48 protein-coding genes and 3 pseudogenes (2 of these 51 only partly in view) are annotated in these 115,343 nt (G+C 72.0%); 31 read left to right on the plus strand and 20 right to left on the minus strand.

Features of this window, described 5'->3' with window-relative positions:
* On the plus strand, positions 1-1,058 hold the 3' portion of the coding sequence (nrfD, locus tag N6H00_RS03120; RefSeq protein WP_268969970.1) for an NrfD/PsrC family molybdoenzyme membrane anchor subunit. The gene continues 7 nt to the left of window position 1, outside the view; 1,058 of the gene's 1,065 nt are visible here — the last part of the coding sequence; its start codon lies off the left edge, out of view; the stop codon is at positions 1,056-1,058.
* A gap of 108 nt (positions 1,059-1,166) precedes the next feature.
* Positions 1,167-1,772: a DUF4291 domain-containing protein gene (locus tag N6H00_RS03125; protein WP_268969971.1), complete on the plus strand. Its 606-nt coding sequence runs from the start codon at positions 1,167-1,169 to the stop codon at positions 1,770-1,772.
* Between the two features lie 191 nt (positions 1,773-1,963).
* Here the strand turns inward: N6H00_RS03125 and N6H00_RS03130 are convergent, their stop codons facing one another.
* Together N6H00_RS03130 and N6H00_RS03135 are read right to left on the minus strand one after the other, a co-directional pair.
* Positions 1,964-2,824, minus strand: coding sequence for a geranyl diphosphate 2-C-methyltransferase (locus N6H00_RS03130; RefSeq protein WP_268969972.1), 861 nt, complete (start codon positions 2,822-2,824; stop codon positions 1,964-1,966).
* A 17-nt stretch (positions 2,825-2,841) separates the two neighbouring features.
* The gene (locus N6H00_RS03135; RefSeq protein ID WP_268969973.1) at positions 2,842-4,128 is read right to left on the minus strand and encodes a family 2 encapsulin nanocompartment cargo protein terpene cyclase; all 1,287 of its coding nucleotides are present in this window, start codon (positions 4,126-4,128) and stop codon (positions 2,842-2,844) included.
* A gap of 274 nt (positions 4,129-4,402) precedes the next feature.
* On the opposite strand from N6H00_RS03135, the gene N6H00_RS03140 reads away from it, so the two are divergent.
* Both N6H00_RS03140 and N6H00_RS03145 read left to right on the plus strand, forming a co-directional pair.
* The gene (locus N6H00_RS03140) at positions 4,403-4,825 is read left to right on the plus strand and encodes a YchJ family protein (protein ID WP_268969974.1); all 423 of its coding nucleotides are present in this window, start codon (positions 4,403-4,405) and stop codon (positions 4,823-4,825) included.
* A gap of 159 nt (positions 4,826-4,984) precedes the next feature.
* Positions 4,985-8,491 carry a phosphodiester glycosidase family protein gene (locus tag N6H00_RS03145; RefSeq protein WP_268969975.1) on the plus strand — a complete coding sequence of 1,169 codons (3,507 nt, stop codon included), beginning with the start codon at positions 4,985-4,987 and terminating at the stop codon, positions 8,489-8,491.
* A 48-nt stretch (positions 8,492-8,539) separates the two neighbouring features.
* Here N6H00_RS03145 and N6H00_RS03150 read toward each other — a convergent pair whose 3' ends face one another.
* The gene (locus N6H00_RS03150; RefSeq protein WP_268969976.1) at positions 8,540-9,106 is read right to left on the minus strand and encodes a tyrosine-type recombinase/integrase; all 567 of its coding nucleotides are present in this window, start codon (positions 9,104-9,106) and stop codon (positions 8,540-8,542) included.
* Positions 9,107-9,204: 98 nt separating this feature from the next.
* Here N6H00_RS03150 and N6H00_RS03155 point away from each other — a divergent pair, with 98 nt between their 5' ends.
* The 7 genes from N6H00_RS03155 (at position 9,205) to gndA (ending at position 16,205) form a co-directional block, all read left to right on the plus strand.
* Positions 9,205-9,708: a metallophosphoesterase family protein gene (locus N6H00_RS03155; protein ID WP_268969977.1), complete on the plus strand. Its 504-nt coding sequence runs from the start codon at positions 9,205-9,207 to the stop codon at positions 9,706-9,708.
* A gap of 131 nt (positions 9,709-9,839) precedes the next feature.
* Entirely contained in the window at positions 9,840-11,216 is a 1,377-nt protein-coding gene (locus N6H00_RS03160) for an MFS transporter (RefSeq protein WP_268969978.1), read from the plus strand.
* Positions 11,217-11,279: 63 nt separating this feature from the next.
* Complete coding sequence (locus tag N6H00_RS03165; RefSeq protein WP_268969979.1) at positions 11,280-11,837, plus strand: DoxX family protein; 558 nt, start codon at positions 11,280-11,282, stop codon at positions 11,835-11,837.
* A 197-nt stretch (positions 11,838-12,034) separates the two neighbouring features.
* On the plus strand, positions 12,035-12,526 hold the full coding sequence (locus tag N6H00_RS03170; protein ID WP_329618498.1) for a hypothetical protein: 492 nt from the start codon (positions 12,035-12,037) through the stop codon (positions 12,524-12,526).
* A gap of 111 nt (positions 12,527-12,637) precedes the next feature.
* Complete coding sequence (locus N6H00_RS03175; protein ID WP_268969980.1) at positions 12,638-13,549, plus strand: helix-turn-helix domain-containing protein; 912 nt, start codon at positions 12,638-12,640, stop codon at positions 13,547-13,549.
* Positions 13,550-13,660: 111 nt separating this feature from the next.
* Positions 13,661-14,398: an alpha/beta fold hydrolase gene (locus N6H00_RS03180; protein ID WP_268969981.1), complete on the plus strand. Its 738-nt coding sequence runs from the start codon at positions 13,661-13,663 to the stop codon at positions 14,396-14,398.
* 352 nt (positions 14,399-14,750) lie between these two features.
* Positions 14,751-16,205 (plus strand): NADP-dependent phosphogluconate dehydrogenase, encoded by a 1,455-nt coding sequence (gene gndA, locus N6H00_RS03185; protein ID WP_268969982.1) that lies wholly within the window; start codon positions 14,751-14,753, stop codon positions 16,203-16,205.
* A 198-nt stretch (positions 16,206-16,403) separates the two neighbouring features.
* On the opposite strand, the gene N6H00_RS03190 is transcribed toward gndA, so the two are convergent.
* Positions 16,404-17,777 carry an MFS transporter gene (locus N6H00_RS03190; protein ID WP_268969983.1) on the minus strand — a complete coding sequence of 458 codons (1,374 nt, stop codon included), beginning with the start codon at positions 17,775-17,777 and terminating at the stop codon, positions 16,404-16,406.
* Positions 17,778-17,854: 77 nt separating this feature from the next.
* Positions 17,855-19,006: an XdhC family protein gene (locus N6H00_RS03195; protein WP_268969984.1), complete on the minus strand. Its 1,152-nt coding sequence runs from the start codon at positions 19,004-19,006 to the stop codon at positions 17,855-17,857.
* A gap of 50 nt (positions 19,007-19,056) precedes the next feature.
* Between N6H00_RS03195 and N6H00_RS03200 the strand changes: the two genes are divergently transcribed.
* Genes N6H00_RS03200 through N6H00_RS03215 form a run of 4 tightly spaced genes read left to right on the plus strand, consistent with a single transcriptional unit; the run spans position 19,057 to position 23,474 of the window.
* On the plus strand, positions 19,057-19,659 hold the full coding sequence (locus tag N6H00_RS03200; RefSeq protein ID WP_268969985.1) for a (2Fe-2S)-binding protein: 603 nt from the start codon (positions 19,057-19,059) through the stop codon (positions 19,657-19,659).
* Positions 19,656-20,657: an FAD binding domain-containing protein gene (locus N6H00_RS03205; protein ID WP_268969986.1), complete on the plus strand. Its 1,002-nt coding sequence runs from the start codon at positions 19,656-19,658 to the stop codon at positions 20,655-20,657. The genes N6H00_RS03200 and N6H00_RS03205 overlap by 4 nt, the downstream gene beginning before the upstream one ends.
* Positions 20,654-22,816, plus strand: coding sequence for a xanthine dehydrogenase family protein molybdopterin-binding subunit (locus N6H00_RS03210; RefSeq protein WP_268969987.1), 2,163 nt, complete (start codon positions 20,654-20,656; stop codon positions 22,814-22,816). Before N6H00_RS03205 ends, N6H00_RS03210 begins: the two co-directional genes overlap by 4 nt.
* A gap of 10 nt (positions 22,817-22,826) precedes the next feature.
* Positions 22,827-23,474 (plus strand): TetR/AcrR family transcriptional regulator, encoded by a 648-nt coding sequence (locus tag N6H00_RS03215; protein WP_268969988.1) that lies wholly within the window; start codon positions 22,827-22,829, stop codon positions 23,472-23,474.
* 188 nt (positions 23,475-23,662) lie between these two features.
* On the opposite strand, the gene N6H00_RS03220 is transcribed toward N6H00_RS03215, so the two are convergent.
* The 3 genes from N6H00_RS03220 to N6H00_RS03230 form a co-directional block, all read right to left on the minus strand.
* The gene (locus tag N6H00_RS03220; RefSeq protein ID WP_268969989.1) at positions 23,663-24,277 is read right to left on the minus strand and encodes an extensin; all 615 of its coding nucleotides are present in this window, start codon (positions 24,275-24,277) and stop codon (positions 23,663-23,665) included.
* 165 nt (positions 24,278-24,442) lie between these two features.
* Positions 24,443-25,750, minus strand: a complete 1,308-nt coding sequence (locus N6H00_RS03225) for an acyltransferase family protein (protein WP_268969990.1) — start codon at positions 25,748-25,750, stop codon at positions 24,443-24,445.
* A complete protein-coding gene (locus N6H00_RS03230) occupies positions 25,747-28,086 on the minus strand; it encodes a glycosyltransferase (protein WP_268969991.1) in 2,340 nt (779 codons plus the stop codon). Before N6H00_RS03230 ends, N6H00_RS03225 begins: the two co-directional genes overlap by 4 nt.
* A 600-nt stretch (positions 28,087-28,686) precedes the next feature.
* Here N6H00_RS03230 and N6H00_RS03235 point away from each other — a divergent pair.
* Positions 28,687-29,868, plus strand: coding sequence for an FAD-dependent monooxygenase (locus N6H00_RS03235; protein ID WP_268969992.1), 1,182 nt, complete (start codon positions 28,687-28,689; stop codon positions 29,866-29,868).
* A gap of 53 nt (positions 29,869-29,921) precedes the next feature.
* Here N6H00_RS03235 and N6H00_RS03240 read toward each other — a convergent pair whose 3' ends face one another.
* Together N6H00_RS03240 and N6H00_RS03245 are read right to left on the minus strand one after the other, a co-directional pair.
* Positions 29,922-30,776, minus strand: coding sequence for an ABC transporter permease (locus tag N6H00_RS03240; RefSeq protein WP_268969993.1), 855 nt, complete (start codon positions 30,774-30,776; stop codon positions 29,922-29,924).
* A complete protein-coding gene (locus tag N6H00_RS03245) occupies positions 30,773-33,484 on the minus strand; it encodes a CocE/NonD family hydrolase (RefSeq protein WP_268969994.1) in 2,712 nt (903 codons plus the stop codon). Before N6H00_RS03245 ends, N6H00_RS03240 begins: the two co-directional genes overlap by 4 nt.
* A gap of 167 nt (positions 33,485-33,651) precedes the next feature.
* On the opposite strand from N6H00_RS03245, the gene N6H00_RS03250 reads away from it, so the two are divergent.
* Positions 33,652-34,920, plus strand: coding sequence for a VWA domain-containing protein (locus tag N6H00_RS03250; protein ID WP_268969995.1), 1,269 nt, complete (start codon positions 33,652-33,654; stop codon positions 34,918-34,920).
* Positions 34,920-35,786 (plus strand): hypothetical protein, encoded by an 867-nt coding sequence (locus tag N6H00_RS03255; RefSeq protein WP_268969996.1) that lies wholly within the window; start codon positions 34,920-34,922, stop codon positions 35,784-35,786. The genes N6H00_RS03250 and N6H00_RS03255 overlap by 1 nt, the downstream gene beginning before the upstream one ends.
* A 156-nt stretch (positions 35,787-35,942) precedes the next feature.
* On the opposite strand, the pseudogene N6H00_RS03260 reads toward N6H00_RS03255, so the two are convergent.
* Positions 35,943-36,479 (minus strand): annotated as a pseudogene (locus N6H00_RS03260) (TerD family protein); the annotation flags it as partial.
* Between the two features lie 153 nt (positions 36,480-36,632).
* Here N6H00_RS03260 and N6H00_RS03265 point away from each other — a divergent pair.
* Positions 36,633-37,001 carry a BlaI/MecI/CopY family transcriptional regulator gene (locus tag N6H00_RS03265; protein WP_268969998.1) on the plus strand — a complete coding sequence of 123 codons (369 nt, stop codon included), beginning with the start codon at positions 36,633-36,635 and terminating at the stop codon, positions 36,999-37,001.
* Between the two features lie 173 nt (positions 37,002-37,174).
* On the opposite strand, the gene N6H00_RS03270 is transcribed toward N6H00_RS03265, so the two are convergent.
* Both N6H00_RS03270 and N6H00_RS03275 read right to left on the minus strand, forming a co-directional pair.
* Positions 37,175-37,654: a general stress protein gene (locus N6H00_RS03270; protein ID WP_268969999.1), complete on the minus strand. Its 480-nt coding sequence runs from the start codon at positions 37,652-37,654 to the stop codon at positions 37,175-37,177.
* Positions 37,655-37,979: 325 nt separating this feature from the next.
* The gene (locus N6H00_RS03275; protein WP_268970000.1) at positions 37,980-38,315 is read right to left on the minus strand and encodes a hypothetical protein; all 336 of its coding nucleotides are present in this window, start codon (positions 38,313-38,315) and stop codon (positions 37,980-37,982) included.
* A gap of 122 nt (positions 38,316-38,437) precedes the next feature.
* Here N6H00_RS03275 and N6H00_RS03280 point away from each other — a divergent pair, with 122 nt between their 5' ends.
* Complete coding sequence (locus N6H00_RS03280; protein WP_268970001.1) at positions 38,438-38,806, plus strand: arsenate reductase family protein; 369 nt, start codon at positions 38,438-38,440, stop codon at positions 38,804-38,806.
* Positions 38,807-38,966: 160 nt separating this feature from the next.
* On the opposite strand, the gene N6H00_RS03285 is transcribed toward N6H00_RS03280, so the two are convergent.
* Positions 38,967-40,604 carry an AMP-binding protein gene (locus N6H00_RS03285; protein ID WP_268970002.1) on the minus strand — a complete coding sequence of 546 codons (1,638 nt, stop codon included), beginning with the start codon at positions 40,602-40,604 and terminating at the stop codon, positions 38,967-38,969.
* A 278-nt stretch (positions 40,605-40,882) separates the two neighbouring features.
* Here N6H00_RS03285 and N6H00_RS03290 point away from each other — a divergent pair, with 278 nt between their 5' ends.
* Positions 40,883-41,863 (plus strand): hypothetical protein, encoded by a 981-nt coding sequence (locus N6H00_RS03290; RefSeq protein ID WP_268970003.1) that lies wholly within the window; start codon positions 40,883-40,885, stop codon positions 41,861-41,863.
* A gap of 94 nt (positions 41,864-41,957) precedes the next feature.
* Here the strand turns inward: N6H00_RS03290 and N6H00_RS03295 are convergent, their stop codons facing one another.
* Positions 41,958-43,358: a M28 family metallopeptidase gene (locus tag N6H00_RS03295; RefSeq protein WP_268970004.1), complete on the minus strand. Its 1,401-nt coding sequence runs from the start codon at positions 43,356-43,358 to the stop codon at positions 41,958-41,960.
* 386 nt (positions 43,359-43,744) lie between these two features.
* Between N6H00_RS03295 and N6H00_RS03300 the strand changes: the two genes are divergently transcribed.
* From N6H00_RS03300 to N6H00_RS03340, 9 genes and pseudogenes are all read left to right on the plus strand, one after another.
* The gene (locus N6H00_RS03300; RefSeq protein ID WP_268970005.1) at positions 43,745-44,263 is read left to right on the plus strand and encodes a hypothetical protein; all 519 of its coding nucleotides are present in this window, start codon (positions 43,745-43,747) and stop codon (positions 44,261-44,263) included.
* A 41-nt stretch (positions 44,264-44,304) separates the two neighbouring features.
* The gene (locus N6H00_RS03305) at positions 44,305-58,539 is read left to right on the plus strand and encodes a type I polyketide synthase (RefSeq protein ID WP_268970006.1); all 14,235 of its coding nucleotides are present in this window, start codon (positions 44,305-44,307) and stop codon (positions 58,537-58,539) included.
* 89 nt (positions 58,540-58,628) lie between these two features.
* Positions 58,629-65,192: pseudogene (locus N6H00_RS03310) on the plus strand (type I polyketide synthase); the annotation flags it as partial.
* Positions 65,193-65,294: 102 nt separating this feature from the next.
* On the plus strand, positions 65,295-71,135 hold the full coding sequence (locus N6H00_RS03315) for a type I polyketide synthase (RefSeq protein ID WP_268970008.1): 5,841 nt from the start codon (positions 65,295-65,297) through the stop codon (positions 71,133-71,135).
* 47 nt (positions 71,136-71,182) lie between these two features.
* The gene (locus tag N6H00_RS03320; protein WP_268970009.1) at positions 71,183-71,569 is read left to right on the plus strand and encodes a nuclear transport factor 2 family protein; all 387 of its coding nucleotides are present in this window, start codon (positions 71,183-71,185) and stop codon (positions 71,567-71,569) included.
* Between the two features lie 35 nt (positions 71,570-71,604).
* On the plus strand, positions 71,605-72,072 hold the full coding sequence (locus tag N6H00_RS03325; protein WP_268970010.1) for a nuclear transport factor 2 family protein: 468 nt from the start codon (positions 71,605-71,607) through the stop codon (positions 72,070-72,072).
* Between the two features lie 34 nt (positions 72,073-72,106).
* Entirely contained in the window at positions 72,107-73,537 is a 1,431-nt protein-coding gene (locus N6H00_RS03330; protein WP_268970011.1) for an NAD(P)/FAD-dependent oxidoreductase, read from the plus strand.
* Positions 73,534-77,184 (plus strand): annotated as a pseudogene (locus N6H00_RS03335) (type I polyketide synthase); the annotation flags it as partial. The gene N6H00_RS03330 and the pseudogene N6H00_RS03335, both read left to right, overlap by 4 nt.
* A gap of 287 nt (positions 77,185-77,471) precedes the next feature.
* A complete protein-coding gene (locus tag N6H00_RS03340; RefSeq protein ID WP_268970013.1) occupies positions 77,472-77,882 on the plus strand; it encodes an acyl carrier protein in 411 nt (136 codons plus the stop codon).
* 94 nt (positions 77,883-77,976) lie between these two features.
* On the opposite strand, the gene N6H00_RS03345 is transcribed toward N6H00_RS03340, so the two are convergent.
* Positions 77,977-79,236: a cytochrome P450 gene (locus N6H00_RS03345; protein WP_268970014.1), complete on the minus strand. Its 1,260-nt coding sequence runs from the start codon at positions 79,234-79,236 to the stop codon at positions 77,977-77,979.
* Positions 79,237-79,407: 171 nt separating this feature from the next.
* Here N6H00_RS03345 and N6H00_RS03350 point away from each other — a divergent pair, with 171 nt between their 5' ends.
* Entirely contained in the window at positions 79,408-80,286 is an 879-nt protein-coding gene (locus N6H00_RS03350; RefSeq protein WP_268970015.1) for an alpha/beta fold hydrolase, read from the plus strand.
* An 88-nt stretch (positions 80,287-80,374) separates the two neighbouring features.
* Here the strand turns inward: N6H00_RS03350 and N6H00_RS40100 are convergent, their stop codons facing one another.
* The 4 genes in view from N6H00_RS40100 to N6H00_RS03380 are tightly spaced (at most 42 nt apart) and all read right to left on the minus strand, a layout consistent with a single transcriptional unit that may run on beyond the window.
* Complete coding sequence (locus N6H00_RS40100) at positions 80,375-85,489, minus strand: type I polyketide synthase (protein WP_329618499.1); 5,115 nt, start codon at positions 85,487-85,489, stop codon at positions 80,375-80,377.
* A gap of 16 nt (positions 85,490-85,505) precedes the next feature.
* Entirely contained in the window at positions 85,506-97,727 is a 12,222-nt protein-coding gene (locus N6H00_RS03370; protein ID WP_268970016.1) for a type I polyketide synthase, read from the minus strand.
* Positions 97,728-97,769: 42 nt separating this feature from the next.
* Complete coding sequence (locus N6H00_RS03375; protein ID WP_268970017.1) at positions 97,770-109,922, minus strand: type I polyketide synthase; 12,153 nt, start codon at positions 109,920-109,922, stop codon at positions 97,770-97,772.
* Positions 109,923-109,938: 16 nt separating this feature from the next.
* Positions 109,939-115,343 carry the 3' end of a type I polyketide synthase gene (locus tag N6H00_RS03380; RefSeq protein WP_268970018.1) on the minus strand. The gene runs 6,724 nt beyond the window's last position, so the window shows 5,405 of its 12,129 coding nt (coding positions 6,725-12,129); its start codon lies off the right edge, out of view — the gene reads right to left on this strand; the stop codon is at positions 109,939-109,941.

Raw genomic sequence — 115,343 nt, forward strand, 5'->3', positions numbered from 1 at the left:
AGTCGGACGTCACCCGCGACGGTGTCCGTGGCGAACGGCCGGGCCGGGACGCGCTGGTCGGCCGGGGAATGGGGGACGGCGAGCGGCCGGACGGCAAGCGGCGCGGCCGCAAGGGCGGTACCGGCCGCAGAGGTGATCAGCCGATGGTCCCCCGGGCGGAGTTCACCTCCTACTACGGCCGGCCGGTGCTCAATCCGCCCACCTGGCAACCGCGGGACATCGCGGGCTACTTCTTCCTCGGCGGGCTCGCGGGAGCCGGCTCGGTGCTGGCGGCGGGCGCCGAGCTGACCGGCCGTCCGGGCATGGCCCGCGCGCTCAAGGTGTCCTCGCTGGCCGCCCTGACCGGCTCCACCGCCGCCCTGATCCATGACCTCGGACGCCCCGGGCGGTTCGCCCATATGCTGCGGGTCTTCAAGCCCACCTCCCCGATGAGCGTCGGCTCGTGGCTGCTGGCGGCCTACGGCCCGGTGGCCGGGGCCGCCCTCGCCTCGGACCTGACCGGGCGGCTGCCGCGCGCCGGGCGGGCGGCCACGGTGGCGGCGGCGCTGCTGGGCCCGGCGGTGGCCTCGTACACGGCGGTGCTGGCAGCCGACACGGCCGTCCCGGCGTGGCACGACGGCTACCGCGAACTGCCGTATCTGTTCGTCGGCTCGGCCGCCACCGCGGCGGGCGGTATGGCCCTGCTGGCCTCGCCCGTCGCCGAGAACGCCCCGGCGCGCGGTGTGGCGCTGCTCGGCACGGCGGTGGAGACCGCCGCCGTCAAGGCCATGGAGCGGCGGCTCGGCGTGGTCGCCGAAACCTACCGCGAGGGCCGGGCGGGGCGGCTGATGCGCACCGCCGAGGCGCTGTCGGCGGCGGGCGCGCTCGGCGGCGCCCTCCTCGGCCGCCGCAGCCGCACCGCCGCGGCCCTCAGCGGCGCGGCCCTGCTGGCGGCCTCCGCCTGCACCCGCTTCGGCGTCTTCCACGCCGGGATGCGGTCGGCAAAGGACCCGAAGTACACGGTGCTGCCCCAGCGGGAACGGCTCGAGGCGCGGCGGGAGCGGCCACAGGAAGGCTGATCCCGCCGCGGCGGGGCGGCCGCCCCGGTGCGGACAGCCGCCCCGCCCCGCGACGGCGCACGGAAAATCGCTGGCCGGACGGCATCCGTCGGACCACCCTGGTGGCCCATGGAACAACCGTCCGCCCCTCCCCGCCACCAGATACGCGCCCAGCACACCGCCTCCACGGTCACCGTGTACCAGGCGTACGGCCCGCACATCGGCCTGCCCGCCGCCCGCGACGGCCGGTTCCCCGCCGCCTGGAAGCGGGACCGGATGACCTGGATCAAACCCTCGTTCCGGTGGATGATGTACCGCTGCGGCTGGGGCGAGAAGGCGGGGCAGGAGACCGTCCTGGCCCTCGACATCACCCGCGAGGGCTTCGAGTGGGCGCTGCGCAACGCCTGTCTGTCGCACTACGTCCGCGGACTCCACGCCGACGAGGCGTCCTGGAAACGGCAGCTGCGGCAGGCTCCCGCACGGGTGCAGTGGGACCCGGAGCGCGATCTGCGCCTGCGGCCACTTCCCCACCGCTCCCTCCAGCTGGGCCTGGCGGGCGAGGCCGCCCGCCGGTACGCCGACGAGTGGACGGTGGCCATCCGCGACGTGACCCCACTCGCCCGCGAGATCCACGCACTCGTCCGCGAGGGTGACCTGGAGGCGGCCGCCGCACAGCTCCCCGCGGAGCCCCCGTACCCGGCCACGGACGACCTGCTGGCCCATCTGGGTGCCTAGGGCTGTCGCGGTCCGTAGGCGTCCAGGAAGCGGTCGCGGAAGGAACCCATCTTCCACACCGGGGCCTTCGCGTCCGGCATCAGACCGTCCTGCCAGCCCCAGCCGGAGATCCGGCGCCACCACCCGCCTCCCCCTCGACGGCAGCGACAGCAGCGGTGTGGCCCCGCACATCCCCTCCACCGGGATGCGCATCAGACCCGGTCGGCCGCGATCAGCAGGTACTGGAAGGAGCCGTCCTTGTAGGAGTTGATGAACGCCTCCTCGATGCCGGTGACCAGCGAGGACGTGGCCCGCAGCTCCCAGTAGGGCAGGGTCGCGGACGTGAGGTCGATGACGGCCTGCGGCACCAGGCGATTGTCGGCCATGGCGCGCAGGTACTCCCGGCGGGAGTGGATGTTGCACTCGAAGTGCGCGTTGATCTGGGAGACCCACTTCGAGGGCTGGCCGTACCGCGGGTTCCAGCAGCCGGTGATGGTCACGTAACGGCCGCCGGCCGCGAGGACGCGCGCGTGCTCGGCGAACAGGTCGTGCAGGTCGACGTACATGCTCGACTCGTTGTTCCACGAGGCCGCGGCCTGCCCGGTCTCGAAGGGCATGCCGAGCATGTCGCAGACGCGGGCGCGGACATGGTCGTCCATGCCGAGTTCGCGGGCGCGCTGGTTGGCGAAGTCGGCCTGCTTGGCCGACAGGGTGACGCCCTCGACCGTGCACCCGAAGCGCTGGTGGGCCATGACCATCGAGCCGCCGCGACCGCAGCCGGCGTCCACGAGCGTGGCGTCGCGCTCGATGGGGCCAAGGTGGTCCAGGAGGAGCTCGGCCTGCGCGGACTCCAGCCGGTGGAGTTCGGCGATCAGCCGGCTCTCGTACGAACTGTCGTCGGCGTCACCGAGGGCGGCGTGGTCGACGGCGCCGATGCCGTAGTGGTGGTGGTAAAGACCGTCCACATCGCCCAGACGCAGGTTCACGGGCCTGGCCTCGCCGTCCCAGTAGCGGGCGATGTCCCCCTGGTAGGGCGTGGCGGGGGCGGGGATGAACACGGAGGTACTCGTCATGGTCAAGTCCATTCTCCTCACCAGAAGTCGGGGAGGCTGTACCGATAGGTGTTGGTCTGGTGCCAGTAGTGGTTGCCGTCGACCCATGCGGCCACCCCCCGCAGGAAGCGCTGCACGCTCGGGACGGGGCAGGCGGCGGCCAGGGCCGCGGCCTCGGCCTCGAAGTCGTGCATGAGGTCGTTGTGGACCTCGACCGCCTTCAGATAGGCCGCGCGGTCGGAGATGCCCTCACGCTGGGCGAGCACCACGGGCAGGTTCAGGTGCCGGCCGGGGGCGGCGAGTTCCTTGGTGTACGAGTACAGGTCGTTGACGATGGTGGTGGCGTTCCCGGCGAGCGCGATGACCCGCTGCATGGCGGGCTGGGCGTGCAGGTCCGCCGGCAGTTCGTAACCGCCGACGGTGTCGGTGATGGTGGGGCACGGACGGAAGTTGTTGAACTGGCGCATCGCCAGGTATTCCCACACCTCGGGGACGTGGTCCGTCTGCGCCCAGGCGGCCTCGGCGAGGTACCCCATGTGCAGACGCGCCATGTCGTGCCGGTACCGGTCGGCCTGGGAGGCGCTGGCCGCTTGGACGAAGTACTCCATGGCGGAGCGGTAGGCACGGCGCGGCGCGTCCGAACCCAGCGACTCCGCCCACGGCGGCTGGTACTCCCTCGTCGTGTGCAACGGGTCGAGGGCGGTGTGCGCCAGCAGAAGGCGGCCGCCGAGGCCGATCGGCGAACCTCCGTGGTCCTCGCAGTAGCAGTCGTCCACCGCGTTCTCGGCGACCATCAGGCGCGTGGCGAGCATCAGGTGATCGACGCCGGGGGCGTCCGGATGGCAGGCGACCATGTAGCGCCCCACGGAGAAGCCGTCGAACTGGTCCTCCCAGTCATCGGGGTACAGGTCGACCTCGTCCACCGCCCAGGCCTTGATCCTGCGGCCGACCTCGTCCACCCGGACGGGGTCGGGCTCGGGCACCGGGTGGTGGTAGAGGCCCGGGATCGGATTGCCCTCCGCGGGAGCCGCCGCCGGCTCCGGCGGAGCCGGCGTCTTGCGCGGGGCCGGCGTCTCGCGCGGGGCCAGGTGCAGGCCCGCCGTGCCCAGACCGCTGGGGCCGCGCAGCACCGGCCCCCGGCCGGCGCTCGGTGGCCGCGCCCCGGGGGCGGGGACGTCGACGGGAGGCGGTGCGGGCGAGGCAGGCACAGCGGGCCGACGGCCGGTGGCGGCCGCGATGTCGCGGGCGCGGGCGGCGGCATCGGCGAGGACGTACGTCTGCCGGGGCGGCCCCGGCTGTGCTTCCGGGCTGGTACCAACAGTCATCGAAGCGGGCTCTCCTTCGTCAGGGCGGCGGCCGACGTGCGTGCGCGTCTTCGGAAATGAGGAGAAGAGAGGATAAGAGGGGAGAAACGATGAGAAGAGCGGCAAACATCCGGGAATCCGTCCAGATCCCCGGGAACACTAACGGCCGGCACCCCCAGTCGGCCCTGCTAACCCGTTGGCGTTAACTCGATAAGATGATCTGACGCCATGCGAGGTTTGCCCGGCTGTCGGGGCCTGAACGGGCCTGGGCGCCCCACCCGTCACAATGGGGATCATGTCCCGACGCACCCGACGCCCGCGGCCGGCCCCCGCCACCCCGGCCTCCTGCCCCTGCGGGCTGCCCTCGGCCTATGCCGACTGCTGCGGCCGGCTGCACCGCGGCCAGGGCCGGGCGACCACCGCCGAACAGCTGATGCGCTCGCGCTACAGCGCCTTCGCCGTCGGGGACGAGGCATACCTGCTGCGCAGCTGGCACCCCACCACCCGGCCGCCCGGCATCGGCCTCGACCCCGGGCTGCGCTGGGTGCGCCTGGAGATCCTGGGGACGACCGAGGGCAGCGCGTTCCACACCACGGGCACCGTCGAGTTCCGCGCCCACTACATCCAGGGCGGCCAGGCCGGCTCGCTCCACGAGAACAGCCGCTTCGTACGCCATGAGGGCGCCTGGGTCTATCTCGACGCGGTGACCGAGGACTGATCCCGCACCACGGGGGCCGGCGCGACCACCGGCCGCGCCGGCTTGGCCATATGTTTCCCATGTCGTCGCCGTCGCCTTCTGGTGCCTGGTCAACTCCGCGGCGATGCTGGGGCGCTGTGCGTGTGAACCACGCGAGTCCCATGGCCCCATGGAGTTGCCGTGCCTCCTGTCGCGTTCGCCAGACCCCTGGCGGCCCTGGCCGCGGTGTCCGCCCTTGTCCTGGGCGCCGCCGGCCAGGCCACCGCCGACCCCACCCCAGCCCCGGCTCCCGAGCCGCTGCCGCGGTCGTCCTCGGAGATGCTGCGGCCCATCGCACCACCGGCCGCCAGCGGTACGACGGGCACCCGCTCCGTGGCCGACGGCGACGGACTGCAGACCGCCCGCTCCTCCCGGCCGGTCGCCCCGGGAGTGCGGCTGACCTCCTACGACCGGCTGGAGTCCGACAAATGGCTGCGGGTGGACTCGCTGTCGGTGGACCTGGCCGGCGGCACCAAGGTCGACTATCTGCACCCCGGCCAGGTCGCGAAGCGCGAAACCGTCTCCCGACTGGCCGCCGAGCACGACCCCGGGCCCGGCCGCCGCACGGTCGCGGCGATCAACGGTGACTTCTTCGACATCAACCAGACCGGCGCCCCCGAGGGCAACGGCATCAGCGGCGGCCGCCTCGTCAACTCCGCCTCCGCGGCCGGACCCGGACGGGCCGTCGGCATCGGACCGGCCGACGCGGGCCGCGTCCTCCAGCTCTACTTCGACGGCACCCTGACCCTCCCCGACGGCCCCCATCCGCTCGCGGCGCTCAACGCGGCCAACGTCCCGGCCGCCGGAATCGGCGCCTACACCGCCCAGTGGGGCGGGGCGGACCGGGCGCAGACCGTGGACGGCGCACGGCGCACCGCCGAGGTCACGGTCGAGGACGGCAAGGTCACCCAGGCGGCCACCGCGCCCGGCGACGACCCGGTCCCGGCCGGTGCGACCGTGCTGGTCGGCCGGGACGCCGGCGCCGACGAGCTGTCCGAACTGGCCGTCGGCGACCCGGTATCGATGGAGTACCGGCCGCGCACCGACAGCGGCGACCTGCCGGACACCGCCGTCAGCGGCCGGGAACCGCTCGTCGTCGACGGCAAGGCGGTCGACCACGAGGGCGAGGGCAACAACACCACGGCGCCACGCACCGCCGTCGGCTTCTCCCGCGACGGCCGCACCATGCAGATCCTCACCGTGGACGGGCGGCAGGCCGACAGCGGCGGGGTCACCCTCACCGAACTGGGCCTGATGATGAAGGACGCGGGCTCCTACAGCGCGCTCAACCTCGACGGCGGCGGCTCCTCCACCCTGGTCGCCCGCGAGCCCGGCAGCGACACCCCGCGGGTGGAGAACAGCCCGTCCGACGGCAGCGAACGCCTCGTCCCCAACGGCCTCGCCCTCACCGCCCCCGACGGCAGCGGCCGGCTCAAGGGCTTCTGGGTGGACACCGCGATGGACCGCGCCTCCGCACCCACCGTGGACCCGGTCCGGGGCGGCCACCCCGAGCGGGTCTTCCCCGGGCTCACCCGCCGCCTCACCGCCGCCGGTTACGACGAGACCTACGGGCCCGCCGAGGGCACCCCGCAGTGGCACCCGGCCGACCCCCGGATCGGCCGGGTCGACGCCGACGGCACCTTCACCGCCCGCCACAGCGGCGACACCACCGTCACCGCCCGGCGCGGCGCCGCCCACGGCGACACCGGCCTCACGGTCCTGGACCGGCTGGACCGCATCCAGCCCACCACCCGGCTGGTGGGCCTGGCCGACGCCGAGGCCACCGGCCGGTTCGGCATCGTCGGCCTGGACGCGCACGGCACCAGCGCTCCCATCGAGCCGTCCGATGTCCGACTCTCCTACGATCACGCCCTGTTCGACATCGCCCCGGACCCCGGAACGGGCACCTTCACCGTGACGGCGCGCCGCGGCGAGGCCGCGGGGCAGGTCAAGGCCACCGCCGGCGGCGCCGAGACGGTGCTCGCCGTCACCGTCGGACTGACCGAGCGGCAGGAGGCGTCCTTCGACGACGCCGACCGCTGGGCCTTCAGCCAGGCCCGCGCCTCCGGTTCGGCCCAGGCCACATCCGACGGCCACACCGGCACCGGGCTGAAGCTGGACTACGACTTCACCCAGTCCACGGCCACCCGCGCCGCCTATGTCACCCCGCCCCAGCAGATCGCGGTGGACGGGCAGCCGCAGTCCTTCGGCCTGTGGATCAAGGGCGATGGCAACGGGGCATGGCCCACCCTCCACCTGAAGGACGCGGCGGGCTCCGACCAGTTGCTCCGCGGCCCGTATGTGACCTGGACCGGATGGCGACATGTCGACTTCACCGTCCCGGCCGGGATCGCGTATCCGCTGAAGGTCCACCGTTTCTACCTCGCCGAGACCTCCGCCACCCGCCAGTACACCGGCAGCGTGGTCATCGACGACCTGACGGCACGGGTGCCGCCCTCCGTCGACCTGCCGGCGGAGAGCGCGCGCCCGGACCCGCTGATCTCCACCGCCACCTGGACGCGGGGGCGCGACTGGCGGTTCGCGGTGATGTCCGACGCGCAGTTCGTGGCCCGCGACCCGGACAGCCCGATCGTCGCCCAGGCCCGCCGCACCCTGCGGGAGATCAAGGCGGCCAAGCCCGACTTCCTGGTGATCAACGGGGACTTGGTGGACGAGGGCTCCCCCGCCGACCTGTCCTTCGCCCGCACCGTGCTGACGGAAGAGCTGGGCGATGAGTTGCCCTGGACCTACGTACCGGGCAACCACGAGGTGATGGGCGGCTCCATCGACAACTTCACCACCGCATTCGGGCCCGCGCACCGCACCTTCGACCACCGCGGCACCCGCTTCCTCACCCTGGACACCTCCCGTCTGGGACTGCGCGCCGGCGGCTACGGCCAGATCAAGGAGTTGCGCGCCCAGCTGGACGCGGCCGCGAAGGACCCCGGCATCGGCTCGGTCATGGTGATCGAGCACGTGCCGCCGCGTGACCCCACCCCGCAGCAGGGCAGCCAACTGAGCGACCGCAAGGAGGCGGCCCTGCTGGAGGGCTGGCTGGCCGACTTCCGCCGCACGACGGGCAAGGGCGCGGGGTTCATCGGCAGCCATGTCGGCACCTTCCACGCCTCACGGGTGGACGGCGTCCCGTACCTGATCAACGGCAACTCCGGCAAGGACCCCGCCACCCCGCCCGGCCAGGGCGGCTTCACCGGCTGGTCGTTGGTCGGCGTGGACCAGGTCTCGGCACGGGAACAGGCGGCCGCGCGCCACGCACCGTGGCAGGGCGGCCCGGACTGGGTGTCGGTGCAGACCCGCGCCCATGTGGACGGGCTGACCGTCACCGCCCCGGCCGAACTGCCCACCGGGCAGGACGCCGACGTCACGGCGACCGTCCTCCAGGGCGACGGGGCCGATGCCCGCCGGGTGCCGGTCGGCTTCCCGCTGAGCGCGGACTGGACCGGCTCACCCCGTCTCCACATCGGCGATCCGGACGACGCCGGGCGCCATGACGTGGCGGCGTACGACCCGGCGAGCGGCAGGCTGACCGCCCTGCGCCCGGGTACGGCCACCCTCACGGTGAGCGTGAACGGCGCGACCGCGCGGGCACGCTTCACCGTCACCGCGCGGGCGGCGCGGGCCGCGGCGTAGCCGGACCGGTGGGGGCGGGGCGCGCACACCGGCCCGCCCCCACCGGGCTCAGGTGTCCCATACGCGGCGGACTTGTTCGAAGCGGGTGGGCAGCGGAGCGCGGCGGCCGGCGTACCGGGCGTTCGTACGGTGGACGAAGCGACGCCAGGAGAGCACCAGCCCCTGCCGGGTGATGGGCAGCCCGGCGGCCACCGTCACACCGTTGTCATGGGTGTGGTGCACCGTCAGCAGCAGCGCGTCCGGTACCGATCCCTCCAGCTCGGCGCAGAGCTCCTGGCGCACCCGCAGCCAGCGGCGCAGCACCAGCACGGTGCCCCGGTCCAGGCCGTGCCGGCGCGGGACGCGGTGCTTGCCGTGCTCGAGGGTCACCCACCCGGAGTCCAGGTCCAGTGCCGACAGGGTGCAGCGCAGCAGACCGCCGTACCGGGCGCCGCTGGCCCGCGCCAGGCCCACCACCACGGCGAGCCGTACGGTCTCCGGTTTGGCGCCGTCCTCCATCGCCGCCACCGACAGCTGCCGCCAGATCCACTCCGCCTCCGCCGCCGACACCAACGGCCGCGGATAGCGGTCCCGCGCCGTCTCCTTCTCGGCCTGTGCGGGTGTCCGCGCTGCCATGTGCACCCCCTGGGGAGTCCGTCCGACTGGGCCGCTTGGCACACTATTTATCTCGCCGATTCCCCCGTCAAGGCCGTCGGACCGGTACGGTCGGCGGTGTGCGCCTTCTGCTGATGTCCGACACCCATCTCCCCCGGCGCGCCAAGGCGCTGCCCGGGGAGCTGCTGGAGCGGCTGTCGCACGCCGATGTCGTGGTCCACGCGGGTGACTGGGTCGACCTCGCCACTCTCGATCTGCTCCAGGAGCGAGCGCGCCGGCTGATCGGGGTGTACGGCAACAACGACGGGCCCGAGCTGCGGGCGCGGCTGCCGGAGGTGGCCCGCGCCGAGCTGGCGGGGGTGCGGCTGGGCGTGGTGCACGAGACCGGACCGGCGCGGGGGCGGGAGCGGCGCTGCGCCGAGCGGTTCCCCGAGCTGGATGTGCTGGTGTTCGGGCACAGCCATATTCCGTGGGACTCCACGGCCGAGGGGCGGCTGCGGCTGCTCAACCCGGGCTCCCCCACTGACCGGCGCCGGCAGCCGTACTGTACGTTCATGACGGCCGCGATCGAGGCCGGGCGGCTGACCGCCGTGGAGCTGCACCGGCTGCCGCCCCGCCGTTGACGATCGCCGTTCCCCGGGTGTGCCGGCCGCGCCCGTTTCCGTTCCGTTCCGTTCATTCGTCTCTCTTCAGCCCCGGTGTGCGTCATGCCTTTTTCGTGATGCCGGGGATTCGTGATGCCGAGGAGTGGGCGATGATGGCGGGAAACGGCGGGTCCGCAGGGCGGTGGGCGCTGGCGGCGGTGTCCGCGACGGTGTTCTGCGTCCAGTTGGACGCCTTCGCGCTGAACCTGGCCCTGCCCGGGATCGGGCGGGAGCTGGGGGCGGCGGGAGGCGGTCTCCCGTGGGTGGTGAGCGGGTATCTGCTCGCGGCCGGGGCGCTGATGGCGGGTGCCGGGCGGCTGGGCGATCTGTACGGCCGTCGCCGGTCGTTGACGGCGGGCCTGGCGGTGTTCGGCGGCGCGTCGCTGGTCTGCGCGCTCGCCCCGTCGCTTCCGGTGCTGGTGGGCGCGCGGGTGGTGCAGGGCGCGGGCGGGGCGCTGGCCATGCCGGCCGGTCTCGCCCTGCTGACGAACGCCTGTCCGCCCGGTGCGCGGGCGCGGATGACGGGCCGGGCGCTGGGCATCGGGGGCATGGCCACGGTGTGCGGGCCGTACGTGGGCGGGGCCCTCACCGAGGCCGTCTCCTGGCGGGCGGTGTTCTGGCTGAATGTGCCGGTCGCACTGGTCGCCATGGTGTGCGCGGCACGGTCCGCGGAGTCGCGCGACACCACCGCGCCGGTGTCGCTGGACGCGGCGGGGCTGGTCACGGCCACCGGGGCGCTCGCCGCGCTCGCGGTCCTGGTCGACCGTGGACACCTGTGGGGCTGGGCCTCGGGCCGCTCGGTGACGGCCCTGGCGCTGGCCGCCGTGCTCGGGGTCGTCTTCGTACGGCATGAGCGGGCGGTGGCGCATCCGCTGCTGGACCTCGCCCTGTTCGGCAACCGGCCCTTCGTGGCCCTCACGGCGGCCGGGGCGGCGGCCAACGCCGCGACCGTGGTCGTCCTGTTCGTGGTGCCCCTGGCGCTCCAGGGTCCGTGGCGGCTGCCGGCGGCGGCCGCGGGGGCGGCCTTCCTCGCCCCGGCGGCGGCGATGGCGCTGGCCGGGCCGGTGGCGGGGCGGATCCGTACGGCGGCCGCGGTGCGCGCGATGGCCGGGGCCCTGGGGCTGGGGGCGGCGGCGCTGGGCGCCGCCGCCGTGGCGACGTCCCTGCCGGTCTTCCTGCTCGCGGTCACGGGGTGCGGGGCCGCGCTCGGCCTCGCGGGCGCCCTGACGCTCATCGCCACCCAGGCGGTGGTGCGGCCCGAGCGTGCCGGGGAGGCGTCGGGGGTGACCAAGACGGTCATCACCACCGCGGCGGGGCTGGGGGTGATCCTGTCCGGGCCCGCCGCCGACGCGCACGGTGGCCCCGCCCCGGCCCCGGCCGTCGACGCGGCCCTGGTGGCGGCCGCGGGCTGCTGTCTGGCCGGGGCCGCGCTGCTGGTGCTGACACGGTCCGGATTGAACCCCGCCTCCCGGTGGAATAAAGAGTAATTAAGGTGCATATCGGATATCCGGTTCGGTGATCTCCGCCGAGCCCGACCAGACGAGGGCGCCATGACTTCTTCCCACCACGAGAACGCCTCCGCACCCGCCCCGGCCCCGGCCCCGACCAGGTCCGCGGCGCACGTCCTGCTCGCCCATGACGTCGGGCTGCTGGTCATCCGCCTCGGCGTCGGGCTGATCGTCGCCGCGCGCGGCGCACAGCATCTCTTCGGCTGGTGGGGCGGCCTGGGCATCGACAAGACGGCCGTGGCGTTCGCGCAGTTCGGCTACCCGGCGCCCAAGGCCATGGCCGTGATCGCGGGGATCATCGAAACCTTCGGCGGTCTCGCCCTCGCCGTGGGACTGCTCACCCCGCTCGCCGGCGCGGCCGTCGCGGGCACGATGGCCAACGCCGTCGCCACGGTCTGGCAGCTCGGGTATTTCGGCGGCTTCGAGTACCCGCTGCTCATCGGCGTCGGCGCAGCCGGGCTCGCACTGTCCGGGGCCGGCCGGATCTCCCTCGACGCGCTCCTGCCCGGACTGCGGTCGCAGCGGCTGATCTACGGCATCGCCGCACTGGTGCTGGCGGCGATCCTGGCGGTGGTGACGATCCTGCTCAGCAAGACCTGACCGGTGACCGGCCGCCCCCCGGCCGGCCGGACAGCGGCGGGACCGCCCGGCCGGCAGCGGGCCGGGGGAACACGGGCCGCCACCCAGCGGTGCGGGTGAACACGACGGGCCGGTTCTCCGTATGGCTCTGCGCGCGTCCTGCCCTCGGGGCGCGCGCCGTCCGCACAGACCGCCACCGAAACCGGAGGCCCCCATCCATGAATGACCGCTTCCCCCCTCCCATCCAGGCGTTGCCCGACGGCGACGCCGAAGTCCGCCTGGTGCTCCGGCTGCCCTGGGAGGTGGTCGCCGCACTGGGCCAGGAAGCCGGCCGGCTGGCGGCCCGGTCGCAGCGGCCGGTGAGCCTGGACGAGGCGGTCGGCCACCGGCTGCGCCACGGGAGCCCCACCATCGGCGTCCACGCGGAACCCGAACAGGAACGGAACCAGCCCGCGGCCACCGCGCCGCACGCCCCGCCGCCACGCGCGGCCCACTCCCCCGGTGAGCAGACCCGACAGGCGATCGAGAAGATCAACGCTTCGGCACATCCGCACCACGGCACCGCCGACGGCGGCTCCGCCGAGCCCACCGGCCCCCAGCACACCAGCGGCGTACCGGAGCGGGCCCCGGCCGGCACCCGGGGCATCCTGGAGCGCCCCACCAGGGCCATCGGAACGGTGAACGGCACATCGACGGAGACGCCGGGATGACAGGCGGCGACCTCCCGCTCCATCGACGGTACGGGCCAGGAACCAGACCCTCGGTTGCCTATCCACAGCTGGGTCAGGCTAGCTGTTGCGAGGCCATCCATACTCGAAGCCATGGATGGAAAAACGCAGCTCGGGAGCTTTCTGCGGGCGCGGCGCTCCCAGCTGAGCCCGGAGGAGGCCGGGGTACCCACCTACGGGGAGCGCCGACGCGTGCCGGGGCTTCGGCGCGAGGAGTTGGCGATGCTGGCGGGGGTGAGCGCCTCTTACTACACCCGGCTCGAGCAGGGGCAGTCACTGAGCGCGTCGCCTGCGGTCCTGGATGCCATCGCCCGAGCTCTGCGGCTGGACGAGTCCGGGCGGCGACACCTGCACGACCTGGGCCGGGTGGACAGGCAACGCCCCCGGGGCCGGCGGCCGGCGCCGGAACGAGTGACGGAGGCGATGCGCCAGTTGCTGGACGCGCTGGACGACGTTCCCGCGATCGTTCTCGGCCGGCGCAGCGACGCACTGGCGTGGAACCGCCTGGGCCATGCGTTGTTCGCCGGGCATCTGGACCTTGGCGCCCCTGACCTGCCGGCACACCGCCCCAACATGGCCAGGCTGCTGTTCCTCGACTCCCATGTCCGTGACCTGTACGCGGACTGGCCGACCAGGGCCAGGGCGGTGGTCGCGAATCTGCGCCTGGTGGCGGCCCAGCATCCGGAGGACGCGGCGCTGCACGCGCTCCTGGGCGAACTGTCCGCAAAGAGTGCGGAGTTCGCCTCGATGTGGGCCGAACACCGTGTCAAACCCTGCACCGTCGCCGCCTATGAGATGCGCCATCCGCTGGTCGGGCCCCTGACCGTCATCCTGCAGACCTTGAGCAGCGCGCCGGGGCCCAACGTGGTGGTCGCCACCACAGCAGCGGGCTCGCCCTCGCGGGCCGCGCTTGCTCTGCTCGCCCAGGCCACCAGCGAGGCCACCACGCGACCCGGCCTCTCCCCCGGCGCGGCACACAAACGGCCCCGCGCCGACAAGGACTGACCCCCACGACGGCATCGGGTCTGCCGCCACACCTTGGCAGTTCAGGAAAACAGCGGGCGATGCATCGGCACGTTCTGCCGCATGCCCGAAAACAGAGCAGAAGGAGGAATCATGGCCACCTACGTACTGGTCCACGGTGCTGGACATGGCGGCTGGTGCTACCAGAAGGTCGCTCGCCTACTGGAGGCTGAGGGTCACACCGTGTACTCCCCGACCCTGACGGGGTTGGGCGATCGGTCACACCTCGTGAGCCCCGATGTCGATCTGAACATGCACATCACCGAAGTGGTCAACCTCCTCTTCTACGAGGACCTGACAGAGGTGGTGCTCGTCGGTCACAGCTACGGCGGCACAGTGATCAAGGGAGCCGCTGATCGCGTCAGCGACCGGGTCGGAAAGCTCGTGTTTCTCGATGCCCCCGATGGCCGGTCGCAGATCGAGGCATTCCCGCTCCTCCTCGAGGAGAGGGAAAAGGGCCAGGTCATCGACGGTGTCGAGCTAGTACTCCTGCCCAGCGAGGACCTGGTGAGGTTTTTTGGCGTGACGGACCCCGAGGACATCGCGTGGACGCTGCCACGCCTCACCCCGCACCCATGGAAAACTCTCGAGCAGCCACTCGTCCTGAACAACGAGCCGACACTGGAGGCGATACCGCAGTACCGGATTGTCTCCACCACAAGTCTGGGTCTTGGTATCCATGACCAGGACCTGATAGCCAAGGCGCGCGCTGAAGGCCGGTTCTGGGAGATCGACAGTGGACACGATCTCATGATCAGCGAGCCTGAGGCTGTCGCCGGGCTGCTGGCAGAGATCGCGTCCGCAGCGGTCCGAACCACAGGCGGAGTGTAGGCATCGGTCGACGATGATGCGGCGGGAGGACTCACCGGGCGCGCTTCTCCCCGTCGGGGTGTCGTCCTTGGCCTTCTTTCGGCGGGGCGCGGACCTGACCAGGGGACTCGTGGGCCAGACCCTCGCCCTGCGCCGCCTGCCTGCCGCCGCAGCAATTGGTCAGCACAAGACCCGCCACCAACCGCCCAGGGACACACCCCGGCCGCTTGCCTCGGACCCTCATCCGCCGTCGCGCACATCGTGCAACGATGGCCGGGCGATATCCGGCTGATCGATGGGGAAGATCCTCGCTCCCTTCGGCGTTGCTGCCTCGCATAAGCTTTCGATGCGCGTGACAGGAGTGGAACACCGTATGCCCAGCCCTTCCACCACCCAGCCCACCGCCCAGATCGGCGTCACCGGGCTCGCCGTCATGGGCAGCAACCTCGCCCGTAACTTCGCCCGGCACGGGCACACCGTCGCTCTCCACAACCGCACGTTCGCCAAGACCAAGGCGCTGATGGAGGAGCACGGCCACGAGGGGGACTTCGTGCCGACCGAGAGCGCCGAGGAGTTCGTCGCCGCGCTGCAGCGGCCCCGGCGGCTGATCATCATGGTCAAGGCGGGTGCGCCCACCGACGCCGTCATCGAGGAGTTCGCACCCCTCCTCGAAGAGGGTGACGTGATCATCGACGGGGGCAACGCCCACTTCGAGGACACCCGGCGCCGGGAGAAGTCCCTGCGCGAGCGCGGACTGCACTTCGTGGGCACCGGCATCTCCGGCGGCGAGGAGGGCGCGCTCAACGGGCCCAGCATCATGCCCGGCGGATCGGTGGAGTCCTACAAGTCGCTCGGCCCGCTGCTGGAGTCCATCTCCGCCAAGGTGGACGGCACCCCCTGCTGCACCCATATCGGCCCGGACGGGGCCGGCCACTTCGTGAAGATGGTGCACAACGGCATCGAGTACGCGGACATGCAGCTCATCGCGGAGTCCTACGATCTGCTGCGGCGGGCGCTGGGCATGACGCCGGGCGAGATCGCGGAGGTGTTCCGCACCTGGAACGGCGGCCGGCTGGAGTCGTATCTGATCGAGATCACCGCCGAGGTGCTCGGGCACACCGACGCGGCCACCGGCAAGCCGTTCGTGGACGTCGTACTGGACCAGGCCGAGCAGAAGGGCACCGGCCGCTGGACCGTCCAGACCGCGCTGGACCTGGGCGTCCCGGTGAGCGGGATCGCCGAGGCGGTGTTCGCCCGCTCGCTCTCCGGCCACGCGGACCTGCGCGACGCCTCGCAGGGTCTGCCGGGGCCGTCCGGCAAGAAGCTCACGGGCGCGGCGGCGGAGCGGTTCGCCGACGATGTCGAGCAGGCGCTGTACGCGTCGAAGATCGTGGCGTACGCCCAGGGCATCCACCAGATCGAGGCGGGCAGCCGGGAGTACGGCTGGGACATCGACCCGGGGGCGGTCGCCCGGATCTGGCGCGGCGGCTGCATCATCCGGGCGCGGTTCCTGAACCGGATCACCGAGGCGTACGCCAAGCAGCGCAAGCCCGTCACGCTGCTGACCGACGAGCACTTCGCCGAGGCGCTGGGCGAGGCCCAGGACGCCTGGCGGCGGGTGGTGTCCACCTCGGTGGAGCTGGGTGTGCCGGCACCGGGCTTCTCGGCGGCGCTGGCGTACTACGACGCGCTGCGTTCGGAGCGGCTGCCGGCCGCGCTGGTCCAGGGGCAGCGGGACTTCTTCGGCGCGCACACCTACCGGCGGGTGGACCGCGAGGGTTCGTTCCACACGCTGTGGGGCGGCGACCGCGGCGAGCACACCGTCTGAGGCCGCGACGGCCGTGTCCCCGCCCCGGGTTCCGGCGGGGGCACGGCCGTCGTGCCGTGGTGCGCGGCGGCCTCGTCACAAGGCGTATGGCGTCGTCGTCACGGTGTGGGCGGCGTCGTCACGGTGTGGGCGGCGGCGTCACGGTGTGGGCGGCGGCGTCACGGTGTCGGAGGCGGCGTCACGGCGTCGGAGGCGGCGTCACGGCGTGTAGCGGCGGAAGGTGGGCACCGCGGCGGCCAGTGCGAGCGTGATGGCGGCCACCAGCAGCCCGCCCGCGGTGACCGCCGCGCGGGGCCCGAGGAGGGAGCCCGCGGTGCCGTGCAGCAGATCGGCGAGGCGCGGGCCGCCCGCCACCACCACGGTGAACACGCCCTGCATCCGGCCGCGCATGTCGTCGGTGGCGGCCGACTGGAGGATCGTCCCGCGGAAGACCATCGAGACCATGTCGGCGACGCCCGCGAGGGCGAGGAAGGCCGCCGCCCACCACAGGCTCGGGCTGAGGCCGAATCCGGTGATGGCCACGCCCCAGGCCACCACGGCGGCGATGACCATCAGACCGTGGCGGCGGGCGCGGGAGAAGGTGCCCGACAGCAGGCCGCCGGCCACCGCGCCGAGCGGGATCGCGGCGAAGAGCAGGCCGAGCGCGAATCCCTCGCCCCAGGGCGCGTAGGTGTCCGAGGCGAGCTGGGGGAAGAGCGCGCGGGGCATGCCGAAGACCATGGCGATGATGTCCGCGAGGAAGGACATCAGCAGGATGCGGTGGGCGGCGATGTAGCGGAAGCCGTCAGTCACATCGCGCCATCCGGCCCGCCGCCCGCCGCCCGCTCCGCTCGCGGCGAGCGGCGGCAGGGCGGGCAGCCGCCAGACGGCCCACAGGGTGACGCACAGCGCCACCGCGTCGAGCAGGTAGAGCGTGGGCAGGCCGAGGACGGGGATCAGGGCACCCGCGAGCAGCGGGCCGATGATCATGCCCGTCTGGGCGACGGTGGACTGGAGGGCGGCCGCGGCGGGCAGCTCGTCGGCGGGCACCAGGCGGGCGACGGAGGCGTTGCGGGCCGGGGAGTTCATCCCGAAGAAGCCCTGCTGGGCGGCGAGCAGCACCATGAGCACCGCCACCGAGTCCAGACCGGCGAAGGACTGGGCCCAGAACAGCACCGAGGTGACGGCGATGCCCGCGTTGGTGATGAGCATCAGGGTGCGCCGGTCCATCCGGTCGGCGATCACCCCGCCCCACAGTGCGAAGACCACCAGCGGGAGGAGCCCGACGAAGCTGGCGTAGCCGACCCAGGCCGAGGAACCGGTGATGTCGTAGATCTGCTTGGGTACGGCGACGGCGGTCAGCTGACTGCCGATGGCGGTGACGGTGGTGGAGCTCCACAGCCGGCGGAAGGGGCGGTGGCGCAGCGGCCGGGTGTCCATCACCCAGCGGCGCCAGCCGGATCTCGGCGGCGGGGCGGGGGCGTCGTCCTCGGCGCCTGGGGCCGCGAGGGCGTCGTCCTGGGCGGCGGGGGCCGCGCCGCCGTCGCCGGCGGTGGGTTCTATCTCGTCGTCGCTGCTTCGAGCGGTCTCCACGGCTGGTTCGATTCCTCCTACACGCACTCGGGCCGGGAACCATTGTGACGATCTCCGGCCCGAGCCGTGGCCCCGTCTCAGCCTCCGGCCGCGTGCCGCATCGGCGGCCGGCGGTGGATGGTGCCGCTGGTCGAGGTCAGACGGGTGCCGCTGCCGCCCCAGCGGTCGGCGATGATCTCGGCCGCGATGCTGACGGCGGTCTCCTCCGGGGTACGGGCGCCGAGGTCCAGGCCGATCGGCGAGGCGAGCCGGGCCAGCGCCTCCTCGCCGAGACCGGTGGCGCGCAGCCGGCGGAGCCGGTCGTCATGGGTGCGCCGGGAGCCCATGGCGCCGACGTAGGCCAGCGGCAGGCGCAGGGCCACCTCCAGCAGCGGCACATCGAATTTGGGGTCGTGGGTGAGCACGCAGACCACCGTGCGCTCGTCGATACGGCCCGCCTCCGCCTCGGTGCGCAGATAGCGGTGCGGCCAGTCGGTCACCACCTGGTGCGCCTCGGGGAAGCGGCGCGCGGTGGCGAAGACCGGCCGGGCGTCGCACACGGTGACGTGGTAGCCGAGGTACGCGCCGATCCGGGCCATGGCCGCCGCGAAGTCGACGGCGCCGAAGACCAGCATCCTCGGCGGGGTGGCGTGGACGGAGACGAACAGGGTGAGTTCCTCGTCCATGCGGGTGCCGTCGTAGCCGTAGCGCAGGGTCTCGGTACGCCCGCCGGCCAGCAGTCCGCGGGCGTCCTCGGCGACGGCCGCGTCCAGCCGCCCGGAGCCGAGGGAGCCGGAGGTGCCCTCGGGCCGTACGACGATGCGGCGGCCCAGCCGCCCTTGGGGGTCGGGTCCGTCGACGGCCACGCAGATCACCTCGGCCACCGGCTCCCCGGCGGCCACCGCCGTGGCCACCTCGCCCAGTTCGGGGAAGCCGGCCGGGTCGATCCGCTCCACATAGACATCGATGATTCCGCCGCAGGTCAGCCCGACCGCGAAGGCGTCGTCGTCGCTGACGCCGTAGCGCTCCAGCACGGGCCTGCCGCTGTCGGTCACCTCCTGGGCCAGTTCGTAGACGGCGCCTTCGACACAGCCGCCGGAGACGCTGCCGATGGCGGCGCCATCCGGCCCGACCAGCATGCTCGTCCCGGGCGGCAGTGGCGAGGAATGCCAGGTCGCCACCACCGTGGCGCGGGCGAACGGCTCGCCCTCGCCCCACCATCGGTGCATCTGAGCTACGACGTCTCGCATGGAATCCTGTTCCCCTCGCCAGCAATGTAAGAGGTTGATACATTCAATGTATGAGCCTCTCACATCACTCACCGAGTAGCGACATCACCTTGCGGATCAACGGCACGTCCCACTCCATGACCATCGACAACCGGGCGACGCTGCTGGATGTGCTGCGCGAGCGACTGGGGCTCACGGGCACCAAGAAGGGCTGTGACCACGGTCAGTGCGGGGCCTGCACCGTGCTGCTCGACGGTGAGCGGGTGAACAGCTGCCTGATGTTCGCGGTGGCCGCCGAGGGGCGCGAGATCGTCTCGATCGAGGGGGTGGCGGATCTGGCGGACGGCGCGGCGCTGCACCCGGTGCAGCGGGCGTTCCTCAACCACGACGGGCTTCAGTGCGGCTACTGCACCCCGGGCCAGATCTGTTCGGCCATCGGGGCGCTGGGCGAGGCCGCGCGCGGCTGGCCCAGCCATGTCACCGAGGACACCGCCGCCGGCGTGGCCGCCGTCTCGGAGCTGGACGCGCGGGAGGTGCGCGAGCGCATGAGCGGCAACCTGTGCCGCTGCGGTGCGTACAACGGCATCGTGGACGCCGTCCTGGAGGCCGCGGGCGCCCAAGGCCCCCAGGACGCCGCCACCGCCGCCACGAGCGGTGCCGGAGGCGCCCGATGAAGGAGTTCGCCTACGCCCGCGCGGGCGACGCCGACGAGGCGGCCGCGCTGATCGCCGAGCGCCCCGACGCCGCCTACCTCGGCGGGGGCACCAATCTGGTGGACCTGATGAAGCTCGGCGTCACCGGCCCCGGGCTGCTCATCGACGTCTCCCGGCTGCCGTACGACACGATCGAGCACCGCGCCGACGGCTCGGTGCTCATCGGCGCCACCGTGCGCAACGGCGAGCTGGCGGGCGATCCGGGCATCCGCGACCGCTTCCCGCTGCTGTCGCAGGCGCTGCTGGCCGGGGCCTCCGGGCAGCTGCGCACGGTCGCCACGGTGGGCGGCAATCTGTTGCAGCGCACCCGTTGCGGCTACTTCCAGGACGTGACCAAGCCGTGCAACAAGCGCGCACCGGGCACGGGATGTCCGGCGATCCAGGGCGCGCACCGCGACCTGGCCGTGCTGGGCACCTCCGAGCACTGTGTGGCCTCCCATCCCTCCGACATGGCGGTGGCGCTGGTGGCGCTCGACGCGGTGGCGCACGTGCGGTCGGTGGACGGCGGCTCGCGCACCGTTCCGGTGGCCGAGCTGTATCTGCTGCCCGGCGACACACCGCACCAGGAGACCGTCCTGGACCACGGCGACCTCATCACCGCCGTGGAGCTGCCCCCGCCGCCGCCGGACGCCCGGATGCGCTACCGCAAGGTGCGTGACCGCTGGTCGTACGCCTTCGCGCTGGTCAGCGTCGCCACTTCGGTGTCCGTGGCAGAGGACGGCTCGCTGACGGACGTGCGGATCGCGCTCGGCGGGGTGGCGCCGCGGCCGTGGCGCGCCCGGATCGCCGAGGAGCGGCTGCGCGACGGCCGGCCGGACGAGGAGACGCTGCGCGAGGCCGCGCGGGCCGAGCTGGCCGGGGCGCGCCCGCTGCCGGACAACGCCTTCAAGGTCGACCTGGCCGTTGATCTGATCGTCGCGGGCGTCCGCGACCTCGTCGCGAGGAAGGATCGCGCATGACCACCGTCGAACAGAGCATCGGCGCCCCGATGACCCGGGTCGACGGCCTGGCCAAGGTGACCGGCGCGGCGCGCTACGCCTATGAGTTCCCCACCCGGGACGTGAGCTACGTATGGCCGGTGCAGGCGACCATCGCCCGCGGCCGGGTGACGGAGGTGGACCCGGCCCCCGCCCTGGCCCTGCCCGGGGTGCTGACGGTGCTCGACCACACCAACGCCCCGCGGTTGAACGCCGAGGCGCAGGCGAGCGCGGACCTGTTCGTGCTCCAGTCCCCTCAGGTGGCGTACCACGGCCAGATGGTGGCCGCCGTGGTGGCCACCTCGCTGGAGGCGGCGCGCGAGGGTGCGGCGGCGGTCCGGGTGAGCTACGAGCGGGAGCCGCACGATGTGGTGCTGCGCGCCGGCGACGAGCGGCTGGAGATCCCCGAGACGGTGACCGACGGCTCCCCGGGCCTGGTCGAGCGCGGCGACGCCGACGCGGCGTGGGCCGCCGCCCCGGTGCGGGTGGACCGGACGTACACCACCCCGGTCGAGCATGTGAGCCCGATGGAGCCGCATGCCACCATCGCGGTATGGGACGAGGAACGGCTGACGCTGTTCAACTCCGACCAGGGTCCCTACATGAGCGCGCAGCTGATGTCCGCGCTGTTCGGGATCGAGCTCAGCGCGGTGGAGATCGTCGCCGAGTACATCGGCGGGGGCTTCGGGTCCAAGGGCATTCCGCGCTCGCCGACCGTCCTGGCGGCGCTGGCCGCGCGGGCCGTCGGACGGCCGGTGAAGATCGCCCTGACCCGGCAGCAGATGTTCCAGCTGATCCCGTACCGCTCCGCCACGATCCAGCGGGTGCGGCTGGGCGCCGGGCGCGACGGCCGGCTGACGGTGATCCAGCACGAGTCGGTGCAGCAGCGGTCGGCCCAGGTGCCGTTCGCCGACCAGACGGTGTCCTCGACGCGGATGATGTACGCGGCGCCCCACGCCCGTACCACGGTCAAGGTGGCGCCGCTGGATGTGCTGACGCCCGCCTGGTTCCGCGCCCCCGGTCACACCCCGGGCATGTTCGCGCTGGAGTCGGCCGTCGACGAGCTCGCCGAGGCGCTGGGCATGGACCCGATCGAGCTGCGGATCCGCAACGAGCCGGAGACCGATCCGGAGAGCGGTAAGCCGTTCAGCAGCCGCGGCCTGGTGGAGTGTCTGCGCACGGGCGCGGCCCGGTTCGGCTGGGAGCACCGCGATCCGGCTCCGGGGATCCGGCGCGAGGGGCGCTGGCTGATCGGCACCGGGGTGGCCGCCTCGCACCACCCGGACTACACCTACCCCTCCTCCGCGGTGGCGCGCGCCGAGCCCGACGGGACGTACCGGGTGCACATCGGCGCGGCCGACCTCGGCACGGGCGCGCGCACCGCCCTCACCCAGGTGGCGGCCGACGCGCTCGGCATTCCGCCGGCGCGGCTGCGGCTGGAGATCGGCCGGGCGTCGCTGGGCATGGCCCCGTTCGCGGGCGGTTCGCTCGGCACCGCCTCATGGGGCTGGGCGGTGGACAAGGCGTGCCGTGCGCTGCGCGAGGAGCTGGACACCTACGGGGGTGTGGTCCCGGACGGCGGTGTGGAGGTGCGGGCCGACACCACCGAGGACGTGGGGCGGCAGGCGGATCTGTCGCGGCACACCTTCGGGGCGCAGTTCGCCCAGGTGCGGGTGGACATCGACACCGGTGAGATCCGGGTGGACCGGATGCTGGGGGTGTTCGCGGCCGGGCGGATCGTCAATCCGCACACCGCGCGCTCGCAGTTCCTGGGGGCCATGACGATGGGTCTGTCGATGGCGCTGCTGGAGATCGGCGAGGTCGACCCGGTCTTCGGCGACTTCGCCAACCACGACTTCGCGGGCTATCACATCGCCGCCCACGCCGATGTCCCGAAGCTCGACGTGATGTGGCTGGAGGAGAGGGACGAGACCGCCAACCCGGTGGGCGCCAAGGGCATCGGCGAACTGGGCATCGTGGGCGCGGCGGCGGCCATCGCCAACGCCTTCCACCATGCGACGGGAGAGCGGGTACGGGATCTGCCGATCCGCCTGGAGCGTTCGCGGGAGGCCCTGCGGACGGCTCGCGCCGCCGAAAGGCACAGGCCAGGGGCCGGAGAGCCGAAGCCGCGGGTCGGGTAGGGTCAGCCGGATGGCACCCACCCAAAGGGGACGCGCCACCTACCACCACGGCGATCTGCCCGCCGCGCTGGTACAGGCGACCCTGGAGATCGTCGACGAGGTCGGGGTGCGTGGCTTCTCCGTGGCGGAGGCCGCGCGCCGCACCTGTGTGAGCCCCGGTGCGCCGTACCGTCATTTCGCCGACCGGGACGCGCTGCTCGCGGCCGCCGCGCTGGAGGTCTCGCGGCGGCTGCGGGCCATCTACCTGGAGACCGCGGCCGAGGTCGGGTCCGCTCAGGAGCGGCTGGCGACGGTGGCGGGCAGCTTCGTGCGCGCGGCCGCCCGCTACCGCGGCGGGCTGGACATCCTCTTCGCTCCGGGGCTGCGGGCCACCCATCCGGAGCTCCAGGACAGCAGCAGGGAGTTCGTCGGCCTGCTGCTGCCGAGCGCCTTCGAGGTGATCGCCCCGGACAAGGGCGCGGAGGCCGCCGTCGCGCTGCTGGACGCCCTGCACGCGCTCGCCCGCGGCTATGTCGCCCAATTGCTGGAGGGCAAGTTCGGCGATCCGGGCGAGGTCGTCGAGAACATCGCCGCCCGTGCGACCCAGGCCGCGCGGGCGCTGGTGGCGGGCTACGGCCTGCCGTCCGGGCCGGGCGGAGAGGAGGGCTCGGCCCGCTGACGAGCGGGCGGAACGCCCGGGGCGCTTCGCGTCCGCGCTCGCCGTACGCCGTCGGCGGGCTGCACCGCCGGGCGGACTTCCTCGTGCGCGGCGGAGGCGACTTGCCCGACGTTCAAGGCGCCGGCCACGGAGTGAGGCGGCCCCGGCTCCACGGGTGAGGCCGCCTCAGCTCACCGGGTGAGGCGGGTTCAGCCGCCGAGCGCGTTGCCGAGTCCGCCGAGCACTCCGCCGAGGGTGTCCCCGACCCCGTCCACCAGACCGCCCACCAGGCCCTTGCCGTGCTCACCGCTCTGCTCGGGGGTCTGCGAGGGCTGGCTGGGCTGCTCCGAGGGGGCGATGGTCGGTTCGGCGCTCGGGGTCGTCCCACTCGGCGCGGAGGGATCCTCGGTGACCTGGTCGCCTCGCTGGGCCGGGGCGGGGGCCGCCTCGCTGGGCGTGTCCTTGGAGGGGTTCGCGTCCGGGGTGGCCGGGGTGGTGTGCCGCTGCCCGTCGTCGCCGCCGTCCGTGGCGCCGCCGCCGGGTGTGGCGGTGGCGTCCGTGTCATCGGAGATCGGCTTGGGCTTCCCGGACTCGCTGGGCGAGACATGGCTCTGCGACGGCGTGGGATCCACGGCGGGATCGATATGCGCCGGGGCCTGGTCCTGCTGGGTGCTCAGTTCGGCGCGGGCCTCGATGGACTTGTCGCCACCGAGCGCCACGTGAAGTCCGATGGCTATGGTTCCGGCCACTCCGAGGGCGGTGGCCGCCTTCAGCGTGGTGGCACGCGCCTGCTGTGCGGCGGTCGGTCGGCTGTGTCGACCCATTTTCGCTGCTCTCCCCGTTGTGGCAAGGGTGGGTGTAGTGCGCCGGAAGGTCCGGTTCCGCCGGGGAAAGATTACCCGACGCACAGGTTTTCACAGTAAAGAACGAGCCAGATGATAACCACCACCCCCCGGTGCACGGCCACCCGTACACCGGGGGAGGTGTGTTCACGGCGTCCGCGCGGCCTCCGGATAGAACTCGCGGGAGCCGCCCTGGCCGTCCTTGAGCTTGCCGAGCAGGCTCGCCGGATACTCGATGACCCAGTAGCTCACCGCGGCGGCGGCCACGGCCACCACCAGCACGATGACCACGGCCAGCGGGAAGCCCTCCGGCCCGTCGGGGGGCAGCAGCCCGGCGTTGTACAGGGCCAGCATGATCGGCTCATGCCAGACGAACAGGCTGTAGCTGGCCAGGCCGACACCGGTGAGCCAGCGGGCCGTGAGCCAGGAGTGCCACCGGCCCCGCCGCCGCACATGGATGGTGCTGTACAGCAGCACCATCCACAGCAGGGCGGACAGCGGATGGAAGAAGGTGGTGGGGAAGTCCTCCGCCTCCGTACCGGTCAGCGACAGCAGGTACAGCCCCGCGATGGCGGCCACCCGCAGCGGGATCGCCACCTTCCCGTCGAGCCGTCCCCGCTCGCCGAGGGCGACCATCAGCACCGCGAGGCCCATGCCCACCGCGAACCCGCCGAAGCGCGCCTGCGGACCGAAGTACACCGGCCATTCGGTGTGCGGTATCTCCAGCCCGTAACGGGCCACGGCGATCCACACGAACGGCCCGATGTACAGCAGGGCGCATCCCGCGGCGCACACCGCCACCCGGCTGGATCGCCGGCGCAGCGGACGGCAGGCGCGGACGGCCAGGGGCCCGAGCACCACCATGGCCAGATAGAACATGATTTCCAGCGACAACGACCAGGTGGGGCCGATCGTGTAGAAGATCTGCTCCTTGTCGAAGACCTGGGTGAAGGTGAGATGGCGCAGCAGATCGGACCACTCGCCGGGCAGGGTGGGGTTGCGGGTGGCCCAGATGAACAGGATGGCCAGGAAGTACAGCGGGACGATGCGGATGGCCCGCCGGAAGAGGAACACCCGGCCCGGCCGGGTCGAGCCCCCGTCGATCGCCGCCCGCGCGTACGACAGCGTCAGCAGATAGGCGGACAGGACGAAGAAGAGGTCGATGACCTCCAACGACACCAGCGCGTTGGCGTACCGGTTGGGCACCGGTGAATGGGCGCCGTCCCGGTCGTAGGTGAAGTACTGCTGCCAGACGTGGAAGACGACCGTCAGGAGCGCCGCCATCCCCCGGAAGCCCTGGAGCTCCGCGCTCCTGCGGTTCGGGGAGGACGCGCCCTTGGCGGACGTACCCTTTGCGGAAGCGCTCGGGACGGACGTGCTCGGGACGGACGTGGCCTTCGGCCGCGGCCGGCCGTTGACCGCGGTGGGGGCGGCCGGCGTGGACACCGTGCTCATATCCGCTTCACCGCCTTCTCACCGGGCCGCGGGGTGACCCGCCACTGGCGGTCCCGCAGCACCTCCTTGAGGAGCGACTGGCGGGCCACGATGTTCTTGAAGTGGCTGTAGAAGAAGGTCGACACCAGCAGGTACCGCCAGAACCAGGCCCGGTGGCGGCGCAGTTCGGGCGCCGCCAGCCGCCAGGCGAACAGCGCCTGCACCACCCCGGCGGACAGCGTGAACAGCGTGGCCAGCAGGCAGACCGGCACCGCCCAGTCGAGCTGGTCCACTCCCCCCGCCCGCCACGCCGAGTACAGCAGTACGGGCAGGATCTGCAGGGTCAGCCACGGCTGGAGCTCACGCCAGCCCAGCAGCACCAGCAACCCCGCCTTCTGCCGCCTGGTGAACGCGGAGGAGCGCAGCGCGCGCCACAGGTACTTGAGCGACACCTGGAGCCAGCCCTGTGCCCAGCGCGACCGCTGGTTCCACAGCGCCTTGAGGGTGGTGGGCGCCAGTTCGCGGGAGATGAGCGTGCGGTCGGTGGCGATCCGGGCGCCCTCGTGCAGGGCGCGCATCGAGGAGTCGATGTCCTCGGTGAGCATCGTGCCGTGCATCCGGGTCCGGGCGAGCAGGTCGGTGCGCCAGAAGCCGTTGGAGCCGCCGAAGACACCGAAGGAGTAGAGCCGGGTCCGGCCCGGGTGGCTGACGGCGTAGATGGCCTCGAACTCCACACCCACCAGCTTGGACACCCAGGAGCTCTCGCCGTTGCGGATCACGCAGTGGCCCTGGACCACGTCGTAACCGTGGGACAGCCAGTGCCAGGCGTGCTGGAAGGCGTCGGGGGCCGGGTGGTGGTCCGCGTCGAAGATGCCGACGAACTCACCGCGCACCCGGGTGACCGCGGCGTTGACGTTCTGCGCCTTGGAGGTGCTGCCCGCCACCGGCATCAGCACCAGTCGCGGGTCGCGGCGGGCCATCTCCCGCAGGGTCTCCTCGACGGGCATGGGGTGCGGCGTGTTGTACGCGAGCACGATCTCCAGCTCGTTGGGGTAGTCCAGGCGCAGGAAGGACTCGATGGTGTCGACGATGGTCGCGGCCTCGTTCGGCAGATAGGCGGCGATGACCGCGCTGGCCGGTGGATACGGCTGGGCGGGCCGTTCGGGCCGGGGTTCGGCGTCGAGCGAGAAGAGGCACTCCAGCACGATCAGCCCGGCGGAGAGCACCAGGCCGGACACCACGATCCAGTAGGCGGCCGAGCCGATGTCCCAGCCCAGCTCGTACATCCGCTGGTAGAAGAGGAAGGGGATGCCCACACCGACGAGCAGCACCAGTAAGGGCGAGAGCACCGACAGCGAGGTGCGCAGCGCGGCGGCGAGCGGGCGCCGCCGGCGGCGGTGGCTGCCGCGCATCCACGCCGCGTACTTGACCGGCCGCAGATCCCGGTGGCGGATGGATTCGTTGACCGCGTTCCGGGCGTTGGCGACGGCCTGGGCCCGGTCCGCGCAGTCGGCCAGCGGGGTCCAGCCGATCGCCGGGGTCAGCCGTACGTTCTCATCGGCGACCACGAAGCGGGTGCCGGCCACGGCGTTGGCGAACTTCTGGAGTTCGCGGCGCGCGGTGTCCTCGTCCACACCGGGCATCAGCATCAGCAGGTGGCCGTCGTCGTCCCAGCCGAGCCGGTCGCAGACGCCGCCCAGCTTCTCCGCCACTCCCGCGAGGCGTTCGGCGACCTCGCGGCGCACCCGCGGCCCCAGCCGGGCCTCGAGGGCGGCTATCTCGGCGACACCGACCATGGCGACGACACCGCCGCTGCGGCTGTCGTCGACCCGTTTGAGTTCCCGGTCGAGTTCGCCCAGGAAGTGAGGCTGGGAGTACAGGCCGGTGCGCGGGTCGAGCAGCAGGTTCTCGACGGGGACCGGGACCCGGCGCAGCTTCGCCTCGATCCGGGCGGAGAGTTCCACGGGATCGGAGCTGTCCGGTACGCAGTCGTCGGCGCCGCCGCGCAGCATGTCGGCGACACCGGTGGGGCCGGACGCGGAGGTGACCATGACCAGGGGGAGCGCTCGTCCCGCGGGCACGGAGCGGACCTCCTGAATCACCTCCAGCCCGTCGTGGGCCTCGTCCAGGGCGACGATCGCGTCCGGAGGGGACTGCCGTATCCGGCGGCCGACATCGCCGGGCTCCGCATGGCTCACCTCATGCCCGGTCGATATGAGTGTCCGTGTCAGCTGGTCGAGTCTGGGTCCCGGGGTGCCGACCGCCAGCACATGCCCGCTCGCTCCCGCCACCTCGCCGCGGGCGGCGGGTACGGGCTGCTGGGATTCGCGTGATCGTGGGTGGTGCGAAGTGAGCACCTGAGGGGTTCCTTTCGTGGGGAGACGTACGTCACCGAACGGGCCGTGGGGCGCGCGGACATTCCGGCCGGGGCATGACACACCACATGGCCCCTACGCATACGCGTACGGGCAGGCCGGATGACGGCGTCGCCGGGACGGCCGGGGCGATCGGCCGTTCGGTGGATGAGAGGCGGCTATGCCGCGGCCGTGGCCGATCCGCGCGGGCAGAGGTGAGGTCTCCGGCGGGATCTCGGGCAGGTGAGCGCGACGGCGGCAGGGCCTCTGGACACGCGTACGTGCTCCAGCGAGTAGCGCATATGGTCCCATCCTGTTCGGATCGTGGGGGGCGGACCGAACGTCACCAGTGCGAGTCGACCGGTCTTTTGGGCTGACCGGTCGGAAACTCCAGTCTCATCGATCACTACAGAACCACACAACACATCGAGGTAACACTCTCATTAATCAATGGCCGCGTTCCGCATGCCTGTTGAGCCCTATCGGAGCCCTGTCGGCGCCACGTCGGCTCGGCGTCGGTGCCGTGTCGGTGCCTCGTCGGTGCCGTGGACCAGTGTTTTCCCAGCACCACATGCGGTAGTTGAACGCGGAAGGGACAACGCCATGCGGAACACACGGGTCTTGATTTCCGGGGCGAGCATCGCCGGGCCCGCCCTCGCCTACTGGCTGGACCGATATGGCTGCCAGGTCACGGTCGTGGAGCGGGCCGCTGGGCCCCGGCCGGGCGGGCAGGCGATCGACGTGCGGGGCCCGGCGCTGGAGGTGTGCGAGCGGATGGGTGTGCTGGAGGAGATCCGCGCGCACCGCACCGGACTGCGCGGCATGTCGATGGTCGACGACGACGGGAAGGAGCTGTACAGCACCACCGAGCACACCGCCAGTGGCGGGGATCTCAGCCGCCCCGACATCGAGATTCTCCGGGACGATCTGGCCTCGGTTCTCCTCAGCGCGGGGGGTGACGGGATCGAGTACCTCTTCGGCGATTCGATCGTCTCGCTCGCCCAGGGCCCGGACGGGGTGGCGGTCACCTTCCGCCGGGGCACCTCGCGCACCTTCGACATCGTGGTGGCGGCCGAGGGGGTGCACTCCGCCACCCGGGCGCTGGTCTTCGGCCCGGAGGAGGACTACCTCCGCCATCTGGGGGGTTATCTGGGCGTGTGGACGGTGCCGAACTATCTGGGTCTGGACCGCTGGCAGGTCGTCTACGAGATGTCCGGCGGCATCTGGGGCGGCATGGTGATGAGTGTCCGCGACAACACCGAGGCCAGGGTCTACATCGGCGTCGAGTCGGACGAACCGCCCGCCCGGCTGCTGGGCTCCCGGAGCGTCTCGGAGCAGAAGCGGATGGTGGCGAAGTGGTACGAGAACGCGCGCTGGGAGATGCCCCGGCTGCTGGAGTACATGTGGGGGGCGCCCGACTTCCACTTCGACGCGGTGGCCCAGATCCATATGGACTCCTGGTCCCGTGGCCGGGTGGCCCTGCTCGGCGACGCCGGCTACTGCGGCTCGCCCATGGCCGGGCAGGGCAGCAGCGTGGCCCTGATCGGCGCCTATGTGCTGGCGGGCGAGCTGAAGACCGCCGATGGCGACCACACCGCGGCCTTCGCCGCCTATGAGCGCGAACTGCGCGACTACGTGGCCGCCAACCAGCGGCTCGCGCTGGCCAACAAGGACCGGCGGGAGGCACGGCGCGCCCTGGCCGGGCAGGAGCCCGACACCCACCCGACCAACATCCAGGGCTCCTTCTACGAGGTGGTCAACTCCTACACCATCAAGGACTACTGACGCGGGTCCGGGCGCCGTGGCCGCCTTGGGACCTCTCGTCCGGGAGAGCGCGGCTAGGACACCACGTCCTTGCGGGCGAAGCCACGGAAGGCGAGCGCGAAGAACACCAGCGCGTAGGCGAGGGACACCGAGACGCCCTTCACCATTCCGCCCCACTCCAGGTGGGGCTGGAGTGCGTCCGCCCACGCGAACTGCCAGTGCGAGGGCAGGAAGTCGCGCCACGAGCCGAGCGCGGTGACCGCGTCCAGCACATTGCCCACGATGGTGAGCCCCACCGCACCGCCCACCGCACCCAGCGGCGCGTCCGTGACGGTCGAGAGCCAGAACGCCAGGGCGGCCGTGACCAGCTCGGACAGGAAGATGTACAGCACCACGAGGGCGAGCCGGACCAGGGCGTCCCCGATGGGCAGCTCACCGCCCGTGGGAATCCGCAGCGGCCCCCAGCCGTACGCGACCGCGCCCACCCCGAGCGCGACCAGTGGCAGCAATACCATCGCGGCCGCGCTGAATCCGAGGGCGACCGCGAGCTTGCTCGCCAGCAGCCGGGCCCTGGGCACGGGCGCGGCCAGCAGATAGCGCAGCGAGGACCAGTTGGCCTCGGCGGCCACGGTGTCACCGCAGAACAGTGCCACCGGCACGACCAGCAGAAAGGCGGCCGAGACGAACAGCGCGGTGGCCGCGAGGTTGGCGCCGGAGGCGGTGGCCGTGTCCATCAGGCTGATCCGGTCGTCCCGCCCCTCGGGGGTGCCGCCGATGGCGAACGCCGCGACGAGGACGAACGGCAGCGCGGCCAGCACCACCGCCATCACCAGGGTCCGGCGCCGGCGCAGCTGCCGTACGGCCTCGACCCGCAGTGGCAGCGTGTGGCGGGCCCGGTAGCCGGGCGCGACCTGGGACGGGGAGCTCACGCGGATCCTCCTTCGATCAGCGTCAAGAAGGCCTCTTCCAGACGTCGGTTGGGCCCGAAGCTGGTCACCGGGATCTCCAGCCGCACCAGTTCGGCGAGCAGCCGCGCCGGCGCGGCCCCGTCGAGCTGGACGAGCAGCCCGTCGGCGGTGCGGCGGGCGGACCCGATGCCGGGCAGCGCGTTCACCTTGTCCACGAGGGCCTCGCTCAGCTCGCCCTCGTGGCCCACCAGCACACTGCCGCCGGTGCCGGTGATCTCGCCGACCGGGCCCGCCTGGATGAGCCGGCCCCGGTCCATGACGACCAGGTGGGTGCAGGACTGTTCGACCTCCGCCAGAAGATGGCTGGAAACGATCACCGTGCGGCCCGCCGCGGCGTACCGGATCATCACCTCGCGCATCTCGCGGATCTGCGGCGGGTCCAGGCCGTTGGTCGGTTCGTCGAGGATCAGCAGATCCGGCAGGCCCAGCATGGCCTGGGCGATGGCGAGCCGCTGCCGCATGCCCTGGGAATAGGTGCGCACGGCACGCTCCAGCGCGCTGCCCAGGCCCGCGATCTCCAGCGCCTCCTCACAATGGGCGTCGGCGGCGGGGCGGCCGGTGGCCCGCCAGTACAGCTCGAGGTTGGCCCTGCCGGTCAGATGCGGCAGGAAGCCCGCCCCCTCGACGAAGGCGCCGACGCGGGAGAGCACGGGCGCACCGGGCCTGATGGCCTGGCCGAAGACACGGATCTCACCGCCATCGGGGGTGATGAGCCCCATCAGCATGCGCAATGTGGTGGTCTTGCCCGCGCCGTTGGGCCCGAGGAGCCCGAGCACCTGCCCCTTCTCGACGCGGAAGGACAGATCGCGCACCGCGTAGCGGTCGGCGGACCTGGCGTAGCGCTTGCTCAGGCCGGTGATCTGGAGGGGGACGTCGGCCAGTTCGGGGTCGGGCGCGGGAGCGGCCGTACGCCGCCTGCCGGTCAGCAGCAGCGCGAGCGCCACCACGGCTCCGGCCAGCGGCAGCCCCCACACCCACAGGGGCAGCGGGGCGGGCTGGGTGTGCACCCCGGGCGCGGTGGGGACCGTCAGCTCGCCGTCCACCAGTCCGACGGTGTAGGTGGCGGGCTCGGCCGGGGAGGCGTAGGCGAGGTCTGTGGAGGCGAGGACGAGCCGCAGCCGATGGCCCGCGACGAGCTCGTGGTCGACGGCGGGCAGCCGGACGGTGACGGTACGGCCCTTCTTGGCACCGGTGACCCTCAGGGGCGCGACGAGCTGCTCGGGCAGCACCTGCTGCCCGTCGGGTCCCACGTCGTACGCCTTGGCGAAGAGGACGGCGTCCTCCGTGTCGGCCTTCACCCGCACCCGCACCTCGGGCGAGCCGGTGATCCGCAGGGTGCGGTCCAGCGGCGCCGAGTCGAACCGCGCGAACTGGCCGGGGATGTCGAGGGAGAGGCCGACGCCGAGCGAGGACGCCTGGGACAGCCCGGCCACGCCCGGCACCGTGGAGACAGAAGGCGGTCCCGCCCCGGGCGGGTTGGCGAACGACTGCTCACGTCCGCGCAGCGCCACCGTCCGTCTCCCGTCGCCGAGGCCCGGGTAGCGGTCGCCGGTGGCGCCGCGCAGCTGGAGCGCGCCGTTGGTGGTGTCGACGCCGCCGGTGCGGCTGATCCGGAAGGCGGGTCCGGTGTCGGTGCCCTGGTCGCCCTTGAGGTAGCGGTCGAACCAGGCGCGGGTGCGCGCCGCCACCCGTGAGGTCTCGCGGTCGCCGCCGTCATGTCCCCCGGCGGTCCAGTCGACGGCGACCGGCGCCCCGCCGGCCCGGATCGCCTTCGCCATGGCATCGGCCTGGTCGAGGGGGAAGAGGGAGTCGGCCTGGCCCTGGAGGATCAGGGTCGGGACCTTGATCCGGTCGGCGACGGCGGACGGGCTGCGTTCCTCGAGCAGCCGGCGGGCGGCGTCGTCGGGCTTTCCGGCGACCGCGACCCGCTCGTACATCTCGCACAGGTGCTTCTCGAAGCGGCCGCAGCTCCAGCCCTCCTGGTCCGTTGCCCGGTTGGCCACTCCCCCGCCGTCGCCGTCCTCGTTCCCCGCGCCCTCCGGGGCCTGGGTGAGGTCGGCCGACCCGGTGGTGAAGAACAACCCGGCCCACAGCTTCTTGTAGACACCACGGGGGAAGAGCGCGTCGGCGAGGTTCCAGTAGCTGATCTCGGGCGCGATGGCGTCCACCCGGCGGTCGTACCCGGCGGCCAGCAGGGAGATCGCCCCGCCGTAGGAGGCCCCGGCGACACCCACCCGGGGGTCGCCTTGGCCGTCGAGCCGCACCTCGGGGCGTTGGGCCAGCCAGTCGATCAGCCGCCGGACATCGGCCACCTCGTGGTCGGGGTCGTTGAGCCCGATCTTCCCGGTGGACCGGCCGAATCCGCGCGCCGACCAGGTCAGCACGGCATATCCGTCGCGGGCCAGCGCTTCGGCCCGGTCTCGTACGTCGTCCTTGCTGCCGCCGAAGCCGTGGCCGAGCAGGACCGCGGGCCTGCGGCCGGCGCCCGCCGTGAAGTACGAGGTGTCGATGCGCGCGCCCGGCATGTCCAGCACGCGGTCCTCGCGATGGACGGCCGGCCGGTCGTCGGGGGCGGCGACCGCCCAGGTGCCCGCGCCCACGAGGACGGCCGCGGCGGCCACGACGGCGGCCGGACGCAGGCCCCGCGGCCGGGTCTTTCGGAGTTTCATGTCTGAACCCTAGAAGCAGGAGGCGAACGCCGGAGCTGACATCAGACGGATTCTCGTCCCCTCCCCGGGGAGTACCCGGACACCCGCCGTACACCCGGCGCGGTATGCCCCGGGGCCCGGCATCCGGGCTTTTGGCGCCGCCTGATGATGCTCCATAAGATGCGGCGGTGATCATAAAGAAACGTCTGGCGACAGGCGCGTTGGGGCTGCTCGCGGCTCTCGCCTGCGGCCTGATATCCCCTCCCGCCGCCATGGCCGGTGAACCGTCGGCCGATTCCCCCAAGGTCGAGCTGGTGCTCGACGTCAGTGGCTCCATGCGGGCCCGCGACGTCGACGGCGCCTCCCGGATGGCGGCCGCGAAGCAGGCGTTCAACGAGGTGCTGGACGCCACACCGGAAGAGGTACGGCTGGGCATCCGCACCCTCGGCGCCAACTACCCGGGCAAGGACCGCAAGACCGGCTGCCAGGACAGCGAACAGCTCTACCCGGTGGGCCAGGTGGACCGCACCGAGGCCAAGGCGGCCGTCGCCACGCTGAGCCCCACCGGCTGGACGCCCATCGGACTCGCGCTGCGCGGGGCGTCCAAGGACCTCTCCAGCGGCGAGGGGACCCGCCGGATCGTACTGATCACGGACGGCGAGGACTCCTGCGGCCTGCCCGATCCCTGCGATGTGGCCCGGGAACTGGCCGCCCAGGGCACCCATCTGGTCGTCGACACGCTCGGGCTGACGCTGGACAGCAAGGTCCGCGAGCAGCTCAGCTGCATCGCCGAGGCCACCGGTGGCACCTATACCGCGATCCAGCACCGGGACCAGCTCTCCAGCCGTATCAAGCAGCTGGTCCGGCGCTCCGCCGACACCCCCGCGGAGGCACCCACGCCGGTACAGGGCGCCGCGGAGTGCGCCAAGGCCCCGTACCTGGGCTCCGGCCTCTACAGCGACCGGGAGAGCTTCGGCGAGCACCGCTGGTACCGGATGCGGGTGGCGCCGGGTCAGGAGCTGCGGGCCTCGGCGAGCGTGGCCGCGGACCGCGCCGTCGACCCCGACTACGGCGTTCTGCTGCGGGCGGTGACCCCGGGCGGCCGGGAGCTGGTGCGCGGCAGTGAGGCGGGCAGCGGCCGTACGGATGTCATCTCCAGCGGGCTGCGCTATCCGATCGCCGACGCGGACGACGACGAGGACACCACCGAACGGACCGTGTGCCTGGAGCTGAGCCAGTCGTTCTCCGCGCCCGCTTCCGTCAAGCGCACTCCGGGCCTTCCGGTGGAGCTGGCCGTCGATGTGGTCGGCAACGACGATTCGCCCGCCGACGTGGCCGCCTTCGGCCTGGGCCGCGGCTGGGTGCTGCTGGGCGTGCTCACCGTGGGCGGACTGCTCGTGGGGTTGCTGTGGGGCTGGCTGGCCCGCTGGCGTGTCACCGTCTGGAGGACCAACTGATGCGAGCCCTGCGTACCGTGGGCGCCGCGCTCACCCTGTGCGCCGCCGCCTGGCTGACCGCCGCCGCCCCGGCGGCCGCCGACAGTGCGGACGGCAAGGACGGCAAGGACGCGCCCACCGAGGCGGGCACGGACTTCCGTACCGCCACCGAGATCGAGCCGGGTCAGAAGGCCACCGCGGCGGCCTCCACCGGCGACTATCTGTACTGGGTGTTCCCGGCCGCCGCCGGGCAGGTCCCCAAGGTCGAGGCGACGCTGAAGCTGCCCGACGCGTCGAGCCGGCACGGCAGCGCCACCTGGCAGCTCGATGTCTACGACGGTCTGCGCCGCCACCAGGCGTGTGCCTCGGGCACACCGACGCGCAAGGCGGCCCAGCAGGACGAGTCGGTCACCGTCAGCTGCACCCTGCGCCAGGTGCGGTCCTGGTCCGAACGCTGGGCCAACGACCCGCTCCAGGGCGCCTATTACGTACGGCTCACCGTCGTCGACCTGCCCGATCAGGACCTCGGGCTGCCGATCGACGCCGAGGTCGAGGCGTCCGTGGGGGACACGGGCGGGGCACACGCCGACGGCGGGGACGTGACCCCGCTCAACCCGGTGCTACGGGCCGGCACGGCCCCCCAGACGGGCTCCGAGTCGACGGACGACACATCCTCGGCTTCCCCGTCGGGTGCCGAGGACGACGACAAGGACGGGGACGTGCCGCACGCGGTCGCCGAGCCGGAGGACGGCTGGGGCTCCGGCTGGTGGTCGGACCGATGGGTGTGGACCGTGATCGGCACGGCGCTGGCGGCACTCGCCGGGGTGGGCGGCTACACCCTCACCCGGGGGCCGCGATCCTCGGGCCGCCCACCAATCGACGCTTGACCCGATATCGAACCTATCCACCCCATCCGACCTATCCGTCCTACCTGTCTCGCCTGTCCCACCTGCCCCATCTGACCTGATGTCCGGAATCGGCGCGCGGTCCGCACGACAACCGTGCGGACCGCGCGCCGAACCGGGGCCCGTTCGCCCCGCTGCTCAGGAATAGTTCTTGCCCATGAGGTGTGCGAAGTCTTCGGGGGCCGCATCGAATCCACGAATAGCGCTCTGAATTCCCCATTCCCCCGAGTCGCCCCGGGTGAATACCGCGACCGTGGCGGCAGTGGCTTCCGAGACACCGGTGAAGTCGCTCTTAATGAGCTCGGTGTATCCGTCGAGAATCCGGACGCTGGTGTTCGGGACATCTCCGAACGTCTTCCGCCCCGAGCGCTGCTGGATGGCTATCCCGACGACCACCCGCGAGTATTCGGACGACAGCCGTTCGAGCTCGAGGGTCATGGACTCGTCGGTGCCCAAGCCCTGACCGGTACGGCTGTCCCTGTTGAGGTTGATGGTGCCGTCCGGTGAGCGGCTGTCGAAGTGGACGAGATACGCGGGCTCACCGTACGGATCCGCGGCGCGGTACGTCCCCGCCACGATGTCGAGATCGTTGGGCGGCTCGCCGGTGGGACTCGGATCCCACTTGAGCGCCACCTCGATTTTCCGAAGCCCCTTGTTGAGACCAGTCACCCGGACTTCCCTTCCCTGGAACCGTGGAGATGTTGAATGCGCGTGGCGTCAAGCCTATCGCGAGCAGGGCGAGTTGAGGTTTTTCCGACAGCCGCGTGCGGCACCCCGCCGAGGGGTCTCTACTATGGGCCTCCGTACTAACGGCGGAAGGAAGCGTCCATGCGACGGTTGGGGGAGCTCGAGGCGGAGATCATGGACCGCCTCTGGGCTTGGCAGCGTCCCACCACGGTGCGCGAGATCGTGGACGACATCAACGATCACCGCCCGGTCGCCTATACCACGGTGATGACCGTCGCCTCCATCCTCTACAACAAGGGCTGGCTGCTGCGCGCCAAGGAGGGCCGGGCCTGGGTGTACTCACCGGTCCGCAGCCGCGAGGAGTACACCGCCGCCCTGATGGAGGACGCGCTCAGCACCAGCGAGGACCGCTCCGCCGCCCTCACCCACTTCGTCGAGCAGATGGGTCCGGAAGAGGTCAGCGCGCTGCGCAAGGCCCTGCGGGCCGCCGGGCGGCGCACCCAGTCATGACCGCACGTCGACGGCCGCCGTTTGGCGCACTCTTTTTGCCAAGTGTTGACCGTTCCGTGGGTGTACCGGGCGCGTCACGCGCGATTCGGCCTCTATCGGCGCCGCCCGGAGTCACGCCTTTCCCCTAAGGCGGTTAGTACACGCACGGACCCCCGGGAGGCCGCCCGAGGCCCTCAGTCCTCCCGCATCGCGAGCCTGGCCAGCATGTTCTTCGCCTCCTCGGCCACCTCGGCATCCGCGACCACGTCATAGCGCGAGGCCACGATCTGGCTGCGGGAGGCGAAATCGCGCTGCCCTCCGGTCATGGCATGACCGACAAAACCAAAGATCGCGCCGAAAATCGCCCCATAGACGACACCGCTCACCAGCAGTGCGATCACACTGTGGGTCCCCGCGGCGAACACTGTCAGCAGCAGCCCGATGAGCAGCCCGAACCAGGCCCCCGTACCGGCCCCGGCCAGCGCGGCGCGGCCCCGGGTCAACCGTCTGAGGACCGTCTCGACCATCCGCAGATCGGTGCCGATGATGGCGATGTGCTCGACCGGGAACTTGTTGTCGGCCAGGAAGTCGACCGCGCGCTGGGCGCCGGCGTAGGTCGGGTACGAGCCGACGGCCGGACGGTCGACCGCCTCCGACGGCGGTTGCTGGGTCATCGCATGGCTCCCTCCGTCAAAGAGAGCGTGCGCCCGCTCCGCGCCCCTCGCAACGGGAGCCCCTCGGGGGAGAGCGGAAGAACGCCCGCGGACGGTTCACGCCGCCGGAATTCCCTCAGCACTCCCCGCGCCTTTTCCCGACCGGGACAACGGCGCACGATTCCCGGAAGCGGCCGGTTCCTTTCCGTCGTGCGGAAAGCAAGCGGGGAAGGTGAGCGGGGCCGGGCGGGACCTTACGGACGGATGTCGCGGGCGAGTGCCGCGATGTCCGCGGCGCTCGCCGGGGCCCGCCGCGCCCCCGAGGAGGCGCGGCGGGCCGGCGATGTCAGCGGCGAGTGGATCGGGGTCGGGCGGGGCCGGTGCGCTCGGTGTGGTCGGCGGGGCTGGTCTGATCGGTGTGGAGGAGGGAACGCACCATGCGGCAGGTGGTGGCGGAGGGCGGATGCACCCCGATCCGCGCCGCGGTGGAGCGTATCTTGCGGTTGGGCGCCTGCTCGGGGCGGTAGACACCGGAGTTGAGCAGCGCGATGGCCAGGCGCATGGCCTTCAGACGGCGGTTGTGGGACTCGTACCACTCACGCGGGCGCCCTGCGGGCATCCGCTTCTTCGGCAAGGTCGGAAAGCTCGGCAGATCCTGAAGAGGGGGTCCGGCAACGGCCATCGGCAGCCTCCTGAGATGGTCGGGAAACCTTCCCTTCAACTGCCTCCATTCTACGTCCGGGCACTGACAAAGTCCCCTGGTCAGGCGCCGTTCCGGGGCATTGTCGCGATACCGTGTGCGGCATGGAGATCTGGATCAATCCGGCATGCTCGAAGTGCCGTAGCGCGCTGACCCTGCTCGACGCGGAGGGCGCCGGCTACAGCGTCCGCCGCTATCTCGAGGACGTCCCCAGCCAGGACGAGATCCGAGCGGTGCTCGGCCGGCTCGGGCTGGAGCCCTGGGACATCACCCGGACCCAGGAGGCCGCCGCGAAGGAGCTCGGCCTGAAGGACTGGCCACGTGAGGAGGGCGCACGGGACCGCTGGATCGCGGCGCTCGCCGAGCACCCCAAGCTCATCCAGCGCCCCATCATCACGGCGGACGACGGTTCGGCGGTGGTGGGGCGTACGGAGGAGGCGGTACGGGAGGCGCTGTCCCGGTCCCGGGGGTGACCGGCGTGCGCGCGCCCCGGCGTCCCGTCGACGACACGGGAGGCCGGGGCGCGCGCGGTGCCCGGTACGGAAGCTGTCTCGGTACAGAAGCCGCCTCGGTACAGAAGCCGTCTCGGTGGGAGTCGCCTCGGTACGGAGCGGCCTCGGTGCGGTGGCCTGCTCAGCGGCGCCGCGAGGAGGCGGGCGGCTGCGGGCGCAGCAGGAACCGCTGCGTCTTGCCGCTGGAGGTCTTCGGCAGTTCGGCCACGAAGTGGACCTTCCGCGGATACGCGTGCTTGGCGTACCGCTCCCTGACCAGCTGCTGAAGCTCGGCGGCGAGCGCGTCGCCCGCCTCGGCGCCGGGGTACGGCACCACGAACGCCTCCACCACCTCGCCGTACTCCTCGTGCGGTACACCGACCACGGCGGCCTCCGCCACCGCGGCGTGCTCCAGCAGCACGGTCTCCAGCTCGAAGGGGCCGATGCGGTAACCCGCCATCAGGATGACGTCGTCGCCGCGCCCGGAGAAGAACAGATCGCCGTCCGCGTCCCGGGAGGCGGTGTCACCGGTGTAGAACCAGCGCCCGTCGGGGCTGAACTTGTCGGCGCTCCGCTCGGGGGCGCCGACGTAGCCCTTGAACCACATCAGCGGGGATTCGGCGATGTCCACCACGACCCGGCCGGGGACGCCGGTGCGGGCGGGCGCGGAGTTGGTGTCCTCGCGCAGCACCTTCACCTCCCAGCCGGGCAGCGGACGGCCCATGGAACCGGCCTTGATGTCGTCGCGCAGGGCCGGGTGCCAGGCGTGGGCGACCATCATGCCGCACTCGGTCGAACCGTAGTGGTCGCGCACCGGGACGCCGAGCGTCTCCCGCGCCCAGTCGACGACGTCCGGGGGCAGCGGTTCGCCGGCCGCGGAGCAGCAGCGCAGGCGCAGATCGCCGGGGGCGGGGATGCCGGAGCCGCGCAGCTTCCGGTAGACGGTGGGCCCGGCGGTGAAGTTGGTGACGCCGAACCGGGAGAGCACCTCCCAGGTGGACTCGGCCGAGAACAGGCTGTTCAGCAGCAACGCGCGCTGCCCGAGGGCGAGGGGGGCGATGATCGCGTAGTAGAGGCCGTACGCCCAGCCCGGGTCGGCGGCGTTCCAGAACACATCGGTGGGCCGGTGGTCCAGGCCGAACTGCTGGTACATCACGAAGCCCGCGACGGCCCGCAGCGGGATCGGGACGGCCTTCGGGGTGCCTGCGGTACCGGAGGTGAACAGCTCCACGATGAGCCCGTCGCCGCCCACGGCCACCGGCTCGGACAGCGGGGCCTGAGACTCGGCCAGCTCTGCGAAGGACAGATCGGACCCGGTGACGGGCCCGGTGGTGACGATCCGCCAGGGGCGCTCGTCGGGGAAGCCCGACTCCGGGTCCAGCTTGGACCGCTGATCGGCATCGGTGATCACGACCTTGGTGTCGTTGCCCTTGATCCTCAGCGCGATGGCCGGCGGGGCGAACGCGGTGAACAGCGGCACCTGGACGGCCCCGAGCCGCCAGATCGCGAGGGAGGCGACCAGCAGTTCGGCGGATTTGCCCATCAAGGTGGCGACGCGGTCGCCCACTCCGACTCCCAGGGCGGCCAGGGCACCGGCCATACGTGACGAGCGGTCACGAAGCTCCCCGTACGTCATGTCGTGGCCGGTCATGTCCTTGCCCACCACCGTGAACGCGACCGCGTCGTCCGGATGGCTGTCGCACAGCAGGTACGCGGTGTTCGCCGCAGGCTCACCGAAGGTCTTGAGCAGGTCAGCCATGCGCTGTTCTGGGCTGGTCAAGAGGGCTCCTAGTGCTGGTATCCACGAGTGGCGCCGGACGGGAGGAAGAACCGGCGCCCGGCTCGGGGAGCGCGGACGCGCCTGGCCCTCCGGGAGGGGCTGTTCCCGGGTGTGCCGCACCGAAGTCCCGGACCGGCGGCGGCCTCCCGTTGGCCTGTACACGCTATCGCGCTTCCGTATCGGCCCGGCAGCCGTACCCCGGTACCGAGACCGGGACGATATCGGCAGGCCGGAGCGGAGGGCGGTGGGTCGGGCACCGCGCAGGTAGCGTGGCCGCCATGTGTGTCTCCATGGACCGGGCCGCGTTCTCCGGCACGACGGTGTACGCCGGACGCCGCCACCATCCGGCACACGGTCTGATCCACGTCCTGGGCTACCAGAACACCCCGCACAACCTCGCCGACGGCCCCAACGCCATGCTGCTGCATCTGCCCGCCCTGCCCATGACCCGGGAGAACTTCCTCTCGGCCGGCCGCTGCCAGGACATCCTGACCCGGATGGTGGACGCGGTGCGCCGGTGCCCGGTGGCCGCGGACGACCAGATGGCCTGGATGGGATGGGAACCACGCCCGGCGGTCGAGGTGTTCGCCCACGACGTCTACACGGTGCTGAAGGACGAGGACCGGGCCCCGTTCGCCTGGGTGGTCGACGCTCATCCCGAGGACATCGACCTGGTGGACTTCCACCGCCCCGACGGTACCGCCCAGAAGATCACCATGGGCGACTACCGGCAGCTCAGCGATGCGCTGTTCCACGCCGGAGCCGACTCCGGCAGCCAGTACGAGTACCTCGACCCGGCCAACCGGCTGCACTTCTACGTGCTCGACCTCGAGCGCGACAGGTCCGGAGTGCTCTCGTACACCGTCGCCGTGCGGTCCCTCGACGGCGCCGGACCGCAGCGCCGCGGTCTGACGCTGCACCGCGGCCAGGCCACGGGGGACGCCTCCCACTCCCGGGCCGTGTGCACCTTCGGCCTCGACAACACCACACGCGCCACCGGCGGACCGGCCGGTGCGCCCGCCACCTCGGTGGACTCGGATGTCTACCGGCTGTCGGCGAAGGCCGTCGGCCGGGGCTGGTCCGCCTGGCTGCCCAACCGTCTCGCCACCGCCAGGGCGGGTGGATCGGTCGATGTCGAGGTGGCCGTGGCCGCGGAGAAGGACGCCGCACGGCAGGGCACGGTGGTCCTCACCGCCCGTTCCGAAAGCGATCCGCACCGGACCGCCAAGGCGCTGTGCCGGCTGTCGGGCCACCGGTAGCGCGCGACCGGTGACGGCCCGCCGGTAGAACGGATGGGTGGTGGCCCACCGGCACCCGGCGGGCCACCACCCGTGCGGTCGGTGTGCGGCGGTCCTATCGCGTCTCGTCGACCTTGGCCGTCTGGATGGGCACCCGGAGGGTGCCGGGCTCGCAGCCCGCCGTACCGGCGATGATCCGCGCCGCCCCCTTGGTGAGCGGCACCAGGCTCTGCTCGTCCACCTTGTCCGGGGTGTCCCGCGGATCGAAGATGTACATGGGCGTGGTGATCAGCTGCACCAGCGGCACGCCCGTGTAGTAGAAGTAGGCGCCGTCGGTGGCCGGGTTCGGCGCGAAGGCGGTCGGCGACAGAATCCACGAGCGGCGCAGGTCCTCCGCCGCCAGGGACTCGGCCACCAGACGCTCCAGCTCGGGCGCCTCAGTGGTGAACCACCAGCGCACCTCGGGGTCGTCAGTGGGCACGACCTCTCCGTCGACCACATCCGCCTGGCGTGCCGCGTGTTCCAGATGCATTTCCAGCACGACCTGGGGAAACAGCTCGGGATGGGCGGCGATGAACGCCTGTGTGCCCGCGGCGCCCGCCATATGGCCGGACGTCAGCACGAACAGCATGTTGTGCGGCCGCAGCTCCTGGGGCACCGACGCCCAGAACCTGGCCTGCGCCAGGACGAGCGCGACCCCGGAGGCGTCCTCCACGGCCGACGCCCAGGGACCGTCATGGTGCGATCCGACGATGACCCAGTGGTCGGAGGCGCCGGGCAGTGTGCCCACCACATTGTGGGTGGTCTCCTCGGTGATGGTGGCATCGGAGACGATCCGCCCCTCGCACTCCCCCGACGCCATCAGCTCGCGGACCCGCCGTCCGTCCTTGCCGCTCAGCCAGATGCCGGGGACGGAACGCGGTTCGGCGTCATAGGGCCAGTAGAAGTCGCTGGTCTCCCAGGGCAGTCCGGTGAGCAGGCCGACATAGGCCGTGGCGCCGTCCTTGATGGCGATGTCGAAGTCCAGCACATGGGGGAGGTCGAACGGCACGGTCTGCACGAGGTCGGGGAACACGCCCTCGGGGTCGTAGGAGCCGGTGGCGCGGGCCTGCACCTCGGTCTGCGGCAGGCGGGTGAAGCCGATCTCCTGGACCGCGATGGAGCCCCGCACCTCCCCGTCCGCCATCCGCACCAGCCGGCCCTCGGTGCCCTCGGTCGGGGTGGTGTACGGCAGCGCCAGTCCCTCGAAACGGATGAGCTCATCGGGCCGGCCGGCGGGCCAGATCTCGAAGGCGGCGGACCGCGGCCGCCAGATCGGCGTGGCCAGCGGCTCCAGCCGGACGTCCGCCAGCCCGATCTCCCGGAACTGTTCCGCGGCCCACTCCTCGGTCCAGCTGTCGGCCGGATAACCGGCGCGGCGGATGCCCTGGCTGACGATCAACTCGATCCAGGACATCATCTCCTTCGACGTGGGTGCCCGATCGATGTACTTCTCCAGCGCGGGCCAGCCGCTCATCGCCATCCTCCTCATCGCCAAGGTCCGATTCATGGTCGAAGGGCGGACTAAAGCTGGGCTAACGCGATGCCAGTGCGCCCCCCCTTTTTTTCGCGGCACCTTTTCCACCGCGCGAGAAGGTTCCACCGCACGCGTAGGCCAAGCCGGGCGTTAGGCCCACTTTGGTGACGGCGCAAATGATGGTCGCCGTATCCGAACAGGCCGCATGAGGTGGCTCAGCCGCAGGTCAGCGCCCGATTGAGGGTTGGGAGTCGAGTGTGCGTACCGAGAAGTCAGCGGAACGGGACCCGCGTGGCGCGGTCCGGCGGAGGAGGGGGAGCCGACGAGTCCCGGCCGGTGTCATGGGCGCGGCTGCGGTCGGTCTGGTCGCCCTCACCGTCTCCCCGGTGAACGCAGAGCCGGATACTCGAGCCACATCGCCACGGGACAGGAATCCACTCCCCTCTCCCCCGCAGATCCACGCTCTCGACTTCCTACTCGGCTCCTACACCTGCGACTACACCCCACCGCCGGGCGGCAAACCGGCGGTGCTGCGTCTGACCACGAAGCGGGCGATGGGCGGGCATTACCTCTACACGGACGCCGGCCTCGAACCCGGCAACGTCGTCGGCCGCTCGTCCTTCGGCTGGAATCCGGTCGACGGGAAATTCATCAACCAGTACCACGACAACTGGGGTTCGTCCGGAAACTACACCTCCCCCGGCTGGAAGGACGGCCATCTGATTTTCAAGGGTCCCCTCACCCAGGTGATCACGCCGAATGCCACCGGGCAGACATCGGGCGTGAAGCTGGATCTCGTGGACGACTATCAGGTGCTCGATCGAGGACATTTCAGGGACACCACGAGCTTCACCTTCCCCGACGGAAGTACCTTGCAGGGCAGTTACGACTGCCGCCGCCAATAGCGTTCAGCATTCCGGACCGAGGGTAGTGGGGGTGGCCGACCATGGCGGGCAATGAAGAGAAACTGCTCGACTATCTGAAGCGGGTGACGGCGGATCTGCGTCAGACGCAGCGCCGTCTCAAGGACGTCGAGTCCGCGGGACATGAGCCGGTCGCGATCGTGGGAATGTCCTGCCGTTTCCCCGGAGGCGTACGGTCCGCCGAAGACCTGTGGGAACTGGTCGCCGCCGAGCGGGACGCCATCTCGGAACTCCCCACCGACCGCAATTGGGATCTCGAAAACCTCTTCCACCCCGACCCCGAGCACCCCGGGACGAGCTATACCCGCGAGGGCGGCTTCATCGACGACCCAGCGGGATTCGACGCCGCGTTCTTCGGCATCAGCCCCCGCGAGGCTCTCGGAATGGCGCCGCAGCAGCGGCTGGCCCTCGAGGCGTCCTGGGAGGCCATCGAGCACGCCGGGATCGACCCGGAGTCGCTGCGCGGCAGCCGGACCGGCACCTTCATCGGCTGCGATCACCTCGACTACTGCTCCGACGCCTCCCAGGTGCCCGAGGGCTCGGCGGGCTACTTCACCATCGGCAACTCCGCCAGCGTGGTGTCCGGCCGAGTGGCGTACGCCCTCGGTCTGGAGGGAGCCGCGGTGACCGTGGACACCGCGTGCTCCTCCTCCTTGGTCGCCCTGCATCTGGCCTGCCAGGCGATCCGGCAGGGTGACTGCGACACGGCGCTGGCCGGGGGCGTCGCCGTGATGTCCTCGACGGCGCCGTTCATCGGCTTCAGCGAATTGCGCGGGCTCGCCCCCGACGGCAGGTCCAAGGCGTTCTCGGCCGACAGCGACGGTATGACCCTGGCGGAAGGCGTGGGCGTCCTGTTGCTGGAGCGGCTGTCCGACGCGCGGCGCAACGGCCATCGGGTGCTTGCCGTGGTACGTGGCTCGGCGGTCAACCAGGACGGCGCCAGCAACGGCCTCACGGCGCCGAACGGGCCCTCCCAGCAACGGGTGATCCGGCAGGCCCTCGCCAACGCCCGGCTGTCACCGTCGGACGTGGACGCGGTCGAGGCGCACGGTACGGGCACGACGCTGGGTGATCCGATCGAGGCCCAGGCGCTGCTGGCCACGTATGGCCAGGACCGGGCCGAGGGACGTCCGCTGTGGCTGGGCTCCATCAAGTCCAACATCGGGCACGCCCAGATGGCGGCGGGCGCGGCCGGTGTCATCAAGATGGTGATGGCGATGCGGCACGGCGTACTGCCCGCCTCGCTGCACATCGACGCACCGACACCCCATGTCGACTGGAGCGCGGGCGATGTCCGCCTGCTGACCGAGACGCGGGAGTGGCCGCGCGCCGAGCATCCACGCCGGGCGGGTGTCTCCTCGTTCGGCATCAGCGGCACCAACGCACACGTCATCGTCGAGCAGGCACCCGAAGAGCCGGCGGCGGCCCTTGGCACCGTCGAGACCGAACCCGTTCACGGGCCGGTGCCGTGGGTGGTCTCGGCGCGCGGTGGCGAGGCACTGCGCGGTCAGGCACGGGCACTGGCCGACCGGGTGACCGCCGACCCCGACGTGAGCGCTGCGGAGGTCGGATGGTCGCTGCTGCGCTCCAGGACACTGTTCGACCACCGGGCCGTACTCATCGGCCAGAACCTCGAAGAACTGCTGGCCGCACTGGACGCACTGGCCACAGGAGAACCCCATCCGGGCCTGGTCCACCCCGGAAAGGCCGCCGACACCGCCGGACAGACCGTCTTCCTGTTCAGCGGACAAGGCAGCCAACGCCCCGGCATGGGCGCCGACCTCTACAACCGATTCCCCGTCTTCGCCGAAGCCTTCGACGAAGTCTGCGGCCTCCTCGATCCGCATCTGGAACACCCACTGCGGGAACTCGTCTTCAACCACGAGCCCGAACAGGCAGCACTGCTGGACCACACCACCTACGCCCAAACCGGACTCTTCGCCCTGCACATCGCCCTCGCCCGACTACTCGCCTCCGCCGGCATCCACCCGGACGTGGTCATCGGACACTCCATCGGGGAAATCGCCGCCGCCCACATCGCCGGAATCTTCAACCTCCCCGACGCCTGCCACCTCATCGCCGCCCGCGCCACCCTCATGGGACAACTTCCCCCCGGCGGAAGCATGGCCACCATCGCCGCCACCCCCGACGAACTCGCCCACGACCTCACCACCCACAACGGCCACGTCACCATCGCCGCCCACAACACCCCCGGCAACACCGTCATCTCCGGCCCCACCGAACCAGTCACCGAGATCAGCGCCATCTGGGCAGCCAAGGGCCGCAAAACCCGGACACTCACCGTCAGCCACGCCTTCCACTCCCCCCTGATGGACCCCATCCTCAAACCATTCCGGGACCAGATCAGCGGACTGACCTACCACCCACCCACCATCCCCCTCATCAGCAACCTCACCGGACAACCAGCCGACGACCACATCACCACCCCCGACTACTGGGTCCAGCACATCCGCCAACCCGTCCACTTCCACCAAGCCATCACCCACACCGCCCCGGAAGCCGGGGTCTTCCTCGAACTCGGCCCCGACCCCACCCTGACCACCGCCACCCACCACACCCTCCACCACACCGACCACCCCACATCCCTCATCACCTCCACCCTCACCCGCAAACACCCCGACACCCACGCCCTCACCCACACCCTCGCCCACCTCCACACCACCGGCGCGAACGTGGACTGGACCAGCTGGTTTCCCACCGACCCGGCCCCCCGGGTGGTCGGGTTGCCGACGTATGCCTTTCAGCACCAGCGCTTCTGGCTGTCCCCGCCCGCGGCCCGTACGAGCTTCGAAGGGGCGGCCGAGGACCCGGCCGAGGCACAGCTCTGGCATGCCATCGAAGAGCTCGACGTCGACGCCCTCAGCAGCACACTTCAACTGGAGGAGGGCGGCCCCGGCGTCGACGCCCTGCTGCCCGCGCTCCCCGTACTGTCCGCCTGGCGGCGCCGGCACCGGGAACGCTCCACCATCGACTCCTGGCGCTACCGGACCACCTGGCAGCAGCTCCCCGACCCGGCCACACCGGCCCTGACCGGCACCTGGCTGGTGGTCGCCCCGACCGGTCAGCTGGAACACGCCACGGTCCGGGTCACCGTCCAGGCGCTTCAGGCGCACGGCGCCACCGCGCTCCCGCATGCGGTCGACACACATGACATCGATCGCGCCGCGCTCCGCGAACGTCTGGACCGGCTGACCGAGGACGCCCGACCCGCCGGGGTCATCAGTCTGCTCGCCCTCGATCAAAACCCGCTCACCGGCCACCCGGCAGTGCCCGCCGGGCTTGCCGCCACCACCGCGCTCCTCCAGGCTCTCGGCGACGCCGGAATCAGCGCGCCCCTGTGGTGTCTCACCCAGGGCGCCGTCGCCACCGGCCGCAACGACCTTCTCCCCCACCCCGAGCAGGCGCAGATCTGGGGACTCGGCCGCGTCGCCGCGCTGGAACACCCGCAGCGTTGGGGCGGCCTCATCGATCTGCCCGCCACCATGACCCACCACACCGCAGGTCGGCTGGCAGCCCTTCTCGTACCCGAACAGTCCGAGGACCAGGTGGCCATCCGTACCACCGGGACATACGCGCGCCGCCTCGTCCGGGTGCCCGCCGCCGACACCAGCCCGGCCCCTTGGGAACCGTCCGGCACCACGCTCATCACCGGCGGCACCGGCGGTCTCGGCGCCCAGATCGCCCGCTGGCTGGCCCACCGGGGCGCGCCCCACCTCCACCTCATCAGCCGCTCCGGCCCCGAGGCCCCCGGCGCCGCGGAGCTCAGCGAGGAGCTCACCGCGCTGGGGACGGCCGTCACCATCACCGCCTGCGACGCCTCCGACCGCACCGCACTCCAACACCTCCTCGACACCATCCCCGCCGAACACCCCCTCACCGCCGTCGTCCACACCGCCGGGACGATGGAACTGGGACAGATCGACGAGCTGGACCCGGGACGGTTGCAGTCCGTACTGCGGTCCAAGGCCCTGGCCGCCACCCATCTGCATGCCCTCACCCAGAAGCTCGATCTCACCGCCTTCGTTCTCTTCTCGTCGAACGCCGCCACATGGGGCAGTGGCCGGCAGGCCGCCTACGCCGCCGCGAACACCTACCTGGACGCGCTCGCCGCACACCGCCGCGCCCGGGGACTGGCCGCCACCAGCCTTGCCTGGGGCCCGTGGGGCGAGGCAGGCATGGCCGCCGACCAGCACACGCTCTCCCACCTCAAGCGGCGCGGTCTCTCGCCCCTCAGCACCGACCTCGCCATCAAGTCGCTGCATCACGCTCTGACCCACCACGACACCGCCGTCACGATCGCGGATGTCGACTGGGAGAAGTTCGGCCGTACGTTCACCGCGCAACGTCCCAGTCCGTTCCTCAGCCGACTGATGACGTCCAGTGCGGAGCCCACCACGCCCGCGGCAGCCGCCGACGGCAATCCGCTGCGGCAACAGCTCGGCTCGGCACCCGCGGCCCAGCGGCACCAGATCCTGGTCCGCCATATCCAGACCCTGGCCGCGGCCATCCTCGGCCACTCCGGGCTGGACGCGATTGCCCCCGTCCAGCCCTTCCAGGAGCTGGGCTTCGACTCCCTCACCGCGGTGGAGCTGCGCAATCAGCTCGCCACCACCACCGGCCTCTCCCTCGCCCCGGCGCTGGTCTTCGACCATCCGACGCCGAACGCGCTCGCCACCTATCTGTGCGCCGAACTCGCGGGGCAGAAGGCCGCCGTCACCCCCCACACGCCGTCCGCGTCCGCGGCCGCAGACGGCGAGCCGATCGCGATCGTCGGCATGGCCTGCCGCTACCCGGGAGGCGTGCGCTCACCGGAGGGACTGTGGGAGCTGGTCGTCGCGGGCCGGGACGCCATCGGAGGGATGCCCACCGACCGCGACTGGGATCTGGCCACGCTCTTCGACCCCGACCCCGAGCGTCTGGGCACCAGCTATGCGCGTGAAGGCGGCTTCCTCCACGACGCGGCCGGATTCGACGCGGCGTTCTTCGGCATCAGTCCGCGTGAAGCGCTCGCCATGGACCCCCAGCAGCGGCTGCTCCTCGAAACCGCCTGGGAGACCTTCGAGAGCGCGGGCCTCGACCGGGACACGCTCGCCGGCAGCGACACCGGCGTCTTCACGGGCGGCACCTATCAGGGCTACGGGGCCTCCGGAAGCTCCTCGGCGCAGGAGGTGGAGGGGTATCTGCTGGCAGGCGGTACGCCGAGCGTCATGTCCGGCCGGGTGGCGTACGCGTTCGGCCTCGAGGGCCCGGCGGTCACGGTGGACACGGCGTGCTCGTCCTCGCTGGTGGCAATGCATCTGGCGGCCCAGGCCCTGCGGCAGGGCGAATGCTCCATGGCGCTGGCGGGCGGTGTGACGGTGATGGCCACGCCGACCACCTTCATCGAGTTCTCCCGCCAGCGTGGGCTAGCGGCCGACGGTCGGTGCAAGCCGTTCGCATCGGCGGCCGACGGCACCGGTTGGGGCGAGGGCGCCGGACTTCTGCTGCTGGAGCGGCTGTCCGACGCACGGCGCAACGGCCACCGGGTACTGGCGGTGATCCGGGGCTCGGCGGTCAACCAGGACGGTACGAGCAACGGCCTGACCGCGCCGAACGGGCCCTCCCAGCAACGGGTGATCGGCCAGGCGCTCGCCAACGCCCGGCTGTCGCCCGCAGAGGTCGATGTAGTGGAGGGACACGGCACCGGGACCACGTTGGGTGATCCGATCGAGGCACAGGCCCTGTTGGCCACGTATGGCCAGGACCGGCCCGAGGGACGTCCGCTGTGGCTGGGCTCCATCAAGTCCAACATCGGCCACACCCAGGCCGCCGCCGGAGTGGCCGGTGTCATCAAGATGGTGATGGCGATGCGGCACGGCGTGCTGCCCGCCTCGCTGCACATCGACGCACCGACACCCCATGTCGACTGGAGCGCGGGCGATGTCCGCCTGCTGACCGAGGCGCGGGAGTGGCCGCGCGCCGAGCATCCACGCCGGGCGGGTGTCTCCTCGTTCGGCATCAGCGGCACCAACGCACACGTCATCGTCGAGCAGGCACCCGAAGAGCCGGCGGCGACCCTTGGCACCGTCGAGACCGAACCCGTTCACGGGCCGGTGCCGTGGGTGGTCTCGGCGCGCGGTGGCGAGGCACTGCGCGGTCAGGCACGGGCACTGGCCGACCGGGTGACCGCCGACTCCGAAGCGACACCGGCCGAGGTCGGATGGTCGCTGCTGCGCTCCAGGACACTGTTCGACCACCGGGCCGTACTCATCGGCCAGAACCGCGAAGAACTCCTGGCCGCACTGGAGGCACTGGCCACAGGAGAACCCCATCCGGGCCTGGTCCACCCCGGAAAGGCCGCCGACACCGCCGGACAGACCGTCTTCCTGTTCAGCGGACAAGGCAGCCAACGCCCCGGCATGGGCGCCGACCTGTACAACCGATTCCCCGTCTTCGCCGAAGCCTTCGACGAAGTCTGCGGTCTGCTCGATCCGCATCTGGAACACCCCCTGCGGGAACTCGTCTTCAGCCACGAGCCCGAACAGGCAGCACTGCTGGACCACACCACCTACGCCCAAACCGGACTGTTCGCCCTGCACATCGCCCTCGCCCGACTACTCGCCTCCGCCGGCATCCACCCGGACGTGGTCATCGGACACTCCATCGGGGAAATCGCCGCCGCCCACATCGCCGGAGTCTTCAACCTCCCCGACGCCTGCCACCTCATCGCCGCCCGCGCCACCCTCATGGGACAACTTCCCCCCGGCGGAAGCATGGCCACCATCGCCGCCACCCCCGACGAACTCGCCCACGACCTCACCACCCACAACGGCCACGTCACCATCGCCGCCCACAACACCCCCGGCAACACCGTCATCTCCGGCCCCACCGAACCAGTCACCGAGATCAGCGCCATCTGGGCAGCCAAGGGCCGCAAAACCCGGACACTCACCGTCAGCCACGCCTTCCACTCCCCCCTGATGGACCCCATCCTCAAACCATTCCGGGACCAGATCAGCGGACTGACCTACCACCCACCCACCATCCCCCTCATCAGCAACCTCACCGGACAACCAGCCGACGACCACATCACCACCCCCGACTACTGGGTCCAGCACATCCGCCAACCCGTCCACTTCCACCAAGCCATCACCCACACCGCCCCCCAAACCCGCATCTTCCTCGAACTCGGCCCCGACCCCACCCTGACCACCGCCACCCACCACACCCTCCACCACACCACCCACCAACCCACACCCCTCATCACCTCCACCCTCACCCGCAAACACCCCGACACCCACGCCCTCACCCACACCCTCGCCCGCCTCCACACCACCGGCGCGAACGTGGACTGGACCAGCTGGTACCCCGCAACCCCCACCCCCCGCACCATCGACCTCCCCACCTACGCCTTCCAACACCAGCACTACTGGTTGTCGTCCGCCTCCTCCGCAGACCCAGCGCACCCGACGCCCACCGAGGCGGCGCTGGTCGACCGGGAGTTCTGGGAGGCGGTGGAGCGCGAGGACCTGGAAGCCCTGGCCGCGACCATCGACTCACCGGCGGACCAGCAGCCCATGCTGAGCGCGGTGCTCCCAACCCTGTCCGCCTGGCGGCGGCACCACCGGGAGCAGTCGGTCATCAGTTCCTGGCGGTATCAGACCGTCTGGAAGCCCCTTTCCGCTCCCTCCACGCCTCCGGCCCTCGCCGGCACCTGGTTGCTGATCATCCCTGCCGGTCAGTCCGACCACCCTGCCGTGGCGACCGCCGGGCATGCGCTGGCCTCCCACGGCGCCACCCCCCTCCACCATGTGGTCGACACCCGGGCCATCGATCGCGACGCCCTGGTGGCACACCTCAGCCGTCTGACCGTCGAGGGCGGATTCGCCGGTGTGCTGAGCCTGCTCGCGCTCGATGAGGAACCGCACCCCGAATACGCCGCCGTTCCCTCCGGGCTGGCGGCCACCATCACACTCGTCCAGGCCCTCGGCGACGCCGAGATCCCGGCGCCCCTGTGGTGCCTCACCCAAGGCGCCGTCGCCACCGGTCCCGGCGATCCGCTTCCCGGCCCGCGGCAGGCGCAGGCTTGGGGGCTCGGCCGCGCCGCGGCCCTGGAGCACCCTCGCCGCTGGGGTGGCCTGATCGACCTGCCGACCGCCATCGACCACCACACCGCCGGCCGTCTGGCCGCCCTGCTCGCCCCCGGTCAGCCGGAGGACCAGACCGCCATCCGCGCCACCGGCAGCTACGCCCGGCGCCTCCGCAGGGCCGGTACCCCCACCACCGCCCCCAGGACCTGGCAGCCCACGGGCACCACGCTCATCACCGGTGGCACCGGCGCTCTCGGCGCCCATGTCGCCCGCTGGCTCGCCCACCGGGGCGCGCCCCACCTCCACCTCATCAGCCGCTCCGGCCCCGAGGCCCCCGGCGCCGCGGAACTCACCCAAGAACTCACCACCCTGGGCACGACCGTCACCATCACCGCCTGCGACGCCTCCGACCGCACCGCACTCCAACGCCTCCTCGACACCATCCCCACCGAACACCCCCTCACCGCCGTCATCCACACCGCCGGGACGTCGGACACGGAGCTCATCGCCAATCTGGGACCGGAGCGGCTTCAGTATGTACTCGGGGCCAAAGCCCTGGCGGCCGCCCATCTGCACGAGCTGACTCAGGGTCTGGACCTCAGCGCCTTCGTGCTCTTCTCGTCCGGTGCGGCGGCGTGGGGCGGCAGTCGGCAAGGCGCCTACGCCGCCGCGAACACCTATCTCGACGCGCTCGCGGCACACCGCCGCGCCCGAGGACTGGCCGCCACCAGCCTCGCCTGGGGCCCGTGGGGCGAGGCAGGCATGGCCGCCGACGAAACCGCGCTCTCCTTCTACGGCCGACGTGGGCTGTCACCGCTGAGCCCCGATCTGGCCGTGGCATCGCTCCAGCACGCCCTGGACCACCGTGACACCACGATCGCCGTCGCGGACATCGACTGGGAGAGGTTCCCGACGGCCTTCACCGCCCAGCGCCCCAGCCCGCTGTTCGACGACCTGATCGCCGTCACCGAGAACCCGGCCGGGCGACCCACCGGCGCGTCCACCGCCACGTCGCTCCAGCAGCGGCTCTCCGACTGCACCCCCGACCAGCAGCACCAACTCCTGCTCGAACGGATCCAGTCCCTCGCCGCCTCGATCCTGGGGCATTCCGGGCCGGACGCCATTCCGCCCGCCCAGCCCTTCCAGGAGCTCGGGTTCGACTCCCTGACCGCCGTGGAGCTGCGCAACCAGCTTGCCACCGCCACCGGAATCGACCTCGCGCCCACACTCGTCTTCGACCACCCCACACCCAACGGGCTCGCCACCTATCTGCGCGGAGAGCTCACGGGCCGGCGGACCGACGTACCCGCTCACAGCCCCGTCGCGGCCGCCCAGGACGAGCCGATCGCGATCGTCGGCATGGCCTGTCACTACCCCGGCGACGCCCACTCCCCGAAGGATCTGTGGGACCTGGTCACCGCCCACCGGGATGCCATCGCGGAGATGCCCACCGACCGCAACTGGGACCTGAACGCCCTCTACCATCCCGACCCCGACCACGCCGGGACGAGCTACGTCCGCGAGGGTGGTTTCCTCCACCAAGCGGCCGAGTTCGATCCCGCGTTCTTCGGCATCAGCCCGCGTGAGGCGATCGCCATGGACCCCCAGCAGCGGCTGCTCCTCGAAACCGCCTGGGAGACGTTCGAGAACGCGGGTCTCGACCGGGACACGCTCGCGGGCAGCAATACGGGAGTGTTCGCGGGGGTGACGTCCCAGGACTATCTGTCCCTCACCGGCGATACGGCGAGCGACGTCGAAGGCTATGTCGCCACGGGCAATATCGGCAGTGTGGTGTCAGGGCGGGTGGCCTACTCGTTCGGCCTCGAAGGCCCGGCGGTCACGGTGGACACGGCGTGCTCGTCCTCGCTGGTGGCGATGCATCTGGCGGCCCAGGCTTTGCGGCAGGGTGAGTGCACCTTGGCGCTGGCGGGCGGTGTCACGGTGATGGCCACACCGGGCGCGTTCATCGAGTTCTCCCGCCAGCGCGGTCTGGCCCCCGACGCCCGGTGCAAACCGTTCGCGGCAGCGGCGGACGGCATGGTGTGGGGCGAGGGCGTCGGTCTCGTACTGCTGGAGCGGCTGTCCGACGCACGGCGCAACGGCCACCGGGTGCTTGCCGTGGTACGTGGCTCCGCCGTCAACCAGGACGGTACGAGCAACGGCCTGACCGCGCCGAACGGACCCTCCCAGCAACGGGTGATCCGGCAGGCCCTCGCCAACGCCCGGCTGACGCCGGCCGATGTGGACGCCGTCGAGGCGCACGGCACCGGGACCACGCTGGGTGACCCGATCGAGGCCCAGGCGCTGCTGGCCACGTATGGCCAGGACCGGCCCGAGGGACGTCCGCTGTGGCTGGGCTCCATCAAGTCCAACATCGGCCACACCCAGGCCGCCGCCGGAGTGGCCGGTGTCATCAAGATGGTCATGGCGATGCGCCACGGCGTACTGCCCGCCTCACTGCACATCGACGCACCGACACCCCATGTCGACTGGGACGCGGGCGACCTGCGGCTGCTCACCGAACCCGTCCCCTGGCCCCAGGGCGAACGGCCACGCCGGGCAGGTGTGTCGTCCTTCGGCATCTCCGGTACGAACGCCCATCTCATCCTCGAGCAGGTTCCTGAGCCGATCGAGCCCGCTCCCGTATCGAACGCCGGCGGTGTGGTGCCCTGGGTGATCTCCGCACAGAGCGACGCGGCGCTACGGGGCCAGGCGCGGGCCTTGACCAGGCGCATCATGGACGACCCCGAAGTGCGCGCTGCGGAGGTCGGATGGTCGCTGCTGCGCTCCAGGACACTGTTCGACCACCGGGCCGTACTCATCGGCCAGAACCAGGAAGAACTGCTGGCCGGGCTGGAGGCACTGGCCACAGGACAGCCACATCCGGGCCTGGTCCACCCCGGAAAGGCCGCCGACACCGCCGGACAGACCGTTTTCCTGTTCAGCGGACAAGGCAGCCAACGCCCCGGCATGGGCGCCGACCTGTACAACCGATTCCCCGTCTTCGCCGAAGCCTTCGACGAAGTCTGCGGTCTGCTCGATCCGCATCTGGAACACCCCCTGCGGGAACTCGTCTTCAACCCCGAGGCCGAACAGGCAGCACTGCTGGACCACACCACCTACGCCCAAACCGGACTCTTCGCCCTGCACATCGCCCTCGCCCGACTACTCGCCTCCGCCGGCATCCACCCGGACGTGGTCATCGGACACTCCATCGGGGAAATCGCCGCCGCCCACATCGCCGGAGTCTTCAACCTCCCCGACGCCTGCCACCTCATCGCCGCCCGCGCCACCCTCATGGGACAGCTTCCCCCCGGCGGAAGCATGGCCACCATCGCCGCCACCCCCGACGAACTCGCCCACGACCTCACCACCCACAACGGCCACGTCACCATCGCCGCCCACAACACCCCCGGCAACACCGTCATCTCCGGCCCCACCGAACCAGTCACCGAAATCAGCACCCTCTGGGCAACCAAGGGCCGCAAAACCCGGACACTCACCGTCAGCCACGCCTTCCACTCCCCCCTGATGGACCCCATCCTCAAACCATTCCGGGACCAGATCAGCGGACTGACCTACCACCCACCCACCATCCCCCTCATCAGCAACCTCACCGGACAACCAGCCGACGACCACATCACCACCCCCGACTACTGGGTCCAGCACATCCGCCAACCCGTCCACTTCCACCAAGCCATCACCCACACCGCCCCGGAAGCCGGGATCTTCCTCGAACTCGGCCCCGACCCCACCCTGACCACCGCCACCCACCACACCCTCCACCACACCGACCACCCCACGCCCCTCATCACCTCCACCCTCACCCGCAAACACCCCGACACCCACGCCCTCACCCACACCCTCGCCCGCCTCCACACCACCGGCGCGAACGTGGACTGGACCAGCTGGTACCCCGCAACCCCCACCCCCCGCACCATCGACCTCCCCACCTACGCCTTCCAACACCAGCACTACTGGCTCGCCCCGCCAGCCCCTCGCGGCGACGGCCACACCAACGGCCACGACCGGGCCGAGGCCAGGCTCTGGGACGCCATCGAGAAGCTCGACGTCAGCGCCCTCACCAGCACACTCCACCTGGAGGAGGGCGGCCCCGGCGTCGACGCCCTGCTGCCCGCGCTCCCCGTACTGTCCACCTGGCGGCGCCGGCACCGGGAACGCTCCACCATCGACTCCTGGCGCTACCGCGTCACGTGGAAGCATCTGCCGGACCCCGCCACCGCGCCGACGCCCAGCGGGACCTGGCTGCTCCTCGTCCCGTCCGGGCTGGAGGAGCACCCGGCCGTCCACGCCGCCGCACAGGCACTCGACGGCCATGGCGCGGCCCATGAGGTCCTGTCGGTCGATGGCGCGGACGCCCAGCGCGACGCCCTCACTCCCCAGCTCTCGCACCTGTCCGATGGCGGCACACCCGAGGGCGTGCTGAGTCTGCTCGCCCTCGACCAGACGCCCCACCCCGACCATCCGGCCGTCCCCATGGGGCTGGCCGCCACGGCCGCTCTTGTCCAGGCCCTCGGCCAGACGGGACTCATGGCGCCCCTGTGGTGTGTCACCCAGGGTGCGGTGGCCGCCGTCGCCACCGATCCGCTCCCCCACCCCCACCAGGCGCAGATCTGGGGTATGGGCCGGGTCGCGGCCCTGGAACACCCCCGCCTCTGGGGTGGTCTCATCGACCTCCCGACCGTCCTCGACGCCCGCACTCCGGCCCGTATCGCCGCCATGCTGGTGCCCGGTCAGCCCGAGGACCAAGTAGCGATCCGCTCCACCGTCCTCGCCCGCCGGCTGGAGCGCGCGGTCGGTACCGACACCGTGTCCACCGCGTGGCACCCCACCGGGACGACCTTGATCACCGGTGGCACCGGCGCTCTCGGCGCCCATGTCGCCCGCTGGCTCGCCCACCGGGGCGCGCCCCACCTCCACCTCATCAGCCGCTCCGGCCCCGACGCCCCCGGCGCCGCGGAACTCACCCAAGAACTCACCACCCTGGGCACGACCGTCACCATCACCGCCTGCGACGCCTCCGACCGCACCGCACTCCAACACCTCCTCGACACCATCCCCACCGAACACCCCCTCACCGCCGTCATCCACACCGCCGGTGTCGCGGAGAACACCCCGCTGGCCGAGCTCGACCCGTCGCGGATCGATGCGGTGCTGCGGCCCAAGGCGCTCGCCGCCACCGTGCTCCATGAACTCACCGCGGATCTCGACCTCAGCGCCTTCGTGCTCTTCTCGTCGGGTGCCGCCACGTGGGGCGGTAGCCGACAGCCCTCCTACGCCGCCGCCAACGCCTACCTCGACGCCCTCGCCGAGCACCGCCGCGCCCGGGGGCTCCCCGCCACCAGCGTGGCCTGGGCGCCGTGGAGCGAGGCGGGCATGGCCGCCGACGAGGCCGTCGTCGACTACTACCGCCGGCGCGGGATGCGTCCTCTCGACACCGATCTCGCCATCGCCTCGCTCCAGCACTCCCTCGACCACGGCGACACCACGATCACCATCGCGGACATCGACTGGGAGAGGTTCCCGGCCGGTTTCACCGCACAGCGGCCCAGCCCGCTGCTGTCCGGCCTGGCCGCCGCGGCGGCGCCCATCGATGTCGTCCCGGACGCCACCGCGGCCATGAGCGGCTCACTTGCCCGGCAACTGGCCGCCGGCACCCCCGCCCAGCGGCATCAGCTTCTCCTCCATCACATCCGCACGCATGCCGCCGCGATCCTCGGCCACTCCACCGTCGACGCCGTCCCGCCCGCCCAGCCGTTCCAGGAGCTGGGGTTCGACTCCCTCACGGCGGTCGAATTCGGGCATCGGCTCTCCGCCGCCACCGGTGTCGAGCTTCCGCCCACCCTCGTCTTCGACCACCCCACTCCCAAGGAGCTGGCCGACTTCCTGCGCGAGCGGCTCGTCGAGGGGGAGCCGGCCTCGGAGGGGCATCTGCTGTCCGAGCTCGACCGGTGGGACGCGGTCTCGGAGCCCTCGGCGGTGGACGAGGCGGCCCGGCGGCGGATCACCGGGCGGCTGCGGCTGCTGCTGGCCAAGTGGGGTGAAACGGAGGGGGAAACCCGGCGTTCCGCGGCCCACAGCGAGCTCGAGGCGGCGACAGCGGAAGACATCTTCGACCTCATCTCCGACGAGTTCGGAAAGTCGTGAGCCCGATGACCCCCATCCTCCGCGACGCGCCAAGGAGCCTCCGCTAGATGTCGAACGAAGAGAAGCTTCTCGACCACCTGAAGTGGGTCACGGCCGAGTTGCGCCAGACCCGTGAGCGTCTGCGGGAGGCCGAGTCCGCCGAGCCGGAGCCCATCGCGATCGTCGGCATGGCCTGCCGCTATCCGGGTGGGGTGCGGTCGCCGGAGGAGCTGTGGCGGCTGGTGCGGGACGGTGCGGACGCCGTCTCCGGCTTCCCCACGGACCGGGGGTGGGACACCGAGGAGCTGTTCGACCCGGATCCCGAGAGCTACGGGAAGTCCTACGTGGACCAGGGCGGGTTCTGCTACGACGCGACCGCATTCGACGCGGCCTTCTTCGACATCAGCCCCCGCGAGGCCCAGGCCATGGATCCGCAGCAGCGACTGCTGCTGGAGACCGCGTGGGAGGCGTTCGAACGCGCCGGACTCAGCCGGGAGTCGCTGAGCGGCAGCAACACCGGTGTGTACGCCGGGGTGGGTTCGCATGACTATCTGTCGGTCATCGGCGACATCACCAGCGAGGTGGAGGGCTACGTCGGCGCCGGGAACCTCGGCAGTGTGGTGTCCGGCCGGGTCGCGTACGCACTCGGCCTCGAGGGCCCGGCGGTCACGGTGGACACCGCGTGTTCCTCGTCACTGGTCGCCGTCCATCTGGCCTGTCAGGCGCTGCGGCAGGGCGAATGCGATCTGGCCCTGGCCGGCGGGGTGGCCGTGATGGCCACACCCGGCGCCTTCATCGAGTTCTCCCGGCAGCGTGGCATGGCCCCGGACGGCCGCTGCAAGCCATTCGCGGCGGCCGCCGACGGCACCGGCTGGGGCGAGGGCGCCGGGCTGATCGTTCTGGAGCGCCTGTGTGAGGCGCGGCGCCGCCATCGTCGCGTCCTCGGGGTGATCCGGGGTTCGGCGGTCAACCAGGACGGCGCCAGCAACGGCCTCACGGCGCCGAACGGGCCCTCCCAGCAAAGGGTGATCCGGCAGGCGCTGGCCAATGCGCGGCTGTCCACCGCCGAGGTGGACGCGGTCGACGGACACGGCACCGGGACCACCCTCGGCGACCCGATCGAGGCCCAGGCGCTGCTGGCCACGTACGGCCAGGGCAGGCCGGAGGGACGTCCGCTGTGGCTGGGCTCGGTCAAGTCCAACATCGGGCACACCCAGGCCGCCGCCGGTGCGGCCAGTGTGATCAAAATGGTGATGGCGATGCGGCATGAGCTGCTGCCCGCCTCACTGCACATCGATGAGCCGACGCCCCACGCCGACTGGACGTCGGGTGCGGTGCGGCTGCTGACCGAGCCGGTTCCCTGGCCGCGTGGGGACCGTCCGCGCCGGGCCGGGGTGTCCGCGTTCGGCATCTCGGGGACGAACGCCCATCTGATCCTGGAGCAGGCCCCCGAGGAGACCGGAACCGACCCCGAACCCGACACCTCGCACAACGACGGCACGGTCACCCCCGATGTGGTGCCATGGGTGGTGTCCGGGCGCGGCACCCACGCATTGCGCGGCCAGGCACGAGCACTGGCCGAGCGGGTAACCGCCGACACCACCCTCTCACCGACAGACGTCGGATGGTCACTGATCACCACCCGATCCGTCTTCGACAACCGCGCCGTCATCGTCGGCCACAACCGCGACGAACTCCTCGCCGGACTCAACGCCCTCACCACCGGCGAAACCCACCCCAGCCTCATCCAACCCACCACCACAAGCAACCCGGGCACAGACGGCACCGGACCCGTCCTGGTCTTCCCCGGCCAAGGCTCACAATGGCTCGGCATGGGCGCCGGACTCCTGGACGCCTCACCCGCCTTCGCCACCCGCATCGCCGAGTGCGAACAAGCCCTCACCCCACACATCGACTGGTCACTGACCGACGTCCTGCGCGGCGGAATCAACGCCGCCGACCTCACCCGCGTCGACGTCGTCCAACCCGCCCTCTGGGCCATCATGATCTCCCTCGCCACCGTATGGGACCACCACGGCCTCACCCCCACCGCCGTCATCGGCCACAGCCAAGGCGAAATCGCCGCCGCCTGCGTCGCCGGAGCCCTCACCCTCGACGAAGGCGCCCGCATCGTCGCACTCCGCTCCCAAGCCCTACGCCGCCTCGCCGGCCACGGCGCCATGGCCTCCCTGACCATCAACCCCCACCACGCCACCACATTCCTCACCAACCTCGGCACCCACGCAGCAGACGTCGCCATCGCCGCCATCAACGGACCCGGCTCCATCGTCATCTCCGGACCACCCGACCAAATCACCCACACCATCACCGCCTGCGAACGCACCGGCCACCGCGCCCGACTGATCGACGTCGACTACGCCTCCCACAGCGCCCAGGTCGATGAGATCGCGGAGGAGCTGAAGGAGGTGCTGTGCGGTATCGAACCCGTCCAGGCGGAGGTGGCGTTCTACTCGACGGTCACCGGGGCCCGCATGGACACCAGCGGGCTCGACACCGCCTACTGGGTGACGAACCTCCGCGAACAGGTGCGCTTCGCCGACGCCGTACGCGCCCTGCTGGACGACGGCCACCGCGTGTTCATCGAGGCCAGCACCCACCCCGTCCTCACCATCGGCATGCAGGAGACCTTCGAGGAAGCCGGTGTGCCCGCGGTCACGGTGCCGACCCTGCGACGCGACCACGGCGACCACGCGCAGTTGATGCGGTCGGTGGCGCAGGCGTTCACCGCGGGCGTCGAGGTGGACTGGACCCGCTGGTTCCGCGCCGACCCCACGCCCCGCGTCATCGACCTGCCGACGTACGCCTTCCAGCGCCGGCGGTACTGGCTGGACGGGCGTGGTGGCCACAGTGGCGACCCGGGCGATCTCGGGCTGGGGTGTGCCGGGCATCCGCTGCTCGGCGCCGCCGTGGAGCTCGCCGAGGGCGGTGCCCATGTGCTCACCGGCCGGCTGTCCCCGCGGAACCATCCGTGGCTGAACGACCACCGGGTGCTGGACACCATCCTGCTGCCGGGCACCGCCTTCGCCGAACTCGCCCTGCACGCGGCCGTGCGGACCGGCTGTGACCATGTGGCGGAGCTGACCCTGCACGCGCCGCTGGTGATTCCGGAGGGTGAGGCGGTCGATGTGCAGATCGCCGTGGCCGCGCCCGATCACACCGGGGAACGGCCGATCACGGTGCATGCGCGGCCGGCGGCCGACGACGCCGGCGACGCGGCCTGGACCCGGCATGCCACCGGGGCGCTGGCCACCTCGGCCACGGCCGGCTCCTCGGCGCTCGACGGTGCCTGGCCGCCACCGGGGGCCACGCCGCTGCCCGTCGAGGACTTCTATCGGCGGCTCGCCGACCACGGCTACCACTACGGACCGTCCTTCCAGGGGCTCACCGCCGCCTGGCGGCTGGACGGCGATGTCTACGCCGAGGTGTCCCTGCCCGAGGGGGAGCGCGCCGGCGCGGCCGCGTACGGTATCCATCCCGCCCTGTTCGACGCCGCGCTGCACGCCCGCGCGCTGGACGTCGACCCGGACTCCGAGGACGCCCACCGGATCCTGCTTCCCTTCACCTGGAGCGGTCTGCGGCTGCGCGCCACTGGGGCGGACACCCTGCGCATCCGTATCACCCCGACGGCACCGGACCGGCTCACGCTGATCGCGGCCGATCCGACCGGGGCCGCGGTGGCCGTCGTGGACGACCTGATCCTGCGCCCGGTGCCGGGCGGACAGCTGGGCCAGGCCCGTTGGGCGGGCAGGAACTCGCTGTTCCAGCCGGTCTGGACGCGGATGACACCGGCCGAGGGCGCCGTCGCGTTCCGTTCGGCCGTCATCGGCCCGGAGGGCGGTCCGCCGGCCGATGCGCTGCCGGACGCCCCTCGCCTTCCGGATCTCACCGCCGTGCGGACGGCCGTGGCGGACGGGGCCCCGGCCCCCGAGGTGGTGTTCGCCTTCTTCGGCTCCCCCGCCGATGGCCGGGGCGGTCCGGTGGAGCGCGCCCACGACCTCGGCAAGGAGGCCCTGGGGGCGTTGCGGGAGTTCCTCGCCGCCCCCGAGTTCACCGGCGTCCGGCTGGCGGTGGTCACCCGTGGGGCGGTCGCGCCGCGCGGCCATGACGATGTCCACGACCTGCCGGCCTCCGCTGTCTGGGGTCTGGTGCGCAGCGCCCAGTCGGAGAACCCGGGCCGGGTGCTGCTGCTCGACCTCGACGAACGGGACACTTCGCGACGGGCGCTGGCCGGTGCGGTGGCCTCGGGCGAGCCCCAGCTGGCGCTGCGCGACGGCACGGCGTACGTACCGCGGCTGGTTCATGACGACGTGGCCAGGCGGCTCACCCCGCCGGAGGGTTCGGGCGCCTGGCGTCTGGGGCTGACGGGCCGGGGCAGCCTGGACCATCTGGCCCTGGTCGACTGCCCGGACAACACCCGCCCGCTGGGGCGCGGCGAGGTCCGGGTGGCGCTGCGGGCGGGCGGTGTGAACTTCCACGACGTCGTCGTGGCGCTGGGCATGGTGGAGGACCCCCGGCCGCTCGGCGGCGACGGTGCGGGGGTGGTCGTCGAGGTGGGGCCCGGGACGGCTGGGTTCGCGGTGGGCGACCGGGTGATGGGGCTGTTCAACGGCACCGGGCCGCTGGTCATCACCGACATCCGGATGATCACCCCGATCCCCGCCGGATGGTCCTACGCGCAGGCGGCGACCATGCCGTCCGCCTTTCTCACGGCCTACTACGGTCTCGCCGATCTCGCCGGACTGCGGGCCGGGGAGAAGCTGCTGCTGCACGCGGCCACCGGTGGTGTGGGGCTCGCGGCCGGGCAGCTGGCGCGCCACTGGGGGGCCGAGGTGTACGCCACCGCGGGCCCCACGAAGTGGCATGCCCTGCGGGAGCGCGGTTTCGACGACCGTCACCTCGCCTCCTCGCGCACTCTCGACTTCGAGGAGCGGTTCCGCGCCGCCGCGGGATCCGTCGATGTGGTGCTCAACTCCCTGGCCGGTGACTTCGTGGACGCGTCCTTGCGGCTGCTGGCGCCCGGCGGTCGCTTCATCGACCTGGGCAGGACCGACATCCGCGACCCCGGGCAGGTCGGCGCCCGGTATCCGGGGGTCGTCTACCGTGCGTTCGACCTGGTGGGCGACGCGGGGCCGGACCGTATCCAGCAGATGCTGGCCGAGTTGTCGGCCCTGTTCGCGGACGGGACGCTCCAGCCGCTGCCGACCACGCTGTGGGACATCCGCCGGGCTCCCGAGGCGTTCCGCCACTTCAGCCAGGCCCGTCACATCGGCAAGATCGTCCTGACCCTGCCCACCGCCCTCGACCCGGAGGGCACGGTCCTCATCACCGGTGGCACGGGCACCCTGGGCGCCGCCACCGCCCGCCATCTGGTCGTCCACCACGGCGTACGGCGGCTGCTGCTCATCAGCCGCCGGGGCCCGGACGCCCCGGGTGCCGCGGAGCTGGCGGCCGAGCTGACCGGGCTCGGCGCGCGTGTCTCGATCGCGGCGTGTGACGCGGCCGACCGGGGTGCCCTGGCCAAGCTGCTGGAGACGGTTCCCGACCGCCATCCGCTCACCGCCGTCGTCCACGCCGCCGGGCTGCTGCGCGATGCCACGGTCGAGGCGCTCACCCCCGATCAGCTGGACGAGGTGCTGCGGGCGAAGGCCGACGCGGCGTGGCATCTGCACGAGCTCACCCGGGACGCCGGGCTGTCGGCGTTCGTGCTGTTCTCCGCGGCCGCCGGGCTGCTGGGCGCCGCCGGACAGGGCAACTACGCCGCGGCCAACGCCTTCCTGGACGCGCTCGCCGTGCACCGTCATGCCCAGGGCCTGCCCGCCACCTCCCTCGCCTGGGGGTACTGGACGCAGGCCACCGGCATGACCGGGGGGATGACCGACACCGACCGGGCGCGGCTGGCGCGGTCCGGCATGATGGGGCTGGAGACCGAGCAGGGCCTGGCGCTGCTCGACATCGCCCTCGGCAGTGGTCTTCCCACGCTGGCGCCCATCCGGCTCGACCTGGCCGCCCTGCGGCGTGAGGCCGGTGTCGGAGAACCGCCGGCCCTCTTCCGGAGTCTGGTGCGCGGCGCCACCGCGCAGGCGGCCACCGGAGCCGCCGGCACGGGCGGAGCGGCGTCGGCGGAGGCGTTCGCCGCGCTGTCCGAGGAGGACCGGCAGCAGGCGCTCCTCAAGCTGGTGCGCAACGCCACGGCGACGGTGCTGGGTCATGACACGGCGGATTCCATCCACCCCGCCCAGAACTTCCGGGAGCTGGGCTTCGACTCGCTCACCGCCGTGGAACTGCGGAACCGGCTGGGTGCCGCCACCGGTCTGCGGCTGCCCGCCACGCTGGTCTTCGACCACCCCACGCCCGCTGCGGTGGTGCGGCTGCTGCGGGAGCTGCTGGCCCCGGCCGGGGTGACACCGCTGGCCTCGCTCCGCACCGGTCTCGACACCCTCGACACGGCCTTGGCCCAGGGAATCCCCGACCGGGAGCAGCGGGCCGGGATCGCGGCGCGGCTGCGGGAGCTGCTGCGCAAGGTGACCGGCCCGGCATACGGCGCCGACGGGGACGACCCCGTCGAGGAGGATCTGGCGTCGGCCAGCGACGAGGAGCTGTTCCGGGCGCTCGACAACGAGCTGACCGTCTCCTCCGACGACGGTCCCCGGTGAGGCGGGACCGCGGAACCAGACCGTTGAACCACACCGCCGAATCAAGACCGCCGAATCAGGACCGCTGAATCAGGACCGCCGTGACGATCGGGTTGATGCGATATGACGGATGACGAGAAGCTCCGCAGCTATCTCAAGCGGGCGACCGCCGATCTGCGTCTGGCCAGGCGGCAGTTGCGCGAGGTCGAGGACCGCGCCCGGGAGCCCATCGCCGTCATCGGGATGGCCTGCCACTTCCCCGGCGATGTGGCGACGCCCGAGGATCTGTGGCGGGTGGTGGCCGAGGGAGTGGACGTCATCTCCTCGTTCCCCGAGGACCGTGGCTGGGACCTGGAGAACCTCTATGACCCGGATCCGGAGAACGCCGGTACCAGCAGCGCCCGCGAGGGTGGCTTTCTGCGCGATGTGGCCGATTTCGACGCCGAGTTCTTCGGGATCAGCCCCCGTGAGGCCGCGGCGATGGATCCGCAGCAGCGGCTGCTGCTGGAGACCGCGTGGGAGGCGTTCGAGCGCGCGGGGCTGACGCGGGAGGCGCTGAGCGGCAGTGACACCGGGGTGTACGCCGGGGTGGACTCGTATCACTATCTGTCGCTCATCGGCCAGACGACCAGCGACTCGGCGGGCTACGTGGCCACCGGGAACCTCGGCAGCGTGGTCTCGGGCCGGGTGTCGTACTCGTTCGGTCTGGAGGGGCCCGCGGTCACGGTGGACACGGCGTGCTCGTCGTCGCTGGTGGCCACGCATCTGGCGGTGCGGGCACTGCGGCAGGACGAGTGCTCGCTGGCCCTCGCGGGCGGGGTGACGGTGATGGCCACGCCCGGTGGGTTCACCGAGTTCTCGCGTCAGCGGGCGCTGTCCCCGGACGGGCGGTGCAAGGCGTTCGCCGCGGCGGCGGACGGCACGGGCTTCTCCGAGGGCGTCGGTCTGGTGCTGCTGGAACGGCTGTCGCAGGCACGGCGCAACGGCCATCGGGTGCTGGCGGTGATCCGGGGTTCGGCGGTCAACCAGGACGGCGCCAGCAACGGCCTCACGGCGCCGAACGGACCCTCCCAGCAGCGGGTGATCCGGCAGGCGCTGGCCGACGCCGGGCTGTCGCCGTCCGAGGTGGACGCGGTCGAGGCGCACGGTACGGGCACGACGCTGGGTGACCCGATCGAGGCCCAGGCGCTGCTGGCCACGTACGGCCAGGGCAGGCCGGAGGGACGTCCGCTGTGGCTGGGCTCGGTCAAATCCAACATCGGGCACACCCAGGCCGCCGCCGGAGTGGCGAGCGTCATCAAGATGGTGCAGGCCCTGCGGCACGAGGTGCTCCCTCTCTCGTTGCACATCGACGAGCCGACACCGCATGTGGACTGGGGCACGGGTGCGGTGCGGCTGCTGACCGAACCGGTCGAGTGGGCGGCGCACGGGCGGCCGCGACGTGTGGGTGTGTCGTCGTTCGGCATCTCGGGGACGAACGCCCATCTGATCCTGGAGCAGGCCCCCGAGGAGACCGGAACCGACCCCGAACCGGACACCCCGCACAACGACGGCACGGCGACACCCGGTGTGGTGCCATGGGTGGTGTCCGGGCGCGGCACCCACGCATTGCGCGGCCAGGCACGAGCACTGGCCGAGCGGGTAACCGCCGACACCACCCTCTCACCGACAGACGTCGGATGGTCACTGATCACCACCCGATCCGTCTTCGACCACCGCGCCGTCATCGTCGGCCACAACCGCGACGAACTCCTCGCCGGACTCAACGCCCTCACCACCGGCGAAACCCACCCCAGCCTCATCCAACCCACCACCACAAGCAACCCGGGCACAGACGGCACCGGACCCGTCCTGGTCTTCCCCGGCCAAGGCTCACAATGGCTCGGCATGGGCGCCGGACTCCTGGACGCCTCACCCGTCTTCGCCACCCGCATCGCCGAGTGCGAACAAGCCCTCACCCCACACATCGACTGGTCACTGACCGACGTCCTGCGCGGCGGAATCAACGCCGCCGACCTCACCCGCGTCGACGTCGTCCAACCCGCCCTGTGGGCCATCATGGTCTCCCTCGCCACCGTATGGGACCACCACGGCCTCACCCCCACCGCCGTCATCGGCCACAGCCAAGGCGAAATCGCCGCCGCCTGCGTCGCCGGAGCCCTCACCCTCGACGAAGGCGCCCGCATCGTCGCACTCCGCTCCCAAGCCCTACGCCGCCTCGCCGGCCACGGCGCCATGGCCTCCCTGACCATCAACCCCCACCACGCCACCACGTTCCTCACCAACCTCGGCACCCACGCGGCAGACATCGCCATCGCCGCCATCAACGGACCCGGCTCCATCGTCATCTCCGGACCACCCGACCAAATCACCCACGCCATCACCGCCTGCGAACGCACCGGCCACCGCGCCCGACTGATCGACGTCGACTACGCCTCCCACAGCGCCCAGGTCGATGAGATCGCGGAGGAGTTGCATGAGCTGCTGGCCGGGGTCAAGCCGGTGCCGGGCCAGGTGGCGTTCTACTCGACCGTCACCGGCGCCCGCATGGACACCGCCGGGCTCGACACCGCCTACTGGGTGACGAACCTCCGCGAACAGGTGCGCTTCGCCGACGCCGTACGCGCCCTGCTGGACGACGGCCACCGCGTGTTCATTGAGGCCAGCACCCACCCCGTCCTCACCATCGGCATGCAGGAGACCTTCGAGGAGGCGGGGGTCGACGCGATCACCATCCCGACCCTGCGGCGGGACCACGGTGGCCCGGCCCAGCTGGCGCGGTCGGTGGCGCAGGCGTTCACCGCGGGCGTCGAGGTGGACTGGACCCGCTGGTTCCGCACCGATCCCACGCCCCGCGTCATCGACCTGCCGACGTACGCCTTCCAGCGTGAGCGGTACTGGCTGGACGGCGAGGGCGGACCGGGTGGCGATCCGGCCGGCCTGGGGCTGACCTCCGCGGGCCATCCGCTGCTCGGCGCCGCCGTGGAGCTCGCCGACGGCACCACCCATGTGCTCACGGGCCGGCTCTCCGCACGGTCCCACCCGTGGCTGGCCGAGCATGTGGTGGCGGGCGCGGTGCTGGCGCCGGGAGCGGTGCTGGTGGAGTGGGCGCTGCGGGCGGCCGACGAGGTCGGCTGCGGCGGGGTGGAGGAGCTGGCGTTGCAGGTTCCGCTGGCGCTTCCCGAGTCCGGTGGACTGCGGGTGCAGGTGGTGGTCGGTGCCGCGGCGGAAGACGGTCGGCGCGAGGTGCGGATGTACTCCCGTCCCGACCGTCCCGGCCGTCCCGATCACTCCGACCGCCCGGATCGCGTCGGCCAGGCCGTCGATCCCGGCCCGGACGCGGAGTGGCGGTGCCATGCGGTGGGTGTGCTGGCGCCCGCGAGCGAGGTCCCCGCGCCGGTGGAGGGGCTGGAGGGCGCCTGGCCGCCCGTGGGCGCCGAGCCGTTGGACGTCGACGCCTTCTACGAGCAGGTGCTGGCGGCGGGGTACGGATACGGTCCGGCGTACCAGGGGCTGAAGGCCGCGTGGCGCCATGGCCGGGATGTCCTCGCCGAGGTGACGCTGCCCGAGGCCGCGGGAGGACGGGGCGGATTCGGTATCCATCCGGCGCTGCTCGACGCGGCGCTGCATCCGTCGCTGCTGATGGACCGGCCCGAGGGGCAGGAGGACGACGGCCGGGTGTGGTTGCCGTTCGCCTGGAACGGCGTGTCGCTGTGGGCCACGGAGGCGGCCACGGTACGGGTACGGCTGTCGCGGGACGAGGAGCGGCAGTCGCTGCGGCTGACGGTGGCCGACACGGTGGGCGCTCCGGTGCTCACCGTCGACTCACTGGTGACCCGTCCGGCCCCGACCGACCAGTTGCGTACGGCTGCCGCCGCGCGGGGCGTGGACGGGTTGTTCAGGCTGGAGTGGGCTCCCCTGCCCGCTCCGGCCACCGAGCCGTCCCCGAAGTCGGTGGTCGGCGACGGCGGCTGGGTGGTGCTGGGCGAAGACCGGCTGGGGCTGGCAGAGCCGGTCGCGGCGGGTGTCACCGCTGATGCCGTGGTGTGCCATCCGGATCTGGATGCGCTGATCGCGGCGGTCGACGCGGGCGAGGCCGCCCCCGCGGTCGTCCTGACCCATCCGCACTCCACCAGGGACGGCCACGGGGGCGGGCTGGGGGCGGCCGAGGAGCTGCTGGGGCTGGTGCAGTCCTGGCTGCGGCGGCCGGCGCTGGCCGAGACCCGGCTGGTGGTCGTCACACGGGGTGCGATGGCGACGGGTCGTGCGGGCGACGACGCCGCGCTGGATCCGTCCGGTGCCGGTGTGTGGGGGTTGGTCCGCAGCGCCCAGTCGGAGAACCCGGGCCGGTTCGTGCTGCTCGACCTCGACGCGAGCCGCTCCGCCGAGAGCCGTCTCGATGCCGGTCGACGCGACGCCAGCAAGCTCGACGCGAGTCGCGAGGGCGTCGTGGCGGCCGTGGTCCGCGCCATCGATCTGCACGAGCCCCAGGTGGCGGTGCGGGACGGACGGGTGCTGGTGCCCCGGATGGTGCGCGCGGGAGCCGCCGCGCCCGGCCCGGCCGTCGATGAGCCGGCCGAGGACGCCGTCGGGATCGACACCGATGGCACCGTACTGATCACGGGTGGCACCGGCACCCTGGGCGCTCTGGTCGCCGAGCACCTCGTCCGCGCCTGGGGGGCCAGGCGTCTGCTGCTGGTGAGCCGGAGCGGTCCGGACGCCGCCGGGGCCGGTGAACTCGCCGACCGGCTGGCCGAGTTGGGCGCTGATGTGCGGATCGCCGCGGTCGATGTCACCGACCCGGACGCGGTGGCCGGTCTGGTGGCCGAGGTCGATCCCGCACATCCGCTGACCGGTGTCGTCCACGCGGCCGGGGTGCTGGACGACGGCGTCCTCACCACCCAGACTCCGGAGCGACTGGCGCGGGTGTGGCGTCCGAAGGCCACGGCCGCGGCCCATCTGCACACCGCGACCGCGGAGCTGCCGCTGTCCTTCTTCGTGATGTTCTCCTCCACGGCGGGCACGCTGGGCGCCTCCGGGCAGTCCAACTACGCCGCGGCCAACGCCTACTGCGACGCTCTGGCCGCCCGGCGCCGCGCCCTGGGCCTGCCGGGTCTTTCGGTGGCGTGGGGCCTGTGGGCGGACGCCAGCGGGATGACCGGACATCTGGGGGAGGCGGACCGGGCCAGGATGGCCCGGTCGGGCATCGGGGCGATGTCCAGCGAGCGGGCGCTGGGGCTGCTGGACGCCGCCGTGCGCCACGGCCATCCCCATCTGATCGCCATCGACCTGGACGTCCGTGCGCTGGCCGGGCAACCGGCCCTGACCCTGCCCGCTCCCCTGCGGGCGCTCACCGGTGGCGGTGCGGCCCGGCGCACCGCGGCCACCGCGCGGCCGCACACCGACTGGGCCGGTCATCTGGCCGCGCTGCCGCTGGAGGAACAGCGCCGCACACTGCTCCATCTGGTCCTCACCCATGCCGCGGCGGCGCTCGGCCACTCCGACCCGGGCCGGATCCAGACCGAACGCGGCTTCCTGGATCTGGGCTTCGACTCGCTGACGGCGATCGAGCTGCGGAACAGGCTGACCGCCGTGACCGGTCTGCGGCTGGCCACCACCCTGATCTTCGACCATCCGAATCCGGCCGCCCTCGCCTCGCATCTGCACGAGGAACTGGCGCCCGAGGACGTGGATCCGCTCACCCCGGTGCTGGGCGAAATCGACAGGCTGGAAAGCGCGCTGCTTTCCGCGGTCCGGGACGAGGCGGCACGGGAAACCCTGCACAAGCGCCTGCGAACCACATTGGCGAGGCTGGGCGCGCCGCACGGCGACGGAACGGATGAAGGTCCGGCGGCCGGCCGTATTCAGGACGCCACCACGGCCGACGAGATTTTCCAGTTCATCGACCAGGACCTTGGCCGGAGTAAAAGCGACGGAGAGCACGCCCATGGGGGTACACGGTGATTGATGAGCGAAGCCGTAAGAAGCTCATTCTCGAGCACAGCCGCCGGATGAACGCCGCGGATGTCGACGGGCTGCTCGAACTCTACGCGGACGAGGTCGTTTTCGAAGATCCGGTCGGCTCGGGGCGCAGGACCGGACGGGACGCCTTGCGTGCGCATTTCGAGGACCTCACTCGGGCGGGTATCACCGAGATTCCCGGCGAGCCGGTGGCGGGGCAGGACGGTGCGCACGTGCTGGTGCCGGTGACGGCCACGATGGACTATCTGCCCAAGGGTCCCGGCTTCGCCGAGCACGGCTGGCTGGCGGCCCCCGACACCCCGGAGAACGCCCGTATCACCTGGGATTACGTCCTGATGATGCGCACCGGGTCCGGTGGTCTCATTCAGGAATTGCAGATGTTCTGGGGGAGGTCGGACATTGGCATCGCCAGCTGATCCCCCACGGTCCCGGCACCGCACAGGAGGCGTTCATGGCCGATGAGGCGACTCTCAAGAAGATGGCTCTGGAATACGCGCGGCGCATGAACGCCGGTGATGTCGAGGCGGTATTGGAGCTGTTCTCGGACGATGTCGTCTTCGAGGACCCGGTCGGCGCGCCTCCGCTCATCGGAAAGGACGCCCTGCGCGGACATATCGCCTGGTCCATGGAATGCCAGGTGCATGAGGTCCCGGGTCGTCCGGTCACCTCGATGGACGGTCGCAGGGTGGTGACACCGACCACGGTCACGGTGTACGCGCCGGCCAAACTCACCTTCAACATCATCGGTGTGATCGAACTCGATGATGACGGTCTGGCCCGTCATGCCCAGGCGTTCTGGGGCATCACGGATACGAAAGTGGGCGACGGTCCCGAACTCACCGGTGTCGCGCATTTCATGGCGGTCACCCAGAACCTCGCCAAGATGGTCCAGGCCAAGGGCAGCCCCAGTCCGACGTAACAGGCGTAAGCGGTGAAGGGACGAAAGCGAAACCATGACCGAACCGAAACACGGAATCGTTCTGGGCGGCGGCTGGGCGGGAATGCTGGCTGCCCATGTGCTGGCCCGCCATCTGGAGCGGGTGACCGTCGTGGAGCGTGATGTGCTGCCGGACGGCCCCCGGCACCGCAAGGGATCGCCGCAGGGGCGCCATGTCCATGTGCTGTGGTCCAGTGGTGCGCGCATCGTGGACACGCTGCTGCCGGGCATGATCGACCAACTGCTCGACGCGGGCGCCCGCCGGATCGGATTCCACCAGGACCTGGTGACCTTGACGTCCCACGGCTGGCAGCACCGCTTTCCACCGCGGCAGTTCGCCCTCATGTGCACCCGCCCGTTCCTGGACTGGAAGGTGCGCGAACGCGTGCTGGCCACCGGGCGGATCGCGGTGCGGCAGCGCGCCGAGATCCTCGATCTGGTCGGGGACGCCGAGCGGGTGACCGGGGTGCGGGTGCGCGACATGGACAGCGGGGTGGTGGAAACGCTGGAGACCGATGTGGTGATCGACGCCTGCGGGCGCGGTTCACGGCTCAGGCACTGGCTTACCGCGCTGGGCCTGCCGCCGCTCGAGGAGGACGTCGTCGACGCGGGCATCGCGTACGCGACCCGGGTGTACCAGGCGCCGCCGGGCGCCGCCACCGGGTTCCCGGCGGTCAATGTGGCCGCCGACCACCGGCTGCGCGAGCCGGGCCGGTTCGGGGTGGTGTATCCGCAGGAGGACGGCACCTGGATGGTGACCCTGTCGTGCACCCGTGGCGCCGGCCTGCCCACCCATGACGAGGACTTCCTGCCCTACGCCCGGACCCTGCGCCATCCGCTGGTCGCCGATCTCATCGGCCTCGCCGAGCCGCTGACCTCGGTGGTCGTCTCCCGGGTCGGCGCCAATCGGCGGCTGTATCCGGAGCGGCTGGACAGCTGGCCGGAGGGGCTGCTGGTGCTCGGGGACGCGCTGGCCGCGTTCAATCCGATCTACGGTCACGGGATGAGCTCCGCGGCCCGCGCGGCCGCCGCGCTGGACACCGAGCTTCAGCGGTCCGGGACCGGCGGCGGGGCGACCCGGCGGGCCCAGCGGGCGATCAGCGCGGTCGTGGACGATCCCTGGATCATGGCCGCGTCCAAGGATGTGGAGTATGTCAACTGCCGTATGAACACGACGGATCCACGGCTGACGGGCGGGGTCGTGGCGCGGCAGCGCTTCTCCGATCTGATCGCCGACCGGTCGATCCGCGCCTCGGCGGTGTGCGATGTGGTGACCGATGTCATCAGCCTGACGGCACCGCAGTCCGAGCTGGCGTCCAGCGGCTTTCTGTCGCTGATGCAGAAGGACCGGGTCCTCCCGGAGCTCACCGAGCCGCCGCTGACCCCCGATGAGCTGGCGCTGGTGAAGCTCAATCCGCGCAGCACGGTGGGTGCGGGCGGGTCATGAGCAACGAGGAAAAGCTCGTCGACTATCTCAAGTGGACCACGGCCGAGCTCCATGAGACCCGGCAGCGGCTGCTGGAGGTCCGGGCGGACCTGACGGAGCCGATCGCCATCGTCGGCATGGCCTGCCGCTTCCCCGGCGGGGTGCGCACCCCGGCACAGCTGTGGGACCTGGTGGCCGACGAGCGGGACGCCGTCTCCAGCTTCCCCACCGACCGGGGCTGGGACCTGGAGAACCTCTATCACCCCGATCCGGAGCACCACGGCACCTCGTACGTCCGGGCGGGCGGCTTCGTCCATGACGCGGCCGACTTCGACGCGGAGTTCTTCGGCATGGATGCCCGGGAGGCGGCGGCGGTCGAGCCGCAGCAGCGGATGCTGCTGGAGCTGGCGTGGGAGGCGACGGAGAGCGCGGGCATCGATCCGCACACCCTGCGGGGCAGCCGGACCGGCGTCTACACGGGGGTGATGTACCACGACTACGCCTCGCGTCTGGACGAGATCCCCGAGGGCCTGCTGGGCCATGTGGGCAACGGCAACGCGGGCAGTGTGTCCTCGGGCCGGGTGGCGTTCACCCTCGGTCTCCAGGGCGCGGCGGTCACCTTGGACACCGCGTGTTCGTCGTCGCTGGTGGCGATGCATCTGGCGGCCGGAGCGCTGCGGCGGGGCGAGTGCACGCTGGCGCTGGCCGGTGGCGCCGCCATCATGTACACCGCCAGCGTGTTCCAGGTGGCCTCCAGTCAGCGCCAGTTGTCGCCCGATGTCCGGTGCCGGTCGTTCGCCGACGCCGCCGACGGCATGGTGTACGGGGAGGGCGCCGGTCTGGTGCTGCTGGAGCGGCTGTCGGACGCGCGGCGCAACGGCCGTCCGGTGCTAGCCGTGATCCGCGGCTCGGCGATCAACCAGGACGGCGCCAGTACGGGCATGGCCGCGCCGAACGGCCCCGCCCAGCAGCAGCTGATCCGCGACGCGCTGGCGGACGCCCGGCTGGCCACGGGCGACGTGGACGCGGTGGAGGCACATGGCACCGGTACCGCGTTCGGTGACTCCATCGAACTCCAGGCGCTGCTCGCCACGTACGGCCGGGACCGCCCGGACGGCCGGCCGCTGCTGCTGGGATCGATCAAGTCGAACATCGGCCATACGCAGGCCGCCGCCGGGATGGCCGGTGTGATCAAGATGGTGATGGCGATGCGCCGGGGTGTGCTGCCCCGTTCGCTCCACATCGACCGGCCGACCCGGCTGGTGCGGTGGCGCGAGGGCGCGGTGCGGCTGCTGACCGAGCGGATGGAGTGGCCACGGGTGGCGCGGCCGCGTCGGGCCGGTGTGTCCTCGTTCAGCGCCAGCGGCACCAACGCCCATGTGATTCTCGAGGAGTTCACCGAACCGGCGGAGGGCGCTCCCGGCGGCGGTGGTGCCCACGACCCGGGGGTGGTGCCGTGGGTGCTGTCCGCGCGGAGCGTGGCCGCGCTGCGCGGTCAGGCCCGTGCGCTGGCCGCGCACACGGCGGCGGCCGGTCCGGGGCTGTGCCCCGCCGATGTGGGGTGGTCTCTGGTGACCACGCGGTCCTCGTTCGACCACCGGGCGGTCGTGGTCGGCCGGGGGCCGGACGAGTTGCGGGCGGGACTGGTGGCGCTGGCGGCCGGTGCGCCGCACCCCTCGGTGGTGGGACCGGAGGCGGCCGGTACTGGCGCGGCGGCCTCGACGGGCGGGACGGTGTTCGTCTTCGGCGGTGAGGGCGGTCACCTCCCCGGCACCGGCACCGGACTGTACGACCGGTTCCCGGTCTTCGCGGCGGCCTTCGACGAGGTCGGTGAGATGCTCGGGGTGAAGGGCGAGCACGACACGTCCTCCCGGGCCGGGATGTTCGCCCTGTACATCGCGCTGGCCCGGCTGCTGGCCTCGGCGGGGGTGCGCCCCGACGGGGTGCTGGGCCATGGTGTCGGTGAGATCGCCGCGGCGCATGTCGCCGGTGTTCTGGACCTGGCGCACGCCTGTCGGCTGGTCGCCGCCGGCACCGATACGAGCACGGTGAACGGTGCGCGCCCGCCCACGCCCTCGCTGGATGAGGCCGCCGCGGTGTGGGAGCTGGGGAGCGGGGCGGTGCCGCCGTCCGCCCCGTCGGCGCTGGTGCTGTCGCCCTTCCGGGGCGAGGGGTGCGAGGTGCGGGCGCTGATGCGCGGCCTGGCCCGTATGCACACCATGGGCGCCACGGTGGACTGGGCCGCCCTGTTCGGCGGCGGCCCGGCTCCCCGTGCCGTCGCACTGCCCACCTACGCCTTTCAGCGACAGCGCTACTGGCTGGAGAACGAGGTTCCGGCTCATGCCGTGCCCAGGGCGGAGAGCTGGGCGGACGCCGAGTTCTGGGATGCCGTGGAGCGTACCGACACCGCGGCGCTGACCCGGGCGCTCGAGGTCCCCGCCGGCCGGCGGGACGCGCTCGCGGAGCTCCTGCCCGCGCTCGCCACCTGGCGGCGGCAGCGGCAGTGGCGCTACCGCATCGCCTGGAAGTCCCTCACCGATCCGGTGGCGCCACGGCTGACCGGCAGCTGGCTGGTCGTGACGTCCGGCGGCACCACGGACGACGCCACAGTGGCCGCCGTGGCCGCCGCCCTGCGTGCCCATGGCGCCGAGACCATCACGCTCGCCCCGGACACCACACCGTCAAACGAGGCGACCCGGGCCCGGCGGATGGCCGGGGCCGTCGCCGGACGGCCGGTCGCGGGGGTGCTCTCCCTGATGGCCGTGGACGACGGCCGGCCACCGGCCGAGGACGGACGGAGCCCGGCGCTCGGCACCACCGTCGAGTTGTTCGGGACGCTGCGGCGGGCCGGGATCGAGGCCCCGGTGTGGCTGGCCACCCGCGGTGGCGTCAGCGTCGACCTGGGCGATGTGATGTGCCGTCCGGAGCAGGCCGCGCTGTGGGGTCTGGGCGGTGCGCTGGCGGTGGAGCGGCCGCACTGCCGGGGCGGGCTGGTCGATCTTCCGGCCAGGTTCGACGACCGGGCGGGACGGCGGCTCGCCGGGGTCCTGGCCGGGTCGCACGGCGAGGCGGAGGTGGCCGTGCGGGCCGACGGCTGCTTCGCCCGGCGCCTGGTGCGCGACGTACCCACGCTCCCCGTCTCCCCTGTCCGGCGGTTCCGGGGAACGGCCCTCATCACGGGTGCCGCCTCCGCTCTGGGCGGGCACACCGCCCGCTGGGCGGCCGAGGCGGGCTCCGAACACCTCCTGCTCATCGACACCGCGCCACCGGCCGCCGCCCTGACGGACGAGCTGCGCGCCTCGGACGTACAGGTGTCCGTCGCCACCGTGGACGTGGCCGATCCGAAGGCGCTCGCCGCGGCCGTCGCGGGCATTCCGGCGGACCTCCCGCTGACGGCGGTGCTGTATCTCACGGCGCCGCTGGCCGAAGAGACGGGGCAGCTGGAGGTGGCGCGGATCGAGCGTGAGTGGGCGGCGACGGTGGCGGGCGCGGTCAACCTCTGCGCCCTCGCCGACGGCCATGAGCTGTCGGCCTTGGTGCTCGGCTCCTCGGTGGCGGGCGTCCTGCCCAGCCCGGGACTGGGCAACCAGGCGCCGGCCCACGCCTACCTGAGCGCGCTCGCCCAGGAGTGCCGGGCCCGGGGCGTTCCGGCGACCTCGGTGTGCTGGGGTTCGATCGACGATCCCGACACGGCCGTCGGCGCCGCCAAGCAGCTCCGGAGCAACGGCATGTCCGCCCTGCCGCAGCGCTCGGCCGCCGCCCTGCTGCGGCAGGCGGTCATGGCGGACACGGCGTGCGTGGTCATCGCGGACATCGACTGGACCTGGATGCGCGCACACGCCGCGGAGCTGGGCACGCATCGGCTCTTCGACGACCTTTCCGGCCTTCGGCCACGCCGCACACACACCACGGTCGGTGACCACGCCGACCAGCCCCAACCAGGCGGGAGCATCCGATGAACGCACACACCACAGTCAACAACCACCCCAGCGGCGACGCCGCCGGCCCCCAAGGAGACGGATCCGCGATGCAGACGGACAACAGCGAGAGCGCACTCGACGGGGCGGCGCTGCACCAGGCGCTCGCCATCGCCACGGCCGAGGAGCGCGAGGACATCATGCGGGAGACGGTGCGCGCGCAGCTCGCCGACATCCTCGCGCCCGCCGCGATCGACGACGACAGCAACTTCCTGGAGAGCGGGCTCACCTCGCTGACCGCTCTGGAGCTGACGCGCAATCTGATGACGCTCACCGACGTGGAGATCCCCCTCGTCGCCATTCTGGAGTACGCCACCCCCGCCCAGCTCGGCCACTACCTCGCCGAGGCGTACGCCGCGGTCGACTCCGGTGACAGCGCCACCGCGTAGTCCGGCCCCCGGGGTGGCACAGCGCCGCGCGGGAGGGGGACGGTCCCCCTCCCGCGCGGCGCTTTCCGGTATTGCCACGCGGCTGTGCCGGAGGTCAGAACGCGCACTCCACGTGCTTGATGGCCTCCACGAAGCTGGCCACCAGCCGCCGCGGCTCCCCCACCGTGCGGATCTCCGGCAGCCGGCTGAACAACTCGCGGAAGAGGACGGTGACCTCCATCCGGGCGAGATGGGCGCCCAGGCAGAAGTGCGGTCCGACCGACCCGAAGGTCAGATGCGGATTGGGGTCCCGGGTGATGTCGAACCGATAGGGGTCGGTGAAGACCGCCTCGTCCCGGTTGGCGGACCAGTAGAAGAGCAGCAGCTTGTCGCCCTCCTGGAAGCGGTGCCCGTTCATCTCGCAGTCCCGGGTGACGGTCCTGCGCATCCAGTTGATGGGGGTCGCGACCCGCAGGATCTCCTCGACCGCGCGTGGCGCGTACGCCTCGAAGTCGGAGAGCAGCAGCTTCCGCTGCTCCGGATGCTCGGTGAGCAGCACCAGACCACGCGAGATCGCGTTGCGGGTCGTCTCCATGCCGGCGACGACGAGCAGGATGAAGAACGAGGAGAGCTCCTCGGGGCTGAGCCGCTCACCGTCGATCTGCGCCTGCACCAGCCGGGTGATCAGGTCCCCCGTGGGGTTGCGGACGCGGTCGGCGGCGAGCCGCGAGATGTAGTCGGCCAACTCGTGTGAGGTCTTCAGCAGGGCGGCGGTGGCCTGATCGGCCCGCGGCACGTATTCGGGGTCGAAGGTGCCGACGATGATGTTGGACCGGTCGTAAATGAACTCGTAGTCGTCGCCGGGAATTCCCATCATTCCGCTGAGCACCGCGATCGGCATGACCGCGGCGACCTTCCGGACGAAATCACCAGGACCTTCCGCGACAAGGTCGTCGACAATCTTCCGGGCCGCCTTGTGGGACGCCGCCTCGAACTCGGCGGCCATTCCCCGGCCGAACGCACGGGAGACCAGCCGGCGCAGCCGGGCGTGCTGGGGATTGTCCATATTGATCATCGACCCGAAGAAAGCGTTGAACTCCTCCGGCAGATCGATGATGCTGATCGCGGTGGGCAGGGAGCCGAAGTCCTGCGGGCGCCGGCTCACCTCGGCGATGTCCGCGTGCCTGACCAGCGCGTAGTAGCCGGACCCACGCCCGAACCCGGGCATGACCGGCTCACGGAAGCGTACGGGCCGCGGCCGTCGGCGCAGCGCCGCGAAAGCGGCGTCACGATCGCCGTAGGGCTGTGCCCAGAAGGACAAGTCGGTGAGGTCGATGTTGTCGACATGGTCGAACCTGGATTCCGGGGGATACACAGCGCCTCACTTCAGCTCGGGATCTACGGTCGGCGATGGGGGTGGTCCGGCATTAGGCATGAATCGCCCGGCGGATCAGCATCTCGTGTTCCGCTTAAGTGCCGCTAATCCGCGCGCACTTCATCGCCACGGCCGTCGAACCGGAATGGGCGGCCCGGCTAGAATTCCATTATGGATCTTTCCGTGCCCGTAACCGACGAGGTGACATTGCATGTCCGGCACCGGCCGGGAACGGCGCCGTCCCCGGGGTCGCTTCCCTTTCTCCTGGTCCATGGCATGGCGTCGAGCGCCCGGCTGTGGGACGAGGTCGCCGGCCACCTGGCCGCCGCGGGCCATGCGGTGTACGCGGTGGATCTGCGCGGCCACGGCGACTCCGATACGCCGGAGACCGGGTACGACACCCCCACCGCGGTCGCGGACCTGGTGGCGGTGGCCGCCGCCCTCGGGCTGGACCGGGTGGTGGTGGCCGGTCACTCGTGGGGCGGCAATGTCTCGGTGCGGCTGACCGCCGAGCACCCCGAACTGGTCGCCGCGCTGGCCCTCGTGGACGGCGGCTGGCTGGAGCCGGCCACGTCGTTCCCCTCCTGGGACGCGTTCGTCGGGGCGTTGCGGCCGGCGTCCCTGGAGGGCGCCACCGTGCAGAGCGTGAGCGACTACTTCCGCGCCATCCACCCGGACTGGTCCCCGGCGGCGATCGAGGCCGCGGTGGCCACGATGCGGGTGAACCCGGACGGGTCGCTGTCCCGGCGCATGTCCGCCGAGCAGCACATGTCGATCCTGCGCAGCATCTGGAACGAACCACCGGGGCCGTGGTACGCGGCCATCGCCGTGCCCACCCTGCTGATGCCCGCGATCCCCAAGGGTGCGGACGGGAAGTGGGCGGACCGCATCCGCTCCCGCATCAGGGAGACCACCGCCGAGCTGCGCCACGCCACGATGCGGGAGTATCGCGACTCCGAGCACGATCTGCACGCCCAGCACCCCCGGCGGGTGGCCGAGGACCTGCTCGGCCTGGCCCACGGTGTCCAGCCGGTCCGAACCGCTCGTTGACCGGCAGCGCGAACCCCCCCCCCGTACGCGGACGGTACGGGGGGTTTCCGTGCGCGGTGGCCGGGGTCCACGGGGCCCCGGCCGCCGGTCAGACGCCGAGCTCGCGGTCGATGAGGGCGAACACCTCATCGGCGGTGGCCGCCGCCAGGTCCCGCTCGTCCGCCGGTTCACCGGCCTCGTCCCCGGTGTCGGTGTACTTCCACACCATCGCCTGCAACCGGTTCACCAGGCCGGCCCGCCGCGGGTCCGCGGCCGGCAGTCCGGCCAGCGCCGTCTCGATCTCGTCGATGTGTCCGGAGACCGGATGTGCCGTGGCGGCCTCTCCCGGGTCCACCTCGGCCAGCAGATGGCCCGCCAGCGTCCGGGGGGTCGGGTAGTCGAAGACCACCGTCGTCGGCAGGCTCAGCCCCGTGGCGGCGCGCAGCCGGTTCCTGAGCTCGACGGCCGCGATGGAGTCGAACCCCAGCTCCTTGAACGGACGGTCCGGCTCGACCGACTCCGGCGCCGGATAGCGCAGTACGGCGGCCACATGGGCGCGCACCAGCGCCAGCAGCCTCTCGTCCCGCGCGTCCCCGGCCAGGGCGGCCAGCTCCCGCCGCAGCGCCGAGGCCTCGTCGGTACGGGTCTCGCCGGCGGGTTCCCGCGCGGCCTCGATGGCCCGGCGGGCGGCCGGGACGGCGTCGAAGAGCCTGCTGGGACGGGCGAGGGTGAACAGCGGCGCGAAGCGTTCCCACCCCACGTCGGCGATCGTGACGCGGGGGTCGTCGTGGTCGAGCACCTGGCGCAGCGCGGTCAGCGCCAACCGGGGGTCCAGCGGGTACAGGCCTTGCCGCCGGGAGCGCTCGGTGTGCGCGGCCGCGCCGGACACGTCGGGCGTGTGGGGCGCATCGGGCGCGTTGAGTTCATCGGGTGCGCCGGACACGTCGGGCGCGTTGGGCACATCGGGCGCGTCACCGCCGTATGGCAGATCCCACAGTCCCCAGGCGATCGAGATGGTGGCCCGGCCGTCGGCCCGGTCGCGCTGCGCCAGCGCGTCGAGGCAGGCGGCAGCGGCCGCGTAGGAGCCGTGGTCCTTGCTGCCCCAGGACGCGGCGACGGTGGAGAAGTGGACCACGGTGTCCTCGGGACCCGCGACGCACAGTTCGTCCAACTCCCTGTTCGCACAGTCCAGTTGGGTACGGACCTCCTCGGCCAGCCGCTGGGGGGTGAGCTCCGTCAGCGGGGCCAGCTCGCCGGAGGACGAGGTGTGGATGATCGTCCCGATCCGGCCGTCCGCCCCCGCCACCCGCTCGACGGGACGCGCGGCGCCTTCCCGGTCGGCGGGCGCGTGGTCCGCGACGGTGAGCCGGGTGCCGAGCGCGTCCAGTTCGGCCGTCAGCTCCACGGCGCCGGTGGCGTCGCCACCTCCGGGAGCCAGCATCACGATGTGGTCCGCGCCGTCGGCGGCCAGCCGGCGGGCCACATGAGCGGCGGGGCCGTCCACGGCTCCGGTGATGAGCACAGTGCCCCGGGGTTCCCAGGCGCGCCCCGGGGCGCGGCCGCCGGTCGGGGCGGGGACCAGCCGGCGGCCGTACGCACCGGTCGCGCGCAGCGCCGCCTCGTCCTCACCGGACGCACCGGTGAGCAGGGCGCGCAGCCGGTCGGCGTCCAGGTCGCCGGGGCCGGGGGGCAGATCCACCAGCCCGCCCCACCGGTCGGGGTGTTCCAGGGCGGCCACCCTGCCGAGCCCCCACAGCTGGGCCTGGTGGGGAGCGTCCAGGGGGTCGGTGTCGTCGACGGAGACCGCACCGCGGGTGACACACCACAGGGGCGTGGCGACGGGGGTGTCCACCAGCGCCTGGAGCAGGGTGAGCGTGCCCGTCAGACCGGTGGCGACCCCGGGGAGCGGTGGCGGCGCGTTCTCGTCCAGGGCCAGCAGCGACAGAACGCCCGTCGGCGGCGCCTCCTCCGCGTACCGGGCGCGCAGCAGCGCGGCGAGCTCCTCCCGGCCGGTGTCCTCGGCCATCTCCAGCCGGCGCACCCGGCCACCGCCCGCGCCCAGCGCCCGTACGCAGGCGTCCGTCCAGCCGTCGGCGCCGCCCTTCGGGTGGACCACGAGCCAGGAGCCCACATCGGCGGGCCTGCCGTCGGTGACGGGCCGCCACTCGACGCGGTAGCGCCAGGAATCGACGGCGGAGCGCTCACGCCGGCCGCGACGCCAGGTCGAGAGCGCGGGGAGTACCGTGCCCAGTGAGGTCCGGTGGCCGGTGTCGTCCGGGAGGCTCAGCGTCTCGGAGAGGGTGCGCAGATCCTCTTCCTCCACCGCGGCCCAGAACCGGGACTCCGCCTCGTCCGCCGGGACCCCGGTGTCGAAGGACACCGAGTCGGCCAGCCAGTACCGCTCCCGCTGGAAGGCGTAGGTGGGCAGTTCGACGGTGCGCGGGGCGGCCGGGCCGGTGGGGTGGAGGGTGGTCCAGTCGACCTCGACCCCCGCGGTGAAGGCCGAGGCGAGCGACTGGATCAGCCGCGCCCGGCCGCCGTGGTCGCGCCGGAGCGTGGGCACGGTGACCGCGTCGGCCCCGGCCTCCTCGAAGCTCTCCTGCATGCCCACGGTCAGCACGGGATGGGTGCTGCTCTCGATGAACACCCGGTGGCCATCGGCCAGCAGCGCCCGGACGGTGTCGGCGAACCGCACCGGCTCCCGGAGGTTGGTCACCCAGTACCCGGTGTCCAGCCCGGTGGTGTCGATCCGGCCGGCGGTGACCGTGGAGTAGAACGCCACCTTCGACGCGGCCGGACGCACACCGGCCAGAGCCTCCGTCAGCTCCTCGGCGATCTCGTCCACCTGGGGGCTGTGCGAGGCGTAGTCCACCTCGATCGGCCGCGCCCGCTCGCCCGCCTCCCGACACGCCGCCACGGCGTGTGCCACCTGCTCGGGCGGCCCGGAGATCACCGTGGAGGAGGGGCCGTTGACCGCCGCCACGCCGACCGCGGCGGCCTGGTCGCCCAGCCCGGCCAGCAGCTTCCCGGCCTGCTCCTGGCTCACTCCGAGGGAGGCCATCGCTCCGCCACCGGCCAGCCGCCGCAACGCCTTGCTGCGCAGCGCCACGACCTTCGCACCGTCCTCCAACGACAGGGCCCCGGCCACCACGGCCGCCGCGATCTCGCCCTGGCTGTGCCCGATCACCGCCGCGGGGCGTACGCCGTGCCCGGCCCACACCGCGGCGAGCGACACCATCACGGCCCACAGGACGGGCTGCACCACATCGACCCGGCCCAGATCGGCCGACCTGTCGGCGTCGCGCAGCACCTCGGTGAGCGACCAGTCGACGTACGGCGCCAGCGCCCGTTCGCACTCCGCCACGCGGGCCGCGAACGCGGGCGAGGCGTCGAGCAGTCCTGCCCCCATACCGGCCCACTGCGAGCCCTGGCCGGGGAACACCAGCACCGGGCCCAGGTCCCCGGCGGTCGCGGCGCCGCCGGGGTGGACCAGGCCCGGATGGGTCCCGCCAGCGGCCAGCGCCTCCACCGCCGCCATCAGCTCCTCACGGGTCTCCCCCACGGCCACCGCCCGGTGGTCGAACACCGACCGGGTGGTCACCAGCGACCAGCCCACATCGACGGCGGACGGCCGCGGATCGCCGGCCATCCGCCGCGCGAGCGCCGCCGCCTGCCCCCGCAGGGCCTGGGCGCTACGGGCGGACAGCACCCACGGCACCACCGTGCCCGGCACCTCGGGAGCGGGCTCGGCGGAGTCGGCGAGGGCATCGGGCTCTGCGGAGTCGGCGGAGTCTGCCGGCTCGGCGGGCTGCGCGGGCTCTGCCGAGGGGCTCGGCTGGGGAGCCTGTTCCAGGATCAGATGGGCGTTGGTGCCGCTGATCCCGAAGGAGGACACCCCGGCCCTGCGGGGACGTTCGCCGCCGGGCCAGGCCACCGGTTCGGTCAGCAGCCGCACTCCGCCGCCGGCCCACTCCACATGCGGGGTCGGCTCATCGATGTGCAAGGTGACCGGCAGGGTCTCGTGCCGGAGCGCCATCACCATCTTGATCACGCCGGCCACACCGGCGGCCGCCTGGGTGTGGCCGATGTTCGACTTCAACGACCCCAGCCACAGGGGCCGTTCGCGGGGCCGGTCCTGTCCGTAGGTGGCCAGCAGCGCGTGTGCCTCGATCGGGTCGCCGAGGGAGGTGCCCGTGCCATGGGCCTCCACCGCGTCGACCTGGTCGGGGGCGAGACGTGCGTTGGCCAGCGCCTGGCGGATCACCCGTTCCTGCGATACGTCGTTGGGCGCGGTCAGACCATTGCTGGCACCGTCCTGGTTGACCGCCGAGCCCCGGATCAGCGCCAGCACCCGGTGGCCGTTGCGCCGGGCGTCGGACAGCCGCTCCAGCAGCACCAGTCCGACACCCTCGGAGAAGCCGGTGCCGTCCGCGGCCGCCGCGAAGGACTTGCAGCGCCCGTCCGGGGCCAGTCCGCGCTGCCGGGAGAACTCGGCGAAGGCGGTCGGTGTGGTGAGCGCGGTGACCCCGCCCGCGAGCGCCAGATCGCATTCGCCCTGCCGCAGCGCCTGGCTCGCCAGGTGCATCGCCACCAGCGACGAGGAGCACGCCGTGTCCACGGTCACCGCCGGCCCCTCCAGGCCGAAGGTGTACGCCACCCGGCCGGACACCACACTGGTGAGGCTGCCGGTCGTGGCATAGCCCTCGAAGCCCTCGGGGACCCGGGGCATCCGGGAGAGATAGTCCTGGCTGGACACGCCCGCGTACACACCGGTCCGGCTGCCCTTCATCGTCACCGGGTCGACACCCGCGCGTTCGAACAGCTCCCAGGCCACCTCCAGCAGCAGCCGCTGCTGCGGATCCATCGCCAGGGCCTCGCGCGGGCTGATCCCGAAGAACTCCGCGTCGAAGCGGTCGGCGCCGTCCAGGAACCCGCCGTGCCGGACATAGCTGGTGCCGGGGTGGTCGGGGTCAGGATGGTAGAGGCCCTCCAGGTCCCAGCCGCGGTCGGTGGGGAACGCGGTGATGCCGTCGCCGCCGGAGGCCACCAGCTCCCACAGTTCCTCGGGGCAGCCGACACCGCCCGGATAGCGACAGGCCATGCTCACGATGGCCACCGGCTCCTGGGACCGTTCCTCCATCTCGCGCAGCCGTTGGCGGGCCTGCCCGAGATCCACCGTGACCCGCTTCAGATACTGGCGGAGTTTGTCTTCCGTACCCGACATCAGTCCTCACTCACGGTCAAGAGGGCAGTTCCCTGTCGATGAACGCGAACAACTCGTCGTCCGAGGCGGAGTCGAGTGCGTCCCCGTTCACGGGCCGGCCGCGGGCCTCGGCCGGCGTGTCGTCGTTCAGCCGCCACAGCAGCGCCTCCAGGCGCTTCACCAGCCGGCCGCGGGCTTTGGCATGCGCCTCGTCATGGGCCTCGTCATGGGCCTCGGCACGGGAGGTGAGCCGCGCGATCGCGGTTTCGAGGCGCTCCAGCTCGCCGAAGACGGGCGCCGAGGTGTCCGCCGGCGCGGGGCACAGCTTCTCGCGCAGTTCGGCGGCGATGGCCGAGGGTGTCGGATGCCTGAAGACGACGGTGGCGGGCAGCCGCAGCCCGGTGGCGGCGGCGAGCCGGTTGCGCAGTTCGACCCCCGTCAGCGAGTCGAAGCCCAGGTCCTTGAAGGGGATGTCCCCCGGGACCGCGTCGACGTCGGTGTGCCCCAGGACCGCCGCGGCCTGGGTGCGCACCAGGGTGAGCAGCATCCGGTGCTGCTCCTCCGCGGTCAACGCCGCGAGCCGGGCGACCAGACCGGCGGCCGGTGCCGCGGTGGCGGCGGTACGGCGTGTGGCCACGCCGTTGTCGAGAAGCGTGCGCAGCAAGGCGGGCAGGGCGTCCGCGGGCGCGGGCTGAGCGGCCAGGGCTCGCAGGTCGAGCTGGACGGCCGCGGGCTGCGGGGCGCCGTGCCAGCAGGCGGCGTCCAGCAATCCCAGCGCCTGCTCGCCGGACATGGCGGCGATACCGGAACGGGACATCCTGGCCAGGTCGGCCTCGTTGAGGTGTCCGGTCATGCCGCTGGCGTCCGCCCACAGCCCCCAGGCCACCGAGACCGCCGGGAGGCCCATGGCCTGGCGGTGGGTGGCAAGGGCGTCGCAGAAGGCGTTGGCGGCGGCGTAGTTGGCCTGTCCCGGGCTGCCCATCACTCCCGCGGCCGAGGAGAACATGACGAACATGCCCAGCCGCAGATGCGCGGTGGCGGCGTGGAGATGTGCCGCGGCCGCGGCCTTGGGTCCCCACACCCGCGCCAGACGCTCCGGGGTCTGCGCGGGGAGCATCGCGTCGTCCAGCACACCCGCCGCGTGGACGACACCGGTCAGGGGGTGTGCCGGGTCGACACCCGCGACGAGGTCGCGCACCGCGGCACCATCGGCGACGTCCGCCGCCACGATACGTACGTCGGCGCCCAGGCCGGTGAGCCGGGCCGCCAGCTCCCGCGCGCCCGGCGCGTCGGGACCGCCCCGGCTGACCAGCAGCAGACGGCGAATGTGCCAGCTGCGCACGAGGTGCTCGGCCACATGCCCACCGAGGGTGCCGGTGCCGCCGGTGATGAGCACGGTGCCATCGGGGTCCACCGGGGCGGGCACGTCCAGCACCAGCTTGCCCGTGTGCTTGGCCTGACTCAGATACCGCAGCGCCTCACGCGCCCGGCCGAGCGGCCACGCCCGTACCGGAGGCGGCACCAGCACACCGGAGGCGAACAACCCGCCCAGCTCCCGCAGCATCTCACCGATACGGTCCGCACCGGCATCAGTGATCAGGTCGTAGACCTGGTACCTCACACCGGGGTGCTCACCCGCTACCTGCTCGGGATCGCGGATATCGGTCTTGCCCATTTCCATCAGCCGGCCGCCTTCGCGCAGCAGCCGCAGGGAGGCGTCGACGAAGGGCCCGGCAAGGCTGTTGAGCACCACATCCACACCCCGGCCACCCGTGGCCTCCCGCACCACGCCCTCGAAATCCAGATCGCGCGACGAGGCCCGATGCGCCTCATCGATACCCATCGCCCCCAGAACCGCATGCTTGCCAGGACTCGCCGTCGCGTAGACCTCCGCACCCAGATACCGCGCGATCCGCACCGCCGCCATCCCCACACCACCGGTCGCGGCATGAATCAACACCGACTCCCCCGGCTGAAGCCGGGCGAGGTCCGTCAGCCCGTACCAGGCGGTCAGATAGGCCACCGGTACGGCCGCCGCCTGCCGGAAGTCCCATCCGTCCGGGATCGGCGCCAGCAACCGCGCGTCGGTGACCGCGAGTGGTCCGAACGACTGGTCGAGGACCCCCATGACCTGATCGCCCACGGCCACGTTGACCACATCGGGACCGATGTCCACCACCACACCGGCACCCTCGCCGCCGAGCCCGGTCTGGCCGGGCACCATGCCCAGACCGACCAGCACATCACGGAAGTTGACACCGGCGGCACGTACGGCGACCCGCACCTGGCCCGTGCCCAGGGGCTCCAGCACCTCGGGGCAGGCCACCGGTACGACGTTCTCCAGGGTTGCCGTGCCCGCCGTGTCCAGCCGCCACGCTTCCGGCTGTGCCACGGGGCCCACCAGCCCAGCGCCTCCGATACCGGCATGGACCAGGCGGGGCACCAGCACCCGTCCCGCGCGCAGGGCCAGCTGGGGTTCGTCCATCTCCACGGCCCGCGCCACGGCGATGCGCACGGCGTCGGCGCGGGCGGCGCCGCCGGTGTCAGTGCCAGTGCCAGTGCTGGGCTCGGTGGCAGTGTCAGTGGTGTGGGCATCGGCATGGCGGTCGTCGTCACGGTCCAGGAGCACGAACCGGCCCGGGTTCTCCGACTGCGCGCTGCGTACGAGGCCCCACACAGCGGCCCCGGACAGGTCCACCCGGGTGGCGCTCTCGGGGCCGTCGACCGCGACCGCGTCTCGTGTGACCACCACCAGCCGGGCGTCGGCCAACCGCGGTTCGGCCAGCCAGCCCCGCACCAGCTCCAGCGCCCGTTCCGTCACAGCCAGCGCCTCGGCAGACGGCCCCTCGGCGCCCTCGCCGGTGGTCGTCATGTCGGCGACAACGACCGACGGGATGGGCTCCTCGTCATCGAGCGCGTTGATCAGCGCGGCCAGATCCGGGTGACCGCCGGCGCCCAGGACGGCCCAGCCGTCGTCACCGACCGCCGCGTCCTCGGCCCCGGCCCCGGTCCCGGTTCCGGCCCCGGCCACGAGCGGCAGCGGCGTCCAATCGACGGTGAACAGGCTGTCCGTTCCGTGGCCGCCGTGGCTCACCGCCGCCCGCAACTGATCGGCGTTCGCGGGTCGCATCGCCACGGAGTCGACGGTCAGCACCGGCGCGCCGACGGCGTCCGCCACGGTCAGGCGCAGTGCGCGCTCGCCCTCCGCGTTCTCCTGGTGGGGAGAGAGCCGCACGCGGACCGTGGTCGCCCCGGCGGCCCACAACCTCACGCCGTTCCAGGCGAACGGCAACCACACCCGGCCATCGGTGGGTTCGGTACCGGTCTCGGTGTTGTCCGTGTCGAGTCGGCCGACCAGCAGGGCGGGGTGCAGCGCGGCGTCCAGCAGTGCCGGGTGGATGCCGAATCCGGTCTGCTCTCCGGCGGCCTCGGGCAGGACCACCTCGGCGAACACATCCGCCCCGTCCCGCCACACGGCCCGCAGCCCCTGGAACGACGGCCCGTAGCCATATCCGGAGGCCGCGACCCGGTCGTAGAACCCCTCGACGCCGAGCACCGTCGCACCGGCCGGCGGCCACACCCCGCCCAGCCCCGACACCTCGTCACAGCCGTCAAGACGGTCAAGACGGTCCGACGGCGGGCTCAGCACGCCCTCCGCGTGGCACACCCACTCCGTGGCAGGGGGCCCTTCACCAGCAGGGCGGGAATACACCCGCACATCGCGCCGCCCGTCCTCGGTGGCCTCGCCCACCACGATCTGCACCCGCAGCCCGCCCGACGACGGCAGGACGAGCGGCACCTGAAGGGCCAGTTCCTCCACACCGCCACAGCCGACCTCATCGGCCGCCCGCAGCACCCACTCGGCCAGCGCCGCACCCGGGACCAGCGCCGCGTCCGCGACCACATGCTCGCCGAGCCACGTCTGCGTACGCGCCGAAATCCGGCCCGTCAGCACATGGCCACTGCCATCGGCCAGCTCCACGGCGGCACCCAGCAGCGGATGCCCGGCGGAGACCAGCCCGAGGTCGGCCGGATCGCCGGCGCGGCGGTCGTGGCCGTCGAGCCAGTAGCGCTCGCGCTGGAAGGCGTAGGTGGGCAGATCGACGGTACGAGGCGGCGGGTCGGTCGGAAACGCCGCCCGCCAGTCGACGTCGACCCCGGCGACGAACGCCTGGGCGAGGGAATGGACGAGCTGGGCCTGGCCGCCGTGGTCACGGCGCAGCGTGGGCACGGTGACGGCGGGGACCCCGGCTTCCTCGAAGGTCTCCTGCATCCCAAGGGTGAGCACAGGATGGGTGCTGGCCTCGATGAACACCCGGTGACCGTCCGCCAGCAACGCCTGGACGGCCTCGGTGAAGCGCACCCGCTCCCGCAGATTCGCCACCCAATACCCGGTATCCAAATCGGTGGGGACGACACGACCGCCGGTCACGGTCGAGTAGAACGCCGTACCGGAAACGGACGTCTCGAGCGGCCGGACACCCGCCAGAGCCTCGGTCAACTCCGCACGGATCTCATCCACCTGCGGACCATGCGAGGCATAATCCACCTCGATCAACCGCGCCCGAACCCCACACTCCTCACACGCCGCCACGACTGCGGCCACCTGCTCCGGCGGACCCGAAACCACCGTGGACGACGGCCCGTTCACAGCGGCAACGCCCACTGCGGCCACCCGCTCCCCCAGACCCGACAGGAGCTGCTCCGCACGCTCCTGGCCCACCCCCAGGGACGCCATCGCCCCGCCACCAGCCAACCGCCGCAAAGCCTTGCTCCGCAGCGCCACCACCTTCGCACCGTCCTCCAGCGAGAGCGCCCCCGCCACCACAGCCGCCGCGATCTCCCCCTGGCTATGACCCACCACCGCAACAGGGCGCACCCCGTGCCCCGCCCACACAGCGGCAAGCGACACCATCACCGCCCAGAGGACGGGCTGGACCACGTCCACCCGCCCCAGATCCGCCGCGCTCTGCGTCCCGCGCAGCACATCCGTCAACGACCAATCGACATACGGCGAAAGCGCCCGCTCACACTCCCCCACCCGCGCCGCGAACACCGGCGAGACCTCCAGCAGCTCCGCCCCCATACCGGCCCACTGCGAACCCTGCCCGGGGAAGACCAGCACCGGACCCACATCACACGGCGACGCGGCCGTACCCGACTCCACCACCCCCGGATGCGACACCCCCCGCGCCAACGCCTCCAACCCCGCCACCAACTCACCACGACCCTCACCCACCACCACCGCACGATGCTCGAACACCGACCGCGACGTCACCAACGACCACCCCACGTCGACGGGCGAGAGCTCGGAAACACCCCCCACGCGTTCAACCAACGCCGTGGCCTGGCCGCGCAGTGCCTCCGCGCTCCGCGCCGACAGCACCCACGGGACCGCGTCCCTGTCGGAGGGCGCCGACTCCGTCCGCTCGTCCTCCTCGGCCGGTGTGGGCATCTGTTCGAGGATGACATGGGCGTTGGTGCCGGAGGCGCCGAACGAGGACACCCCGGCCCGGCGCGGACCCTCACCCATCGGCCACTCCACCGCCTCGGTCAGCAGCCGCACCGCACCACTGCCCCAGTCCACATGCGGAGTCGGCTCATCGATGTGCAGGGACGCGGGCAGCAGCCCGTGGCGCATCGCCTGCACCATCTTGATGACGCCCGCGACTCCGGCCGCCGCTTGGGCGTGTCCGATGTTGGATTTGATCGAACCGAGCAGCAACGGCCGCTCCACCGAGCGTTCCTGCCCGTAAGTGGCCAGCAACGCCTGCGCCTCGATCGGATCACCCAACGTCGTACCCGTACCATGCGCCTCCACCACATCGACATCCGCAGCCGACAACCCCGCACTGGCCAACGCCTGACGAATCACCCGCTGCTGCGAAGGACCATTCGGCGCGGTAAGCCCATTCGACGCACCATCCTGATTGACCGCCGAACCCCGGACCACCGCCAACACCTCATGACCATTACGCCGAGCATCCGACAACCGCTCCAGCAACAAAACCCCCACACCCTCACCCCAGCCAGTACCGTCCGCAGCCGCAGCAAACGGCTTGCACCGACCATCAGGCGCCAACCCACGCTGACGGGAAAAACCAGTGAACACATCCGGCGTCGCCATCACCGTCACCCCACCGGCCAACGCCAACGTGCACTCCCCCCGCCGCAACGCCTGCGCCGCCAGATGCATCGCCACCAACGACGACGAACACGCCGTATCCACCGTCACCGCCGGCCCCTCAAACCCCAGCGAGTACGCCACCCGCCCAGAAACCACACTCCCCGAGCCCGCGAGCATCGCATAGCCCTCGAGCTTCGCATCCGCACCACTGCTCAGCCCTGCCGCGTAGTCGTGGTACATCACGCCCGCGTAGACACCGGTCGGGCTGCCCTTCAACGACACCGGATCGATCCCGGCCCGCTCCAGCACCTCCCACGACGCCTCCAACAACAACCGCTGCTGCGGATCCATCGCCAACGCCTCCCGCGGACTGATCCCGAAAAACGCCGCATCGAACGCGTCAGCGTCATACAGGAAGGCACCCTCACGCGCATAGCTGGTGCCCGGGTGGTCGGGGTCCGGGTGGAACAGCCCGTCCAGGTCCCAGCCCCGGCCGGTCGGAAACTCCCCCATCACGTCTTTCCCCGAGGCCACCAGATCCCACAGCGCTTCGGGAGAGTTCGCACCACCTGGGAAACGGCAAGCCATACCAATGACCGCCACGGGGTCATCCGCGTCGGCCGCCACCACAGAAGCACCCGCACCGGCAGTCGTCTCACCCATCAGCCGGGCACACACATACTCCGCCAGCACCCGAGGCGTCGGATAGTCGAACACCATCGTCGCCGGCAACCGCAACCCCGTCACCGACGACAACCGATTACGCAACTCCACCGCCGTCAACGAATCAAAACCCAACTCCCTGAACGACGCATCCACCCGCACCTCACCCGGCGAACCAAACCCCAACACCACCGCCACACCACCCCGCACCACCTCAACCACCCCATCCAACCGAGCCTCAGCACCCAACCCCCTCAACCGCTCCACCAACCCCGAAACCCCCACCTCACCCACCGCCGACCGCCGCCTGACACGACCCACCACCAACCCCCGCAACACCGCAGGAAGCCCCCCACCACCCACCCCAGCCGGATCGAGGTCCACGGCCACCATCAGCGGGCTCTCGCGGCGGCATGCGGCATCCAGCAGGGCCAGCCCACGCTCGGCGGACAGCGGCCTCATTCCGCGCAGTCGTGTCAGGTCCGCCCGGCCCATGTGCCCAGTCATCTCGCTGGCCTGCGCCCACAGCCCCCATGCCAGGGAAAGTGCGGGCAGCCCCAGCGTCCGTCGATGGGCGGCCAACGCATCGACGAACGCGTTGGCCGCCGCGTATCCGGCCTGACCCGCGTTGCCCACGACACCGGCGGCCGACGAGAACATCACAAACATGCGGAGCGGCAGATCCGCCGTGGCGCGGTGCAGATGGGCGGCCGCCGCGGCCTTCGCCGCCCACACCCGTGCGAGTTGCTCCCGCGTCTGCGAGGTGACCACCGCGTCTTCCAGCAGCCCCGCCGCATGAAGGACACCGGTCAGCGGATACGCCGGGTCGATGCCGGCCACCACGTCGGCCACCGCGTCGGCGTCCGCGACGTCCACCGCGGCGATCCGTACCCGAGCGCCCAGGCCGCTCAGCCGCTCGGCCAGCTCCGGCGCGCCGGGCGCGTCCGCACCACGTCGGCTGACCAGGACCAGATGCTTGACCTGCCACGTACGCACCAGATGCTCGGCCACCAGACCGCCCAGCAGGCCCGTACCGCCGGTGATCAGCACCGTGCCGTCGGGGTCGAGCCCCCCGGGGATCGGTCCTCCGGAAACCGCCTCGTCGGCAGAGTCGATGTCACGCGCGCGCGTCAGCCGGGGCACCACCATCCGTCCGGCTCGCAGCACCGCCTGTGGCTCATCCGCGCGTACGGCACGGACCACGGCGTCCGCCACATCACGCCAGGTCGGATCGGCGACCGGGTCGAGGTCGAGGAGGACGAACCGGTCCGGGTGCTCCGCCTGCGCACTCCGCAGCAGGCCCCACAGCCCCGCCGCGGCCACGTTCAACGCCCCGTCAGCATCGCCGTCGCCGTCGTCGCCGGAGTCCACCACTCCACGACGGCCGACCGGCACCGCACCGCGCGTCATCACCACCAAATGGGCGTCGGCCAGCCGCGGTTCGGCCAGCCACCCCTGCACCAGCTCCAGCGCCCGGCCGACGGCAGCCAAGCCATCAGCCGCCGTCGCCATCGTCACCGAGCCGTCCTCCGCCTGGCTGCCGTCTGCCGGCAGGTAGGTCAGGGCGAACGCGGGAGGTGCCGCACCGTCGTCCATCGCGGCCACCAGCGCTTCGAGACCCGGATGGCACACCACGCCCCCGCCGCCGAATCCAGGTTCCCCGGCCAAGCGCAGGACGTCCTGGCCCAGCACGGCCCAGCCCTCACCGTCGGAAACGTCCGCATCGGGCACGGCGGGCATCGGTACCCAGTCCAGCGTGAACAGCCCATCCACGCCACGCCCGCCCCCGGCCCGCAACTGGCCGGGGTCGGCGGGGCGCATGGTCACGGAGTCGACCGTCAGCACCGGGGCGCCCATGGCATCGGTCACCACCATCCGTAGCCCGCGCTCTCCCTCCGCACCGTCCTGATGGGGAGAGAGCCGGACCCGGATGGTGTGCGCCTCGGTGGCCCACAGCGACACGCCGTTCCAGGCGAACGGCAGTCGCATCCCCTCGTCGTCGGCCGGCTCGGCGTCGGCTGCGAGCAGCATGGGGTGCAGGGCGGCGTCGAGCAGCGCCGGGTGGATACCGAACCCGTCCGCGTCCCCCGCGGCCTCGGGCAGCGCCACCTCGGCCAGGAGGTCCGCGCCGTCCCGCCACACGGCCCGCAGCCCCTGGAACGACGGCCCGTACGCATAGCCCACCGCCGCGGCACGCTCGTAGAACCCCTCGACATCCATCGGGCTCGCGCCCTCGGGAGGCCAGGCTCCCGCCACCTCCTCGACCGGGCACGGTGCGGGCGACGGGCTCAGGACGCCCTCCGCATGGCACACCCAGTCCGGATCCGCGCCGGGCTGGACATCACGGTCGGGCCGGGAGTACACCCGCACATCGCGCCGCCCGTCCTCGGCGGCCTCGCCCACCACGATCTGCACCCGCAGCCCGCCCGACGACGGCAGGACGAGCGGCACCTGAAGGGCCAGTTCCTCCACACCGCCACAGCCCGCCTCATCGGCCGCCCGTAACGCCCACTCCACCAACGCCGCGCCCGGTACCAGCGACGCTCCGGCGACCACATGGTCACCGGGCCAGCCACCGCCGATGGCCGACACCCGTCCGGTCAGCACCAGCCCGCCGTCGGCGAGACCCACTGCCGCCCGCAACAACGGGTGCTCCACCTGCTGCAACCCCGCCCCGCCCACATCGCCGCCCCCGCCAGTGGCGGCGGCCCAGTAGCGTTGGCGCTGGAAGGCGTAGGTGGGCAGATCGACGGTACGAGGCGGCGGGTCGGTCGGAAACGCCGCCCGCCAGTCGACGTCGACCCCGGCGACGAACGCCTGGGCAAGGGAATGGACGAGCTGGGCCTGGCCGCCGTGGTCACGGCGCAGCGTGGGCACGGTGACGGCGGGAACCCCGGCTTCCTCGAAGGTCTCCTGCATCCCAAGGGTGAGCACAGGATGGGTGCTGGCCTCGATGAACACCCGGTGACCGTCCGCCAGCAACGCCTGGACGGCCTCGGTGAAGCGCACCCGCTCCCGCAGATTCGCCACCCAATACCCGGTATCCAAATCGGTGGGGACGACACGACCTCCGGTCACGGTCGAGTAGAACGCCGTACCGGAAACGGACGTCTCGAGCGGCCGGACACCCGCCAGAGCCTCGGTCAACTCCGCACGGATCTCATCCACCTGCGGACCATGCGAGGCATAATCCACCTCGATCAACCGCGCCCGAACCCCACACTCCTCACACGCCGCCACGACTGCGGCCACCCGCTCCGGCGGACCCGAAACCACCGTGGACGACGGCCCATTCACAGCCGCTACACCCACCGCGGCCACCCGCTCCCCCAAGTCGGAGAGCAACTCCCCCGCCCGCTCCTGGCCCACACCCAAGGACGCCATCGACCCGCCACCAGCCAACCGCCGCAAAGCCTTACTCCGCAGCGCCACCACCTTCGCACCATCCTCCAACGACAACACCCCCGCCACCACAGCCGCCGCAATCTCCCCCTGGCTATGACCCACCACCGCAACAGGACACACCCCATACCCCGCCCACACCCCCGCCAACGACACCATCACCGCCCACAACACCGGCTGCACCACATCCACCCGCCCCACATCCGCCGCACCCTCCACACCACGCAACACATCCGTCAACGACCACTCCACATACCGCGAAAGCGCCCGCTCACACTCCCCCACCCGCGCCGCAAACACCGGCGAGACCTCCAGCAGCTCCGCCCCCATCCCCACCCACTGCGAACCCTGCCCCGGAAACACCAGCACCGGACCCACACCACCCGGCGACGCGACCGCACCCGACTCCACCACCCCCGGATACGACACCCCCCGCACCAACGCCTCCAACCCCGCCACCAACTCACCACGACCCTCACCCACCACCACCGCACGATGCTCGAACACCGACCGCGACGTCACCAACGACCACCCCACATCAACGGACGAGAACTCGGAAACACCCCCCACCCGCCCCGCCAACGCCGCCGCCTGACCCCGCAACGCCCCCGCACTCCGCCCCGACACCACCCACGGCACCACACCCGTCTCGCAGGACACGGCCCCCACCAACGGCGCATCCTCCTCAGGAGCCTGCTCCACAATCACATGCGCATTGGTGCCACTGATCCCAAAAGACGACACCCCGGCCCGGCGCGGGCGCTCGGCCGCCGGCCACTCCACCGCCTCGGTCAGCAGCCGCACGCCTCCGCCGTTCCACTCCACATGAGGCGTCAGCTCATCGACATGGAGGGTCGCCGGGAGCATGCCGTGCCGCAGGGCCATCACCATCTTGATCACACCCGCCACACCCGCCGCACCCTGCGTATGGCCGATGTTGGACTTCAACGAGCCCAGCCACAGCGGCCGGTCCGCCGGACGGTCCCGGCCGTAGGTGGCGATCAGCGCGTCGGCCTCGATCGGGTCACCCAGCTTGGTGCCCGTGCCATGGGCCTCCACCGCGTCCACCTCGGACGGGGCCAGCCGGGCGCCGGCGAGCGCCTGGCGGATGACTCGCTGCTGCGAGGGGCCGTTGGGCGCGGTGAATCCGTTGCTGGCGCCGTCCTGGTTGATGGCTGAACCCCGGATCAGCGCGAGTACCTGGTGGCCGTTGCGCCGTGCGTCGGACAGCCGCTCCAGCAGGAGGAGTCCGACGCCTTCGCCCCATCCCGTTCCGTCGGCGCTCGCCGAGAACGCCTTGCACCGGCCGTCGGGGGACAGCCCTCGTTGCCGGGAGAAACCGGTGAACACCTCGGGGGTGGTCATCACCGTCACCCCGCCGGCCAGGGCCAGGGTGCACTCCTCCTGCCGTAGTGCCTGGCAGGCCAGGTGGATCGCGACGAGGGATGAGGAGCACGCCGTCTCCACTGTGACGGCCGGTCCCTCCAGGCCGAGGGTGTAGGACACCCGGCCGGACAGCAGGCTCGGTGCGTTGCCCGCGTAACCCTCGGATCCGTTCTGGGCATCGCCCGCCGCGCCGCCGCCGGTGGTCGCCGTGCCGGCGTAGACGCCCGTCCGGGAGCCCTTCAGGGACACGGGGTCGATACCCGCTCGTTCACATGCCTCCCAGGCGGTTTCCAGCAGCAGTCGCTGCTGGGGGCTGGTGGCGAGCGCCTCGCGCGGGCTGATGCCGAAGAACTGGGGGTCGAATCGGTCGGCGTCGTCCAGGAATCCGCCCCGGCGGACGTAGGTGGTCCCGGGGTGATCCGGGTCAGGGTGATAGAGGCTGTCGAGGTCCCAGCCCCGGTCGGTGGGGAAGTCCCCGATCGCGTCCACCCTCTTGGCGACCAACCGCCACAGCTCCTCGGGCGTTGTCACCCCGCCCGGGAAGCGGCAGGCGATGCTCACGACGGCGATCGGCTCCTGGTTCCGCTCCTCCGCTTCGCGCAATCGCAGACGCGTATCGTGCAGATCCGCGGAGACGCGCTTGAGGTACTCGACCAGTTTCTCTTCGTTCACATTCACCATGAGGTTTCACCCGGTCCTCAGCGGTCGTCGCGTCCGGCACATTCAGGACACGCCCAGTTCGTTGTCGATGAATTCGAGAACCTGGGCCGCGGACGCGGACTCCAGCCTCTCCGCGGCGGTCATCTCTTCCTCCGCCGGCTTTCGTGTCGCCTTCCACTTCGCCAGCAGGCTCTCCAGCCGTGCCGTGATCGCCCCCGCGTCGCCGTCCGCCATGTCGAGGCCGACCAAGGTGGTTTCGAGCCTGGCCAGTTCGTTGAGGACCGGATCGGCGCCGTCCCGGCCCGGTGCGGAACCGACCGCCGGGGCGATGCGCTCGAGCAGGTAGTCGGCGAGCACGGCCGCCTCCGGATAGTCGAAGACAAGGGCGGCGGGCAGCCGCAGACCGGTGGCGGCGGCGAGCCGGTTGCGCAGTTCCACGGCGGTCAGGGAGTCGAAGCCCAACTCCTTGAAGTTGGTGTCGGCCTGCACCGTGTCGGTGTCGGCGTGTCCGAGCACGGTGGCCACATGGCCACGGACCAACCGCAACACCACGCGGTGCTGCTCCGCGGCGGACAGGCCCGCCAGTCGATCGGCCCAGTCGTCCGGCCGCACTTCGGCCGCCGCAGCGGTACGCCGCGTCGCCGCACCGCCGACGCCGGAGGCACCGGAGGCGGCGAGGGCGCGGAGGGTGGCGGGAAGCGTGTCGGGAGTCTGGGCGGCCAGGACATGGGTGTTCACGTCCGCCGCGACCAGCTGGTGGCCGCCGTGCTCGGCGGCCGCGTCGAGCAGCCGAAGGGCGTGGTCGGCGGCCATCGCGGTGACGCCGGAACGGGACATTCGGGCCAGGTCCGCCTCGGCGAGAGCGCCCGTCATCTCGCTGGACTCGGCCCACAGGCCCCACGCCACCGAAACCGTCGGCAGGCCCAGGGCCTGGCGGTGGGCGGCGAGCGCGTCGCAGAAGGCGTTGGCGGCGGCGTAGTTGGCCTGTCCCGGGCTGCCCATGACTCCGGCGGCCGATGAGAACAGTACGAACGCGCCCAGCCGCAGATGTGCCGTAGCGGCGTGCAGATGTGCCGCGGCGGTGGCCTTCGCCGCCCAGACCCGCGCCAGCCGCTCGCGCGTCTGCGCGGTGACCACCGCGTCGTCCAGCACACCGGCGGCGTGGATCACGCCGGTCAGCGGATGCCGCGGATCGACACCGGCCACCAGGCCGGTCACGGCGGCCGCGTCGGTGACATCGGCGGCGACGATCCGTACCCGCGCGCCCAGGCCGGTCAGCCGGGCGGCGAGGTCCTGGGCGCCCGGCGCGTCCGGGCCCCGGCGGCTCACCAGCAGCAGATGCCTGATCCGCCAGACCCGCACGAGATGTTCGGCGACCAGTGCGCCCAGCGTGCCGGTGCCACCGGTGATGAGCACGGTGCCGTCCGGGTCCACCGCGGCGGGGACGTCCAGCACCAGCTTGCCGGTGTGCTTGGCCTGGCTGAGATGGCGCAGCGCCTCGCGGGTCCGGCCGAGTGGCCAGGTCCGCACCGGCAGCGGCCGCAGGGCTCCCGTGGTGAACAGCTCGCCCAGTTCGCCCAGCATCCGGCCGATGCGTTCGGGCCCGGCGTCGATGATCAGGTCGTAGACCTGGTACGTCACCCCCGGGTGCGCCTCCGCGATCCGCTCGGGGTCGCGCAGGTCGGTCTTGCCCATTTCCATCAGCCGGCCGCCTTCTCGCAGCAGCCGCAGGGAGGCGTCGACGAAGGGCCCGGCAAGACTGTTGAGCACCACATCCACACCCCGGCCACCCGTGGCCTCCCGCACCACGCCCTCAAAGCCCAGATCGCGCGACGAGGCCCGATGCGCCTCATCGATACCCATCGCCTCAAGCACCCCATGCTTGCCAGGACTCGCCGTCGCGTAGACCTCCGCACCCAGATACCGCGCGATCCGCACCGCCGCCATCCCCACACCACCGGTCGCGGCATGAATCAACACCGACTCCCCCGGCTGGAGCCGGGCCAGCTCCACCAGCCCGTACCAGGCCGTCAGGAACGCCACCGGCACCGAGGCCGCCTGCTGATGGGTCCACCCGTCGGGAATGGGCGCCACCATGCGGGCATCGGTCACCGCCGTCGGGCCGAACGCGCGATCGAAGACCCCCATGACCCGATCGCCCACCGCGAGCCCTGTCACCTCGGGGCCGACGTCCACCACCACACCGGCACCCTCGCCGCCGAGCCCGGTCTGGCCCGGGACCATGCCCAAACTGACGAGTGCGTCCCGGAAGTTGATACCGGCCGCGTGCACCGCCACCCGCACCTGCCCCGGTTCGAGCGGCTCCAGCACCTCCGGACACGGCACCGGCTTCACGTTGTCCACCGTGGCCGCCCCGGTCAACTCCAGCCGCCACGCGGGCTGCCCCACCAGTGCGGCCACACCCCCGCTGCTCACGCCACCGGCACGCATCAGCCGGGGCACCCGGACACGTCCCGCCCGCAGTGCGACCTGCGGCTCGTCCATGCGCACCGCGCACGCCACGGCGCTGTGCACACCCTGGCCGAGCGGCTCGGAGTCCGGGTCGAGGTCGACCAGAAGGAAGCGCCCCGGGTGCTCCGCCTGCGCACTGCGCACCAGTCCGCACACGGCGGCCCCGGCCACATCCACGCCGCCCTCCCCAGCACCCTCCGTCTCGGACCCGCCGATCGCCACCGCTCCGCGTGTCACCAGCACCAGCCGGGCGTCGGCGAACCGCGGTTCGGCCAGCCACCCCCGCACCAGCTCCAGCACGCGCTCCGAAGCCGCCAGGCCGGCGGCCGCCAGGACCGTAGGCGCGTCGCCGTCGGCGGGGCCGCGAAGGGCGGGCACATACGCGATGGCCACCGAGGGAGCGGGGGCGTCACCGTCGAGGGCGGAGACCAGGGTCTCCAGACGCGGATGGCGTACCGCGCCCGGCGCGATCGGCTCGCACTCCCGTGGGCCGATAACCACCCACCCGTCGGCCTCCGCCGGGTCCGGTTCCTGTCCTGCCTCCTCGCTGTCCTGTGCCGGGCCGGGCAGGGGCGTCCACTCCAGGGTGAACAGCCCGTCCGCCTCGGGTCCGCCGGAGGTCCGCAGCTGGTCGGCGGCGGCCGGTCGCATCATCAGCGAGTCGACGGTCAGCACCGGACCGCCCACGGCGTCGGCCACCACCACCCGTAGCCCACGCTCGCCCTCGGCGCCACCCGCCTCTCGCTGTTGAGGGGAGAGCCGGACCCGGACGGTCGTGGCGCCGCCCGCCCACAGCGACACGCCACGCCACGCGAACGGCAGCCAGACCCGGCCGTCGTCGTGCCCCGGCTCGGGCCCATCGAGGAGGAACGCCGGATGGAGCGCGGCATCCAGGAGCGCGGGGTGGATACCGAAACCTTCCGGGGCTCCGGCGGCCTCGGGCAGCGCCACTTCGGCCAGCACATCCGCACCGTCCCGCCATACCGCCCGCAGTCCCCGGAACGACGGACCGTATGCGTACCCCGCCGCCGCGGCACGCTCATAGAACCCGTCCAGCCGTACGGGCTCCGCGCCCACCGGGGGCCATGCCCCGCCCGGCTCGTCCATCGGGCCCCGCGCGGGGCTCTCCGGTGGCGATGGCGGGGACTGCGGCCCCAGGACGCCCTCGGCATGGCACACCCAGCCCGGGTCGGCGCCGGGTTCGACATCGTGGTCGGGCCGGGAGTGGATCCGCACATCACGCCGCCCGTCCTCGGTGGCCACGCCGACCACCACTTGGACGCGCAGCCCACCGGACCCGGGCAGAACGAGCGGAACCTGGAGCGCCAGCTCCTCCACCCCACCACAACCCGCTTCGTCGGCCGCCCGCAGCGCCCACTCCACCAGCGCCGCGCCCGGCACCAGCACGGTGTCCGCCATCACATGCTCGGCCAGCCATCCCCCGGCGCCCCTGGCGGAGATCCGTCCGGTCAGCACCAGCCCGCCGTCGGCGAGTCCGACGGACGCGGGCAGTTGCGCATGCTCGACCCGCTGTAGCCCGGCGGCCCCCACGTCCCCGACGCCACCGCCCGCGGCCAGCCAGTAGCGCTCGCGTTGGAAGGCGTACGTCGGCAGGTCGATCCTCCGTGGGGCAGGATCGGCCGGGAACCAGCGGGCCCAGTCGACATCGGTGCCATGGGTGTGCAGTTGGGCGAGGGCGTGGCCGAGTGCCTGGACATCGGACCGTTTACGGCTCAGGGTGGCCGTCACCAGCGGACTCGGCCGCCCAGCCCCGCCCTCGTCGGCCCCGCCCTCATCGGCATCGGCCGTGGCATCGTCGGCGGTGAGGTGTTGAAGGGTGTGTTGGGTGGCGGTGGCCAGGACCGGGTCGGGGCCGAGTTCGAGGAAGACCCCGGTTTCGGACGCGATATGGGTGATGGCGGGGTGGAAGAGGACGGGCCGGCGGATCTGCCGCACCCAGTATTCCGGTGTGGCCATCACCTCGTCGGCCGGCTCACCGGTCAGGTTGCTGAGCACCGGAAGGGTGGGCCGCTGAAAAGCCAGACCGTCGATGGCCTGCGCGAACGGCTCCAGGATGGGATCCATCAGCGGGGAGTGGAAGGCATGGCTGACGGTCAGCGTCCGGGTCTTGCGGCCCCTGGCCGCCCAGATGGCGCTGATCTCGGCGACCGGTTCGACCGGACCGGAGACGACGGTGTTGCCGGGGGTGTTCAGGGCGGCGATACCGACCCGCCCGTCGTATACGGCCAGATCCTCGGCGAGTTCCTCGGCGGTGGCCGCGATGGTGGCCATGCCTCCGCCAGCGGGAAGTCCCCCCATCAGGGTGGCGCGGGCGGCGACGAGACGGCAGGCGTCGGAGAGATCGAAGACCCCGGCGATATGGGCGGCCGCGATCTCCCCGATCGAATGCCCGATCACCACATCCGGGCGTACACCGACCGAGGCGAGCAGCCGCGCCAGGGCGATATGCAGGGCGAACAGTCCGGCCTGAGCATAGGTGGTGTGGTCCAACAGCCCCGGCCGCCCGGCCACACCGTGGAAGACCACCTCACGGAGGGGATGTTGCAGGTGCGGGTCGAGCAGTCCGCAGACCTCGTCGAACGCCGTGGCGAACACCGGGAACCGGTCGTACAGCTCGGCTCCCATCCCCTGGCGCTGGCTGCCCTGGCCGCTGAAGAGCCACACCGTCTTGCCCGAGGCTGTTCCACCGTCGGGGAGCACCACGCCCGGATGGGGTTCACCGGCCGCCAGGGCCTCCACGGCGCCCAGCAGCGCGTCGCGGTCGTCGCCCCATGCCACCGCCCGGTGTTCGAACAGCGACCGCGTGGTGGCAAGCGACCAGCCCACATCGACCGCCGACGCCTCCGGGGCCCTGGCCACGCGTTCGGCCAGGGCCACGGCCTGGCCGCGCAGCGCCTCCGTGCTCCGCGCCGACAGCACCCACGGGACCGCGCGCATGTCGGGGGATGCCGCAGGCTCGGTCGTGACACGGTCGGCCGGGCCGGGGGCTTGCTCCAGGATGAGATGGGCGTTGGTGCCGGAGGCGCCGAACGAGGACACCCCGGCCCGGCGCGGACCCTCACCCATCGGCCACTCCACCGCCTCGGTCAGCAGCCGCACCGCACCACTACCCCAGTCCACATGCGGAGTCGGCTCATCGATGTGCAGGGACGCGGGCAGCAGCCCGTGGCGCATCGCCTGCACCATCTTGATGACGCCCGCGACTCCGGCCGCCGCTTGGGCGTGTCCGATGTTGGATTTGATCGAACCGAGCAGCAACGGCCGCTCCACCGAGCGTTCCTGCCCGTAAGTGGCCAGCAACGCCTGCGCCTCGATCGGATCACCCAACGTCGTACCCGTACCATGCGCCTCCACCACATCGACATCCGCAGCCGACAACCCCGCACTGGCCAACGCCTGACGAATCACCCGCTGCTGCGAAGGACCATTCGGCGCGGTAAGCCCATTCGACGCACCATCCTGATTGACCGCCGAACCCCGGACCACCGCCAACACCTCATGACCATTACGCCGAGCATCCGACAACCGCTCCAGCAACAAAACCCCCACACCCTCACCCCAGCCAGTACCGTCCGCAGCCGCAGCAAACGGCTTGCACCGACCATCAGGCGCCAACCCACGCTGACGGGAAAAACCAGTGAACACATCCGGCGTCGCCATCACCGTCACCCCACCGGCCAACGCCAACGTGCACTCCCCCCGCCGCAACGCCTGCGCCGCCAGATGCATCGCCACCAACGACGACGAACACGCCGTATCCACCGTCACCGCCGGCCCCTCAAACCCCAGCGAGTACGCCACCCGCCCAGAAACCACACTCCCCGAGCTGGCCAGCATCGCGTAGCCTTCCAGCCGCGCGTCGCCACCACTCAGTCCGGCCGCGTAGTCGTGGTACATCACGCCCGCGTAGACACCGGTCGGACTGCCCTTCAACGACACCGGATCGATCCCCGCCCGCTCCAGCACCTCCCACGACGCCTCCAACAACAACCGCTGCTGCGGATCCATCGCCAACGCCTCCCGCGGACTGATCCCGAAAAACGCCGCATCGAACGCATCAGCGTCATACAGGAACCCACCCTCACGCGCATACGACGTACCAGGGTGATCGGGATCCGGATGAAACAACCCCTCCAGATCCCAGCCCCGGCCGGTCGGAAACTCCCCCATCACGTCTTTCCCCGAGGCCACCAGATCCCACAGCCCCTCGGGCGAGGTGACCCCACCCGGGAAACGGCAGCTCATCGCAACGATCGCGATCGGCTCGTCCCCATCGGCCGCCGCCACCACAGAAGCACCCGCACCGGCAGTCGTCTCACCCATCAGCCGGGCACACACATACTCCGCCAGCACCCGAGGCGTCGGATAGTCGAACACCATCGTCGCCGGCAACCGCAACCCCGTCACCGACGACAACCGATTACGCAACTCCACCGCCGTCAACGAATCAAAACCCAACTCCCTGAACGACGCATCCACCCGCACCTCACCCGGCGAACCAAACCCCAACACCACCGCCACACCACCCCGCACCACCTCAACCACCCCATCCAACCGAGCCTCAGCACCCAACCCCCTCAACCGCTCCACCAACCCCGAAACCCCCACCTCACCCACCGCCGACCGCCGCCTGACACGACCCACCACCAACCCCCGCAACACCGCGGGAAGCCCTCCACCACCCACCCCAGTTGGATGGATATCGGCGGCGACACAGAAAGGGCTGTCCTGCGCGCAGGCGGCATCGAGCAGGCCCAGCGCCTTCTCGCCGGACATCGCGGCGATGCCCGAGCGGGACATCCGGGCGCGGTCCGTCGCCACGAGTTTTCCGGTCATCCCGCTGGTCTGGGCCCACAGGCCCCAGGCCACCGAAAGTCCCGGGAGGCCGAGCGTCCGGCGGTGGGCGGCGAGGGCGTCGCAGAAGGCGTTCGCCGCCGCGTAGTTGGCCTGTCCCGGACTGCCCAGGACCCCGGCGGCCGAGGAGAACATGGCGAACAAGGACAGCGGAAGGTCTGCGGTGGCGCTGTGCAGATGCGCCGCGCCCGTCGCCTTGGCCGCCCACACCCGGGCCAGCCGCTCGGGTGTCTGGGAGGTGACCACCGCGTCGTCGAGCAGGCCCGTGGCGTGGATGACACCGGTCAGCGGATGCTCGGCATCGATCCCCGCCACCAGCTCGGCCACCGCCGGCCCGTCCGTGACGTCCACGGCGGCGATTCGCACCCGCGCGCCCAGCTCCTCCAGGCGGGCGGCCAGATCGCGGGCCCCCGGAGCGTCCGGCCCGCGACGGCTCACCAGGAGCAGATGGCCGACCTGCCACGTACGCACCAGGTGTTCGGCCACCAGGCCGCCCAGGGTGCCGGTGCCGCCCGTCACCAGCACGGTGCCGTCCGGATCGAGCGCCGTCGGGGTGTCCGGAGCCTTCGGATCCCGGTCGGCTGAGGCACGGACCAGTCGCGGCACCCACACTCGTCCATCGCGCACGGCCAGCTGCGGCTCGTCCATCTCCCACGCCCGTGCGACGGCGCCCCGTACGCTGTCCGCGGTGACGTCGGAAGCCGGGTCGAGGTCGATCAGGAGGAAGCGCCCCGGGTGCTCCGCCTGCGCACTCCGCAGGAGACCCCACAGCCCCGCGGCGGCCACATCCATACCACTCTCGGCATCGGTGACGGCGACCGCGCCACGCGTCACCACCACCAACCGGGCATCCGCCAGCCGTGGCTCGGCCAGCCACCGCTGCACCAGCTCCAGCGCGCGTTCCGCCATCGCCATACCGTCGGCCGCCATGTCGGCCACGGCTTCGGCGCCCGAGCGCGGGAACTCGGCGAGAACCACGGCCGGGATCGGCCGCTCGCCATCGAGTCCCGCGAGAAACACTTCCAGATCCGGGTGCGCACCCTCGGTCGCCAGCACCGCCCAGCCGTCGGGCTCGGCCATCGGCCCGTCAGTCCCCGTCGGCTGCGGCAAGGGGGCCCAGTCCAGGACGAACAGACCGTCGGCGCCACGCGTCGCCACGGCCCGCAACCGTTCCACGTCCGCCGGACGCGTCGCCAAGGATTCGACCGTCAGGACGGGGGCACCCACGGCGTCGGCCACCACCACCCGCAGCCCGCGCTCACCCTCCGCGCCGTCCCGACGCGGGGACAGCCTAACCCGTACGGTGCTCGCTCCGGCGGCCCACAGCGACACCCCGTTCCAGGCGAACGGCAGCCATACCTGTCCGCCGTCCCGCTCGCGCTCCCGCTCGATTCCGGTGTCGAGCAGGAGCGCCGGGTGCAGGGCCGCGTCGAGCAGCGCCGGATGGATACCGAACCCGTCCGCGTCCCCCGCGGCCTCGGGCAGCGCCACCTCGGCCAGGACGTCGGCGCCGTCCCGCCACACGGCCCGCAGCCCCTGGAACGACGGTCCGTACGCATAGCCCGCCGCCGCGGCACGCTCGTAGAACCCCGTCAGATCCACCGGTTTCGCGCCCGGCGGCGGCCACGCCCCGCCCAGCCCCTCGACCGGCTGACCCATACCTTCCGATGCCGGGTTGAGCACCCCCTCCGCGTGGCAGACCCAGCCCGCGTCGGCTTCGGCCTCGCCGTCCGGGCGGGAGTAGACCTGCACACCGCGCCGTCCGTCCTCCGCCGCGGCGCCCACCACCACCTGGACCCGCAGTCCGCCCGTCTCCGGCAGTACGAGCGGGACGTGCAGCGCCAACTCCTCGATCCCACCGCCGCCGGCCTCGTCGGCCGCCCGCAACACCCACTCCACCAATGCCGCGCCGGGGGCCAGGACGGCGCCCGCGACGATGTGTTCACCGAGCCAGCCGTCACCGCCACGGCCGCCGTCACCGGCCGCGATGCGCCCGGTGAGCAGGTGGGTGCTCCCATCGGCCAGCTCCACGGCGGCGCCCAGCATCGGATGGTCCGAGGGGGCCAGGCCGAGGTCGCTGGGGTCACCGACCGCGCCGGACGGGTTCATCCAGTAGCGCTGGTGCTGGAAGGCGTAGGTGGGCAGATCGACGGTACGAGGCGTGGGGTCCGTCGGAAACGCCGCCCGCCAGTCGACGTCGACCCCGGCGACGAACGCCTGACCTACCGACCGCAGAAGCTGCCCCTGCCCACCATGGTCACGGCGCAGCGTGGGCACCGCGACCGCTTCCACACCCGCCTGCTCGAAGGTCTCCTGCATTCCGACGGTCAGTACGGGATGCGAACTGGCCTCGATGAACACCCGATGCCCATCCGCCAGCAACGCCTCGACCGCATCGGCAAACCGCACCCGCTCCCGCAGATTCGCCACCCAGTAGCCCGTATCCAGCATGACGCCATCCACCCGGCCACCCGTCACCGTCGAGTAGAACGCCGCACCCGACCCGGACGCATCAACCGGCCGGACACCCGCCAGAACCTCGTCCAACTCCGCACGGATCTCATCCACCTGCGGACCATGCGAGGCATAATCCACCTCGATCAACCGCGCCCGAACCCCACACTCCTCACACGCCGCCACTACAGCAGCCACCTGCTCCGGCGGACCCGAAACCACCGTGGACGACGGCCCATTCACAGCCGCTACACCCACCGCGGCCACCCGCTCCCCCAGGTCGCAGAGCAACTCCCCCGCACGCTCCTGGCCCACCCCCAAGGACGCCATCGCCCCACCACCAGCCAACCGCCGCAAAGCCTTACTCCGCAGCGCCACCACCTTCGCACCATCCTCCAACGACAACACCCCCGCCACCACAGCCGCCGCAATCTCCCCCTGGCTATGACCCACCACCGCAACAGGACACACCCCATACCCCGCCCACACCCCCGCCAACGACACCATCACCGCCCACAACACCGGCTGCACCACATCCACCCGCCCCACATCCGCCGCACCCTCCACACCACGCAACACATCCGTCAACGACCACTCCACATACCGCGAAAGCGCCCGCTCACACTCCCCCACCCGCGCCGCGAACACCGGCGACACCTCCAACAACTCCGCACCCATCCCCACCCACTGCGAACCCTGCCCCGGAAACACCAGCACCGGACCCACACCACCCGGCGACGCGACCGCACCCGACTCCACCACCCCCGGATACGACACCCCCCGCACCAACGCCTCCAACCCCGCCACCAACTCACCACGACCCTCACCCACCACCACCGCACGATGCTCGAACACCGACCGCGACGTCACCAACGACCACCCCACATCGACGGACGAGAACTCGGAAACACCCCCCACCCGCCCCGCCAACGCCGCCGCCTGACCCCGCAACGCCTCCACACTCCGCCCCGACACCACCCACGGCACCAGGCCCGTCTCGCAGGACACCGCCCCCACCAACGGCGCATCCTCCTCAGGAGCCTGCTCCACAATCACATGCGCATTGGTGCCACTGATCCCGAACGCGGACACCCCGGCCCGGCGCGGCCGCTCGTTCCTCGGCCACTCCACCGCCTCGGTCAGCAGCCGCACCGCGCCACCGGACCAGTCCGCGTGCGGGGTCGGCTCATCGACGTGCAAAGTGGCCGGCAGCTGTTCGTGCCGCAGGGCCATCACCATCTTGATGACACCGGCCACACCCGCCGCCCCCTGCGTATGGCCGATGTTGGACTTCAGCGAGCCCAGCCACAGCGGCCGGTCCGCCGGACGGTCCTGGCCGTATGCGCCGATCAGTGCCTCGGCCTCGATCGGATCACCCAGCGTCGTTCCCGTGCCATGGGCCTCCACCGCGTCCACCTCGGCGGATGACAGCTGGGCGTTGATCAGCGCCTGGCGGATCACCCGCTGTTGTGAGGGCCCGTTGGGCGCGGTGAGGCCATTCGACGCGCCGTCCTGGTTGATGGCCGAGCCTCGGATGACCGCGAGTACCTGGTGGCCGTTGCGCCGTGCGTCGGACAGCCGCTCCAGCAGCAGAAGGCCCACGCCCTCCGAGAAGCCGGTGCCGTCCGCGGCGGCGGCGAAGGGCTTGCAACGGCCGTCGGGGGCCAGTCCGCGCTGGCGGGAGAACTCCACGAAGGTGTTCGGCGTGGTCATCACGGTCACCCCGCCGGCCAGGGCCAGGGTGCACTCCCCCTGCCGCAGCGCCTGGCAGGCGAGATGCATCGCGACCAGCGATGACGAGCAGGCGGTGTCCACCGTGACCGCCGGCCCCTCCAGGCCGAGGGTGAAGGCCACCCGGCCGGAGACGACGCTCAGGGTGTTTCCGGTGAGCAGGTATCCTTCCGCGCTCTTCTCGATCCGCGGGGTGCCGAAGCCGAGGATGCCGGCGCCCGCGTAGACACCGGTGGGGGTGCCCTTCAGCGTGGTGGGGTCGATTCCGGCGCGTTCGAGCAGTTCCCAGGAGACTTCCAGCAGTTGGCGCTGCTGGGGTTCGGCGGCCAGGGCCTCGCGCGGGCTGATGCCGAAGAACGCGGCGTCGAAGCCGTCGGCCCGGTCGAGGAATCCGCCGTGGCGGACGTAGCTGGTGCCGGAGTGGTCGGGGTCCGGGTGGTAGAGGGTCCGGGTGTGCCAGCCGCGGTCGGTGGGGAACTCGCCGATGGCGTCCCCGCGGGAGGCGACCAGCTCCCACAGGTCCTCGGGCGAGGCGATCCCGCCGGGGAACCGGCAGGCCATGCTCACGATGGCCACCGGCTCCTGGGACCGTTCCTCCAACTCGCGAAGTCGTCGGCGGGTCTGTCCCAGGTCGGCCGTGACCTTCTTGAGGTACTGGCGGAGCTTCTCTTCGGTACCCGACATCAGTTCCGCTCCTCCATCAGGGCAGTTCACGGTCAATGAGCTCGAACATCTCGTCGTCCGAGGCGGCTTCGAGCGCTTCGAGGGCGTCGAGGGTGCCGAGGGCGTCGAGGCCCGTCGCGCCGTCCGGGTCGACGGCCCCGCCACGGTTCCATTTCGCCAGTAGCCCGCTCAGCCGCTGGGTGATCCTCTGCCGTCCTTCGTCGTCCGTGACGAGGGTGGCCAAGGTGGTGTCCAGCCTGGCCAGCTCGCCCAGGACCGGGTCGACGGTGTCGCGCCCCGGTGCGGTTCCCCCGCCCGGGGCCAGCAGTTCCAGCAGGTGGTCGGCGAGCACGGCCGCCTCCGGATAGTCGAAGACGAGGCCGGCGGGCAGCCGCAGACCGGTCGCGGCGGCGAGCCGGTTGCGCAGTTCCACGGCGGTCAGGGAGTCGAAGCCCAACTCCTTGAAGCTGGTCTCCGCCTGCACGGCGTCCACGTCGGCGTGTCCGAGAACGGTGGCCGCGTGGCCACGGACCAACCGCAGCACCGCGCGGTGCTGTTCGGCCATGGACAGGCCCGCGAGTCGGGCGGCCCAGTCGATCTGCCGGTCTTCCCCGGCGGCCGCCGCGGTGCGCCGACCGCCACCGCCACCGGTGGCGGCCAGGGCGCGCAGCGCGGCGGGCAGGCTGTCGGCGGGCAGTTCGGCGAGGGTGCGGAGGTCCACGTGGGCGGCGACCAGGTGGGCGCCGCCGTGCTGGACCGCGGCGTCGAGCAGGGCCAGGCCGTGCCGGGTGGTCAGCGCCGCGACGCCGGTACGGGCCATCCGGGCCCGATCCGCCTCGGCCAGGTGGCCGGTCATCCCGCTGGCGTCGGCCCACAGGCCCCAGGCCACCGACACCCCCGGCAGTCCGGCGGCCCGGCGGTGGGCGGCGAGCGCGTCGCAGAAGGCGTTGGCGGCGGCGTAGTTGGCCTGGCCGGGGCTGCCGAGTGTGCCCGCCGCCGAGGAGAAGAGGACGAACATGCCCAGCCGCAGATGGGCGGTGGCCGTGTGCAGATGGGCGGCGGCCGTGGCCTTGGCGGTCCATACCCGCGCCAGTCGTTCGGGGGTCTGTGCGGTCACCACCGCGTCGTCCAGCACACCTGTGGCGTGGATGACGCCCGTCAGCGGATGCGCGGGGTCGACACCCGCCACCAGGTCGGCCACCGCCGAGGCGTCGGTGACATCCACGGCCGCGATCCGCACCCGTGTGCCCAGTGCCTCCAGTCGGGTGGTCAGGTCGCGGGCTCCCGGGGCGTCCGGCCCGCGCCTGCTCACCAGCAGCAGATGGCCGACCTGCCACGTGCGCACCAGGTGTTCGGCCACCAGGCCGCCCAGGGTGCCGGTGCCGCCGGTGATGAGCACCGTGCCGTCGGGGTCGACCGCGGCGGGGACGTCGAGCACCAGCTTGCCGGTGTGCCGGGCCTGGCTCAGCTGCCGTAGCGCGTCCCGCGCCCGGTCGAGCGGCCAGGGCCGTACGGGTGCGGGCCGCAGCGCTCCGGTGGCGAACAGCTCGCTCAGTTCGCGCAGCATCTCCCCGATGCGGTCCGGACCGGCGTCGGGGACCAGGTCGAAGGCCCGGTAGCGGACGCCCGGGTACGCGGCCGCGAGCCGCTCCGGGTCGCGGATATCGGTCTTGCCCATTTCGGAGAGCCGTCCGCCGTCGGCCAGCAGCCGCAAGGAGGCGTCGACGAACGGCCCGGCGAGGCTGTTCAGCACCACGTCGACGCCGCGTCCGCCCGTGGCCTCGCGGAACACCTCCTCGAAGTGCAGATCCCGCGAGGAGGCGCGGTGCGCGTGGTCGATGCCCATCTCCGCCAGCACACCGTGCTTGCCGGGGCCTGCCGTGGCGTAGACCTCGGCGCCCAGGTGGCGGGCGATCTGCACCGCAGCCATGCCGACGCCGCCGGTCGCGGCGTGGATCAGCACCGATTCGCCGCCCCGCAGCCCGGCCAGGTCCACCAGTCCGTACCAGGCCGTGAGGAACACCACCGGTACGGCGGCCGCCTGGCGGAAGCTCCAGCCTTCGGGGATCGGCACGACCATGCGGGCGTCCGCCACCGCCCACGGGCCGAACGCGCCCTCGAACAGGCCCATGACGCGGTCGCCCACCGCGAGCCCGGTCACTTCCGGGCCGATGTCCACGACCACACCGGCGCCCTCGCTGCCGCGGAACACCCCGCCGCCGGGGTACATCCCGACGACGATCAGCGCATCGCGGAAGTTCAGGCCCGCCGCGTGCACCGCGATCCGGACCTCTCCGGGCCCCAGCGGTTCCAGCGCCTCGGGGCAGGGCACGGGTGTCACATTGTCCACGGTGGACGCGCCGCGCACGGCCAGCCGCCACGCGGGCTGCCCCACCGGGCCCACCAGACCGCCGCTGCCGGGGCCGCCGGCGCGCATGAGCCGGGGTGCCCACACCCGGCCGGAGCCCACGGCCACCTGCGGCTCGTCCATGGCGACGGCCCTTGCCACCCCGTCCAGCACCGCCGCGCCGATCTCGTCGGGGCCGGTGGCGGCGCCGTGCGGATCGAGGTCGAGCAGGATGAACCGGTCCGGGTTCTCCGCCTGCGCACTGCGCACCAGCCCCCACACCGCGGCCCCGGCCGGGTTCACGGCCTCGGCGCCCGGGTCCTGCCCCAGGGCGTCACCGGCCGCGACCGCGCCGTGTGTCACGACGACCAGGCGGCTCTCGGCCAGCCGGGGTTCGTCCAGCCAGTCCCGCAGCAGGTCCAGTGTCCGCCGTACGGCCGCGAGGGCTTCGGCTTCGGCGGCACCCGCGTCGGTGGCCGTCCGGGCGGCCGGTACGGCGGACAGGACCACCGGTGGCACGGGCGCCTCGGCGTCGATCGCCGCGACCAGCGACGCCACGTCCGGGTGGCGGACCACACCGGGTGTGGCCCACTCGTCCCCGAAGCCCAGCGCCGCCCAGGCGCCGTCCCCGGCCACCGGCTCGGGCAGGCCCGTGCCGGCGCCGGGCGCCGTGGTGGGGAGCGGGGTCCAGTCCAGTGTGAACAGCCCGTCCACGGCACCTCGGCCGGTGGTCCGCAGCTGGTCCGTACGGGCGGGGCGCAGCACCAGCGAGTCGACCGTCAGGACCGGGTCGCCCACGGCGTCGGCCACGGTCATCCGCAGCGCCCGCTCGCCATCCGCGCCCGGCTCACGCGGGGACAGCCGGACGCGAACGGTGGTCGCTCCGGCGGCCCACAGCGACACCCCGTTCCAGGCGAACGGCAGCCACACCCGGCCGGTGTCCGGCTCCTGTCCGGGTCCGGCGGTGAGCAGGCCCGCCGGGTGCAGCGCGGCGTCCAGCAACGCCGGGTGGATGCCGAATCCGGTCCGGTCGCCCGCGGCTTCGGGCAGCGCCACCTCGGCCAGTACGTCCGGGCCGTCGCGCCACAGCTTGACGACGCCCTGGAACGCGGGCCCGTAGCCGTACCCGGCGGCCGCGGCACGCTGGTAGAAGCCGTCGGTGTCCACCGGCTCGGCGCTCGCCGGGGGCCAGGCCCCGGAGGGCTGGGGTGCCGGTGGGTCCTGGGGCCCGAGTACGCCGACCGCGTGGCACACCCAGGCCGGGCCGGCGGTGGCTTCGGCGTCGTGGTCGGGCCGGGAGTACACCCGTACGTCGCGGCGTCCGTCGTCGGCGGCCTCCCCCACCACCACCTGAACGCGCAGCCCGCCCGTGTCGGGGAGGACGAGCGGGACCTGGAGGGCGAGTTCCTCCACGGTGCCGCAGCCCGCCTCGTCGGCGGCCCGCAGCGCCCATTCGACCTGGGCGGCGCCCGGCACCAGCCGGGTGCCCGCCACCACGTGATCGCCGAGCCAGCCGGCGCCGCCACCGGCCGTCAGCCGTCCGGTGAGCAGATGGGTGCTGCCGTCGGCGAGTTCCACGGCCGCGCCGAGCAGCGGGTGGTCCGATCCGACCAGGCCGAGGTCGGTGGGGTCGCCGCCACGGCCGGCGCTGCCTTCGAGCCAGTAGCGCTCGCGCTGGAAGGCGTACGTGGGCAGCGGCACCGTGCGGGGCGCGGGGTCGGTGCGGAACAGGGTGGTCCAGTCGACGTCGGTCCCGGCGGTGAACGCCTGGGCCAGGGACCGCGTCAGCTGGGCGAGATCGCCGTGGTCGCGGCGCAGGGTGGGCACGGTGACGGCGGTGACGCCGGCCTGCTCGAAGGTCTCCTGCATGCCCATGGTGAGGACGGGATGGGTGCTGGCCTCGATGAACACCCGGTGCCCGGCACCCAGCAACGCCTCGATCGCCTCCGCGAACCGCACCCGCTCACGCAGATTCCGCACCCAATAGCCCGTATCCAGGACGGAAGTATCGACCCGGCCACCGGTCACCGTGGAGTAGAACACCACCCCGGCCCCGGACACCCCGACCGGCTCCACCCCCCTGAGCACCTCGCACAGCTCCCCGGCGATCTCATCAACCTGCGGACTGTGCGAGGCATAATCCACCTCGATCATCCGCGCCCGCTCCCCGATGTCCCGACAAGCGGCCACAGTGGCGGCCACCTGCTCCGGCGGCCCGGACACCACAGTGGATGCGGGACCATTGACCGCGGCCACCACCACAGCCGCGACCCGGCCACCCAACCCCGACAACAACTCCTCCACCCGCTCACAACCCAACGCCAACGAAGCCATGGCCCCACCACCAGCCAGCCGCCGCAACGCCCGGCTGCGCAACGCCACAACCCTCGCACCGTCCTCCAAGGACAACGCCCCCGCCACCACAGCCGCCGCGATCTCCCCCTGACTGTGGCCCACCACAGCGGCAGGACGCACCCCGTACCCGGCCCACACGGCAGCCAGGGACACCATCACCGCCCACAACACCGGCTGCACCACATCCACCCGACCCAGATCGCCCGCACCGTCCACCCCCCGCAGAACACCCGTCAGCGACCAGTCGACATACGGCGCCAGCGCCCGCTCACACTCCGCCACCCGGACCGCGAACACCGGCGAAACATCCAGCAGACCGGCACCCATACCGGCCCACTGCGAACCCTGACCAGGAAAAACCAGCACCGGACCCACACCACCACTCACCGCCACCCCAGGGCCCACCACACCCGGATGACCCTCCCCTGCCGCCAACGCCTCAACAGCGGCACTGAGTTCGGCACGGCCCTCGCCGACCACCACCGCACGGTGGTCGAACAGCGTGCGGGAGCGGATGAGGGACCAGCCCACCTCGGCGGACGATGCCAAGGGGCCGGTGGCCAGCCGCGCGGCCAGCGCCTGTGCCTGGTCCCGCAGCGCCGTGGCGCCCCGCGCGGACAGCACCCAGGGCACCACCTGGGGGCCGTCGGGTTCGGGCTTCGGCCGCTGCGTGTCGGGGGCCTGCTCCAGGATCACATGGGCGTTGGTGCCGCTGATGCCGAAGGAGGAGACGGCCGCGC

Source organism: Streptomyces sp. S465 (assembly GCF_026898115.1).
Classification (GTDB): Bacteria; Actinomycetota; Actinomycetes; order Streptomycetales; family Streptomycetaceae; genus Streptomyces; species Streptomyces luomodiensis.

Coding starts and splice junctions, on each gene's coding strand:
- N6H00_RS03125 (WP_268969971.1), top strand. CDS start 1,167: ATGGAACAACCGTCCGCCCCTCCCCGCCACCAGATACGCGCCCAGCAC.
- N6H00_RS03130 (WP_268969972.1), bottom strand. CDS start 2,824: ATGACGAGTACCTCCGTGTTCATCCCCGCCCCCGCCACGCCCTACCAG.
- N6H00_RS03135 (WP_268969973.1), bottom strand. CDS start 4,128: ATGACTGTTGGTACCAGCCCGGAAGCACAGCCGGGGCCGCCCCGGCAG.
- N6H00_RS03140 (WP_268969974.1), top strand. CDS start 4,403: ATGTCCCGACGCACCCGACGCCCGCGGCCGGCCCCCGCCACCCCGGCC.
- N6H00_RS03150 (WP_268969976.1), bottom strand. CDS start 9,106: ATGGCAGCGCGGACACCCGCACAGGCCGAGAAGGAGACGGCGCGGGAC.
- N6H00_RS03160 (WP_268969978.1), top strand. CDS start 9,840: ATGATGGCGGGAAACGGCGGGTCCGCAGGGCGGTGGGCGCTGGCGGCG.
- N6H00_RS03165 (WP_268969979.1), top strand. CDS start 11,280: ATGACTTCTTCCCACCACGAGAACGCCTCCGCACCCGCCCCGGCCCCG.
- N6H00_RS03170 (WP_329618498.1), top strand. CDS start 12,035: ATGAATGACCGCTTCCCCCCTCCCATCCAGGCGTTGCCCGACGGCGAC.
- N6H00_RS03175 (WP_268969980.1), top strand. CDS start 12,638: ATGGATGGAAAAACGCAGCTCGGGAGCTTTCTGCGGGCGCGGCGCTCC.
- N6H00_RS03180 (WP_268969981.1), top strand. CDS start 13,661: ATGGCCACCTACGTACTGGTCCACGGTGCTGGACATGGCGGCTGGTGC.
- gndA (WP_268969982.1), top strand. CDS start 14,751: ATGCCCAGCCCTTCCACCACCCAGCCCACCGCCCAGATCGGCGTCACC.
- N6H00_RS03195 (WP_268969984.1), bottom strand. CDS start 19,006: ATGCGAGACGTCGTAGCTCAGATGCACCGATGGTGGGGCGAGGGCGAG.
- N6H00_RS03200 (WP_268969985.1), top strand. CDS start 19,057: ATGAGCCTCTCACATCACTCACCGAGTAGCGACATCACCTTGCGGATC.
- N6H00_RS03205 (WP_268969986.1), top strand. CDS start 19,656: ATGAAGGAGTTCGCCTACGCCCGCGCGGGCGACGCCGACGAGGCGGCC.
- N6H00_RS03210 (WP_268969987.1), top strand. CDS start 20,654: ATGACCACCGTCGAACAGAGCATCGGCGCCCCGATGACCCGGGTCGAC.
- N6H00_RS03215 (WP_268969988.1), top strand. CDS start 22,827: ATGGCACCCACCCAAAGGGGACGCGCCACCTACCACCACGGCGATCTG.
- N6H00_RS03220 (WP_268969989.1), bottom strand. CDS start 24,277: ATGGGTCGACACAGCCGACCGACCGCCGCACAGCAGGCGCGTGCCACC.
- N6H00_RS03225 (WP_268969990.1), bottom strand. CDS start 25,750: ATGAGCACGGTGTCCACGCCGGCCGCCCCCACCGCGGTCAACGGCCGG.
- N6H00_RS03235 (WP_268969992.1), top strand. CDS start 28,687: ATGCGGAACACACGGGTCTTGATTTCCGGGGCGAGCATCGCCGGGCCC.
- N6H00_RS03245 (WP_268969994.1), bottom strand. CDS start 33,484: ATGAAACTCCGAAAGACCCGGCCGCGGGGCCTGCGTCCGGCCGCCGTC.
- N6H00_RS03255 (WP_268969996.1), top strand. CDS start 34,920: ATGCGAGCCCTGCGTACCGTGGGCGCCGCGCTCACCCTGTGCGCCGCC.
- N6H00_RS03265 (WP_268969998.1), top strand. CDS start 36,633: ATGCGACGGTTGGGGGAGCTCGAGGCGGAGATCATGGACCGCCTCTGG.
- N6H00_RS03270 (WP_268969999.1), bottom strand. CDS start 37,654: ATGACCCAGCAACCGCCGTCGGAGGCGGTCGACCGTCCGGCCGTCGGC.
- N6H00_RS03275 (WP_268970000.1), bottom strand. CDS start 38,315: ATGGCCGTTGCCGGACCCCCTCTTCAGGATCTGCCGAGCTTTCCGACC.
- N6H00_RS03280 (WP_268970001.1), top strand. CDS start 38,438: ATGGAGATCTGGATCAATCCGGCATGCTCGAAGTGCCGTAGCGCGCTG.
- N6H00_RS03290 (WP_268970003.1), top strand. CDS start 40,883: ATGTGTGTCTCCATGGACCGGGCCGCGTTCTCCGGCACGACGGTGTAC.
- N6H00_RS03295 (WP_268970004.1), bottom strand. CDS start 43,358: ATGAGCGGCTGGCCCGCGCTGGAGAAGTACATCGATCGGGCACCCACG.
- N6H00_RS03305 (WP_268970006.1), top strand. CDS start 44,305: ATGGCGGGCAATGAAGAGAAACTGCTCGACTATCTGAAGCGGGTGACG.
- N6H00_RS03315 (WP_268970008.1), top strand. CDS start 65,295: ATGACGGATGACGAGAAGCTCCGCAGCTATCTCAAGCGGGCGACCGCC.
- N6H00_RS03320 (WP_268970009.1), top strand. CDS start 71,183: ATGAACGCCGCGGATGTCGACGGGCTGCTCGAACTCTACGCGGACGAG.
- N6H00_RS03325 (WP_268970010.1), top strand. CDS start 71,605: ATGGCCGATGAGGCGACTCTCAAGAAGATGGCTCTGGAATACGCGCGG.
- N6H00_RS03330 (WP_268970011.1), top strand. CDS start 72,107: ATGACCGAACCGAAACACGGAATCGTTCTGGGCGGCGGCTGGGCGGGA.
- N6H00_RS03340 (WP_268970013.1), top strand. CDS start 77,472: ATGAACGCACACACCACAGTCAACAACCACCCCAGCGGCGACGCCGCC.
- N6H00_RS03350 (WP_268970015.1), top strand. CDS start 79,408: ATGGATCTTTCCGTGCCCGTAACCGACGAGGTGACATTGCATGTCCGG.
- N6H00_RS40100 (WP_329618499.1), bottom strand. CDS start 85,489: ATGTCGGGTACGGAAGACAAACTCCGCCAGTATCTGAAGCGGGTCACG.
- N6H00_RS03370 (WP_268970016.1), bottom strand. CDS start 97,727: ATGGTGAATGTGAACGAAGAGAAACTGGTCGAGTACCTCAAGCGCGTC.
- N6H00_RS03375 (WP_268970017.1), bottom strand. CDS start 109,922: ATGTCGGGTACCGAAGAGAAGCTCCGCCAGTACCTCAAGAAGGTCACG.